The sequence below is a fragment of the Desulfohalovibrio reitneri genome, from assembly GCF_000711295.1.
Classification (GTDB): Bacteria; Desulfobacterota; Desulfovibrionia; order Desulfovibrionales; family Desulfovibrionaceae; genus Desulfohalovibrio; species Desulfohalovibrio reitneri.
The window spans coordinates 521,060-633,430 of the sequence record NZ_JOMJ01000003.1 but is presented as its reverse complement, the minus strand read 5'-3'; the positions used below and the strand labels follow the sequence as shown (position 1 = coordinate 633,430).

Genomic DNA, 112,371 nt, shown 5'->3' with positions numbered 1-112,371 from the left:
CCGTGGCTCAGAAGCTCCACAACAAGCCGATTCTCATCAGCGCCGTGACCGACCCCGTGGCCGCGGGCCTGGTGGACAACATGGAAAAACCGGGCGGCAACATTTCCGGCATGACGGACAAAAGCCCCGTGGACCGGCAGATGGCGCTGATCAAGGAAATAGTGCCCGGCGTGGAGACCATCGGCGTGCTCTACAACGCGGGCGAGGCCAACTCCGTGGTCTCCTACAACATGATCGAGGAAGAATGCGCCAAGCTGGGCATCGAGGTCGAGCCGCGCACCGTTTCCACCTCGGCCGAAGTCTACTCCGCGGCCAAGAGCTTGGTTGGCCGGGTGGACGCCATCACCATCCCCACGGACAACACCGTCATCTCCGCCTTGGAGTCGGCCGTGAAGATTTGCGAAGAGGCGGACATCCCCCTCTTCGCGGCTGACACCGATTCTGTGGAACGCGGCGTGGTGGCCTCCATCGCCATCGACTACTACCGCATGGGCCGCCAGACCGGCGAGATGGCCCGGCGCATCCTGGTGGAGGGGGCAGACCCCGGCCAAATGCCGGTGGAAACCCTCAAGGATCTCAAGCTGTACGTGAACACATCGGCCGCCGCCAAGATGGGCGTCGACCTTCCGGGCGACGTCATCGACCGGGCCGACACCGTCATCGAGTAATTCAAACCGGACCGGACGGACGTTTCGGGGGGCGCGGCGAGGGTCGCGCCCCCTTTTTGCCGCCCGGCCCCTCTGGAAATCATGAGCTGGTACGCGTTTTTCGGCTCCCTGGAACAGGGCTTCGTCTACGGCCTCATGGCGCTGGGGGTCTATCTGACCTTCCGCGTCTTGGACTTCCCCGACCTCACCGTGGACGGCTCCCTGCCGCTGGGCGCGGCCGTCTCCTCGGTGGCCATCACTTCGGGCATCGACCCCTACTTCTCTCTTGTTTTCGCCGCGGGCGCGGGATTCATGGCGGGCATGGTCACGGGCATCCTCAACACCAAGCTGAAAATCCTGCACCTGCTGTCCTCCATCCTGACCATGATCGCCCTCTACTCCATCAACATCCGCATCATGGGCCGCCCCAACATGACCCTGCTGGGCAAGCCCACGGTGCTGGAACCGCTGATCTCCATGGGGCTCCCGCCTTATCTGGCCTCGCTGGTCCTGTTCGCCGTCGTCGCCTTGGCGGTGGTGCTCCTGCTCATCTGGTTTTTACACACCGAGCTTGGGCAGACCATGCTGGCCACGGGCGACAACAAGCAGATGATCACCGCCCAGGGCGTCAACACGGATTTCATCATCATCGGCTCGGTGGGGCTGTCCAACGCCCTGGTGGCGCTCTCTGGAGCGCTCATCGCCCAGAACCAGGGGGCCGCAGACGTGAACATGGGCGTGGGCACCATCATCGCCGGCCTGGCCTCGGTCATCATCGGCGAGACCATCCTGGGCTGCCACACCGTGGTGCGGGCGGTGGCCGCTGCCGTGGTGGGCTCGGTGCTCTACCGCATGGCCATCGCCCTGGCCCTGGACCTACGCATAGGAGACTTCTCCTTCCAGCCCTCCGACCTCAAGCTCATCACCGCGGTGCTGGTGGTGCTGGCCCTGACCGCCCCTCAGATCAAACAGCGGGTGAAGGCGAAATGCTCAAGCTGAGCGGCGTGACCAAATACTTCCACAAGGGCAGCGTCAACGAGGTGCTGGCCCTGGGCGGCATCGACCTGGACGTGGAGTCCGGGGACTTCATGACCCTCATCGGCTCCAACGGCGCGGGCAAATCCACCCTGCTGTCCGCCATCTCCGGCGGATTCCCCTTGGACTTCGGCTCAATCGAGCTGGCCGGGGACGACGTCACCGATTGGCCGGAGCACAGGCGGGCCCAGCACATCGGCCGCGTCTTCCAGGATCCCCTCCTGGGCACCTGCGGCTCCATGACCATCGAGCAGAACATGGCCCTGGCGCTTCGTCGCGGCAAGCGGCGCGGACTGGCCCTGGGGGTCAAGGACGAGGACCGCGAGCTGTTCAAACGGCAACTGTCCATGATCGGCCTGGGCCTGGAGGACCGCCTGGGCGACCGGGTCGGTCTGCTCTCCGGCGGGCAGCGGCAGTCGCTGACCATGCTCATGGCCACCATGGTGGAGCCCGACCTGCTGCTGCTGGACGAGCACACAGCCGCCCTGGACCCCAAGACCGCGCAGATGATTCTGGATTTGACCGGCTCCATCGTGCGCGAACGCAAGCTGACCACCCTGATGGTCACGCACAACATGAACCACGCCCTGCAGATGGGCAACAGGTTGGTCATGCTCCACCGGGGCGAGATCATTCTGGACATCCGCGGGGAAGAGAAGCAAAACCTCGGCGTGGACGACCTGCTGGCCCGCTTCTACACCATCAAGGGCGAGGCCTTTTCTTCCGACAAAATGCTGCTGGCCTAACCCAAAGGAGGACTCACATGGAACGCACCCTCTCCATCATCAAGCCCGACGCCACCGCCCGGAACCTGGAAGGCGAAATCCTGTCCATGATTCAGGCTGAAGGACTGCGCGTCGTGGCCATGAAGCGGCTCTACCTGACCACCGAGCAGGCGGGCGGCTTCTACGAGGTGCACAAGGAGCGCCCCTTCTACGGCGAGCTTTGCGCCTTCATGTCCTCCGGCCCCATCGTGGTTTCCGTACTGGAGGGCGAGGACGCCATCGCCCGCTACCGCAAGCTCATGGGGGCCACCAACCCCGAGCAGGCGGAGGAAGGCACCGTGCGCAAGAAGTACGCCCAGGACATCGAGAGGAACTCGGTGCACGGCTCCGACGCGCCGGAAACCGCCGCCTTCGAGATCGGCTACTTCTTCAGCCAGCTCGAACTCGTGGGGTAGCGCCATGGCCTCCATCGGCTTCATCGGCACGGGCAACATGGGCTCGGCCATCATCAAGGGGCTCTCCGGCTCCGGCTACGCCGTTCACGGCGTGGACGCCGACCGCCAGAAACTTCTGGACCTGGCCCAGGAACACGGCCTGGTGCCGCACGACTCCATCCGGGAACTGGTGGACGCCTGCCGATACGTGGTGCTGGCGGTGAAGCCGCAGCAGATGGAAGACGTTCTCGGGCAGGTCCGCCCCGTCCTGGACGGGGACAAGCGGCTCATTTCCATCGCCGCCGGGCTGCCCATCGGCAGGCTCAGGGAATGGTCGGACGCCGTCTGCCCGGTCATCCGGGTCATGCCCAACACCCCGGCCCTTGCGGGCAAGGGCGTAACCGCCATCTGCCTGGAGGACGAAGGACTGGACGACACCGACCGCCGCGTGGTCGTGGACATCTTCTCCGCCGTTGGCGAAGTCTATGAACTGGCCGAAAAGGACTTCGACGCCTTCACGGCCCTGGTGGGCTCCGGCCCGGCCTATGTCTTTCACTTCATGGAAGCGCTCATGGAGGCGGGGGTAAGCCTGGGGCTGCCCCGCGACCAGGCCACCGGGATGGTGCTTTCCCTGCTGGAGGGCACGGCCGCCATGGCCAAGCAGAGCGACCTGCACGTCTCCCAACTGCGGGAGATGGTCACAAGCCCGGCCGGCACCACCATCGAAGCCTTGCTGCACTTGGACCGCACCGCCGTGCGGGGCCATGTGGCCGACGCTGTTCGCGCCTCCTTCCGCCGCAGCAGGGAACTGGGAGAATAAACCCGGCCGCATCGTACGCAAAGGCCCCCGGAAGCGAACGCTTCCGGGGGCCTTTTTCATGCCCGCCAAGCCACACGGACCAGTCCGCAAACAGACTGGCATCCAAAGAGAAACAACTTTTTCGAGCCTTGTTTCTTAATAGGCCTCAAATTCACAGTTGCAGGCCTCCAGAGAGCAACCCGTCATCCCGTCGGTTGCTGCCAGATGCTGCTCGCGGAGGTATCCACCAACAAGCCCGTATTGCTTGCCATAATTCTCTTGGCGGGTATACTTATTATAAGGAATCTGATTTTCGAAACCATACTGAAGTGAGGAGCAATGTCCAAACTCATGCATCTCAAGAAGCGGCTTCGGGGAACACTCTCCGACGGCCAGGTCAAGAAGATACGGGCATATCAGAGTCATCATTTCAGGGGGCTACAGCACGCCGCATTCAGTCTTTTGTTTGGTTCGAACCTCAAGGCGCTGGCCATTCTCTACGGCACCGACAAATGGAGCAGTCATTGGTATGCGCCGCATTATCACGCCAACTTCCATCCTCTGCGCCGCAAAAAAATCAGCGGTTCTTCCGGAATTGTCGTGGGTAGCAGCCTGAGGTAGTCCTCTGTTCTAGAGGAGACATTGCTCATGAGGGACATCGATTTCTATGCTCAGATTCTTGGCATTGACCACCCCTGGCATGTGGATGACGTGAAGCTCCAGACTGGGGCTGGGCGAGTGGATGTGTGGATCGATCATGAGCCTGGCGCTCTTTGGTCTTGCCCAGAGTGCGGGCGAGAGTTGGCTTGCCGGGATCATGCCGAAGAACGGACATGGAGACATCTAGATACCTGCCAGTTCAAGACATTTCTTCATGCACGTATTCCACGAGTTAACTGTCCTGATCACGGCGTACGCCAAGCACAGGTCCCCTGGGCCGCTCCCCATTCTCGTTTCACCCTGCTCATGGAGCGCATGGCCATTGACGTGATTACGGCCTGTTCGACCATCGAAGGTGCACGCAGGCTGTTGCGTATTTCCTGGGACGAGACCTGGGGGATCATGGAACGAGCCGTCAAAAGAGGCTTGAGCCGCAAGGAACAGCGCAATATCCACTACCTCGGGGTGGACGAGAAGGCTTTCCGCAAGGGACACAAGTACATGACCGTCGTCTGCGATCTGATGAGGGGCACAGTTGAGCATGTTGCTGAAGATCGCCGAACGGCGAGCCTCGAGGCGTATTATCAAAGCCTGAGTAGCGAGCAGCTGGAAGCAGTGCGGGCCGTGAGCATGGACATGTGGCAGCCGTATTTTTCGGCCACTATGAAGTGGATCCCTGAGGCAAGCCGGAAAATCGTCTTTGACCGTTTCCACGTCATGCAACACGTGGGGAAAGCGGTGGACACTGTCCGGCGTCAGGAACACAAGGCCCTGATGGCCGAAGGGGAGTCAATCCTCAAGGGCACCAGATACCTGTGGCTTTACGGCGAAAGCCGTCTGCCGGATAAGCACAGACCTCGGTTCGATGACCTCAAGCAGGCCAACCTGAAGACGGCCAAAGCCTGGGCCATGAAGGAAAGCCTGCAGGATCTGTGGGGCTACATGAGCCCTGGCTGGGCAAAGAGGTTCCTGGAGAAATGGTGCGGTTGGGCCACGCGATCCCGGATCACGCCGATGAAGAAGGTGGCCCAGACCTTGAGAGCTCACATGGACAACGTGGTGACCTTTTGCCGGCATCGAATCACCAACGCCGTGGCCGAGGGACTGAACAGCAAGATCATGGCAATCAAACGCCGAGCTTGCGGCTACAGGAACAAAGAGCACTTCAAGACGGCGATCTACTTCTTCTGTGGTGGATTGGACCTCTATCCGGCCTGCAAAACCGGAGCCACCCACTGAAATCCCGGAAGGACCAAATCAGCATTCTCGAAATCGGGATCGGCGGGTATGATGACCCCATGGACGGCGGCTCATCGCTTCGTATGTGGCGTACATACTTTCCCAAGGCTCGTGTCTACGGCATAGATATCCATGACAAAAAGAGTCATGACGAACGCAGAATCAAGACATTCAAGGGCTCGCAAGTGGATGGGGATTTCCTGGACCGGGTCATTGACGAAATCGGCCGTCCGGACATCATCATTGATGACGGCAGTCACATCAATTCACATATCATAGGATCGTTCGAGCACCTCTTTCCCAAAATGAAGGAAGGAGGAATCTACGCCGTTGAAGACCAGCAGACATCATATTGGCCGGAACACTACGGGGGCTGGTCGACGACATGAATAACCCGAATACGGCCATGGGCTTCTTCAAGCAACTCGTGGACGGGCTAAATCATGAGGAATTCAAAATCGAAGGGTACGAACCCAGCTACTACGACAAAAACATCGCCGCTATAAGCTTTTACCACAACCTGGCGTTTATTCAGAAGAGGTAAATCCCTGGCGCGTGCTTAGCATCTTCACGCGCCCGACGGGATACGGAACTTTTCTAAGAAACATGAGAACCCGTTGCCGCTACTCCTGGGCGGAAACAAAAAGAGGGTAGAACCGTAAAGCTCTACCCCATTTTAATTTTTAGTTATTTACTCTGAAGTTGACTTTTCCGCTTTGGATCGTCTTCTCTCCCACAGTTTCATGTCCTTCATCTTCTTGCGGCGCTCACGCTGCAGGGACTTGCAAACCAGGGCGCTGCGCTTGGGATAGCCCCACTTGGCACGGTAGTCCTCCGGAGTGAGGTCGTGAGTGCCCAGGTGCTTCTTGGTGAGAATCTTGAACGCCTTGCCGCACTCCAGGCAGACAATGGACTTTTCCTTAATGGCCTTCTTGGGATCCACGGCGGGTTCCTGGGCCTCTTCGCTTGGCCCCTCTTCTCCGATGTTCTGGATGCCCTGCGACAGGGTCTTGACCATGGAGATGATCTCCTCCTCGGTCATGTTCCGTACGCTGGCCTGCGCCTTGACGATCTCCAGCGCCTCTTTGAGATAGTCTTCCATATGGGATCTCCTTGGCTTAAAAAAAGTTTTCGGCGCAGCCCAGGACCACCATCGGCCCCCGCTACACAAGGCTTTACGCCGCAAAATCCAAACGTTTTTCCGAATAAAGCAAAAAACACGTAATACATCAAATACGAAAGATCAACTCATGCAGAACGAAAATGAATACGTCTTTACTTCGCACGCCACGAAAAATCATGCATCCATGCCACGGCCATTCCCCGCCATGATGGATTGGTGCTTCCGCTCCACATTCCTCTGATCTTCAGCTAGAGTCTCGCCGCCTACGCGGCAACGGCCACGTGATGGTCCCCCATCTCATTCCGAAAGGACAACGCCCCCGCAACACCGAAGGTGCGCGGGGGCGTTGCGGACGTGTCGCGAGGGGATGGATGCCGAGTGCTTTAGAAGGAAGATACCGACCAAGCCAACGCGGCGAAATACAACCAAATGAGCAGGCCGCCGCCGAGTCCGCACCAGAGGCACAAGCGGTGCAGACGCCGCAGCCTGCTCTCATCCCACACGCCGGTGTCCGGCCCGAGACGCGGCTTTTCCCTGGTCTGGCCGTGATACACCGCCGAGCCCCCCATTGGCGCGCCGCAGACCCATGCCGCGGCGGCCATGGGCCACCCCGCGTTGGGGCTTTCCATGCGCGCGGCGTCGGCCGGAACCTTGGTTTTCCAACCTTCCACACGCCTGCCTGTGACGCGTCCGGCCAGCAGAATCAGAGCCGCGGTCAACCTGGCTGGCACCCAGGCCAGCACGTCGTCGGCTCTGGCGCAGAAGCGTCCCAACCGTTCGTACTTCTCCGTGCGGTACCCCCACATGGAGTCCATGGTGGAGATGGCCTTGTAAGCCCACAGCAGAGCGGGCCCTCCAAGGCAAAGGAACAGAAAAGGCGCGACGAAGCCGTCGCAGAGGTTTTCGCTGATGCTTTCGGCCAGGGTGCGGCGAACCCCTTCCTCGTCCAGGTCGCCTGTCTCGCGGCTGACCAATTGGCCGACGGCGGTTCTGGCCGCGTTCAGATCGCCTCCGGCCAGCAGGCGGCGAACCTTGCGCGACTCCCGCAGGAGTTGCCCCAGGGCAAGCCCGGCGTAGGCGAAATACAACCCTATGAGGGCGCCCAGATAGGGGATTTCCGTGAGAATCTGGACCACGGCCCAGGCCGCCGCCGCGTTGACCACGGTCCAGAACACGCCGGCGGCGAACAGTTTGCCGGGCGCCAGCCGTCTGGACAGGCGTTCCTGCCGGTCGAGCACGCCTCCAAGCAGCCGGACGGGGTGCGGGAGACCTGGGCGGTCGCCGAGTAAAAGGTCGAGAAGAAGCGCCAATGGCGGGGCCAGCAATATGAGAAGTGCATGTGTCGATTCCATCCCGCGAAAGTACACATTCCGGACATCAAGGCCAAGAACCGTTCACGGCATTTCTTCGACCGTTTACCTGAGGCGGCTGGATATTCCATCTCCTAAACCGCATACATACACTCGGGATGAACATTGGCGCAGTCCGCATGGCACCGGTTCCGAACCCCGGTTCACCCGGTTCCGCGGAAAACCGCGCCGGTGGGATGCATACCTCAACGCACCTGCAAAGGAGGATCGGGATGACGAATGGATGGAAACTCTTCCTGCTGCCCCTGTTAGCCCTCGCCGTGGTGGCGGGCTTCAGCCCCGCGCCAGCCAAGGCCAAGACCTACCTCGCCTACGGCGGCGGACCAGTCGGCGGCACCTTCAACTACTTCGCCAACGCCATGGCCATCTACATCTCCAAGAACGTCCCCGACGTCGAGTGCTCCTCCGAGGGATCCGGCGGCTCCGGGGCCAACCTCAAACGGCTGAACAGCCACCAGGTCGACTACGGCATCGTCTACATGGGCGACGCCTTCCTGGGCCGCAAGGGCAAGCTGCCGCAGGACACCAACAACTACACCAACGTCCGCGCCATCTCCTTCCTCTACGGGGCTCCGGGACAGCTGGTGGTCAAGGCCAAGTCCGGCATAACCTCCACCAAGCAACTCGAAGGCAAGCGCGTGGGCGTGGGCAACGCCGGTTCCGGCGCGGCCACGGCCTGCGAGCGGTTCTTCACCCACCTGGGCATCTGGGACAAGGTTGACAAGCAGTTCCTGGGCTATTCCGCCGCCGCCTCCGCCTTCAACGACGGCAAGCTGGACGCCTTCTGGGTGTTCGCGGGCTACCCCACCGCGGCCATCATTGAAGCCGCCACCCGTGATGACGTCCGCCTGATCAACATCGGCGACGACGCGGAACAGTCCGGATTTTACGACGAGTACCCCTTCTACACCCCCGTGACCATTCCGGCCAAGACCTACACCGGCCAGACCGAGGCGGTGAAGTCCTTCCAGGATTCCGCCTACTGGTGCGCCAACAAGGACGTGGACCCGGAGATCGTCTACGAGTCCGTCAAAACCATCTACTCCGAGAAGGGCCTGGCCCACATGGTGGCCGCCAAGAAGACCGCCAAATCCATGTCCATCGAGGATGGGCTCAAAGGCAACGCCATCCCCGTTCACCCCGGCGCGGTGAAGTTCTGGGAGGAACACGGGCACAGCATTCCGGACGACCTCAAATAGCCTCCCCGCGTTTCGCGGAGCAACGTGCCTACCCGCGGGCCGGGGACTTCCCCCGGCCCGCTTTTGATGCTCATGGAGTGGGCCCGGGGGAGGATTACGCCGCCCCGCCCATGCATACCAAGGCCCGGGAGGGCCGTTCACGGAGACGAAATGTCCGAGCGGAACATCCAGGAGCGGTCCAACGCCGACACGCGCAAGGAGCGCGAAGGCGGAGATCTGGACGAAAAGCAGAAATCGCAGTTGAAGAAGGTCATGAGCAAGGAGTCCAAGTCCGGCCGCAAGCTGTCGGGCCTTTGGCTCCACATCGTCAACGCTCTTGGCCTGATCATGGTCGTCTTCTATTTTTACGCGGCCGGCGTCTCACCGTTCGACGCCCAATACAACCGCGGTATCTACGTGGTGCTGACCTATGTAATGGTCTTTCTCTGCTTCCCCATGAGCAGGCGATCCAACATGAAACGGCCAACCCTTCTGGACGTTCTGCTGGCGCTGGTGGCCATCGGGGCCTGCGGCTACTGGATGCTCGAGTTCGAGGCCCTCAACTACCGCTCCGGCGCGGAAACGCAACTGGACGTTACCGTGGCCATCATCGGCATCATCATCTCCATCGAGGTCTGCCGCCGGGTGCTGGGCTGGTCCATGACCCTGGCCGGAGCACTCTTCCTGGTCTACGGCTACTTCGGGCCGTACTTCCCGGACATGTTCGCCCACCGCGGCTTTTCCATCGACCGCATGGCCACCACCCTGTTCCTTGAGCAAAACGGCGTCTTCGGCGTCATGGCCAACGTGTTGGTCACGTACGTCATTCTCTTCATTTTCTTCGGGGCCTTCCTGCAAAAGTCGGGAGTGGGCAAATTCTTCATCGATTGGCCACTGGCCTTGGCTGGCAAAACCACCGGCGGTCCGGCCAAGGTTTCGGTCGTGGCCTCGGCCTTCTTCGGCTCGGTCTCCGGTTCGGCCATCGCCAACACCGTCTCCACGGGCTCCTTCACCATCCCCCTCATGAAGCGGGCCGGTTTCAAGCCCCACGTGGCCGGAGGCATCGAGCCGGCGGCTTCCATCGGCGGCATGTTCATGCCCCCCATCATGGGCGCGGGCGGCTTCCTCATGGCGGAGCTGACCAACACGCCGTACGTGGAAATCATGAAGATGGCCATTTTCCCGGCCCTGCTCTATTTCTTCTCCGTGCTCTCCATGATCCACCTGGAAGCCAAGAAGCTGAACATCAAGGGGCTCGAGGACGAGGAGTTCGAAAAACCCGGCAAGATATTCAAGCAGCACTGGTACAAGTCCGTCCCCCTGGTCATTATCGTGGCCATGATGCTGGTGGGCTACTCCCCGGGCAACGCCGCGTTCTGGGCCACCATCTCCTGCGTGGTCATCTCCTGGTTCGACAGACAGTACCGCATGGGGCCCAAGCAGATCTGGGAGGCCATCGTCCAGGGCTCGCGCGCCACGCTGGTCATCGGAGCCACCGTGGGCGTCATCGGCATCATCGTGGGCATCATCTCCCTCTCCGGCATCGGCCTGAAGTTCTCGGACATTATCATCTCCATGTCCTCGGGCTTTGGGGAAACGCTCTCCGCTCTCTCCGGCGGAGCGGTGTCCGTGGCTTCAGCCCAGCTGCCCATGGCCATACTGCTCATCGGCGTTGCCTCCCTGGTTCTGGGCATGGGCGTGCCCGTGACCGCGGCCTACCTCATCACCGCGGTGCTGGCCGTGCCCGCCGTGGAGACCATGCTCATGGATCCCAGCCTGCACGGGAAAGACCTCATGGCCTCGGGAGTGCTCTCGGCGGCCATCGCCTCGCACATGATCGTCTATTGGTTCAGTCAGGATTCCAACATCACACCGCCTGTCTGCGTGGCGGCCTACGCGGGCGCGGCCGTGGCCGGGTCCGACCCGTGGAAGACCGGCTGGACCTCCTTCAAATTCGCCAAGCTGCTCTACGTGGTGCCCTTCCTCATGGCCTACGAACCGGCCTTCCTGCTCAACGGCACCATCTATGAAATAGCCCACGCCTGGGGAGGGGCGATCATCGGCACCCTGGCCTTCTCGGTGCTGACTATGGGCTACTTCATACGCCGGACCAACGTGGCTCAGTGGCTTATCGTGGCCATGGCCACCTTCCTTTGCTACCACACCTCCTACATCTCCAACTTCGCGGGCATCGGCATCATGGGCCTGATCTACCTGTGGATGAAATGGCAGAACAAACGCGACGAGATGCGGGAGAGCTTGGTCCCGGCCTGACGGACCTTGAACACAGACACAAACAAAAGCCCCCGCGCACGGCCTGCGCGGGGGCTTATTCGTTGTGGCCGACCGAACCGGTTCAGCGGCCGGAAAGGACACCGAGTTGGCGGTAGGCGTCATACAGCAGCACGGCCGCGGCCTGGGCCATGTTGATGGAACGCACCTCACCCCAGATGGGCAGCCGCACGTGGTTGGCGTGGGACTCGAACATCTCGTCCGGCAGCCCCTTTGTCTCCGGTCCGAGCACGATGGCGTCACCCTGGCGGAAACCGAACTCCCCCAGCGCTTCGCCGCGCCTGGCACTGGAGAGGACAACCCTGCCGGGAGCGTCCCCTTCCAGGTAGGAGGCGAAATCCGGCCAGACCGACACGTCGACGTGCGGCCAGTAGTCCAGCCCGGCCCGCTTGAGGTACTTGTCGTCCAGAGAGAAGCCTAGGGGCTCGATGAGATGCAGCGGGGTTCTGGTGGCCGCGCACAGACGGGCCACGGAACCGGTGTTGGGAGGTATCTCGGGTGTGTAGAGGACGATTCGCATGGCCCGCTTTCCTTTCCGGAACGATTGCCGCCACAAAAAAGGGCCCCGGATCGATTCCGGGGCCCGGGATTTCGCGGTGGTGGGCGATGAAGGATTTGAACCTTCGACTTCCACCGTGTGAAGATGGCACTCTAACCACTGAGTTAATCGCCCACGAGGGAAAGAGGATTTACAGCATCCCTTTTCGATTGACAAGGGGGTCGGGCAATTTTTCCGCGATTGCCTCCCGCATCCTTTTGGGCTAGTCCTCGTGACTCCCCCGCCGGCCTGAGCCGAAGCGGGGAACAAGCCAAGCGAGCGAGCACATGCGCATACTCGTCACCGGCGGCTGCGGGTTCATCGGAACCAATTACATCCGCCGCCTTTTGAGCCACGACCCGGACGCGGTGGTGGTCAACCTGGACAAGCTGACCTACGCGGGCAACCCGCTCAACCTCGACGGCGCGGCCGAGGAGTTCGGCGCGCGCTACCGTTTCGTGCGCGGCGACATCGCCGACGCCGAACTGTTGCCGCGCGTTCTGGAAGAGCACGGCGTGGAGGCGGTGGTCAATTTCGCCGCGGAAACCCACGTGGACCGCTCCATCGACGACCCGGCGCCCTTCCTGACCACCAACGTGCTGGGCACCCAGAATCTACTGGAGGCCTCCCGCCGCTACGGCGTGGAACAGTTCGTCCACGTCTCCACGGACGAGGTCTACGGCTCGCTGGGGCCAACCGGTTCCTTCACCGAGGGCACCCCGCTGGCCCCCAACTCTCCCTACTCCGCCTCCAAGGCATCGTCCGACCACCTTTGCCGCGCCTACCACATGACATACGGCTTTCCCGTGGTCATCACCCGCTGCTCCAACAATTACGGACCCTATCAGTTCCCGGAAAAGCTCATTCCGCTGATGCTGACCAAGGCGGAGAACGACGAGCCGCTGCCGGTGTACGGCGACGGCCTCAATGTGCGCGACTGGATCTACGTGCTTGACCACTGCCTGGGTGTGGACCTGGCCTTGCGTAAGGGAGCGCCCGGAGAGATCTACAACTTCGGGGCGGACTGCGAAAAAACCAACCTGGAAGTCATCCGCACCCTCTTGCAGATTGTGGGCAAGCCGGAAAGCCTCATCACCTTCGTGGCCGACCGCCCCGGCCACGACCGCCGCTACGCCATGGGCTACGACAAGGCGCGGCGGGAGTTGGGCTTTGAGCCGGAATACGACTTCGCCGAAGGGATGCGGGAAACCGTGGCTTGGTACCAGAACAACCGCGACTGGCTGGAAAACGTGCGCAGCGGCTCCTACATCGACTTCATGAACCGCTGGTATGGAGAGCGGAAATGAGCGGGGAAAGTCCGTTTCTGGTACTCGGCGGACGTACCGGCCTGCTTGGCCAGGCGCTGACCAGAGCGCTGCGTGAGGCGAAGCGGGAAGTCCTGCCCGTGGGTCGCGAGGATTTCGACCCGTACGACCAGGACGCCCTGCGCCGCTTCACGGAGCGCCAGGGCTGCCGCACGGTGGTGAACACCGTGGCCTACACCGCCGTGGACCTGGCCGAGGAGGAGCCGGACAATGCCTTCGACCTCAACGAACGGCTGCCAAGGCTGCTCGGCCTCTCCGCCGCCCGGGAGGGATTGCGGCTGGTCCACTTCTCCACCGACTTCGTATTCAACGGCGCCAAGGAAGAACCATACACCACCGAGGACGAGCCCAATCCCCGCAGTGTTTACGGGCAGAGCAAACTGGCCGGGGAGCGCGCCCTGTTCGAGGCCGCGCCGGAACAGCTGGCCGTCATCCGAACCTCCTGGCTCTTCGGCCCGGGCAAGCGCAACTTCGTGGAGACCATCCTCAACCTCGGCGCCAACCGGCCCAAGCTGACCGTGGTGGCGGACCAGTTCGGCTCTCCCACCTATACCATGGACCTGGCCCGCAATACCCTGCGGCTGCTGGACGCGGGAGGGAACGGCCTCTTCCACCTCGCTTCCTGCGGCAAGGCCAGCTGGTGCGAGTTGGCCAGCGAGGCGGTCAAGCTGGCGGACCTGACCTGCACCGTGGAGCCCATCCCCTCCTCGGGCTGGCCGCAGAAGGCGGAACGGCCCAAGTACTCCGTGCTGGACATGGGGAAATTCATCGCGCTGACCGGCCACACCCCCCGGCCCTGGGAGCAGGGCCTGCGGGAATATGTCTTTCAGGAACTCGGCCTGCCCAACCACCGCGACGACTGAAACGCGTCAGCCCCTCTTCGCTGAGGACCGGAGCACGAAACAGATGGCCCTGCCGGGGCCGCGCTGCTTCCCCGCCACGCAGACCCCGCCGCCGCGAACGTACAACAGCGGCGTGACCCCTTCCTCCCCGTGGTAGTCGCGTTCCTCGATGACCCCCTCGCCATTCTCCAGGGCGTTTGCCGCCTCCTTCAGAAGAAAGTCGCCGCCGAAAGCCAACTGCGCCTGATGCCCCGGCATGCGGGCCACCTTGCCCGGGTCCGCCACTTCCGCCCGGAACACATGCCCCCGCCCGAGCTGCCTGCCCGCAGTCTGCACCGCCAGCTTGTTCAGGGCGTCATCGAGGGTAACGGCCATGAGTCGGGTGTACCCCTCGTGCACCGCCTCCTCGTAGATTTCCTCGTCAAAGAGGTCGGTGCAGAAACTCTTCTGCCCCTCGCCGCGGATGATCTCGCACATGTCCATGCGCGGGTCGAAAAAGACAACCGGCACGTGGCGGGAAACAGCCGAGGCGAGTTCCTTGGCGAACTGGTTCAGCCCGATGATGATGAGTCCGGAGGTCTCGGGCCTGGACTCCACTTTAAGCCATCCGGCCAGGGGTTTGCCCAGCAGAGTGGCCGCGCTGCCGGAGACCAGAACAACCAGGAAGATGGTGGTCAGCAGCCCCTCTCCCTGGGCGTCGCCCCCGAGCAGCAGCACGCCGTAGGCGGCCGTGGCCAGGGAGATGATGCCCCGGGGGCTGACGAGCCCCAGATACAGCCGCTCGCGCATGGGCACCTGGCTGCCCAGAAGCGCCAACTGCACCGCCAGTGGCCGCACCACCGTGCCGAGAAGTACGGCCGTGAGCAGCATTGGCCACAGTTGCGGCCCCAGGGCGTCCGGCTTGAAGGAGGCGGACAGGAGCACGAACAGTGTGCCGATGAGCACCACCGAGAGCTGGTCCTTGAAGTGCCGCACGTGGTGCAGGGTCTCCGGTTTGAGGGCGGAGAGGAAGAAGCCGGCCACGGCCACGGCCACCGGACCGGAGGCGTCCACCAGGGAATCGGACAGCAGGAAGGCCCCGACGGCGGCGGCGAAGGCGGCCACGCCGGGCAGTCCCTCGTCCCCCACGCGCATGGTGTAGGGCAGCACGTAGCGCGACAGCAGAAAGCCCACCCCCGCTCCTACGGCCACCCCGGTGAAAATACCCAGTGCCAGCCAGACCCCGGTCTCCCCGGCCTCTTGCGGACCACTCACGGCCACCAGCTTGAGCGCCAAGGCCATCAGCACCACGCCGATGACGTCGCCGAGAATGGACTCCCAGTGCAGCAGGGACCGCAGCCTGGGCGGGAAAGAGACCGCCTTGAGCAGTGGATTGATGACGCTGGGGCCGGTGACGACCACCACCGCGCCGAACAGCATGGCCAACTCCAGGGGGAAGTCCAGAAGCCAGCGGGTCAGCAGAAATCCGCCCAGCGCGGTCAGCGCCACAGTCACGGTCAAAAGCCGGCCTATGGCTTTGGGCGCCTGCAAAAACCCCCTGGTGGTGAGGAAAAGCCCGCCCTCGAAGAGAATGACGGCCACAGCGAACTCAACCAGCACCAGAAGGCCGTGGCCAAGGGCGTCCGGCTCCACCAGCCCCGCGCCCAGTGGACCGGCGGCCAGCCCGGCCAGCATGTAGAACAGTATGGGGGGGATGGACAGCCCCCGGGCCAATCCGTGCGCGGTAACGCCCAGCACGAGAGCCAGGCCGATGGTGGTCAACGCGGCGTGTTCCATGGATAATCCATAACACGATTCCGCCTTCGCCGCATACCTTTCCGCTCCGCCGTCTTCTTGACAGCCCACATGGGCGTTGTTACCGGCTTGATGCTGTCGAGAACCGTCTTTTCACCAGGTTGTTCCATGTCCCTCAACGAGCGCGAACTGTCGATCCTGACGACCATCATCGAGCACTTCATCGACTCGGCGCAGCCGGTCGGCTCGCGCACGGTCTCCAAGCGCTCGGGGCTGGGTCTTTCCCCGGCGTCCATGCGCAACGTCATGGCCGACCTCACGGACAAGGGCTACCTGGAACAGCCGCACACATCGGCCGGCCGGGTGCCCACGGCCCGCGCCTTCCGCTACTACCTGGACCAGGTCATCCGCTTCGCCCCGCTGCCCGAGGAGGAGCGGAAAACCATCCGAAGCTCCCTCGCGGAGACAGCCGGGGAAATGGACGACCTGCTCCGCCACGCCGGCAAACTGCTCTCCAGGCTGTCGCACCAGGTGAGCATGGTGCTGCCCCCGGTTCACGCCGATGTCCGCTGGAAGCACATCGACTTCGTGCTCTTCAAGCCGACCATGGTCATGGTCACGCTGGTCCTGCAGGGCGGCATGGTGCACAACAAACTGGTGGAGTTGGAAAATCCGGTCACGCCGGACGACCTGACCCGGTTCGCAAACTACCTCAACGACCAGTTCGAGGAAAAGACCGTCACGGAAGTCCGCTCCCTTGTGCTTCGCGAGCTTCGCGAGGCCAAACACCGCCTGTCGCGCTCCATCCGGCAGGCTCTGCATCTGACCAACGAGGCCCTGGCCAAACCCCAGAAGCGCGACCTCTATCTGGAAGGGACTGTGAACATTCTCTCCCAGCCGGAGTTCGCCCAGGCCGAGGACATCCGCGACCTGCTCGACATTCTCGACGAAAAGACCCAGATCCTCGACCTCCTGGACCGCGTCCTGGAGTCCGGCGGGGTGCTGGTATCCCTGGACGAGGCCCAGCCACCGACCCCGCTCTCCGACCTCAGCCTCATCGCCTCCCCCTTCAGCGTGGAGGGCCAGCGGCTCGGGGCGGTCGGGCTCATCGGGCCCATCCGCATGAATTACGCCGAACTCATGCCCGTGGTGCGCTCCACCGCGGACATCATCACGTCCATCCTGCAACAACGATTCTAGGCGGATGGCCAGGTTTCAGCCGCGCCGTCCGCGCAAGCGACCCATGGAGGTTTCCGCAGCATGTCCGACGACAAGAACGCCACCGAACAGGAACTCGCCCAGGAAGCCCAGGAACGGGCCGAGGCCGCCAAGCAGGCCGAGGAGTCCGGCGAGGAATCCGTCGAGGAACTGAAGTCCCGACTGGACCACGCGGAGTCCGAGATGGTCCGCGCCCTGGCCGACCTGGAGAACGCCAAGAAACGCCTTGAGCGGGAGAAGGAGGAATACCGCAAGTACGCCGTGGAAGGCGTGGTCTCCGACCTGCTCCCCGTGCTGGACAACCTGGAACTGGCCCTGTGCCACGGGCAGAACGTGGACGCCTGCAAGGACCTGGTCATGGGCGTTGACATGACCCGCAAGGTATTCCTCGACGTCCTTTCCCGCTACGGCCTGGAGCCCGTGGGCGAGGTGGGCGACGAGTTCGACCCCAACTGGGCCGAGGCCGTGGGCGTGGAGGAGAACGCCGAGGTGGCGGCCAACTGCGTGGCCAACCTCATGCAGCGGGGATACAAGCTCAAAGACAGGGTCATCCGCCCGGCCAAGGTGATCATCTCCAAGTAAAAGAGGGCAAAAAATTCCTTAGCCGCCCTTTACTCCAAAAAAAAGGTGGTTATAGGGTGGACTTGATCCCGTTTTCGCATCGAAAATCAGCTCTCTTGGAGGATACTCAATGGGTAAGATCATCGGAATCGACCTGGGAACGACCAACTCCTGCGTGTATGTCATGGAGGGCAAGGACCCCAAGTGCGTGACCAACCCCGAAGGCGGCCGCACCACTCCCTCCGTGGTCGCATTCACGGACAAGGAGCGGCTGGTCGGCGAAATCGCCAAGCGCCAGGCCGTGACTAACTCCGACCGCACCGTCTACGCGGTGAAGCGCCTCATGGGGCGTGAGTTCAACAGTGATGTGGTCGAGAAGTGGAAGAAACACAGTTCCTACGAGATCGTGGGCAACAAGAACGGCGACGCCTCGGTCAAGGTGGGCGACAAGACCTATTCCCCCCCAGAAATTTCGGCCATGATCCTGCAGAAGCTCAAGAGCGACGCCGAGGCCTACCTGGGCGAAACCGTGAGCGAAGCGGTCATCACCGTGCCCGCCTATTTCAACGACTCCCAGCGCCAGGCCACCAAGGACGCCGGCAAGATCGCCGGGCTCGAGGTGAAGCGCATCATCAACGAGCCCACCGCGGCCTCCCTGGCCTACGGCTTCGACAAAAAGAACAACCAGAAGATCGCCGTCTTCGACCTCGGCGGCGGCACCTTCGACATCTCCATACTGGAGGTTGGCGACAACGTGGTCGAGGTGCGCGCCACCAACGGCGACACCTTCCTCGGCGGCGAGGACTTCGACCAGCGCATCATCGAGTACTTGGTGGCCGAGTTCAAGAAGGACAACGGCATCGACCTCTCCAGCGACCGCATGGCCCTGCAGCGCCTGCGCGAGGCCGCGGAGAAGGCCAAGAAGGAACTCTCCTCCTCCATGGAAACGGAGATCAACCTGCCCTTCATCACCGCCGACCAGAACGGCCCCAAGCACCTCATGCTGAAGCTGTCCCGCTCCAAGCTGGAAAGCTTGGTCGAGGACCTGGTGGAGCGCACCATCGAGCCCTGCCGCAAGGCGCTGGGTGACTCCGACCTGTCCGCCTCCGAAGTCGACGAGGTCATCCTGGTGGGCGGCATGACACGCATGCCCCTGGTGCAAAAGAAGGTCGGCGAATTCTTCGGGAAGGAGCCCAACCGCTCCGTGAACCCGGACGAGGTGGTGGCCATGGGCGCGGCCATCCAGGGCGGTATCCTGGCCGGCGACGTCAAGGACGTGCTGCTGCTGGACGTCACCCCGCTCTCCCTGGGCATCGAGACCATGGGCGGCGTGATGACCACCCTCATCGAACGCAACACCACCATCCCCACCAAGAAAAGCCAGACCTTCACCACCGCGGCCGACAACCAGCCCTCGGTCTCCATCCACGTGCTCCAGGGCGAGCGGCCCATGGCCCAGGACAACATGACCCTCGGCCGCTTCGAGTTGACCGACATCCCGCCCGCCCCGCGCGGCGTGCCGCAGATCGAAGTCACCTTCGACATCGACGCCAACGGCATCGTCAACGTCTCGGCCAAGGATCTGGGCACCGGCAAGGAACAGTCCATCCAGATCACCGCCTCCTCCGGCCTGTCCGAGGAAGAGATCGACAAACTGGTCAAGGACGCCGAATCCCACGCCGAGGACGACAAGAAGAAGAAGGAGCTCATTGAGGCCCGCAATCAGGCGGACACCCTCATCTACAGCACCGAGAAATCCCTCAACGACCTCGGCGACAACGTTGACTCCACGCTCAAGGGCGAGATCGACACCAAGATGGAGGCCCTGAAGAAGGCCATGGAGGGCGACGACCTGGAAGCCATCAAGTCGGCGACCGACGAGTTGTCTCAGGCCTCCCACAAGCTGGCCGAGCAGCTCTACGCCCAGAAGGCCCAGTCCGAGGGCGGCGGCGAGCAGGCCGGTCCCGAGGCCGGAGCCGAGGGCGGCGAACAGGCCCAGGGCGGCGGCTCGGACGAGGATGTGGTCGACGCCGACTACACCGAAGTGAAGTAGCATTCCCGGACTTGCCCTGAAGGGGCGAGACGGATACCTTTGCCCGGCCCTCTCTGGAGGGGGCCGGGTTTTTTTGTTTCACCTTTCCAAGCGTTCCGAAAACGATTCCCCCATGACCATACTCTGCCGCATACTTCTCATAGCCCTTCTCGCCGTTCCCCTGGCAGCCTGCCAGAAAAAGCCGCCGCCCAGGCAGCCCGCCGTCACCGGCATGGCCGCCGAGGAACTCCGACAGGCCGCTGAACGCGCCTGGGAAGCCGGCGACTACCACCAGAGCGAACTCTACTACGAGGACTTGCTGGACAAGGCGGACCTAAGCCGGGCCCAGCGGCTAGTGGCGCTTCGGCGTTATGCGGTCAGCGCCCTGCGCGCTGACCACGCCCAGGGCGCCCTGCGGGGCCTCGAACGCTGGGCGGAGGCCCGCCCCGAGGCACGCTCCGAGCCGGGCTGGAACACCTTCAAAACCAAGGCGCTGACCCGTGCTGACGAGCCGGAGAAACTCCGACTGCACCTGGAAGGCGTTATGGACGAGATGGCCCTGTCCCAGAGTTACCGGCTGCGCGCCGGGGAACGCCTTCTCGAGGTCTACCACCGTCTGGCGGACGACGCCGGGGCGGCCCGGCTACTAACCCGCATGTGGGGCATGGCCCCGGACCGCGAAACGCGGCTCTGGCTGGAAAAACGAGCGTTCGATTGGCTCTCGGGCCTTTCCCTGGAGCGACTGGAGGAATTGGCCGCCCTTGCCGCCCGCCCCGAAAGGGCCGGGCTTTTCGCCTCCCCCCACATCCGTTTCATGGCGGCCGCGGCCAAGGCGGAGGACGACCGCGCGGCCTGGCCCGCGAGTTGGAACATCATGCGCTCGGTGCTGGACTCCTGGGAGTTCGCCGACCCGTCTCCCTGGCTGGAAATCTACGCCGAACTCGAGGAGGAATACGGCATCCCCAAGACGGGCGTTGCCCTGCTGCTGCCCCTCTCCGGCCGCTTCTCCAAGGTGGGATGGAGCGTGCTGCGCGGCGCGGGACTGGCCGAGTGGATGCGCTCCCGCGAGGGAGCGCTGGTGGAGGTGGCTGCCATCAACACAGCGGCCGAGGGCTGGACCGAGCGGCTGGCCGATCTGCCCTCCCACTACACCGTGGTGGGGGGCCCCATCCGCGTGGACGCTTTCTCGGAACTGGAAAAGTCCGGCCAACTGGAACAGCGGGCCGTGTTCGCCTTTTTGCCCGGCCTAGGCAGGCTGGAGGAGGGCCGGGACGCCTGGCGCTTCTTCAGCTCCATGGACGACCAAGCCCGCAGCCTGGTTTCCCTGGCGGTGGACGATCTGGGCATCGAGCGCTTCGCCGTGGTCTACCCTGACGAAAAGTATGGCCTGCGCGCCTCCCAGGTTTTCTGGGAAGCAGTGGACGCCCGCAACGCCACCATCACAGGCCTGTCCAGCTATCCGCCGGAGGACCCTTCGTCCTGGGGCGAGAGCGTGGCCGACTTGCTGCGGGTGAAGCCCAAGGATCCCGAAACCGGGGAGCGCCCGCCGTCCCCGGAGCCGGATTTCAAGGCTGTTTTCCTGCCGGATGGCTGGTCTCAGGCTCAACTGCTTGTGCCCCACTTCTTCTTTTACGGCGAGGACCGCCTGCTCTTCCTTGGTCCCGAGCTCTGGAGCCAGGCCCTGGTGGACGGCGGCGACGTGGAGGAACGCTACTTCCGGCTCTCCGCAACGCCTTCGGCCTGGTGGCCCGAGGCGGGTGGGGGAGCCGCCCACAGGCTGCGGCGAGAAGCCGAGGCCGCCGGTATCCAGCCCGACTTCTGGACCGCCCTGGGGTTCGACTTCGCCCGACTTGCCTCGGCCCTCGGGTCCCTGGCATCCCCCATCGACCCGGATGAGGTAAACGAGCAACTGGCGGAAGTGGAGGCCCTGGGATTCGCCCTGGCCCCGTTCGACTGGGACGCCCAGGGACGTGTCAGCCAGGAAATGCACCTCTTCCGTCCCGTGGGCGGCGGCCTGGAACGTGTCGTCCCGCAAGAGCTGGCCGACCGCATGGAACGGATCAGGAAGCGGCACGAGGAATTCATCAAACGGCGCGAGGAAAAGCGCGAAGCGGAAAAGAAGGAGGCGGCCCAGTCCGCCCAACGAAAGGATACGCCATGAAGATTGACGTGCATCAGGTAGCCAAGCTGGCCCGGCTGGAGCTGGACGAGGACAAGGCCTCCCTGTTCGCGGCCCAACTGGGCGATGTGCTGGAGTACATGGACAAACTGGGGGAAGTGGACACCTCCGGCGTGGAGCCCCTCTACTCCCCCTCCGAGCACCCCGCGCCCATGCGTCCCGACGAGGTCCGCCGCGAATTCGACCGACAGGACATCCTGGCCAACGCGCCCGACACCGACGACCAATTCTTCATCGTTCCCAAGGTAGTCTAGGTCCCAGCCATGAGCCGACTCATCCACCAGCCCGTATCCCAACTGCACGACTCCCTGGCCGCGGGCGACGTCACCGCCGAGGACGCCACCCGCGCCTGTCTGGAGCGCATTTCCGCCACCGAACCCACCCTGGACGCCTTGCTCACCGTGGACGAGGACGGCGCCCTGAACGCCGCGCGCGAGCTGGACGCCTCGGGCTATGATCCCGACAAGCCACTGTGGGGCGTGCCCGTGGTGGTCAAGGACGTGCTCTGCACCAAGGGGCTGCGCACCACCTGCGGCTCCCGCTTCCTGGAGAACTTCGTCCCGCCCTTCGACGCCACGGCCGTGGCCAAGCTGCGCCAAGCCGGTGCCGTCATCCTGGGCAAGGCCAACATGGACGAGTTCGCCATGGGTTCCTCCACCGAGAACTCCGCCTACAAGACCACGGCCAACCCCTGGGACACCGGACGGGTGCCCGGCGGCTCCTCCGGAGGCTCCGGGGCCACCGTGGCCGCGGGGCAGTGCTTCGCCGCCCTTGGCACGGACACCGGTGGCTCCATCCGCCTGCCCGCCTCCTTCTGCGGAACCGTGGGAGTCAAGCCCACCTACGGCCGCGTTTCCCGCTACGGCATGGTCGCCTTCGGCTCCTCCCTGGACCAGATCGGCCCCCTGACCCGCTGCGTGGAGGACGCCGCCCGGGTGCTCGCGGCCATCTCCGGCCCGGACGAGCGCGACTCCACCTCCGCTCCTAACGTCCAGCCAATCGACCCCGCCCGCTGCCGCCGTGACGACCTCAAGGGGGTTCGCATCGGCCTGCCCAAACAGTACTGGGGCGAGGGCGCGGACGACGAGGTGGCCGAAACCTGCCGCAAGGCGGTGGACGCCGCCCGGGAACTGGGCGCCACCACCGTGGAGCTGGACCTCCCCCTGACCGACTACGCCATCGCCACCTACTACATCGTGGCCATGGCCGAGGCCTCCTCCAACCTGGCCCGCTTCGACGGCGTGCGCTACGGCCTGCGGGATGAGCAGGCCCGGGAACTGACGGAGCTGTATCTGCGCTCCCGCTCCAGCGGTTTCGGCGACGAGGTCCAACGCCGCATCCTCATCGGCACCTACGTGCTCTCCTCGGGCTATTACGACGCCTACTACCGCAAGGCCGCCCAGGTGCGTCGCCTCATCCGGGACAACTTCCGCAAGGCCTTCGAGCGGTGCGACCTCATCGCCGGTCCCACCTGCCCCACCACGGCCTTCCCCATCGGCGGCATCCAGGACCCGCTGAAGATGTACCTCATGGACATCTACACCATCTCCTGCAACCTGGCCGGGCTGCCCGGTATGAGCCTGCCCGCCGGCCTGGGGAGCGAGTCCGGCCTGCCCATCGGGTTGCAGCTGCAGGCCCCGGCCTTTGCCGAGGAATCCATGCTGGCCGCGGCCCACGCCCTGGAGTCCGCCCTTGGCCGCCTGCCCGCTCCGGAACTGGGCTGAACCGGGCGACCCGCCGGAGACGGCCGCCGTGGCCCTCTCCGGCGGGCGGGACTCCCTGCTGGCCCTGGCCATGCTGCGGGAGGCGGGCTGGCGCGTGATCGGCCTGCACGGCCGCTTCCACCAGGAGGAGCCGGGCACGGCCGACGGGCTGCGCCGCCTGTGCGGCGATCTGAGGGTGGAACTGCGCGTGGTCGATCTGCGCCAAGCTTTCCACGAACGCATCGTGGCCCCCTTCATCCGTGAGTATCTGAACGGCCGCACCCCCAATCCATGCTGCCGTTGCAACCGGTCGGTGAAGTTCGGCCTGCTGCTGGACGAGGCGCGGGCACTGGGAGCGGACCGGCTGGCCACGGGCCATTACGCGCGGATGGCCGAAGGGCCCCATGGCCGCCCCCTGCTGGCCCGTGGCGCGGACCCTTCCCGCGAACAGAGCTACTTTCTGAGCCTGGTGGACCCGAGCAGCCTCCCTCGCGTCCTTTTCCCCCTGGGAGAGCTGTGCAAGGCGGAAGTGGACGGCATGCTGGCCGAACGGAGGCTGGCCCCGGTGGTGCAGCGGGAAAGCCGGGAAGTCTGCTTCGTGCCCGGGGACGACTACAAGGCTTTTCTCGCGTCACGGGCGGACGAATTGCCCGGCCCGGGACCTATTCGCCTGGCGGACGGCCGGGAGGTTGGACGCCACAGGGGTTTGTGGCGGCACACAATCGGCCAGCGGCGGGGCCTGGGCGTGGCCTGGAGCGAACCGCTCTACGTGCTGGAAAAGCGGGTGCTGGACAACGTCCTCATCGTGGGCCCGAAGGCTGATCTGGCCTGCTCTGGTTTCACCGCGCGCGAACCGGTCTACCACCTCGACCCCGCTTTCTGGCCCGACGAGCTGTGGGTGCAGGGCCGTTATCGCCAGCGGGCCAACCAGGCCCGCGTGCACGTGGAGGAGAACGGCTTCAGCGTCAGCCTGCTAACGCCCCGGTCCCCACCAGCGCCCGGTCAGATCGCGGCCGTGTATGACGAGGCGGGCCTGGTTTTGGCCGGGGGCGTGGTGGACGAGCTTGCCTTGGCCGGGACCGCGGGCTAGGGTTCGGAAAAGGGAACCGACATGGCCGAGGAACGACGCAAGGCGCAACGAACCCCGGTATCCGCGCCGGACGAAGTGGTGATCAGCGGCTCCGGCGTGGAGGCGGTATGCCGCGTGCGCGACCTCAGCCCCTACGGGCTGCGGCTGGAGTTCACCGCCCCCGCGCAGGCCGAGGCCGTCCGCAGAGGGGCCACCCTTCGGATCGCCTCCTGCGAAGGTCCAATGGGCGGCCTGCTGTGCGAAGCATCCTTTACCGTGGTCTGGAAAAAGGGCGACAGCTGCGGGGCGCAGTTCGCCCGTCCCCTGCGTCCCGGCCCCGAGGCAGACTACGTCAGCCTCTGACCATTCTTCTCGCATCGCTTCATCCATGTTCGCCTTCCACATCCGCACCCTCGGCTGCCGCATCAACCAGTACGAGACCCAGGCCCTGCGCGAATCCTGGCTGGCGCGCGGCTTCACCGAAGCCGGCGACCCAGGCGGCGCGGACCTCATCGTGGTCAACTCCTGCGCCGTGACCGCCAACGCCGTGGCCGACACCCGCGCGGCCCTGCGCTCCCTGGCCCGTCAGGCCCCCGGGGCGCGCCTGGTGGTCACGGGGTGCGCCTGCGAGTTCTGTCCCGACGACCTGGCCGCCATCCAAGGCGTGGAGCGGGTCGTGCCCCAGCGCGGCAAGGCCGGGCTGGCCGCCTGGCCGGAGACGCCCCCCGCCCCCGGGCCGAAGGAGTTTCCGGACTTCGCCCTGGCCGACTCCCCCCGCGCCCGCGCCCTGCTCAAGGTGCAGGACGGCTGCTCCCACGGCTGCTCCTACTGCGTGGTGCCCTCCACGCGCGGCCCCAGCCGCTCCCGCCCGCCGGCCGAAGCCGTGGCCGAGGCCCGGCGGCTGCTGGCCAGCGGCCTGCGGGAGATCGTCATCAGCGGCATCAACCTGCGCCACTACGGCAGGGAATGGGGCACGGAATGGACGCTGTGGCGGCTGGTGCGGGAGATGGAGACCGAGCTGGCCCCGGAGTGGGCCGGACGCGCCCGGCTGCGCCTCTCCTCCCTGGACCCGGCCCAGCTCACGGAGGAAGCGGCGGACACCCTCCTTGGCAGCCGCATGCTCTGCCCCCACCTGCATCTGTCCCTGCAAAGCCTCTCTCCCACGGTACTGGGCCGTATGAACCGAGGGCACACCTCCCCGGAAGCGGTGGCCGACTTCGTTCGGCTGCTCGGTCGGGAGGTGCCCGTTCTGGGGTTGGGCGCGGATTTCATCGCCGGATTCCCCGGCGAAACCGAGGCAGAGTTCGCCGAAACCCTGGCGGCGGCGGACGAGCTTCCCTTGACCTACGCCCACGTCTTCCCCTATTCCCGGCGGCCCGGCACAAGGGCCGCTTCCATGCCGGACCAGGTGCCGGGCCCAGAGGCCAAGGCCAGAGCGGCAGCCCTGCGTAAGCTGGCCGAAGCGAAAAAGGAAGATTTTCTGCATTTTCTGGCGGGCATGAGACATCTGGAGATGGTGCTGGAGGACCCGGATGCCGGCACCGGCAGCGAAGCGACCTTCGCCCCTTGCCGCCTGATCGAAATTCCCGAGTGGGCCGCACCGCGCCAGTTGCTGCCCTGCCGTCCGGAGGGCGTCTCCGGCGGCGCGGTGCTGGTCCGTCCCGATCCCCCCAAGGAGAACGCATGATTCGCAGCATGACCGGATTCGGCAGATACGAGGCCGTCGCGGACGACTGGACAGTGACCTGGGAGGTCAAGAGCGTCAACGGCCGCTTCCTGGACGCCAAGTGGCGCACCCCCACCGCCCTGCGCGGCCGCGAACAGGCCTGGGAAAAGACCCTGCGTGAATACGCCGCCCGGGGCCGTGTGGAACTCTACCTTGGCGTGCGCTTCACCCGGTCCGAGGCAGCTTCGGTCAGCCTCAACCGGCCCGTGGCCGCGGCCATGCTCTCGGAGCTGCGCGACCTGGCCCAGGACACCGGTGCCGAATTCATCCCCGACCTCAACCGCCTGCTGGCCCTCCCCGCCCTGTGGCAGGAGGAGGCTTCGGATGAGGACAGCCCGCTGGCACTGGACGCCGATGCCGCCCTGCGCGAGGCCCTGGCCTCCTGGAACCGCTCCCGCGAGGGTGAGGGGAGGGCCACGGCGGCAGACCTGGGCTCCAGGCTGGCCACCCTGCAACAGTTGATTGAGCAAATACGCCAGCGGGTCGGGGTCGCTTCGGAGGAAAAGTTCGCCTCCTTGCGTCAGCGTGTGGGCGATCTGCTGGCGGAAGCCGGCGCCGATTCCAACGGAGACCGGATGCTCCAGGAAATCGCCATCCTGGCCGACAGGCTCGATGTGAGCGAGGAATTGAACCGCCTGGATACGCACCTGGGCCGTTTCGCCTCCATACTCGAGCGGGGTGGAGAAGTCGGAAAGAAGTTGGATTTCCTTGTGCAGGAGACATTCCGCGAGATGAACACCTGCGGAACCAAGTCGCAGGACGCGGAAATATCCAGGCTTGTGGTGGACGGAAAAGCGGAACTTGAAAAAATCCGCGAGCAAGTGCAGAATCTTGAGTAGCGATTTTCTTCACGAACCGGCCGGGAACATCCGGTTCGGTCTGTACGCCTTACTCCAACCCCACTCTCGCACTATGCAAAAATCCGGTCTGCTCAACATCGGTTTCGGCAATTTCGTGGTCACGTCACGGGTTATTTCCATCGTCAATCCCTCCTCCTCCCCCATGCGGCGCCTGCGCGAGGACGCGCGCAGCGACGGGCGGCTGGTTGACGCCACCCAGGGCCGCAAGACCCGCTCCATCATCATCACGGACTCCAACCACGTCGTCCTCTCGGCCATCCAGGCCGAGACCATCGGGCAGCGGTTCACCGCGGGCGACGAGGAGTAGCCAATGAGCGTATTACCCAAGGGGCAGTGCTACGTCATCTGTGCCCCCTCCGGGACCGGCAAGAGCACACTGCTGCGGCGGCTTCGCCGGGAATACCCCGCCGCCCGTTTTTCCGTATCCCACACAACCCGCCAGCCCCGTTCAGGGGAGACGCACGGCGAGGACTACTTCTTTACAAGCCGGAAAGAGTTCGAGAAAAAAATCCGGCAGGGCTTCTTCGCCGAGTGGGCCGAGGTGCACGGCAACCTGTACGGCACTCCCCTGGAGTTCACCGCCGGGCTCATGGAGCAGGGGCAGGACGTCCTCTTCGACATCGACGTGCAGGGCGCGCGGCAACTCAAGGAAAGCCTGCCCGCCGCCTGCCTGATCATGATTCTTCCCCCTTCCAGGAAAGATCTCGTCAGCCGCCTGGAAGCCAGGGGAACCGACGACCGCGCGACCATCGACAAGCGGCTGGACAACGCCGCCAAGGAACTCGTCCAGGCCCCCCTGTTCGACTACTGGATCGTCAACGACGACCTGGACAGGGCTTACGAGGACCTGCGCGCTGTCTACCTGGCCCGCAAGCTGGCCCCGGACCGCGACCCGGAACTGGTGGAGCGCTTGCTGAACCAGTGGGACAACAATGGCTGAGTTGGTTGTCGCCCTGGACCTGCCCACGGCCGGCGAGGCCCTGGACTTGGCGGACAAATTGCGAGGCCGGGTGGATTGGCTGAAGGTCGGGCTGCAACTTTTCATCGCCGAAGGCCCGAACATCGTTTCCTCCCTCAAGGAGCGCGGCTTCTCCGTCTTTCTCGACCTCAAGCTGCACGATATCCCCAACACCGTGGCTTCGGCCGTGACCTCGGCCGCAGCGCGCGGCGCGGACATGCTCACCCTGCACGCCTCCGGCGGCGATCGTATGCTGGCCGCGGCCGTGGAGGCGCGCGACCGGCTCACCGGCGCCCGCCCCATCCTCATGGGCGTGACCGTGCTGACCTCCCTGGGATCGGAGGACATGCGCGGCGTCTACGCCGCCGATCCTGAGCCCCTCGCTCTTGACCTCTCCCGGAAAGCCAATACCATTGGTCTGGACGGAGTTGTCTGTTCCGCCTGGGAGGTGGCTGCCATCAAGCGGGCCGCCTCGCCCGGCTTCGCCTGTCTGACACCCGGCATCCGTCCGGACGCTTCCGGCGGCGGGGACGACCAGAGGCGGACGGCCACTCCGGAGGAAGCCGTGGCCCAAGGGACGGATTATCTTGTTGTAGGCCGCCCCATCACCCGCGCGGCCGTCCCGGAACAGGCTGCGGAAGAGTTCGCCAAGCGCATGGGCCGCGCCCCAGGGAGCTAAACGTGGATTTCCAGTACACCCCCGGCAAGACCAGCAAGAAACAAAAGGGCGGCCAGCCGGACGGGGAAGGCACGCCCCGCCGCGAGGAGAAGATCAAGGGGGTATTCTCAACCCAGTCCGTAAACAAGGTGGGCACCGGCTCCACCACACGCCGCACCATCAACAAGACCTACTGGTACGTCCAGGAGGCCAAGGGCGGCGACATCGAGGTCCAGCCGCTGAACCGCAATTACGTGCCCTCCGGCCCCAAGCGGAGCGTGCCCAGGAACGAATTTCTACAAAAATTCTCCCCGGAGCCTGAGTTCTACGTCTCCACCGTCTTCCCCAAGATGAAGGAGCTCAGCGAAACCATCGTCCGCGGCGAACGGCACCGCGAACAGGGCGCGACGTACAGCGCCGAATTCGAGTTCGACACCGCGCTCAACGTGGACGAGGACAACGTGCGGGCCAATTTCGGTCTGGGTTTGACCTACATGGACCGCGGGGAAAAGCAGAAGGCCAATGACATCTTCGAGCGGCTGGTCAAGCTGGAAGCCGCCTTTGAGAAACAGCACAAGCACCTTTTCAACGAGTTCGGCATCTCCCTGCGCAAAAGCCAGATGCACGACCAGGCGGTGGAATACTACCAACGCGCCATGGAACTGACCCAGGAGGACGAAAACCTGGTCCTGAATATGGCCCGCGCCTATTTCGAGAAGGGCGACATGGAGAGTTGCGTCACACACGTCCGGCGCGCACTGGAGATCAACCCGGACATGGAGGAGGCCCGCAAGTTCCGGGATTACCTGCAACGCAAGAACCATGTCGCCGAGCCGCCTCCAGGCGGAGGCGAGAAAACCTCCGGGTAGGTCATGCAATTGGAAAGGGGACAGCAATTCCTCTCTTCCCTGGCGGACCACCGCTTCGACCTGCCCTTCTCCCCGGACCTGCTGGGCAGGCTCTTCAACCAAACCAAGGAAAGCTCCCTGGCCTCGCTGGATGAAATCGCCCGCACCATAGAGGTTGACCAGGGACTCACGGCCAAGATCCTCTCCCTGGCCAATTCCGCCTATTACGGACTGCAGTCCCAAGTGAACTCCGTTTCCCGCGCGGCAACCGTTCTGGGACTCAAGGAAATCCGCAACATCGTCCTGGCCCTTTCCGTACGCTGCTTGGCCACAACCCACCCCCTGCCGGATGAGTTCGATCTGCGCGTCTACTGGAGGCACCAGATACGGGTGGCTCTGATCTGCGGCGAGGTCGCCCGCCGCGCTGGCGAAGCCGATCCCGACAGCCTGCACACCGCCGGCCTGCTTCACGACCTAGGCAAGCTCATCACGGCCATGCTGGCTCCGGAGGACTGGCGGGCCATCGCCGCGCTGCGCCGCGAAAAGGGGTTGGCCCCGGAAAAGGCCGAGGACCTCTACTGGGGCATCGACCACGGTGTGGTGGGGTCGCTGGTGCTGCGTGCCTGGAACCTTCCCCCGGAACTCACCGAGCCCGTCAACTGGCACCACACCCCGCGCAGCAGCCCGGATTTCCGGCGCGCCTCCACCCTGCTCTGCCTGGCCGACGCCCTGCTGCGCAGCCACACGGACGACGCGACCTGGGCGGAGCAGGCCGACACCCTCTGCGACGAACTGGACCTCTCCCGCGAGTCGGCCGAAGAGGCGGTGTTGGCCGCCCTGGCCAACGAGACCGTGGAACACTTCATCTCCGAGGTGGCGGCGTGAACCGCAGCCGCTGGATTGTTCGCCCCTTCCCCGAGGACCCCTTCACCACACCCGCCGAGGCGGGCCGCAGCCTGGGCGTCTCCCCCACGGTGGCCCAGCTTCTGCTCTCACGCGGGCTGGAAAGCCTGGAGGAGATGGAGGTGTTTCTGAATCCCGGCCTGCGGCACCTTTGCGCCCCGGAGTCGGTCCCCGGCTTGCGTGAAGCGGCCGAGGCACTGGCCCGGGGGCTTGAGCGCGGCAAGCGCATGGCCGTCTGGGGCGACTACGACGTGGACGGCGTGACCTCCACGGCCATGTGCATGGATTTCCTGAAAAAGCGCGGCTTCGCTGCGGTCAGTCACATTCCGGACCGCCGCGAGGAGGGCTACGGCCTGAACACGGCGGGCATCGAACGGCTGGCCGAGGACGGTGTGGAACTGCTGCTCACCGTGGACTGCGGCGTGTCGGACGTTGAACCCATCGAGCGGGCGCGCGAGCTGGGCATGGAGGTGGTGGTTTCCGACCACCACCTGCCGCCGGACGAGCTGCCCCGCGCCCTGGCCGTGTGCAACCCACGCCTGGGCGGGGACTGCGCCTGCGCCGACCTGGCCGGGGTGGGCGTGGCCTTCTTCCTGCTGGCCGCTCTCAACCGCCTTCTGCCGGGCGATCCGGTGGACATGCGCCAGTATCTGGACCTCGTGGCCCTGGGCACCCTGGCCGACGTGGTGCCGCTTCAAGGGCAGAACCGCATCCTGGCCAAGAACGGGTTGCTGCTCATCAAGGAGGCGGCCCGCCCCGGGCTATTCGCCCTCAAGGAGGCGGCCGGGTTCGCACCACAGGCCCCGCTGGGGGCCGGACAGGTGGTATTCGGCCTAGCTCCGCGCATCAACGCCGCCGGACGCCTGGGCCACGCCCGTGACGCCCTGGACATGCTGCTGGCCCCGGACAAGGAGACCGCCCGCCCCCTGGCGGCCAAACTGGACGAGCTCAACTCCACCCGCAGAGGCGAGGAGGAGGCCATCACCAAGGCCGCGCTGGAGCAGGCCGAACCGTTCGGCGAACGGCCGGGCATCGTGGTGGCTGGAGAGGACTGGCACCCCGGAGTCATCGGCATCGTGGCCTCGCGGCTGGTGGAGCGGTTCTACCGCCCCGCCCTGGTGCTCACGCGCGAAAACGGCCTGCTCAAGGGCTCCGGCCGCTCCACCCGCGAGTTCGACCTGCACGGCGGCCTGGGCCAGTGCGCCCACCTGTTGGAGGGCTACGGCGGGCACAAGCAGGCGGCCGGGCTGAGCCTGTTGCCGGAGAATCTCGACGCCCTGCGCGCGGCCTTCGAAAGCGCCGTCAACGCCCAACTGGGCGAGGAGATGCCGCCGCCGTCGCTGCTGCTGGACGCGGAACTTGGGCTGGAAGGCATCGATCATGTACTGCTGCGCGAGCTGGAGATGATGCAGCCCTTCGGCGCGGGCAATCCGGAGCCCGCCTTTCTCTCACCCCGGCTCACCGTGGAGGGGATGTCCCGCTTCGGCAAAAACCACCTCAAGATGCGGCTGCGCGATGCAGACTCCGGCAGGGCGCTCAAGGCCAAGGCCTGGCGGCAAGCGGACGAGATTTCACCCAAGGTGGCGGGCAAACAGGTGCGGGTGGCCTTCACCCCCAAGATAGACACGTACGGCGGCGTGCCCACCATCGAGATGCACGTGCGCGACCTGCGGGTGGACGAGGATGTCCGCCGGGGTACGCCATGAAGCGCATCCGCGACACGTTGGCCAGAGCCAACCGCTCGGGCGGCTTCTACGCCTGGTTCCCCATCCTGCTGCTGATCTTTTCCCTGTACTTGGCCTATCTGGTGGTGCGGCCCTTCCTGCACGCCGTCATCCTGGCCCTGGTGCTGGCGGCCATCTTCAATCCCATCAACGAGTGGCTGAACAGGTTCGTGGCTAACCGCCGGGGGTTTTCCTCGGGGATTACCGTGGCGCTCATCGTGGTGGTCATCTGCATCCCGGCCTTCCTCTTCATCACCGGGCTGGCCGGACAGGGCACCCAATCCCTGGCCCGATTCAACGCCTGGCTGATGGAGTCAGACTTCAAGAGCTTTTTGCAGGACTACAACCTCGCCCCCGCCCTGGACTGGCTGCACCAGAAGATGCCCTTCCTGGACACCTCCAAGCTGGACATCCAGACCAAGATCATCGACTTCAGCCAATCCCTCGGCCGCGATCTCATCACCATGGGGACCAATCTCATCGGCAACCTGGTGATCCTTTCCATCCAGTTCCTGCTGATGCTGGTCATCCTCTTCTACCTGTTCAAGGACGGCCCGCTGTGGCTGGAGAACGTCAAGTACCTGCTGCCCCTGCGGCGGGACCAGGCCGACGCGGTGCTGGACAGCCTCAGGCGCGTCAGCCGGGCTGTCCTGGTTGGCGGTCTGCTGGTGGCCACCCTGCAGGGCATCGTGGGCGGGTTCGCCCTCTACCTGGTGGGCATCAAGCCGCTTTTCTGGGGTTCCATGATCGCCCTGGCCTCCCTGGTGCCCTTCATCGGCACGGGCATGATCTGGATTCCCATCGCCATCACCATGGTCTTCAACGGCGAATGGCAGCCCGCACTCTTTTTGGCAGCCTGGTTCATCATCATCGTGGTGCAGATCGATACCTTCCTGCGCCCGGTCTTTATGAAGGAATCCGCCGGGCTGCCGGTCTTCTTCATCTTCCTCTCGGTCATCGGCGGGGTGCAGGCCTTCGGAGCCGGGGGCATCATTTACGGCCCGCTGGTGCTCTCCTTCGTCACGGCCATGGTCCGCATCTACGGCCGCGAGTACGGGCACATCCTGGACGGAGACCTGGAGGAGCCGGAAACGCCCCTTGAAGAGGAATTGGAAGAGGCAGGGGAAAACGGGGAAATGGAAGAGAACGAGGCGAAAGCCTAGCGCCCGCTCGCCGCCTTCCACCCCCGCAGCTTGGGCTTGAAGCCGTCCGGCTTGCCCGCGAGCCAGTCCCTCCACTTGGCCACCCGTTCGTCCGACAGAATGGCCTCCAGAGTATTGTACTCCCCGGCCAGTTCCTTTTCGGAAAAGGTCTGGTGCACCGTGGAGTGGCAGGCCCGGCAGAGCGGCACGGTCTCTTGCAGCCGCTCCTCCTCCACCCCTTTCTTCTTCAACCGCTTATGCAGCTTGCGCGGTATCAGATGATGCCGCGTGGTGGGCGCCCCCCGCCCGCACATGGCGCAGGGTTCGGCCTGTGTCATGCTTCCTTTCCGGCCCGGGCGAACATTTCCGCGTTGTAGCTGGACCGCACCAGGGGGGCGGCGAAGGTGTGGGGGATGCCCAGGCTCTCGCCGTAGCGGGCGTACTCTTCAAAGACGTCCGGGTGGACGTAGCGCTTGACCGGGGGATGCTGGAGGCTGGGGCGCATGTACTGGCCCACGGTGACGATGTCGCAGCCCGCCCCGGCCAGGTCGCGCATGGTCTCGCGCACCTGCTCATCCGTCTCGCCCAAGCCCACCATGAGGCCGGATTTGACCGGGGTGTCCGGGGCTATCGCCTTGGAGCGGCGCAAAAGCTCCAGGCTGCGGGCGTAGTCCGCCTGGGGGCGGATTTTCGGGGACAGGGCGCGGGCCGTCTCCAGGTTGTGATTGAGCACGTCGGGCCTGGCGCCCAGCACGGTCCGCAGGTCCCCCTCCTCGCCCTTGAAGTCCGGGATGAGCACCTCGGTGGTGGCCCGGGGCAGCGCCTGGCGGATGGCCCGCAGGGTGGCCGCGAAATGGCCCGCGCCGCCGTCGGCCAAGTCGTCGCGGGTCACGGAGGTGACAACGACGTGGGACAGTTCCAGCCGCCTGGCGGCCTCGGCCACGCGCTCGGGCTCGTCCGGCTCCACTGGCTGGGGCGCGCCCGGCGAGATGTTGCAGAAGCGGCAGTCGCGGGTGCAGTTGCGGCCCAGGATGAGGAAGGTGGCCACACCCTTGCCGAAGCACTCGAACAGGTTGGGGCACTTGGCCCCCTGGCAGACCGTGTTCAGGTTCAGGTCGGCCAGCAGGTCGCGCGTGCCGCCCTTGCACCTACTTTGCGGGAGTTTGACCCGCAGCCAGGGCGGAATCCGTAAAATGTCCTCTGATTCGCTCACCGAGCAGTTCCTTCATCTTGTCCGTGGTCACGGCCTCGTCCCCGCGCTCCAAAGCCACCGAGGTGGCCGTGGCGTCGGGCAGGCCGCAGAGGGTGATGGCTTCGAACAGCGACAAGCCCGGCCCCACGTTGAGGGCCAGGCCGTGGTAGGTGATCCAGCGTTTGACCGCCAGCCCCACCGAGGCGATCTTGCCGCGTTCCGTCCAGACACCCGGATAGCCATCCCTGCGGTGCGCGGCAACCCCCGCGTCCGCCAGGGCGGCCACAGCGGCATCCTCCAGACCATCGAACACCGCCCGCAATCCGCCCGGCCTGCGGGCCACGCGAAAGATGGGATAGGCCACAACCTGCCCCGGAAAATGACAGGTCACCTTGCCGCCCCGCTCCGACTTGGCCACTTCCACCCCGCGCTGCCGCAGCACCGGTTCGGGCAGGTGCAGAAACTCCTCCCCGCCGTGGCGGCCGAATGTGATCACCGGCTGGTGCTCCAGCAGAAACAGGGTCTCCTCGCCTCCGGCCTCCACTTCGGCCAGCCGTTCCTTTTGCCTGGCCAGGGCGTCGGCGTAGGAGATCAGCCCCAGGTCTTCAATGCGCATCCAAATCCTTCCGAGTAACGGGGGAGAGTGTCGCGTCCAAGGCGTCACAATTGACAAATTCCCTGGAAATCCTCAATATCGCCGTGCTTCGCGCCCAGGGGCGGTAGCGAGACGCCGCTTCGTCCCTCCGCGACTTTCCGGGCCCCTACGGCCCTTTTCTTTTCCAACCGAGTGGAGGAAGCATGTCCGTGGACACGACCATGCACGTGGCCAGGCCCACCCGCCGGGACGCCTACCTGGACTGGCTGCAGATGCTCTCCGGAGCGGCCCTGGTGCTGTTCATGTGGTGCCATCTCATACTGGTGGCCTCGGTGGTCATCGGACCTTCGGTGATGAACGCCATCGCCGAGTTCTTCGAGTCCACCTACATGGCCCAAGTCGGCGGCCCGCTGATCTTCCTCCTGCTCCTCTTCCACTTCGTCCTGGCGGCGCGCAAAATCCCCTTCCGCGCCGAGGGGCAGACCACCATCATACGCCATGCCCGCATGCTGCGCCACCGCGACACTTGGCTGTGGCTGGTGCAGGTTGTCTCGGCCATGGTCATCCTTATCATGGGCGCCATCCACATGTGGGTGGTGCTCACCGACCTGCCCATCACCGCGACCAAATCCGCCGAACGCATCCAGGGCGGCTTCTGGCTGGTCTTCTACCTGGTGCTGCTGCCCATGGTGGAACTGCACGTCTCCATCGGCCTCTACCGCCTCGGGGTCAAGTGGGGCTTCATCCGCTCGGACAACCGCGCCGCGGCCAAGAAGGCCGAGGGCATCCTCATCCTGCTGTTCATCGCCATCGGCCTGCTGGCCCTCATCCGCTTCCTGACCTTGACCGCCTAGGGGAGACCGCATGCAGACATTCTACTCCGATCTGCTCGTCATCGGCGCCGGTTTGGCCGGCGAACGCATCGCCGTGGAGGCGGCCGAGACCGGGGCGGCCGTGACCGTACTGTCCATCGTGCCCGCCCGCCGCTCGCACTCCTCCGCCGCCCAGGGCGGCATGCAGGCGGCCCTGGGCAACTGCGCCATGGGCAAGGACGACTGCCCGGACGTCCACTTCCAGGACACGGTCAAGGGCTCGGACTGGGGCTGCGATCAGGAAGTGGCCCGCCTCTTCGCCGACACCGCGCCCATCGAGATGCGCAGGCTGGCTCACTGGGGCGTGCCCTGGAACCGCGTGGTGCCGGGCAAGTCCTTCTTCTACAAGGGCGGCGAGAAATTTGAGAAGTATGAAGAGCCGGAGAAGGAAGGGCTCATCACCGCCCGCTCCTTCGGCGGCACAGCCAAGTGGCGCACCTGCTACACCTCGGACGGCACGGGCCACGCGGTGATGTGCACCATGGACAACCGCTGCGCGGAACTGGGCATCGACGTGCGCGACCGCTCCGAGGCCATCGCCCTCATCCACGACGGAGAGACATGCTACGGCGCCATCGTCCGCTGCCTGCGCACGGGCGAGCTGCAGGCCTACATCGCCCGCGCCACGGCCATCTGCACCGGCGGCTTCGGCCGCATCTACAAGGCCACCACCAATGCGGTCATCTGCGACGGCGGCGGCCACATCATCGCCATGGACACCGGCCAGGTCCCCCTGGGCAACCCCGAGGCCATCCAGTTCCACCCCACCGGCATCGTGCCCACGGACATCCTGGTCACCGAGGGATGCCGGGGCGACGGCGGCACCCTCCTCGACAAGAACGAGGAGCGGTTCATGCACATCTACGAGCCGGATAAGGCGGAATTGGCCTCCCGCGACGTGGTCTCCCGCTGGATGACCCACCACATGCGCCAGGGCAAGGGTGTGGAGAGTCCCTACGGCCAGCACCTCTGGCTGGACATCCGCCACCTGGGCGATCAGCACATCTCCACCAAGCTGCGCGAGGTGGACGAAATCTGCCATCACTTCCTGGGCATCGACCCCCGCACCCAGCTCATCCCGGTGCGTCCCACCCAGCACTACACCATGGCCGGCATCCGCACGGACCGCGACGGCGCTGCCTACGGGCTGAAGGGCCTCTTCTCCGCTGGCGAGGCCGCCTGCTGGGACATGCACGGCTTCAACCGCCTGGGCGGCAACTCCCTGGCCGAAACCGTGGTGGCCGGGGGCATTGTGGGCCGCAAGGTGGCCGAGTTCCTCCAGGGGCACGACGTGAGCTTCAGGACCTCCCTGGTCAGCGACGCCGTGGCCGCCCAGGAGGATCGCATCAAGGCGCTGGCCTCCTGCCGCAACGGCTCCGAGAGCGTCTACAAGGTGCGCTCGGCCATGCAGGACGCCCTCATGGACGGCTGCTTCGTATTCCGCACCGGCGAGGGGCTGCAGCAGGCCGTGGACACCCTCAAGGAAGTCTACGAGCGCGCCGGACGCGTGGGACTGCGCTCCAACGGGCGCGGGGCCAACCCGGAGCTGGCCGCGGCCCTAAAGATCCGCGGACAGGTGCGGCTGGCCCAGTGCATCGCCTCCGCCGCCCTGGCCCGCACCGAATCGCGCGGCTCCCACACCCGCGAGGACCATCCAGAGCGCAACGACCGAGACTGGCTGAACCGCACCCTGGCCTACTGGAAGGAGGGAGCGGACGTACCCGAACTGCGCTACGAGCCCGCCACCTACGTCTTCGAGATTCCTCCCGGCGACCGCGGCTACGGCGGCGGCAAGATCATCAAGGCCGACGAGCCCAAATAGGAGGACATCATGGCGCGACTGCTCAAATTCAATATCTTCCGCTACAATCCCCAGGATCCCGACTCCCGGCCGCACATGCAGGAATTCGTGCTGGAGGAGGCCGAGAACATGACCCTGTTCATCGCGCTGAACATGCTGCGCGAGGAGCAGGACCCCTCCCTGCAGTTCGACTTCTGCTGCCGCGCGGGCATCTGCGGCTCCTGCGCCATGGTCGTCAACGGCCGCCCCGGCCTGGCCTGCCAGACCAAAACCGCGGACATGGACACTGACATCACCCTCCTGCCCCTGCCGGTGTACAAGCTCATCGGCGACCTCTCGGTGGATACCGGGGTCTGGTTCCGCGAAATGTACCAGAAGACCGAGTCCTGGATTCACACTAAAAAGGTCTTCGACCCCGGCCAGCTAGAAGAACGCATGGACAACGCCGTGGCCGAGGACATCTACGAGTTGGAGCGCTGCATCGAGTGCGGCTGCTGCGTCTCGGCCTGCGGCACGGCGCGGCTGCGCGACGACTTCATGGGCGCGGCCGCCCTCAACCGGGTGGCGCGGTTCGTGGTGGACCCGCGCGACGAGCGCACCGACCGCGACTACTTCGAGATCATCGGCAACGACGAGGGCATCTTCGGCTGCATGGGCCTTCTGGCCTGCGAGGACGTCTGTCCCAAGGGCCTGCCCCTGCAGAACCAGCTCGGCTTCCTGCGCCGCAAGATGGGCATCACCGCGCTGAAGAACATCTTCCGGCGCAACTAGGAGGGGCCATGCGCGAGATAGACGCCCAGACAATCATCGACCGGGTGGCGGCCATGTGCGTCAGCGCCAACCGTAACCTGCCCAGGGACGTGCGCCGCAAGTTCGAGGAGGCGGCCGCGGCCGAGGAATCCGAAGCCGCCAAGGAAATCTTCCGGCAACTGCTGGAAAACTGCGACCTGGCCGCGGAGAGCGGCCTGCCCCTGTGCCAGGACACCGGCTTGGCCGTCTTTTTCGTGGAGATGGGCGAGAACGTCCGGGTGAAGGGCATGACCCTGCGCGAGGCGATCAACCAGGGCGTCATCAAGGGCTACGAGGAAGGCTTTCTGCGCAAGTCCGCCTGCCACCCGCTCACCCGGGCCAACACCGGAGACAATACTCCGGCCATCGTGCACATCGACCTGGTGCCGGGCGACAAACTCAAGATCGGCTTCATGGCCAAGGGCGGCGGCAGCGAAAACATGAGCCGCGTGACCATGCTGGCCCCGGCCCAGGGATGGGAGGGCATCAAGAAGTTCGTGGTCAACCGCGTGGCCGAGGCCGGACCCAACCCCTGCCCGCCCATCGTCGTGGGCGTGGGCATCGGCGGTACCTTCGAGTTGGCTCCGACGCTGGCCAAGAAGGCCCTGCTGCGCAAGCTGGACGACGCCAATCCCGACCCCGATCTGCAAGCCAAGGAAGAGGAGCTGCTGGAGGCCATCAACGCCCTGGGCATCGGCCCCATGGGGCTGGGCGGCAAGACCACGGCCCTGGGGGTGAAGATTTCCATGCACCCCTGCCACATAGCCTCCCTGCCGCTGGCCGTGAACATCCAGTGCCACTCCGCCCGCCACGAGGAGGTCGTCATCTAATGGCCGAATACTCCCTGACCACCCCGCTGACCGACGAAAACCTGGCCCAGCTCCGCGCCGGAGACGTGGTCAAGCTGACCGGCACCATCTACACAGCCCGCGACGCCGCCCACAAGCGGCTCATCGACCTGCTGGACAAAGGCGACAAGCTGCCCTTCGAACTCCAGGGCGCGGTGGTCTACTACGTCGGCCCCTCCCCGGCTCCCGAGGGGCGCCCCATCGGCTCGGCCGGGCCCACCACCTCCTACCGCATGGACACCTACGCCTTCCGGCTGCACAGCCTGGGGCTGAAGGCCACCGTGGGCAAGGGCAAACGGTCCGATGAAGTCAAGCAGGCTCTGAGGGACCACACAGCGGTCTATTTCGGGGCCACCGGCGGGGCCGGGGCGCTGCTTTCCCAGCGCATCAAGGAAGCCAAGGTCATCGCCTTCGAGGAACTGGGGCCGGAAGCCATCCGCGAACTGACCGTGGAGGACTTTCCCCTGCTGGTCATCAACGACGCCCACGGCAACGAACTGTACGCCGTTCCCGACCGCCCGGCCGCCGGAATCGCCGACTACGCGCCACCGGCCTGAGCCTTTTGCACGGCCGGAGCCGAGCCGACCGCTCGACCCCGGTCTTTCTTTCGCCTAATCTGGGCCTTGGGAGGGGGAGCCTGGATGACTGCGGAACACGACGCCGAAATAAACTACGAGCCGGTTTTCGTGGCCCGGCAGCCCATATTCGATCTGGACGAGCGAATCTGGGGCTATGAGCTGCTCTACCGCCACTGCGGGGACGCGGTCGCGGCTCAACTGCCGGACCCGGATACGGCCACAGCCCGGGTCATCGCGGACGGGTTCGATGCCGCCCTGCCCTCCATCGCCGCCGGGCGAAAGGTTCTCATCAACTTCACCGAGCGCATGTTGCTGGAAGGCGCGGCCTACGCCCTGCCCAAGGAGCACTACGTGGTGGAGATCCTGGAGGACGTGCCTCCGACCCCCGACATCCTCACGGCTTTGGAAGAGCTGCAAAAGACCGGGTACGCCGTGGCGCTGGACGACTACACGGGCCAGGAATCGGCGCACCCCCTGCTGCCTTACGCCGACTTGATCAAGGTGGATGTGCTGGGCTTGAGCACGGAAGAAATAGGGCGGCTGGCTGGACGCCTGGCCCCGTACGGCCGCCCCCTGCTGGCGGAGAAGGTCGAGGACGCCCGAACACTGGACCACGCCAGGAAACTCGGCTTCACCCTCTTCCAGGGGTTCCATTTCTCAAGGCCGGAGATCATCCCTGGCCGCAAGGTGTCCGCCGGAGCCACGGCCAAGTTCCAACTGCTCCAGGAATTCACCGGCAAGGACTACGACACCCAGCGGCTCGGCGAGATCATCTCCGGTGACATATCCCTGAGCTACCGCCTGCTGCAGCACCTCAACTCCGCCCATTTCGGCCTGCGGAGCGAGGTGCGCTCCATCCAGCACGCCATCACCCTGCTGGGCTACCGGGCCCTGCGCAAATGGCTTATGGTGGTCATCATCTCCGACGTCGCCCCCTCCACCAAGGCGGAGGAATTGGCTTTCACCGCCCTGCTGCGGGCACGTTTCCTGGAACGCTTGGCCGAGACCCTGGGGCGCCCGGAAACACGGCCGGACACCATGTTCCTGCTGGGCATGCTCTCCAGGCTGGATGCCCTGCTCGGCCGCTCCATGGAGGAACTTGTCGAAACCATGCCCCTGGAGGAACAGGTGCGGGAAGCCCTGCTTGGCAGGGAATGCCGGTTACGCTCCCATCTGGACCTGATTGAATCCCTGGAGCATGGGGATTGGCCCAGCGCCCTGCGCAAGCTTGAGGAACACGGTCTTTCCAGGGAGCAGGCGGCCGGAATCCACGCCGAGGCCTCGGCCTGGGCCGGTCAGATCATGGGCGCGGCTATGGAGATGAAAGCGGCTTGACCACGTGGTTGGCGGGCGTTGACTGCGCCACGGACCCGCGCCGGGTGGGGTTGGCCCTGGCCCGGCTGGATGGAGAACGGCTGGTTGTGCTGGAGGCCCTGCCAGGCCAAAGCCGTGAACAAATAGCCGACCAGCTTGCGGACTGGCTGGTCAGCCACCCTCCCTTGCTCCTCTGCCTGGACGCTCCCCTGGGCTGGCCCGCGCCGCTGGCGGAATCCCTGTCCACCCACCTCGCCGGTGACGCCCTGCCCGGCGACCCCGACCATCTCTTTTCCCGCCTCACCGACCGTGAGCTACGAACCAGGTTGGGCAAGCGGCCGCTGGAGGTGGGGGCCAACTTCATCGCCCGCACCGCCCGCTCCGCCCTGGCCCTGCTGGAGGACCTGCGCGAACGGACCGGACAGGCCATCCCCCTGCCCCTGCAATCCGGTCCGCTGGCTGAGTCCATGTCCGTCGAGGTCTATCCGGCGGGGGTGCTGGCAACGCGGCCCGACGCCCCCGCCGGAGACAAGCGCAAGGCGGATGTCCGTGAAAAGCTGCTGGAATGGCTGGCCGAGGAGATGGAGTTGCCAAAGGCCACATACGAGGCCGCCCTGGCCTCGGACCATGTGGCCGACGCCCTGCTCTGCCTGCTGGCGGGAAAGGACTTTCTGCTGGGACGGGCCGTCGCGCCCGGGTCGCACCAGATTGATGCGGCCCGGCGCGAGGGCTGGATATGGAGCGTCTAGCGGGCTTTCGCCCGCCGATCTACTTCTTCTGCTGCTTGGCGATCTTGGCCCAGGTGTCGCGCAGGGTGGCGGTGCGGTTGTAAACCGGCCTCTCCCCTGGCTTGTGCAGCTTGCGGTCGGCGCAGAAGTAGCCGTTGCGCTCGAACTGGCAGCGGTTCTCCGGCTCGGCCTCGGCCAATTCCGGCTCCACGTATCCCTGCACGATTTCCAGGGAATTGGGGTTGAGGAACTGGTGCAGTTCCTCGCCGCTCTTCACCTTGGCCGGGTCGGGCTCGTCGATGAGGTGCTCGTAGAGGCGGATTTCCGCGGGCTTGGCATACTTGGCCGAGAGCCAGTGCAGGGTGCCCTTCACCTTGCGCCCGTCCTCGCTCCAGCCGCCCCGGGTGTGGGGATCGTACTCGCACTTCACCTCCATCACCTCGCCGGACTCGTCCTTCACCACCTCGGTGCAGGTCACGTAGTAGGCGTAGCGAAGGCGCACCTCCTTGCCGGGAGCCAGACGGAAAAACTTGCGCGGCGGCTCCTCCATGAAGTCGTTGCGCTCGATCCACAGCTCCCGGGTGAAGGGCAGCTTGCGCGAGCCCATGTCATGCTCCGGGTGGTAGGGGAACTCGAACCACTCCTCCCCGTCCTCGGGGTAGTTGGTGATGGTCAGCTTCAGCGGCCGCATGACGCCCATCATGCGGGCGGCCCGGTGGTTGAGGTCCTCGCGCAGGCAGTGCTCCAGCAGGGCGAACTCCACCAGGTTGTTGCGCTTGGCCACGCCGATGCGCTCGGCGAAGTCGCGGATGGACTCCGGAGTGTAGCCCCGGCGGCGGATGCCGGAGATGGTGGGCATGCGCGGGTCATCCCAGCTTTCCACCACGCCGTCCTGGACAAGCTGGATGAGCTTGCGCTTGGAGAGCACGGTGTGGGTGATGTTCAGCCGGGCGAACTCGTACTGCCTGGGATGGTAGACCCCGAGGGCGTCCAGCACCCAGTCGTACAGCTCCCGGTTGTTTTCGAACTCCAGGGTACACAGGGAATGGGTAATGCCCTCGATGGAGTCCGAGAGGCAGTGGGTGTAGTCGTACATGGGGTAGATGCACCAGGCGTCGCCGGTGCGGTGGTGCGCGGTGTGACGGATGCGGTAGAGGGTGGGGTCGCGCATGATGACGTTGGGGTGGGCCATGTCGATCTTGGCCCGCAGCACGTGCTCCCCGTTACCGAACTCACCGGCCCGCATGCGCCGGAAGAGGTCCAGGTTCTCCTCCACGCTCCGTTCGCGGTGGGGGCTATTCTCGCCCGGCTCGGTCAGGGTTCCCCGCTTGGCCCGGATTTCCTCGGCGCTTTGGGAATCCACGTACGCCTTGCCCAGCTCGATGAGCTTCTCCGCGTACTGGTACAGTTGCTCGAAGTAGTCCGAGGCGTAGAACTCGCGGCCGTTCCAGTCGTAGCCCAGCCAGCGCACGTCCTCCTTGATGGAATCGACGTACTCCACCTCCTCCTTGAGGGGGTTGGTGTCGTCGAAGCGCAGATTGCACTTGCCGCCGTACTCCTCGGCCATGCCGAAATTAAGGCAAATGGACTTGGCGTGGCCGATGTGCAGGTAGCCGTTGGGCTCGGGCGGAAAGCGGGTGTGCACGTGGTCGTGCTTGCCCGAGGCGAGGTCCGCGTCGATGATTTCCCGGATGAAGTGGCGGGGTTTGTCTTTTTCGCTGGGCTTGTCGCTCATGTCGCGTCCTTTGTCTGATTTGTCGAAGGGCAATGTACGGCAAGTCCCGCGCCTGTCAATGGCTCCGCCGCCGGGGGGTGGACAGCCCGGCTTTTCATTGGGTAAGCAGATTGTTTCCACATCGCAGGGAGAAGTCCATGAACTACGTCATAATCGGCAACGGCGTGGCCTCCATCGGGGCCATCGAAGGTATTCGCAAGCAGGACCCCAAGGGCGACATCCTGGTGGTCAGCGACGAAAACAAGGCCACCTACGGCCGCCCCCTCATCACCTATTACTTGGCGGGCAAGGTGGACGAAAAGGCCATGCCCCTGCGCCCGGACTCCTTCTACGAAGAGAACAGCGTGCGGGTGGAGTTGGGATGCGAGGTGGCATCCATTGATCGCCAGGCCAAGACCGTGACCACCGCCTGCGGCCGCGGCTTCCCCTACGACAAGCTGTTGCTGGCCACGGGCGGAGCGCCCATGCGGCCGGAACTGCCCGGCCTGGACGCGGGCAACGTGCTTTCCTTCACCACCTGGGCCGATGCCGACGTCCTGCGCGAGGTGGTCAAGACCGCCCGCAAGTACGTGGTTGTGGGCGCGGGGCTCATCGCGGTCAAGGCCGCCGAGGCCCTGGTCACGCTGGGCCTGGACACCACCCTAGTGGTCCGATCCCGCGTCATGCGCGCCTACTTCGACGAGGAGGCCGGGGCCGTCGTGCGCGCCCACCTGGAAGCCAAGGGGCTCAAATTTTTCGACGGCGCCACACCGGAGAAAATCCTGCCGGACGAATCCGGCAACGCCCGGGCCGTGCGCATCAACAAGGGCGAAATCCCGGCGGACTGCGTTATTCTGGCCATGGGCGTCTCGCCGAGGACAGACTTGGCCAGCGATGCCGGACTGAAAGTGGCCAAGGGCATCCTTTGCGACGACTTCATGCGCACTTCCGACCCGGACATCTTCGCAGCGGGCGACGTGGCCCAGGCCCGGGACATGCAGAGCGGCCAGGAGGAAGTCTCGCCCATCTGGCCCAGCGCCTACAACCAGGGCATCAACGCCGGTATCAACATGGCCGGGGCCGAGGACTCCTACCCCGGCGGGCTGACCATGAACTCCATCACCCTCTTTGGCCTGCCCACCATTTCCGTGGGCCTGACCGACCCGCGCGGGGAGGACGGCTGCGAGGTCCACGTCCACAAGGACGAGGAGGCCGAGGTCTACCGCAAGCTGATATTCAAGGATGGCAAACTGGTCGGCTGCGCCCTCATCGGCGACATCACCGGCGCGGGCGTCTACACCTCCTTTATCCACAACGAGTTGGAACTGGACGAGGAAACCAAGCTGGAACTGCTCTCCGGGACGCCATCCCCGCTATACTGGCCCAAGGACTTTTTCGCCCGAACCGTTACCCACAAGGAAAGCTCCATCCCGGACATGTAGCGTCCCAGGCCGACGAACAAGGAGACAACGCGCCGGCCTTTGGGCCGGCGTTTTTTTTCGCCATGCAAAAAACCCTCACCGCCACCTTCCCTCTGCTCGCGGCCGTCCTCTTGTGGGGCAGTTCCTTCATCGCGCTGAAGACAGCCATGGATGCCTTTCACCCCATGGTTGTCATCCTTGCCAGGCTTGTCATCGCCTCGGCGGTCTTTCTGCTGCTGTGGCCGCGCATCCGCCCTCCCAAAATCGAGCGCCGCGACGTCCCGGCCATCCTGGGTATGGCCCTGTTCGAACCCTGCCTGTATTTCATCTTCGAGGGATACGCCATCTCCTACACCACCGCATCCCAGGCTGGCATGATCACCGCCATCCTGCCGCTGCTTGTGGCGGTGGCCGCGCGGTTCGTGCTGGGAGAGCGGACGTCCCCCCGCACCTTGTTCGGCTTCGCCCTGTCCATCTCCGGCGTTGTCTGGCTCTCGGCTGCGGCGGTGGATACGGAGCACGCTCCCAACCCCGCCCTGGGAAATCTGCTGGAGTTCGCGGCCATGTGTTGCGCCACCGGCTACGTCATTTCAGCCAAGAAGCTGACGGCCAAGTACAATTCCTGGTTCCTCACCGCTGTACAGGCCTTCGCGGGCGCGGTTTTCTTCACTCCTTTCCTGGCTCTGCCGGGTGTGCCTGTGCCCCAGGTTTTCCCTGCCATTCCCACGGCGTGCCTCTTCTACCTGGGCGTGGTGGTCTCCATCGGGGCCTACGGGCTTTACAACCTCGGCGTCAGCCGCGTTACGGCCAACCAGTCATCGGTCTTTATCAACCTCATCCCCGTAACGGCCGTGGTGCTTGGCTGGCTGCTTCTGGGGGAGACCTTCACCGGACAGCAAATGCTGGCCTCGGTCCTCGTCTTTGCCGGCGTTTTCCTCAGCCAGGATTCGAGCAGACGCAAGCGCGAACGCATCGTGAAGTAAACCAATCCGCGACTTCCTCACGGATGGCGAGAATCCACAAAAAAGGCCCCCCGTCTCCGGGGGGCCTTGCCATGTGCGGCCTGTGTGCGGCTGCCGGAGTTAGCCGAGCAGCTGGGTGGCCATACGCGGCAGGCTGTTGGCCTGGGACAGCATGGCGGTGGCGGACTGGGACAGGATCTGCTGGCGAACGAACTCGGTCATCTCGGTGGCCACGTCCACGTCGGAGATGCGCGATTCGGAAGCCTGCAGGTTCTCGGCCTGCACCTGGAGGTTGGTGATGGTGTTCTCCAGGCGGTTCTGCAGGGAACCGAGGTTGGCGCGGATCTTGTCCTTGGAGATGATGGCGTCGTTGAGGGCGTTCAGCGAGGCCTGGGCCAGCTCCTGGGTGGAGATGGAGGCGCCCGCGGCGTCCGGACCAGCCCCGATGCCCACGCCCAGGGCGGAAGCGGTGGAGTCGCCGATGCGCACGTAGTAGTAGTCCTCGGCCGAGTCGTTGCCCGCGCCGAAGTGGACCTTCATTTCGCCCGAAGAAACCAGCCCGGCGCCGGTGAAGTCGCCGGAGAGGTTGCCGTTGAGCAGGTGGATGCCGTTGAAGTCGGTGGCGCTGGCGATACGGGTGATTTCCGAGGCCATGGCCTGGTACTCGGAGTCGATGATCAGCCGCTGGTCCGAGTTGTAGGTGCCGGTGGAGGCCTGGGTGGCCAGTTCCTTCATGCGGATGAGCTTTTCGTCGATGATCTGCAGCGCGCCGTCCGCGGTCTGGATCATGGAGACAGCGTCCTGGGCGTTGCGCACGCCCTGGTTGAGCGAGGCGATGTCCGCGCGCATGAGCTCGCGAATGGCCAGCCCGGCGGCGTCGTCGGATGCGGAGTTGATGCGCAGGCCGGAGGAGAGGCGCTCCACCGAGGTGCCCAGGTTGCTGTACGAGGTCTGCAGGTTGCGGGCCGCGTTCTGGGCCATGAGGTTGTGGTTGATGACCAGTGACATGTGTTCCTCCTTGAATCGGGTTGCGGCGCGTTTCCCTACGCGCCATTGCGGTCCACCTGTCCTTGTGGACCGGGTTTCCTCGTACCCCTTCCATCGGCCGTTTCGGAAAACCCTTTAGGGAGAAAAACCGGCGAGGCGTATTTTTTTCGGGAACGCCGCATGGACAGCGGCGGCCACATGGTGTAGCGCTCTTGCAGACTGTTTCCACACGCAAGACCAAACCGCTGGAAAAGCATCAATACACCATGCGCCTGCGACGCAATGCATACGTGAACTACGGAAAGGGCAATCGGGGGTCTGTCACTCGTGCCGCCTTCCGTATTTTCCTGATTACCGCCTGCCTCTGCGGCGGTTTCTTCCTTGTAAGCCAGTTCCTTCCATCCACATCCGCCACGACGGACACGAACCAGGCGGACGCCACGGGCTCGTTGCGCAACGCAACAGCGAACCAGCATGCGTGGACCGAATCACAGGACCAGACATCCGAAAAGACCAACTTGTCCACCAAGCGACAGGAACCCCGGCACCCCGCGCCTCCTCCCGTACAAGTCACCGAAGACGTGGTCAGGTCCGGCGACACGGCCACGAAACTGCTCGGTGAATGGTTCGGCCAGGCCGAGCTCATCCAATTGGCCGACAAATGCGACGATGTCTTTTCCCTGCGCCGCATCAGCGCCGGGCACGACTACCGCATCGAATGCGCGGGCGAATCGTTCCGCAAGTTCCAGTACGATATCGACGCGGACGAACGACTGGTCATCGAAAAAGTGGACGGGGAGACCAAGGTCAGCCGCGAGCCCATCCCCTACGATGTCAACACGGTGGTTCTGCGCGGGACCATCAAGCAGAGCCTCTTCCAGACCGTCTCCACCATGGACGAGCAGCCGGGCCTGGCCTTCCTGCTGTCCGACATGTTCGCCTGGGACATCGACTTCGTGCGCGACATTCGCCCGGACGACCAGTTTTCCGTCATCGTGGAGAAACGCTACCTGGAGGGTGAGTTCACCGGCTACGGGAGGGTGGTGGCCGCGGCCTTCACCAGCCAGGGGCACACCCACTACGGATTCCGCTTCGAGGAGGAGGACGGACGGGAGAGCTTCTTCGACACCCAAGGAAAATCCCTGCGCAAGGCCTTCCTCAAGGCCCCGCTGCACTTCTCCCGCATCAGTTCCGGCTTCACCTGGCGCAGGCTGCACCCCATCAAGAAAGTCTACCGCGCCCACCCGGCCATCGACTACGCCGCCCCGCGCGGTACGCCGGTCAAAGCCGTGGGCGACGGCACCGTCTCCTACGCGGGCTACGACAACGCCGCGGGCAATATGGTCAAAATACGCCACGGCAGCGTCTACAAGACCTACTACCTGCACCTCAAGGGATTCGCGCGGGGCATCCGCAAAGGAGCGAAAGTGCGCCAGGGGGAGGTCATCGGCTACGTCGGCTCCACCGGCCTCTCCACCGGCCCCCACCTGGACTTCCGCATGAAGAAGTACGGCAAGTACATCAACCCCGCCAACGTGACCACGCCTTCCGCCACCGAGGTGGACGCGGAGCGCATGGACGAATTCAAGGCCATGGTTGATCAGTTGCGGCCGGTGCTGGACGCGGAAAGCGGTCTGCAGGCGGCCAAGGACTCCGGCTCCATCCCGACCATCTGACCTCCAGTCCCCGCCCGGGCTTCATGCCCGGACCCGTTCCCCGTCCTCCGGCAAGGCGTAAAGACACTCCCCGGCGGTGTCGATGTAGCAGCGCCTGCCCGCGTCGCGTACCAGGGCCACGCCTCTGCGAAAATCCTCGGCGTTTTCCAGCGAGGGCGGTATGACCTCCCGCCCGGTGGAATCGATGAAGCCGTACAGCCCCTGGCGACGAATTCGGGCCAGCCCGTTGGAAAAGGAATGCGCCTCTCTCCAGGCCGGTTCCACGACCCACTCCCCCTGGCGGTCGACGAACCCGAACAGTTCCCCTTCCCTGGCCGGGGCCAGCCCCTCGGAAAACGGGCCCGCCTGGGGAAATCGCGGTTCGATGAGCCATTCCCCCGAGAGGTCGATGAAACCGTACATTCCGTCCACGGAGACCAGGGCCGCGCCGTCGGAGAAAGGCTCGGCAGAGTCGAAGGAGGGCTGGATGATAAGCTTGCCGTTGGGCGATACATAGCCGTAACGGCCGCCCCAGGCCACCGGGGCCAGGGCTTCGGAGAAATCCTTTCCGCACTCGTTGGGGGGCAGCCTGTCGGTGTCGCCGAGCAGGCTGACGTAGGCGCAGCGGCCGTCTGCCAACACCGGGGCCACGCCCTCGCGGAACCGCCCGGCGTAGTCGAAGCGCGGCTCGATGACCATATTTCCCTGGCGGTCGATGTAGCCATACAGCCCGTCCTTGAGCACCGCGGCCAACCCCTGGCTGAACCCCCTGGCGTCCTCGAAAGCGGGTTGGATGACCAGAGCGCCCGAGCGGTCGATATACCCGTAGCCGCCTCCCAGCATCACCGGAGCGAGCCCGGAGGAAAAGGAGCCCGCGTCCTCGAAGCGCGGCGGTACACCCCACTCCCCGCCGTGGTCGATGAAGCCGAACTCGCCGTCAATGGACACCACGGCCAGCCCCTCGTAAAAGGGCTCGGCGTAATCGAAACGCGGCTCGATGCGGAGTTCCCCCGAAGGCGAAATGAATCCGTAGCGCTCGCCTTCCAATTCCACCGGGGTCAGCCCGGGTTCGGCTCCGGGCGGAAGCTCGCCCAATCCCGAGGTCCCGGTGGCGTTCGAGGCGGTGACGATTTCGGCGTCCACAATCTCCTCGTCGTCCCGGGCGGCATCCCGGCGTTGGCGGTCCTGCTGATGGAAGTGCTGCACCAGTTTGCGGGAGCGGTCCACCACGGTGCCTCCCCCGCCGTGCTGGTGCCGGAACCGCTGCAAAAGCGCGGTCAGCGCCCGCCCCATGAAGTCGGAGACGCTCAGCAGATAGAAAATGGCGGCCAGGGCAACCAGCGCCACAACAACCAGGATGACGAGGTTGCCCATAAAGATCGTGTTCACTTGCGCTCCCGCGGGGTGGACGTGCCTTTCCCCACAAGTATGGGGCGGGGGGAATGGTTGTCAATTTCCGCCGGTCCCGGGAGGGATGCGCGGGGAAGGGTCGCGAACGAGCGGAGCGTGGGACGCGGCAATCTGCCCCGCTGCCTGTCCAAAACTTTGAAATATCTAGAAATACTTGCGGTAGGGCACCATCCAGCAGACGCAGGCCACGATCCAGACAACGCTCCCGAACACGGTCAGCATGTCGCCGCTGCGCAACCCCGCAATAACGAAAATGACTCCGGAGGCGCAAAATCCCAACAGGGCGAGCAGTTCAAGCTTCCAATCCTTGGCGTACTTGCCGGGGGCCTCGTTGACGCCTTCCCGCTCCGCTCTCTCGCGGGCCTTCAACCCGCTCTTTCGCGTAATGAACATTCCACACCCTTCACGTCGTTGGCCGCCGAAATGACGGCGCCTCTCGGGCATGCCACGTTTCGCCGGACGGATACAATAAAAAAGGCCCCTTTCGGGGCCTGGAGCGATGCCTGGCCGCTTCCTAGCAGGTAGGGCACCAGGAAAGCAGGTTGAACGCCTTGTAATCGTTCTTTGGATCCTCGGCGTAGCGAGTGCCCAGGTTGGAGTCGTCCCGTTTCCCGGCGATCTCGTCCGGGGAGCCCTTGAAGTAGGAGCACTCGTTGTTGTTGCACACCAGGATGATTCCCCACCAGGTCTCCGGCGGAGCTTCCCACTCGCACAGCTTATCCCCGCAATGGGGGCAGAACCTTTCTTCGAATTCCATGTCGAACTCCCGTTGAAGTACGTTTTTGTTCCCCCTTCCTCTAAGGTTCCGGCAGCGATCGTCAACCCCCCGCGAACACAGAGAACACCCCCGGCTTGCAAAAAAGCCGTCCGGGCCGCATCATGCCGCATCCATGGTCGAGACACTCCGCATCCACCTGCCCGGCGGCCGCCTTCTGGACCTGCAGCCATCCCCGGAAACCAGCCTGACGCAGGCCCTGTTCCTGGCCGGGGTGCGCCCCGGAGGCGGCATCTGCGGCGGGTTGGGCCGATGCGGCCGCTGCCGGGCCCGCTTCCTCGCCGCCCCGCCTGAACCCGTCGGAGACGAACGGGACATCCTCTCCCAAGCGGAATTGGACCGGGGAGTGCGCCTGGCCTGCCGCCACCCCGCCGGAGCGGGCGAGGTGGAGATGCTGAACGATTTCACCACCGCGCCACCGAAATTGCGCCCCCTGCCCGAACCGGCCGACGCCCTGGCCGTGGACCTGGGCACCACCTCCCTCTGCTGGAGCGCCCTGGCCGGGAGCCGCGTGCTGGCCGAGGGAAGCGAGCCCAACCCGCAACTCGGCGCGGGCGGGGAGGTCATGTCCCGCCTGGCCCTGGCGCGGGCGGGACACGGAGAACGTCTGGCCTCGCGGGTGATGGAGCGGCTGGCGGCTCTCCACGAGGCTGTCGGAGGAGAGTCGAAACTGCTGGTGCTGGCTGCCAACCCGGCCATGACCTATCTGGCCCTGGGACTGGACCCCGTTCCCCTGGCCGAGGCCCCCTACCACCTGGTTTATTCCGGCGGCGAGACTGTGGAGGTTGGCCACGGCCTGCCTCCAGTCCTCATCCCGCCTCTGCCCGGCCCGTTCATCGGCTCCGACGCCCTGGCTGGTTTGCTGCACCTGGAAGAGGCCCAACGCCCCGAGCGGCCCTACCTGTTGCTGGACATGGGCACCAACGGCGAGTTCCTGCTCATGCTGGAGGACGGCTCCGTCCTGGCGGCCAGCGTCCCTTTGGGCCCGGCCCTGGAAGGCGTTGGGCTGTCCAGGGGCATGCTGGCCGGGCCGGGAGCGGTGACACGAGTGCGGGTGGACCCGGGGGGCGCGGCCACTGTGCGCGGCGGCCCGGCGGGCATCCGGCCGGAGGTGCTGGATGGCGGCGAGCCGTCGGGACTGTCCGGCACCGGCTACCTCTCTTTGCTGGCCGAACTGCGGCGGCAGGGCGCGGTGGACTCCACCGGCCGCTTCACTCCGAACGCCTCGCCCCTGGCCGCCAGGCTGGTGGCGGAGGACCACGCGCCGGTCGGCGGTCTGCGGATTCCTGCGGCGGACGTGGAGGAACTGCTGAAAGTTCGCGCCGCCTGCCGCCTGGCCTTGGACGACCTGCTGAAGGCGGCGGACCTGCATCCCCGCGGCCTGCGAGGCGTACACTTGGCCGGAGCCCTGGGCGAACACGTCCAGCCCGGCGACCTGGTCGAGTTGGGCTTCATTCCACGGGACGCATCGGGCGACTTCCAAGCCGTGGGCAACGCCGCCCTGCGCGGGGCGGAGTTGCTGGCCTGCGACCCGTCCGCCCTGGACCGCGCCCGAAAACTGGCCTCGACACTGCGCGTGGTGGAAGGCATTTCCCACGCGGATTACGAAAAACGTTTCATGGAGGCCATGCGCTTTGCCCATTGGTAAGCCCCCGTTCCCCCCGCTACCCGAGGAATCCTGGCGGACCCTCTGCGCCTACGACAAAGTCATCCAGCGCGGCGCTCCCCTGCCGCCGCGCCACCGGGGCGGCCTGCCCCGGCATGTGCGGGACCTCTCCCGCGCCCTGACCAGCCAGCGAGGTAAGAGCTTCGCCACGGACTACATGGGCCGCCCGGCGGAACTGGCCGCCTACGTCCACTATTTCCTGCCCTGGAACCTCATCCGGCTGGGACGGCTCTTCGGCGGACTGGACCTGAACCTGGAGGAGGGTTCCACCATTCTGGACCTGGGTGCGGGACCGCTGACCGCTGTCCAGGCCATGTGGCTGGCCCGGCCGGACCTGCGCGGCAAAAGGCTGCGCTGGCTGTGCCTGGACCGGGCTGGCAAGAGCCTTAAGACCGGAGCCGACCTGTTCCGAGCCCTGGCCGGGGACACGCCCTGGAAAATCGAGACGGTGCAGGCCCCCTTCGCCCGGCCGCCACGTGTCAAGGCGAACCTGGTCATGGCCGCCAACACCCTCAACGAACTCACGCGCCAAAAGGGCGGCAAGGCGGCTTCTCCCGTGGAGCAGGCGGTGCAGTCGTTGCGGCGCCCCCTGGCCAAAGGGGGAAGGCTGCTGCTCGTCGAGCCGGGCACGCGGCAGGCGGTGCAGGGGTTGACCTCCCTGCGGACGGCGCTCATCGAATCCGGGCTGTACCCCTCATCGCCCTGCCCCCACACGGTGGAATGCCCCATGCCCGGCGAGCACGGCAAACCCTGGTGCCACTTCACCTTCACCCAGAACCCGCCGCCTTTTCTGGCCTCGCTGGGCAAGGCCGCCGGCCTGGGCAAGGAGGAGGCCGCCCTGAGCTACCTCTTCCTCGGCGAAGAGGTTCCCGAGCGCACGGATCTGGCGCGGGTGGTCTCCCAGTCCATTTCCACCACGTCCGGGCAGGCGAGGTACGCCTGCACCGAACGGGGACTGACGCTTGTACGCCTGGGCCGGACAGACGCCCCCTCGGGCAGCCTCATCCGGGTCCACTGGCCGTCCGGCGGGCACAAGGATCCCAAGTCCGGGGCCCTGCTGGCCGACCCGGTCTCGGACTAGGACGGTGGCCCCCCATATGCCTATGGCCGGCTAGAGGTCCAGCTTCAGGCCGATGGGGCAGTGGTCCGAGCCGTGGACGTCGTTCTCGATCCAGCAGTCGAGAACCTTGTCCCGCAGCTCCCCGGGCACGTAAAAGGCGTCGATGCGCCAGCCCGCGTTGCGTTCGCGCGCCTTGAAACGGTAGTCCCACCACGTGTACCAGCCGCCCTCGTCCGGGTGGAACAGGCGGAAAGCGTCATGCCAGCCCGCCTCCGCCAGCCGGTCCAGCCAGGCCCGTTCGATGTCCATGAAGCCGGACTTGTCGCGGTTGCGGTCCGGGTTCTTGAGGTCGATGTCCTGGTGGGCGGTGTTGATGTCCCCACAAATGACCACCGGCTTGTCACGGCGCAACTCCGTGGCCAGGGCGAGGAAGGCCTCGTAGTAGTCCAGCTTGAATCGCAGTCGCTCGTCGCTCATGCCGCCGTTGGGAAAGTAGCAGGCCAGCAGGTGGAAGGCCGGGAACTCCAGCCGGATGAGCCTCCCCTCGCCCTGGAACTGGGGGGCGGGCGAGCCGATGTGCGCCTCGGCCGCGCCCGGGTGCAGGAAACAGGCGGTGCCTGAGTAGCCCTTCTTCACCCTGGCGGGATTCCAGACCACCTCCCAGCCTTCCGGCGGCTGGTGGTCGCCGTCGAGCTGGTCCGGCGTGGCCTTGATCTCCTGCAAGCAGACCACGTCCCCCGCCCGGTAGGCGAACCAGTCCCAGAACCCCTTGCGCACGCAGGCCCGGAAGCCGTTGACGTTCCACGAATGGATGATCACGACGCGATCCGCCTGAGCTGGATGTCCACCTTGCCACCCTCCACGGTGATGAGGGCATAGCCGCCCGAGCCCAGCATGCCGGGATTGACCAGCCTGGTCTCGTACAGCGTGTCCTCGGCCACGGACTCATGGATGTGGCCGGTGAGGCAGGCCGCGGGCTTGCGGTTGCGGATGAACTCCCGCACGGCCGGGCTTCCCACGTGCGCGCCGCCGCCCACTTGGTCGCAGGCCGTGTCTTTGGGCGGGGTATGGCTGACCAGCAGGAAGGACGGGTACCGGGCCACCTGCTGGTAGGCCTCCTCCAGCCACTTGCCCAGGGTGTCGTCCGGCACCTCGCTGGGGGTGTCGAAGGGAGTTGGCGAGGAGAAGCCCACGCCCATGACGCCCACGCCCGGGGCAAGCTCCATGCCCTTGCGGTGCAGGTCCACCCTCGCCTCCTCCAAGTAGGCCGAGGCGGCGGTGGTGTCCATGTTGCCGATCTGGGCCAGCACACGCGGGGTGTGCCGCTTGATGGTTTCCAGAATGGCTTCGGCCTCCTTGCGCCCGCCGTGGTTGCTCAGGTCGCCGCTGACGATGACCCCTTCCGCGGTGGCCAGTTCCGGTATCCGCTCCAGGTTGCCCGGATGGCCGTGGATGTCGCCTATGCCTATGAAATGCATGTCCCTCTCCTTGTTTGGCCGCGCCCGCGCGGGCGCTTTCCAGTGGATAGCACAAGCCGCCGCGTTGCCAAACCCCGGCCGCCTTTGACCGATTGGAAGAAGCTGATAGAATCGCTTGCCTATGGCACTGGAACAACCGGACAAAGACATTCTTCGCCGGGAGATGCTGGAGCGCCGCGACGGCCTGCCCCCGGGGCGCGCGGACGACCTCTCGGATGAAATCCAGGCCCGGGCCATGCGGCTGGGCGCCTTTCGGGAGGCGGCCGAGGCGCTGTTGTACATGGCCGTGCGCGGCGAGGTGCGCACCCTGGCCCTGGTGGAGGAGTTATGGCGGCAACAGCGGCGGGTTCTCCTGCCCCGTTGCCGCCCGGACGACCCAGGCGAACTGGATCTGGCCTGCGCCTCCTGCTTCGAAGAGATCACGCCCGGCCGCTTCTCCATTCCCGAGCCAGACCCCGAGGCCTGCCGCGCCCTGGAGGACGCCTCTCCGGCGGTGACCTTCATCCCCGGAGTGGCCTTCGGCCGCGACGGCTCCCGGCTGGGCATGGGCGGGGGCTACTACGACCGCCTTCTGGTCCGGCCCGGCATGGCCCGGACCCTGCGCGTGGGACTGGCCTACGGCTTCCAGGTGGTGGACTCGCTGCCCAGGGAGGAGTGGGACCAGCCCGTGCACCTGATCATCACCGAATCGGAAACCATCGAGGTGGGATAGTCATGAAGTTCATCACCCGCCCCCTGGCCCTGCCCTTCGCCTTCCCCTTTGTGGAGGGAGTGCGCTGCGTGTTCGGCACCCGGCTGGGCGGCTTCAGCGCCGACCCGTACGACAAGGCCAACATCTCCCTGGACGTGGGCGACGACCCCGAGCGTGTCCTGGCCAACCGCCGCGACCTGCAACAAACCCTGGACTTCACCGACTGGGTGGAACTGAAGCAGGTGCACGGCGTGGACATGCTCTTCGACCCTCCGGGCGGCGAGATGGAGGAAGCCGGGCACATCGAGGCCGACGGGCTGGCCACGGCCGAACCCGGGCAGGCCCTTGTCATCAAGACCGCCGACTGCCAGCCGGTGATGCTGGCTCACAAGGACGGCCGCCACGTGGCCGCCCTGCACGTTGGCTGGCGGGGCAACGCCCAGAACTTCCCGGCCGTGGGCGTGGAATCCTTCTGCACCCACTACGGGCTGGACCCGGCCGACCTGGTGGCCGTGCGCGGCCCCTCCCTGGGCCCGGACGCGGCCTTTTTCGACGACTTCGAGAGCGCCTTTTCCGATGAGGCGCGCCCCTTCTACAGCCCCGAAACGCAAACCGTTGACCTGTGGCGCATGACCAGGGCCCAGTTGCGGGAGGCGGGTGTGCGGCCGGAAAACATCCACGGCCTGGACCTGTGCACCCATTCCCTGCCGGAGATGTTCTTCTCCTACCGCCGGGAAAAGACCTGCGGCCGCATGGGCAGCTTCATCTGGATCAGCCGGGGTGATTAGTCTCCGCCATCCACATTCCCCGGGCAGGGATTCTGTTGCCTTTGCGTTACGTCTTGGCTAGGCTTCCAACCCCAACGCCGGACCACCGCCCGAAGGCCCCTGGCCGACGGCGAAACCAAATGGACGCCATGACCGCCAAGAAACAGACCAAGGGACAGACCGTCCACCACATCTACCCCGACTGGTGCAAAGGGTGCGGCATCTGCCTGGCTTTCTGCCCGCAGCAGGTGCTGGAACTCTCCGAAGAGGGCAAGGCCCGCGTGGCCAAGCCCGAGGAATGCGTCAACTGCGGCTTCTGCGAACGGCACTGCCCGGACTTCGCCATCGTGGTCAAGCCGGCCGGCCGCCGCAAGCGGCTTGTGGAGCAGCTCGAGGAAGAGCAGCTCGAGGAGGAAAGCTAGATGACCGCACCCCAGGACACCCAGCGATCCCTCTTCGCCCTGGGCAATGAGGCCGTGGTTGAAGGCGCGCTCATCGCGGGCTGCAGCTTCTACGCCGGCTATCCCATCACCCCCTCCTCGGAGATCATGGAGTGCATGGCCTCCCGCATACCCGCCACCCGCGACGGGGTATTCATCCAGATGGAGGACGAAATCGCCTCCATGGGGGCCATCGTCGGCGCCTCCCTGGCCGGGCGCAAGGCCATGACCGCCACCTCCGGGCCGGGTTTTTCCCTGATGCAGGAAAACCTGGGTCTGGCCTGCATGGCCGAGACGCCGCTGGTGGTGGTCAACGTCATGCGCGGCGGCCCCTCCACCGGCCTACCCACCTGCCCGGCCCAGGGCGATGTGCAGCAGGCCCGCTGGGGCACCCACGGCGACCACCCCATCATCGTCCTCTCCGCCTCCGACGTGCCCGAGTGCCTGGAAATGACCGTCACCGCCTTCAACTTCGCAGAGAAGTACCGCACCCCGGTCATCCTCCTGCTGGACGAGATCACCGCCCACACCCGCGAGCGCATCGACATCCCGCCCACGGGCTCCTTCCAGATTTTCAACCGCGGCCTGCCCTCCATGCCGCCGGAGTGGTACAAGCCCTACGAGGACACCATGCGCGGGGTCTCGCCCATGCCGCCCATCGGCTCGGGCTACCGCCAGCATGTCACCGGGCTGACCCACGACCTCATGGGCTTTCCCACCCAGAAGCCCGCCGAGGTCAACGCCCTCATGGAGCGGCTGTTCCGCAAGATCGACCAGTTCTTCCCCGACATCATGCTGGTGGACGAGCACCGCACCGAGGATGCCGAGATCGGCGTCATCGCCTACGGCTCGGTGGCACGCGCCGCCAAGCTGGCCGTGGACCAGGCCCGCGAGCAGGGCTATAAGGCGGGGCTGCTCACCCTCAAGACGCTCTTCCCCTTCCCCAAGCCGCATGTGGACAAGCTGGCGCGCCGCTGCTCCAAGCTCATCGTGCCAGAGATGAACATGGGGCAGATGTCGCGCGAGGTGAAGCGGGTGGCCTCCTGCCAGACCTCGGTGCGGACCATCAACCGCGTGGACGGGCAGATCATCACCCCCTCGCAGATACAGAAGGCCATCACCCAGGGGTAATCCATGTCCGACATCACCGAACTCATCCACCACTATCTCCGCCACTCCAAGAAGTTCCCGCACGTCTTCTGCCCCGGCTGCGGCCACGGCATCGTGCTGGGCTCCCTCATCCGCTCCATCCACGCCCTGGACCTCTCCAAGGACGAGGTCTGCATCGTGGCGGGCATCGGCTGCTCCGGACGCATCGCCGCCTACGTGGACTTCAACACCGTGCACACCACCCACGGCCGCGCCCTGACCGTGGCCACCGGCATCAAGATGGCCAATCCCAAGCTCAAGGTCATCACCATCATGGGCGACGGCGACGCCTTCTCCATCGGCGGCAACCACCTCATTCACTCCGCCCGCCGCAACATCGGCGTCACGGCCCTGGTGCTCAACAACAACATCTACGGCATGACCGGCGGGCAGTGCTCCTCCACCACGCCCATGGGGGCCACCACCCAGACCTCCCCCTTCGGGCAGATGGAGAAGTCCTTCGACCTGGTGGAACTGGCCTCCGCGGCCGGGGCCAACGGCGTCTACCGGGGCACCGTCTTCCAGGTGACCATGCTGGACAAGCTGCTGCGCACGGCCATCTCGCGGCCCGGCTTCAACCTGGTGGAGGCCATGACCCCCTGCCACACTCAGTACGGCCGCAAGAACCGCTTCAAGTCGCCGGTGGACATGTACCGCTGGCTCAAGGAGAACGCCGTCACCCTTGGCAAGTGGAAAAAACTCTCCGCTGCCGACCGGGAAGATAAGTTCCCCATCGGCACTTTTGTGGAGAACGACACTCCGGGTCTTGAGGAGATGTACGGCGAACTGCGCGCCAAGCTGTGCCAAGAGAACGGGGAAACCCAGGGAGAGTCCTCGTGACAAGCGACCAGAAGAAGATCGACCGCTTCGAGATCCGGCTTTCCGGAACCGGCGGGCAAGGCATCCTGACCCTGGGCCGCATCCTGGGCCACGGGCTGGCCCTGGGCCACGGCTACTACGTCACCCAGACCCAGAGCTACGGCCCGGAGGCGCGCGGCGGGGCCTCTCGCTGCGACCTGGTGGTCAGCTCCAACCCCATCAGCTACCCCAAGACCGAAAGCCTGGACCTGCTGGTGGCCCTGTCCCAGGAGGCCTGCTACGCCTACTACCGCTACCTGAAGACGGGCGGCGTGCTTGTGCTGGACACCGGACTGGTTGCCCAGCCCCCCTCCAACGTCTATGTGGGGCTGCCCTTCACGGAACTCACCCGCGAGCACATCAAGGTGCCCCAGGCCATGAACGTGGTGGTTCTGGGCGCGCTGACCCACATGCTGCCCTGGGCCGAGCCAGAGACCATGCGGTGGGCCCTGCGCGAGAATCTTCCGGCCAAGATCATCGACCTCAACCTGGAAGCCTTTGATCTGGGCTTTTACGAGGCCCAAAAAAACTTCAGCGAGTCGCCAACGGAGTGGGCCGGAAAACCGCCTCCGAGCAAGGAATCCTCCCTGGCCTGAGCCGCTTCGCCTCGGGCCGCCCGGTACGCAGCGGGCGGCCCGAGGCGAGAAACTCCGTCAGCCCGCCAGGGTGGTGCCCCTGGCACCCACGTAACCACGCCGCAAATCCTTGAACTCCACATAGATTCTGTCCCGAGAGGTTTCGCAGGCCTCGCCCACGAAGTCGCACAGCTTGGCGCTCAGTTCCGGGCAGTCCTCTTCCGCCAGCCCAACCGACTTGAACTCCACAAAGGCGCAAGGCTCCATGGAGCCACCGAAGCTCATGGAGTCCTCGCAGCGCACTCGGACCATAACCGAGGACTCGGGCTTGCCCAGCCACTCGGCGCAGCGGCTGGAAAGACCCAGGGCGAAATCCTCCCGGGCGGTCCGGTCCATGGGAAAGGTGGTTTCCACGAGCACGATGGGCATGTCAGTCCTCCAGCAGGGTATCTTGGTGGTCGTAGGCCGGCGAGCAGCAGCACAGTACGGCCAGTTCCTCGGAATGGGGATTCTCCAGGCCGTGCCGCACGCCGGGGGAAATGCAGACCGTGTCGCCGGGCGCGATGTCGAACCGCTCCCCGCCCAGCAGCATCACCCCGCGGCCCCGGATGACGTGGTAAAACTCTTCGCTCTTGGGATGGCGGTGCACAGCCGTTTTCACGCCGGGCGGCACCACGGCCTCGGCCAGGCTATGGTTGGCCGGTCCCTCATGGCGCGCGGGATGCATTAACTCGCGCACCTCGGAGCCGTCCTTGGTGATGAAGGGGTCGGCGTCGCCGCGTCTGGTGCGCATTCTAGAACACCTGTTTGAGCAGATCCTCGCCCTTGGACTTGGCGCTCTCCATGGAGGAGCCGCCCGTGGAGACCTCGGTGGGCTCGGTGCCCGACTTGAAGGGCAGGAAGAACTGCTCCTGGGTTTGTGTCCCGGCCAAGAGGCCGTTTTCGGCGTCGATGCGGACCATGGTCACGCCGTCGGGCTGAGGGAAGTCCCTGGGCTCGTAGTCGCCCTCGATTTTCAGACGGTAATCCGCCCAGATGGAGGAAGCCGCCCGGGAGCCGGTCTCCCACTTGCCCATGGGCCGGTGGTCGTCGAAGCCCACGTAAACCCCGGAGAGCAGGTAGGGCGTGTAGCCCATGAACCAGGCGTCCCGCTCCTCGTTGGTAGTGCCGGTCTTGCCCGCCACCGGGCGCTTGAGCTGCTTGGCGCGCCAGCCTGTACCGTACTTCACCACGTCCTGCATGAGGGAGGCCATGATGTAGGCTGTCTGGGGGCTGATGGCCTCCTCGACCTCCTTCTCGCTGGTGTAAAGTTCCTCTCCCCAGGCGCTCTTCACTTCCAGCACGGCCCTGGGCTTCACGTAGGTGCCGCCCCGAGCGAAGGTGGTGTAGGCCTGGGAGAGATTGAGCAGCGTGACCTCTGAGGAGCCGAGGGCCACGGAGAGGTTGTGCTTGAAGTCGGACTCCAGCCCCAGGGTCTTGGCGCGCTTGATGATGGTGTCGATGCCCAACTTCTGGGCCACCCGGATGGTCACCAGGTTGCGCGACTTGACCAGGGCCGTACGCAGGAGCGTGGGGCCGTGGAAGACTTCCTCGAAGTTCTCCGGCTTCCAGGTCTCGTCCGTTTCGTAGTCCGTGTAGACGATGGGCGCGTCAAGCAGGATGGAGGCGGGGGTGAAGCCGTTGTCCAGGGCGGCGGAATAGACGATGGGCTTGAAGGCGGATCCGGGCTGGCGCTCGGCCTGGGTGGCCCGGTTGAACTGCGACTCGGCGAAGCTGTAGCCGCCCACCAGGGCCAGAATCTTGCCGCTCCCTGGCTCCACGGAGACCAGCGCGCCCTGCACCTCGGGTTTCTGCTGGATGTCCAGCTTCCAGAGGCCGCCCTCCTCCTCGGGCGGAGCGACCACCTCGGCCCAGATCACGTCGCCGGGCTCGACCACCTTGCGGGCGTCCTTGATGGCCGGGACCTCGTCGGTGGCCTTGTCCAGGTTGGGTTCGCGGCACCAGTGCATGCTCTCCACGGAGATGGCCGCCGTGGCGTTGCCGAAATCGGCTTTTGCCCCGGACTTGTCCACGCTTGTTACCAGAACTTGCAGCCAGTCCCCCTTCTCGGGCAACTCATCCGGAGCCTTCTCCCCGGTGAGGAAGTCGCCGTACCCCTCGGGCTCGAGATGGTCGATCGGCCCCTTCCAGCCCCGGCGGTGGGTCGAAGCCACCAGGCCGTCGCGCAGTGATTCCTCTGCCGCCTTCTGGTGCTCCAGGTCGCAGGCCACGGTCACGCGCAGGCCGCCCTCGTACACCGTGTCCTCGCCGAAGCGGTCGATGAGCCAGCGGCGTACTTCCTCGAGATAATACGCGCCGTCGCCCCAGGAGGGGTCGGGCATGCTGTCGAGGACGATTTCCTCGGCCTGGGCCTCATTGTACTGCTCCTGGCTGATCCAGCCCTTGTCCAGCATCTGCCCCAGCACGTAGTCCTGCCGCCGCTTGGCCGCGTCCCAGTGGCGGTAAGGGTTGTAGCGGCTGGGCAACTGGGGCAGGCCCGCCAGCATGGCGGACTGGGCCAGGCTCAACTCCTCCACGTGGGTGCCGAAGTAGATGCGGGCCGCGGCTTCCACGCCGTAGGCCCCGGCTCCCAGGTAGATTTGGTTGAGGTAGATGGTCAGGATGTCGTCCTTGCTCAGAAAGCGTTCCAGCCGGTAGGCCAGGATGGCCTCCTTGAGCTTGCGCTTGTAGCTACGCTCCGGCGTGAGCAGCAGCCGCTTGATGACCTGCTGGGTGATGGTGGAGCCGCCCTGCTTGATCTCGCCCGCGGCCATGTTGCGCATGGCCGCCCGGAAGATGGCCTGCAGGTCCACGCCCTCGTGCTCGTAGAAGGCCGCGTCCTCGGCCGCCAGAAAGGCCTTGGGCAGGTATTCGGGAATCTGATCCAGAGTGACCAGCCAGCGCTTTTCGCGGTAGAAGTGGCCCAGGACCTCGTCCTCCTCGGTACGCACGGTGGTCACAAGCGGCGGCTTGTAGTCCTCGATGCGCTTGATGTTGGGCAGGTCCTGCGAGGCCCAGAAGTACAGGCCAACGGCCGAACCGAGGCCCACCAGGAGCAAAATGGAGAGCGCGATGGCCGCGCCGATGAGAAAGCGTTTCATATCAGTCTTGCTTTAAGCGGATGGTAACGTTTTCCATGCCTTTTTCCGGCGGCAGCCCCCAGGCCATGCGCAGCCTGGAGAAGAGGTCGCGTGCGGTGCGGCGGCTCATGTCCATGCTCCGCAGCAGGGCGGCAGTGCCCCGCGATTCGCTGACCGCGAGGCAGTTGCCGGCCAGCGCCATGGGCGATTCGCCGGAGAACCACAGGGGAAAAAGGCGGCAGTAGTAGGGACGGGCCTCGCGGGGAAGGCGGCAGCCGTGCTCACCCAGCATCTTGCAACTGCCGTCCGGCAGCGTGGCCAGCCGGTAGTGGCTTTTGCGGGGGTGGAAGAGGCGGCGCACCAAGTGTTCCTCGCCGGGAAAAAGCTTGGTCATGAATCCGAGGAAGGCCTCGGTGTTGGGTTCCTGGGTGAACCAGCCCCGCCTGCCCGTGAAGTCGCCGATGCGATCCATCTCGATCCCGGACAGGGGGAAGCACAACTCCTCCTGGCCGGGAGTCAGGTTGCAGCAGGTCCGTCCCATGTCGGCGCACCGGGAGCAGACATGCGGGTCCTGGGCGGTGTTCGCTGGAGTGATGCTCGGGTTTTCCTGCACGGTATCCTTGCCAAAAAAGCCCTTTCCGCCGCCGCCAGGGCGGCGGGTGGAAAGTAAAACGTCCACTAGCCAATGTCCAGGGACGCCATCGGGACGGAAAAAAGCGGCCGGGACGGTCGTCGGCGCATGGGGAGCCGGAAGATTCGCCGGTGGAAGCGCCGGAAGGTGCGGTGGCTCCGAAAAACGCGGAATGCTCGATCTCGACACGGGGTGGTCCCGGCCGCTGGGCACAGCGATAGCCAAATCCCGGAGAAATGAAAAGGGGAGAATCAGACGATTGCGGAATGGGACTCGCCGGGCTTGGCGGAACAAACTCAAATCCGGCCGCCCGCCGTCTCCGCCAAACGGCTCCCCCTGGAGACGAGCGGAGCCATTGGGCAATGGGGAATACCCCCATTGTCCAATGGCTGTAACGTCAGTACTGCCCTTCTTGCTGGGGCCAATGGCCGTTGAAATCGTAGCACAGGAAGATGGTGTACTTTCTGGCCGATTCGCCCTGGAAGGTGCTCTGGAAGTGGATGGGTCCTTCCACGCGATCGAACATCTCGCGCACCCCCTGGTCGGTGTCGCCCTTGAAGTACTTGCGGACGTAGACCGCGTCCCAGCCCACCTTGTCCTGGGGGCCGGCCCAGATGTCGTACTGGTTCATGCGGCGGTCGATCCAGGCGCAGTAGGTCCTGGGCTGGCCTGGCACGTAAAAGGCCAGGGCCGAGGTCATGTCGTACTGCTCGGAGAAGATGAATACCTTGTCCGGGTTCGGGAAGCGGGTCAGGCGCATCTCCTCCACCTCCAGTCCCAGGTCGTCCCAGCCCTTGAGCCGGTGGGCCGGGTTGAGATGGGCGGGCAGGGGCAGAACGGACTGGAAGTGGGCGATCAGAAAGATGGCCAGCCCCAGGGCGGGCCAGACCTTGCGCCAGCGGGACGCGCTGGCGTGGAAGAAGCGGTCGAACAGGAAGCCGGTGAGCATGATGCCCGCCACGTAGCTGACCGCTGACCAGTTAGGCTGGATCTTGGTGTGGAAGCTCCAGAAGATGAAGAATATCCACATGGGCCAGAAAAAGATGGCCAGCAGCCCGGCGCGGTCGCGGTCAGGAAGGAGCCCCTCGCCTCTTCCCGTGGCCTGTTTCAGGGCGCGCCAGCCGCCCCACAGCAGGAAGATGAACCACCACGGTGTCATCAGCCCAACCTGGGAGCCGAAGTAATCCGGGAAGCGGTCCAGGCGGAAGAAACTCTCCTTGTCCACGCCCGCCAGGTGGGAGACGTGGCGGAAGCCCACCCAGTCGTTCTGGGCGTTCCAGATGAGGATGGGCAAAAAGCCGAGCGCGGTTCCCGCGGCCAGGGCCAGCAGACAGGGCTTCCAGAAGCCCTCGGGCAGTCGGCCCCGCCACCACAGCCAGCCGCAGTAGGCCAGGGCCAGCGGGGGGAAGGCCAGCATCATGTACTTGGCCAGAATGCCGAAGGCCACCAGCACGCCCATGCCCAGGAAGGCGGCCTTGCGCCACCGGGCGGAGGTTTCGGGCCTGGTGGCCGCGTCCAGGCAGAAGATGGAGCCCGCCCAGCACAGCACCAGCGGGTTGTCCGTGGTCATGAGGATGCCCGAGGCCATGAACATGGGCGCGGTGTTGGCGATGACCAGGGTCCACACCGCCGTCCGGGGCATGGACCACAATCGCGCCACGCCCAGATAGATGACCGCCTGGGTCAGGCCGGAGCCCACGATGGCCCCGATGCGCACGCCGAGCTCGGTATCGCCGAAGATGGAGGTCCCCAGATGGATGATCCAGGCGATGAGGGGGCCCTTGGAGTAGTAGGACCACTGCAACTGCCGGGTCCAGTCCCAGTACTGGGCCTCGTCCTGCACCAGGTTCAGTTGGCCGGTGGCCACCACCCATAGCTTGGCGGCCACGGAAACCAGGATAATGCAGGCGGCCACTATATCCCAGCGTGTGCGATTGCTCGCGGACATGTCAGATCCTCGCGCGCGTGCGCAGATTTTTTCGGGCGGGCCGGTTGGTCAGCCACACCCCGCCGATGACCATGGCCCCGCCCACCACCAGGGAGAGGGTGATCCGCTCGTCCAGCAGCACCACCCCCAGGACGATGGCCGTCACCGGCACAAGATTGATGAAGACCCCGGCGCGGCCCGCGCCGATGGCCTTGATGCCCTCATAGTACCAGGCGAAGGCCAGTCCCGTGGCCATGACGCCAAGGTAGGCTAGGCAGGCCCACACGGACAGGGGCATGTCAACGGCCAGCGACGGCAGCCCCTGGACCATGGCCGGAATCAGCAACAGGGCGTCGCCGACGAGGCAGGACCAAGCCACGGCGAAGAGCGGGCTCATACCCGCCATGTACTTCTTGCCCAGCAGGGAATAGGCGGTCCAGCAGGCCACGCAGCCGAACAGGAAGAACTCGCCCTCACCCACTCCGCCGCGCAGCAGCACCCCGGGGTCGAACTCCGTGAGTATTGCCCATACCCCGAGCAGGGAGAGGGGGATGCCCGCCAGTCTGGAGATGGTCAACCGCTCTCCCATGAAAATGACGGCCACCAGGGTCATGCAGGCTGGGATGGAGGCGATGATGAGGGCGGCCCGCCCCGCGGCCACGGTCTGCAGGCCGGAAAAGAAAAAGGCGTTGTAGCCGAAAATGCCTGTAAGCCCCAAAAGCACCAGGGGCAGCCACTCCTTGCGGGTGGGCGGAGTGATGCGCCCCTGCACTCTGCCCAGCAGGAACAGCAGGAACACCCCGGCGAAGAGGAAACGCAGGAAAGCGGCGGGAAAGGGAGGCAACTGCGGGGCCACGTAGCGCCCGGCCACCCAGGTGCCTCCCCACAGGAGCATGGAGCCGATGAGTTTGAGGTAGGTCGCGGCCATGGGAGACCCGGCCTAGCCTGTTTGGCCGTCGAGGTCCAGGGGCCAGGCGGCCAGCTGGCTTGCCATGGCGGCGGCCAGGGCAACGAACCGCGCGCAATGGGACTCGCGGTAGCCTCCGGCGGCAAAGGCCGCCCTGCCCTCGTCCGTGGACAGGTCCAGTCCCAGCAACTCAGCGCAGTCGATGGACCCAAAGGCGTCCCGGAAGCCGTCGATCAACTCCTGGGACGGAGCGTAGGCGGCCATGAGGTCGCCGGAGGGCGCGTCGCGGCCGTGGGCCAAGCTCACGGCCAGCACCCCGCCCATGAGCGCGCCGCACGGACCCCGGCTGCGGGAAAGTCCGGAGCAGAAGGCGGTGGCCATGCGGGGGATAAAGGGGCTTCGCCAGGCAAACGCGTCCGCCACGGCCAGGAGCACGCTCTCGGCGCACAGCCACCCCTCCCGCCAATGGCCGAGTGCGGTGGCTCCTGCTGAAGAACCTTCCGGATTAACCGGCAAACTTGAACCGTCCCTTGCCCAGCAGGTCGTGCAGATGGACCATGCCCGCCAGCCCGCCGTCGCCGTCCAGCACGGGCAGCACGGTGATCTGGCGCGACTCCATGAGGTCCATGGCCTGGGCCGCGGACTGCCCAACGCGCAGCACCTTGGGATCGGCGGTCATGGCGTCGTCCACCGGCCGGGCCGGGTCCAGCAGGCCGGAAGAGGCCAGCCGCCGCACATCGCCGTCGCTGAGCACACCCCGCAGCCGCCCGTCCTCGGCCACGGCCACGAACCCCAGGCCGCCGGAGGTCATAACCTCCAGGGCCCTGGTCACGGGCGTGCCGGGAGCGACCACCGGCAGGTTCTCCCGCTGCATGATCTCCTCCACCCGGCAGGCCAGCCTGCGGCCCAGCGCCCCGCCCGGGTGGCAACGCTGAAAGTCCGCCTCGCCGAACTGGCCCCGTTCGATGAGGCAGACGGCCAGGGCGTCGCCCACGGCCAGTTGGGCGGAGGTGGAGGCGGTGGGCGCAAGCCCCAGCGGGCAGGCCTCGCGCTCCACGCCGCAGTCCAGCACCAGGTCGGCCATGGAGGCCAAGGTGGAGCCGTTGCCGCCGGTCATGGCCACCAGATTGGCCCCCAGGCTGCGCAGAGCGGGGAGGATGGCGTTGAGTTCGTCGGTTTCGCCGGAGTTGGAGATGGCCAGCACCACGTCGCCCGGGCGGACCATGCCCAGGTCGCCGTGGGCGCCCTCCACGGGGTGAAGAAAGGTCGCGGGGGTTCCGGTGGAGGAAAAGGTGGCCGCGATCTTGCGCCCCACCAGCCCGGACTTGCCGATGCCCGTGACCACCACGCGGCCAGGGCAGTCGCCCAGCATCTCCACGGCCCGGGCGAAGGACTCGCCCAAACGGTCGCGCACCCGGCGCAACCCGTCGATCTCGATGTCGATGACCTCGCGGCCCAGGGCGGTCCAGTCTCGGCTGCCGTCCACCTTCGCGCCTCCTACCAGGACAGGGCCACTTCGTCCTCCAGGCAGCCCTTGCACGCCTCGGAGGGGATGTCGATGGGGTAGTCGCCGGTGAAGCAGGCCAGGCAATAGTTGTCCGGGTGCTCCACGGTGTTCAGCAGCCCGTCCACCGTAAGGTAATGCAGGGAATCCAGCCCGCAGAACTGGGCGATCTCGCGGACAGTGTTGTTGGCCGCGATGAGTTCGCCCTTGGAGGAGAAATCGATGCCGTAGAAACAGGGAAAGCGGATGGGCGGACAGGAAACGCGCATGTGCACCTCGGTCGCGCCCAGTTCGCGCAGTTTCTTCACGCGGGTGCGGATGGTGGTGCCGCGCACGATGGAGTCGTCCACAATGACGATGCGCTTGCCCTTGATCATGGGGCGCACGGGATTGATCTTGATGCGGGTGGAGAAGTCGCGCACCGACTGTGAAGGCTGGATGAACGTCCGGCCCACGTAGTGGTTGCGGATCATGCAAAGCTCCAGCGGCAGCCCGGACTCCTGGGAGTAGCCCAGGGCGGCGAAGTTGCCCGAATCCGGGAAGGGCATGACGAAATCGCCCTGCACGTCCGCCTCGCGGGCCAGCTCGCGGCCCATGCGCTTGCGGCTGTCGTAGACCACCTCCCCGAATACCCTGGAATCCGGCCGGGCGAAGTAGATCTGCTCGAAGATGCACTGCCGCACGTCGCCCTTTTCCGCGATGCGGTGGGATTCTACGCACTTGCCGTTGATGACCAGCATCTCGCCCGGATCGATGGGGCGCAGGTACTCGGCCTCCAGAAGGTCGAAGGCGCAGGTCTCGGAGGCCAGGACGTAGGCGTCGGCCACCCGACCCAGGGCCAGGGGCCTAAAGCCGTGGGGGTCCTTGACCGCGATGAGCTTGTCATTGGCCAGGATGAGCAGGGAGTAGGCCCCGCGCACCTTGGCGCAGGCCTTCTTGACCGCCTCCTCCAGTCCACCGTTGGTCAGGTTGCGGGCGATGAGGTGGACGAAAATTTCCGAGTCCATGGTGGTCTGGAAGATGGAGCCGGAAGCCTCGAGCTCCCGCCGCAGTTCCAGCGTGTTCACCAGGTTGCCGTTGTGGGCGATGGCCAACTGCATGTCGCCGATGCGCACCAGAAACGGCTGGGCGTTGCGGATGAGGGAGGCCCCGGTGGTGGAGTAGCGCACGTGCCCCACGGCGATGCGCCCCTTGAGCTCCTTGCCCAGGTGCCGCTCGGTGAAGATATCCGGCACCAGGCCCATGCCTTTCTGCTCGCGGATCTTCGCGCCGTCCCAGGTGACGATGCCCGCGGACTCCTGCCCGCGGTGCTGCTGGGCGTAGAGGCCGTAATAGGCCAGCCGGGCGGCTTCCTCGTGGTTGTAAATGCCGAAGAGGCCGCAGTATTCCTTTTTGCTCATGGCGTCCTTCCGAGGGGTTGGTGCCCCCCTGTGGTAAGGCGGCCGAGCCGGGTCGGCAAGCCCTACTCTCCGTAGTACTCCTGCAGGCACTGCACGCCCAGTCCGGCGTGGCTGCGCGCCCGCACGGCATGGGCCATGGCCCGCGCCCCGGCGATGGTGGTGGCGTACGGGATGCCGTACAGCAGGGCCGCCTGGCGCAGGCTCTTGGAGTCGTGAATGGTCTTCTTGCCGCTGACGGTGTTGATGACCAGATCGATCTGGCGGTTCTTGATGGCGTCCACGATGTGCGGCCTGCCCTCGTAGACCTTGAGGACTTCCTCGCATTCCAGGCCGTGCTTGCGCAGGTGCGCCGCCGTGCCCCGGCTGGCGGTTATGCCGAAGCCAAGCTCGGCGAATACCCTGGCCGGTTCCAGAACGGCCTCCTTGTCGGTGTCGTTGACCGAAATGAAGACCGTGCCCGAGGTGGGCAGCTTCTGCCCCGCGGCGTGCTGCGCCTTGAGGTAGGCCAGGCCGAAGTTGTCGTCCATGCCCATGACCTCGCCGGTGGAGCGCATCTCGGGGCCGAGGAGCACATCCACGCCGGGGAAGCGGTTGAAGGGGAATACCGCCTCCTTGACCGAGACGTGGCCGGTCTTGCGCATGGACCAGGGGTCCAGCTCGGCCAGTTTCTCGCCCAGCATGACCCGGGTGGCCAGCTTGGCCAGGGGCACGCCGGTGGCCTTGGAGACGAAGGGCACGGTGCGGGAGGCGCGGGGGTTGACCTCCAGGATGTAGATTTCCCCGTCCCTGACGGCAAACTGGATGTTCATCAGGCCGACGACGTTCAATTCCACGGCCAGGGCCTTGGTCTGCCGCCTGATCTCCTCCTCGACCTCCTCGCCGATGGTATGGGCGGGGATGACGCAGGCGGAGTCGCCGGAGTGGATGCCCGCCTCCTCGATGTGCTCCATGATGCCCCCCACGAAGGTGTCCTCGCCGTCGGACAAGGCGTCCACGTCAACCTCAATGGCGCTCTCCAGGAACTTGTCGATGAGGATGGGGTGCTCGGGCGAGACGAAGGCGGCCTCGCGGAAGTAGTTGTCCAGCTCGGCGTCGTCGTAGACGATCATCATGGCCCGGCCGCCCAGCACGTAGGAGGGGCGGACCACCACGGGATAGCCGATGTCCCCGGCGATGCGGATTGCCTCGGCCTCGGACTTGGCGATACCGTTGGCGGGCTGCTTGAGGTTCAGCTTGTTGAGCAGGCTCTGGAACCGCTCGCGGTCCTCGGCGCGGTCGATGGAATCCGGGGATGTTCCCAGAATGGGCACCCCGGCGCGCATGAGCGGCACGGCCAGATTCAGCGGGGTCTGCCCGCCGAACTGCACCACCACGCCTTCGGGCTGCTCGAGGTCGATGATGTTCATCACGTCCTCGAAGGTCAGGGGCTCGAAGAAGAGGCGGTCCGAGGTGTCGTAGTCGGTGGACACGGTCTCGGGGTTGGAGTTGACCATGATGGAGCCCACGCCCATCTCCCGCAGAGAGAAGGAGCAGTGGCAGCAGCAGTAGTCGAACTCGATGCCCTGGCCGATGCGGTTGGGCCCGCCGCCCAGGATCATGACCTTTCGGCCGGCCATGGGATCGATCTCCCGGCCGGACTCATAGGTGGAATAGTAGTACGGGGTATAGGCCTCGAACTCGGCCGCGCAGGTATCGACAAGATAGAAGGTGGGCTCCACCCCGAGCTTCTGGCGCAGGCGGCGCAGGTCATGGCGGTTCCATTTCCACAGGGTGGCCAGCTGGCGGTCGGAGAAGCCGTTGGCCTTGGCCTTATGCAGCATTGGGGCCAGAGCGGGGTTCTCCGGGGAGAGGTTCTCGGACAGGCCAAACTCCCGCAGCTCCTCCTCCATGTCCACGATTTCCTTGATCTGGCGCAGGAACCAGGGGTCCACGGCCGTGTCGCGGAAAATCTCCTCCAGGCTCAGGCCACAGCGCATGGCCGTGCGGATGTCGAAGATCCGGCGGGAGTGGGGACGGCGCATGCGGGCGCGCAGGGTTTCCATGTCGCAGTCGGGCTCGGCGAAATCCTTGCCCAGGCCGATGGCCCCGATCTCCAGGCCGCGCAGCCCCTTCTGCAGGGCCTCCTTGAAGGTGCGGCCGATGGCCATGGTCTCGCCCACGCTGCGCATGGCCGTGGTCAGCTCGTCCTTGGCCCCGGGGAACTTCTCGAAAGTGAACCGGGGCAGCTTGACCACGCAGTAGTCGATGGTCGGCTCGAACGAGGCCATGGTCTCGCGGGTGATGTCGTTGGGGATCTCGTCCAGGGTGTAGCCCACGGCCAGCTTGGCTGCGATCTTGGCGATGGGGAAGCCGGTGGCTTTGGAAGCCAGGGCGGAGGAACGGGAGACGCGGGGGTTCATCTCGATGACCACCATGTCGCCGTTCTCCGGGTTGACCGCGAACTGGCAGTTGGAGCCGCCGGTGTCCACGCCGATCTCGTTCATGATGGCGATGGCCGCGTTGCGCATCTCCTGGTACTCGACGTCGGTGAGGGTCTGCGCCGGGGCCACGGTGATGGAGTCGCCGGTGTGCACGCCCATGGGGTCGAGGTTCTCGATGGAGCAGATGATCACGCAGGAGCCGTTTTTGTCCCGCATGACCTCCAGTTCGTACTCCTTCCAACCCAGGATGGACTCCTCGACCATGACCTCGTGCTTCATGGAGGCATCCAGGCCGCCCCGGCCTATCTCCTCCAGGTCCTCCATGTTGTAGGCCACGCCGCCGCCTGTGCCGCCCAGTGTGTAGGCCGGGCGGATGATAACGGGGAAGTCGATCTCCCGGCCCAGTTGGCGCACCTCGTCCATGTTCCGCGCGAAGCCGGAATGGGGCAGGCGCAGGCCGATGCTGTGCATGGCGTCCCTGAACTCCTCGCGGGACTCGGCCTTGCGGATGGCCTCCTGGGAAGCGCCGATGAGCTCCACGCCCAGTTCCTCGAGCTTGCCGCTCTCGGCCACGGCCAGGGCCGTGTTCAGGCCGGTCTGCCCGCCCAGGGTGGGCAGCAGGGCGTCGGGCCGCTCTGCCTCGATGATCTTGATGACCACCTCGGGGGTGATGGGCTCCACGTAGGTGCGGTCGGCCAGTTCCGGATCGGTCATGATGGTGGCCGGATTGGAGTTGACCAGGACCACCTCGTAGCCCTCTTCCTTGAGGGCTTTGACGGCCTGCACGCCGGAGTAGTCGAACTCGCAGGCTTGGCCGATGATGATGGGGCCGGAGCCGATGATGAGGATCTTCTTGATGTCGTCGCGTTTGGGCATGGCGGCGGAGTCGCAGAAAGTTATGGTTGGACGGATTCGCGGTGGGCAAGGTGTAAGCGAAGTGCCCCCTGGACGCAAGGGAAAGCGCACCCACCGTCGCGGCGAGGCAGGATAGCCCGCCTTGTGCCGGTGGGCAAGTCAGCGCAGGTAGCGGCGAAAGCTCTCGGGCACCTCGTCCAATCCCAGGGATTCGCGGAAGGTTTTTTCGTCCGGGGTGACGAACTTGCCCTCCCCTCCGGCGACTTCCCGGCCGTTCTGCAGCAGCCGCCCGGAACAGGCCACCACCCGCGCGCCCACCTTGTCCGCCCTGGCCCGGCACTCGATGGGCTGGCCGGTGCGCACCGCGCGGCGAAAACGGACGTTGAGCGACCCTGTGACCACGAACCGCTCCGAGGCGTGCAATGCCGCCCAGAACATGACTTCGTCCAGCAACATGGTCTGGAAGCCGCCGTGCAGCACGCCGGGAAATCCGGCCATGGCCTCCTTGGCCGCGTCCAGAGTGGACACCACCTCGCCTGTATCGGTGTCGTGGAAGAAGCGCAGGCGGAAGCCCCACTCGTGGGTGGGCGAGCAGGCGAAGCAGTTGCAGTCCGGAAAATCGGCCAGAATGTTGGGGATAGGCTGGTAACGGCTCATGCGCCCGGCAGTAGCACGGCCGGACGCGCGGGGCCAGTCCGGGCAGTCAGCAGCAGTCCTTGGTGGAACGGCCCAGCCAGCCGTTGAGGATAAGGGTGGCGCAGCCCGCGCCCGGCTTGACCGCGATGGCCTCCACCGGACAGTTTTGGGCGCAGCCGCCGCATTCGATGCAGGCGTCGCGGTCGGCGTATTCCGCCTTGCCGTCCTTCAGGCGAAAGACTCCGCGCGGACAGACGGTCAAACACATGCCGCAGCCGATGCACGCCTCGCGGTCCAAATCCAGGCTGACCACGTTTTCCAGATAGCGCAATTCGCTCATGCTCCCCCTCCGAAAGCCGCGACCATCCACAGAACCAGGGCCGCCAGCAGGCAAGCGGCCTGCACGGGCATGTAGCGCCGCATTTCCTTTTCCACGCCGGATGGCGAGGTGAAGCTGGTGGACCCGGTGAAGTGCATGGCGAACCAGGAAGCCACCGCCGCGCATCCGAACACCAGCGCCCCGGTGGCGGGCCAGCCGGACTGGAGGCCCACGGCCCAGAGCAGCCCGATGACAGTGCCGGTCAACAGCCCCTTGGCCGAAAAAGCGCGGAACGGCAGCCAGGGCAAAAGCGCCGAAACCAGGAAGTTGCCGCCCAAAAAGGCCGTCAGGAAAGCCGCGACGGCCGCGCCGCCTCACTCGGCGGCGCGGGAGAGGGAGAAGACGCCCGGGCCGAGGCCGCCCAGCAAAAACAGTATTGGCAGGGCCCAGAGGAAGGTGGCGCGGTTGTTATGGACTTCCACCAGGGCCACGGCCAGCCGCTCGGACAGGGGGAAGGTTTCGCGCCGCATGTGCGGCTCGGCCCGCATGCCCGCCTGGAGGTAGGCGGGGAGGTCGGCGGCGCGGATGGGCCCGAAGACGGCCTCGAAGCCGGTGAGCCGCTTTATCTCGCGCGCGGCCACTCCGGGCGCGGCCAGCTGCGGCAGGATGACCTTGCGGTGGGAGACGACCTTGTCCAGGCCCGCGGATGCGATGCGCGCGGCCACCTCCTCGGTGGAGAAGGTGCCTTTGCCCGCGGCGCACCAGACGTTCACGCCCAGGGTCTCGATGACCAGCACCCAGGCGTCCACGCCACCCAGGCGGCGACGCATGACGTTGGCCGTCAGCGGGTAGTTGCATGTCACCAGCACCGGGCTGTCCGCGTCAGGCCGGCCCACGGCGTACAGCCCGGGCGGGATGCGGGCGGTGCCGCGCCTGTGCCCCAGCAGCAGGGCCAAATTCTCCACACGGCCGCGCCAATCCGCGCCGGTGGCCAGCCTGGGAACCAGCCCCGCCGGCGTGCGCAACCAGCCCCGCACGCTATGCAACGGCCGCAGCCCCGCGCCTTCTCCTTCCGCCTCCGGCGGAATCTCGAAACGCGGGCCTCAGCAGGGCGCGTCGTCCGCGGGCCTCGGTCCAGTGCAGGCTTCGGCGTTCAGTTTTTCGAGTAAATCGTCCATGCGCGGCTCCAAGTGGGAAACTAGGCCTCGAATTCCTCACTGACAAGTCCGGCACCCCAGTCCAGTGCACTTCTGAAAAGGACTTACCGGGAATATCTCCGGATACCTCCGCGAGCCAGGGGCGAGGCTCCCTTAAAACCGTTGTCGAAAAACGGACCTATACGATGCGAAAAAGAACCCCTGCAAAAGCGCACAAGGCGCTGCAGTAAACCGAAGCAGCCGAAGGCCTCTGCGAAAGGCGAGAAAAACGCCAAGACGCCCCCGAGTGCGAGGCGCGAGGAGCGGGCAAGACCGACGCCCTGGAGCCGCTGGGCGAGGAACGAGCCCTTACGGATACAGAGAGCAGCGCTGTACAATGGCGTACGCGAGGGTTTGCCCGCTCCGGAGCAACGAAGCAACCGGGGGCGTCTTGGCGTATTTAGAACATGTCCTTTTCGGATTCCTCGATGGTCTGGTTGATGGCCGCGTTGAGCTTGTCCGGCAGCCCCATGATGTCCACGTTGAGGAAGCCGCGCACGATGGTGGAGGTAGCCTCCTCCTCGTCCAGGCCCCGGGCCATGAGATACTCGATCTCCTCCTGGGCGATCTTGCCCACGGCAGCCTCGTGGGAGAGCTCGACGCCCTCCACGGTGCCTTCCAGTTCGGGGATGGCGTGGATGACGCCCTCGCCCAGGATAAGGCCCTTGCACTCCAGGTGGCCCCGGGCGGGAACGTGGTTGCCCTGGATGTGGCCGCGGTTGATGATGTGGCCGCCCGTGGTGATGGTACGGGCGACGATCTCGCAGCGGGTGTCCGGGGCGTCCATTACGACCCGGTTGCCCATGTCCAGGTGCGACCCGTGCGGGGCCACGATGACGGAGTTGAAGCGGGCCAGGCTGTCCGCTCCCGCCAGCCGGATGGAAGGGTACATTTGCAGGTACTTGACCGGTTTGAGCAGCACGTAGTTGTTCAGGAACTGGCCGCCCTCCTCCACAACACCCGCGGAGCGGGGCACCACGGAGACGCTTTCGCCCCAGTTGTGGACCATGGTGAAGGTCAGCTTGCCGCCCTTTTTCACGTAGAACTCGGAGATGCCGATGTGCACCGAGTCGTGGGTGTGCTTGGACACGGCGCAACCGGTGATGATGTGCAGTTCGGCGTCCTCTTCCACGATGATAATGTTGTGGACGCTCTGCCCGGCCTTGTTGGACTTGATGAAGAGGCAGGACTGCACCGGTTCGGGCACCTTGACGCCCTTCTTGGCGCGGATGAAGTAGCCGCCGTGCAGCACCTCGTCGGCCTGCTTGGTGTATTCGTCCTTGTCCCTGGGCACCAGCTTCCAGAAGTATTCCGGCAGGCCGTCGTACAGCTTGAGGGCGTCCTTGATGTCCAGCACCTCCACGCCTTCGTGCAGGCTCTTGGAGTAGGCGCCGGAGTGGTCCATGTGCAGGAAGGAACCGGAACGGCCCGCCTCCTCCACATCCACGCCGCTCATGATGAGCTGCTCGCGGTCTTCCTCATCGAGGGTGCGCAGATCCTGCAGCAGGCCGGATTCGTGGCCCGTGAACTCGTATTGTTTGAGGTCGACTTCCTTCATTGCGCTCTCCTTATGCGGGGACGGACTGTTCCAGGCAACGGACGCATTCCTGGTATCCGTAATTGCGGATGTGCTCCAGAATGTCGCGGGGGCGGGCCTCGCAGCACAGCACGCCGTTGTAAAGCACCTGGCCCCGGTCGGCGTTGACGTAGTCCAGGATGTAGCCGGTGTGGGTGATGATCAGGCCGGAAGTCGCCTCGGCCTTCTTCAGCTCCTGCAGGGTCTTGTCCGGGCGGGGCTTGGACTCGCCCTGGAGCATCTCCCGCACAGCGCCGCCGATGAGGGCCATGTTCTCCAGGTCCACGCCGGACTCGGGCTCGTCGAAGAGCACCAGGCCGGGGTCCTGCGCCATGAGCATAAGCAGCTCGCTGCGCTTGATCTCGCCGCCGGAGAGCCCGGCGTTGACGTCGCGGTCCAGCAGGTGGGTCATGTTCACCTTGGCCGCCAAGGCCTCGATGTCCGCGTCCGGGTCGCGTGCGGCCAGTTGCACCAGCTTGCGGGTGGGCAAACCATGAATGGTGGGCGGGCGCTGGAAGGACATGCCGATGCCCCGCCTGGCGCGCTCGTCCGTGGACATGGAGGTGATGTCCTCGCCGTTGTAGACGATCTTGCCCTTGGTGACTTCGTACCCGGCGAAGCCCATGAGGGTCATGAGCAGGCTGGTCTTGCCGGAGCCGTTGGGTCCGAAGAGGATGAAGGTCTCGCCGTCTTTGATGGTCAGATCGAGGCCCTTGAGGACTTCGGTCTCACCGATTTTGACGTGTAGATTCTCGATTTGCAGCATTGGGTGCTCCTCGCTTTGCCTGTCGGCTTGGGAAAGAATCGGGATACCCCTCCCCTCGCTCCGAATCAAGCCCTTGCGCCGGTATTCGCGCATCGGCACCCGGCCCGGGTGGGTCAGGAAGCCTCCCGTTCGTATCTTTTCCTATCTTTATTATAGCAATAATAACACCGCTCACGCCTTCGGAACAGGGGGAGAAGCAACATTCCCGCCACGAATCCCACCGCGTGTGCCCAGAACGCCACTCCGGCCCCACTTCCCCCCGCGCCCTGGGCCATGCCGGAAAGGAACTGCAGCACGAACCACAGCCCCAGGAACAGCACGGCGGGAAGCTCCACGATGTAGGGGAAGAAAAAAATGGGAATGAGGGTCAGCACCCGGCCGTGGGGGTAAAGGAGGAAATAGGCCCCCATGACCCCGGCGATGGCCCCGGAGGCGCCGATGACCGGCACCTGTGACTGGGTGTTGAGCAGCATGTGGCCGAATACCGCCAACAGGCCGCAGGCCACATAGAAGGCCGCGAAGCGGCCGTGGCCCATGACGTCCTCCACGTTGTCCGCGAAGATCCACAAGACCCACATGTTCAGCAGAAAATGCATCCAGCCGCTGTGCAGAAACATGTACGCCAGGAAGGGCACGGCGTCCAAAAGGGGATCGCCGGTCCAGGAGGCCTGTCCGCCGAAGTAGCGTTCCGGGATGACCCCGAAGAGCTGGATGAAGTGCATCCGCGCCTTGGGATGCAGCAGCAGCTCGAAGAGGAAGGTGAGGGAGTTGCATCCCAGAAGGACGTAGACCGTCCAGGGACGGTGCACGTTGGGGATGCTGTCCTTGAGCGGGATCAAGCACCTTTCTCCTCGAGGAAGGGCAGCCCGTGGCCCCGGAAAAGCGGCTCCAGGGAGCCGGCGAACTCCCGCACCCGGGCCGCGCGCAAGCGGCGCAGGTCCTCCAGGGCCTCGCGCGCGCAGGCGTCCAGTTCGTCCAGTCCGGCGCTGTTGGAGACCACCACCGAGGAGGCGGCGATCTTCTCCTCCCGGCTCCATTGCCAGGAGTCCAGCCCCTCCACACGCTCAGGGGGCACGCCCCGGTCCGCGAGCCGGCGGCGGCGTTCTCCATCGGGAGCGTCCACGCAGACCACGGCGTCCATGCTCCCGCCCCAGCCCGCCTCAAACAGCAGTGGAATCTCGGCTACGGCCATGCGGCCGTCCGCGTGCTCCCGGAAGAACCCGTCCATGTCGTGCCGCACCAGGGGATGAATCATGCCCTCCACCTCGCGGCGCAGGGCGGGCTCATCCATCATGGCCCGAAACAGCGCCGCGCGGTCCACCGGCTCGTCCTCCTCCGGCACGAACCGGTCGCCGTAGCGCCCGCGCAGCAGCCGCCAGCCGTCCGAGCCGGGCAGGTACTGCCGGGCCACGGACTCGTCCGCGCTGAATACCGGCACGCCGCGCTCGCGCCAGATGGCGCACAGGGCGGACTTGCCGCTTCCCGGCAGCCCCACCACGCCCACGCGCTGCGCGCTCCGGTTCATGTGCAGGGGCAGGCGGGTGAAATCCTTGGGGGGTGGAGCGAAGAAGGCCATTCGCTCCCCGTCGCCGGGGTGGCGGAATGAGATGTAGGCGGCGTGGAGCATTTGCCTCGCGGCCAGGCGGGCCACTCGGGGGTGGGTGCGGGCCAGCTCGGCCGCCTCGCGCGGTCCATAGAGAGGGTCGCCCACCAGCGGATGTCCCAAGTGGCTGAGGTGGACGCGTATCTGGTGGGTGCGGCCGGTGTGTATCTTGACCGCCAGCAGGCTGAAGGCCCCGCCCTCGGAAACCCATAGCGGCCGGTAGTCGCTGCGCGCCTCGCGCCCGCCGGAAAAGGCCACGGTCATGCGGGTGGGGTTGGAGGGGTCGCGGCCGATGGGCATGTCCACGCTGCCCTCGCCCGGCGCGCCGTGCACCAAACAGAGATAGACCTTGTCCACCAGCCTGGCGGCGAAGTCCCCGGCCAGCCGCAGCCTGGCCTCCTCGTTGAGGGCCACCAGCATGAGGCCGGAGGTGTCCTTGTCCAGCCGGTGCACGATGCCGGGCCTGGACGGGTCCAGGGAGGCGATGCCGGGGAAGTGGTGGACCAGCCTGGCCACCAGGGTCTCCCCTTCCACGCCGGGCGCCGGATGAACGGTCAACCCGGCGGGCTTGATGACCACGGCCACGTCCTCGTCGCTGTGGAGGATGTTCAACTCGCCCGACGAGGGGTTCACCGCCCCCTCCTCGCCCGGTCCGTAGAGTTCCACACGCTGCCCGGCGGCCAGCCGCTCCCTGGGCTTGCCGGGGTCGCGGCCGTCCACCAGGGCCAGCCCCTGGCGGATGAAGCCCTGGATGCGGGAGCGGGATATACCGGAACCGGACAGCCGCTCGCCGAGAAAGGCGTCCAGCCTGCTGCCATCCGCTTCCGGGGGGACCTCCCCCATGAAGAGGAGCTCGGTATCTTCTATTTCGTTGACCATGCGTTTCGTCTCTCCAACCTATCATCATACCCTGCCGCCAACTAGATGGCAAAGCCCGCCAGCTCCGGACTTCCGGGGCGGCCTTGACCACCCCCGGCGGTCCGTTTACAACCAAGCCGCTTCCGCGGGCCAGGGCCGGTGCGCCCCCCGCCACACCATCCAGCAAGGAGGCGACCGTGCCCGTCACAGTGGTCGATCACCCTCTGGTCCGTCACAAGCTGGGAATCCTGCGCCGCGACGACCTCTCCACCAAACAGTTTCGATCCCTGGCCAACGAGGTAGCCCGCCTGCTGACCTATGAGGCCACCAAGGACTTCCAGACAGAAACCTGCACTGTGGAGGGCTGGGCCGGCCCGGTGGAGGTGGAGCGCATTATCGGCAAGAAGGTCACGGTGGTGCCCATCCTGCGCGCCGGCCTGGGCATGATGGACGGGGTGCTGGACATGGTGCCCGGAGCCAAGGTCTCGGTGGTGGGCTTCTACCGCAACGAGGAAACGCTGAAGCCGGTGCAGTACTACGTCAAGCTGGCCAACGAGATCGACAAGCGCACCGCGCTCATTCTCGACCCCATGCTGGCCACCGGCGGCACGCTGCTGGCCACCATCGACATGCTCAAGGAAGCGGGCTGCACCTCCATCAAGGGGCTCTTCCTGGTGGCAGCGCCCGAGGGACTGGACAAGCTGACCAATCGCCACCCCGACGTTGAGGTCTACACCGCCTCGGTGGACGAGCGCCTCAATGAACACGGATACATCCTTCCCGGGCTGGGCGACGCCGGGGACAAGATCTTCGGCACCAAGTAACCGCAGGAGGCTCGCATGGACCCGCATTCCACGGAATACCGGCTCAGGCCCGGCAACGCCCTGCTGGGCGCGCAAATGCTCTTCGTCGCCTTCGGCGCCCTGGTGCTGGTGCCCCTGCTCACCGGGCTGGACCCCAGCGTGGCCCTGTTCACCGCCGGGGCGGGCACCCTCATCTTCCAGATCGTCACGCGCGGCTCGGTCCCAGTCTTTCTGGCCTCTTCCTTCGCCTTCATCGCGCCCATCATCGAGGGAGTGAACACCTGGGGCATCCCAGGCACCCTGTGCGGACTGGCCGCGGCCGGCGTGCTCTACGTGCTCATCAGCTTTTTGGTGCGGGCCTTCGGCCAGGGCGTCATGGAGCGGCTGCTGCCGCCCATCGTGGTCGGCCCGGTGATCATGGTCATCGGCCTCATCCTGGCGCCGGTGGCCGTAAACATGGCCACAGGCATGACCGGGGACGGCTCAGCGCGGCTGATGGACGAAGGACAAGCCCTCATCCTCTCCCTCACCGCACTGGCGGCCACCGTGCTGACCTCCATCCTGGGGCGGGGCATTTTCAAGCTCATCCCCATTTTCGTGGGCATCGTGGTGGGCTACGTGCTTTCCCTGGCCTTCGGCGCGGTGGACTTCACCAAGCTGAACGAGGCGGCTTGGTTCCAAATGCCCAACTTCGTGGCTCCGGAGTGGAACTGGCAGGCCATCCTCTACATCATGCCGGTGGCCATTGCCCCGGCCATTGAGCATTTTGGCGACATGCTGGCCATCAGTTCCGTGACCCGCAAGAACTACCTGGAAAAGCCGGGGATCAAGAACACCCTCCTGGGCGACGGCCTGGCCACGGTGCTGGCCTCCATGCTGGGCGGCCCCCCCAACACCACCTACTCCGAGGTCACGGGCGCGGTGGCCCTGACCAAGGTGTTCAACCCCGCGGTCATGACCTGGGCGGCCATCGCCGCCGTGCTGCTGGCCTTCGTGGGCAAGTTGGGCGCGCTGCTGCAAACCATTCCCGCGCCGGTCATGGGCGGCATCATGGTTCTGCTTTTCGGCACCATCATGGTGGTGGGCATCAACTCCCTGGTGCGGGCCGGGCAAGATCTGATGAAACCCCGCAACATGGTCATCGTGGCCCTTATCGTGATCATGGGCGTGGGCGGCATGTCCCTGCCCTTCCCCGGCACCTCCTTCCGCCTGGGCGGCATCGGCCTGGCAGGTATCCTGGGTGTAGTCCTCAACCTCATTCTGCCGGACGGGGATGATCGCTGACGCCCCTGAATACGGAAAGAAAAAGCGCCCGGCTGGTCTCGACCAGCCGGGCGCTTTTTCTTATCCGGAGGCGGGCGGAAAAGCGACTACCCGGTCACCTCGAAACCGATGCCCTCGATGGTCTTCTTGACCAACTCCGGGCTGACCGGGGACCTCTCCTCGATGCGCACGCGGCCGGATTCCAGATCCACGTCCACCGAAGCCACTCCGTCCAGGTTGCCCAAAGCCTCCTTCACCGAAGCCACGCAGTGCTGGCAGCTCATGCCCTTGACCGTGATGTCCATGGCGCCTCCCGTCATCGTTGCGACTTGAGCCAGGCCACGGCCTCCTGGAAGTCCAGGCTGCCCTCGTAAATGGCCCGGCCGGTGATGGCCCCTTCCAGCCCCTTGGCGGACAGGGGCTCCAGCGCCTTGACGTCTTCCATGGTGGTCACGCCGCCCGCGGCGATGACCGGGATGGAGGTCGCCTGGCAAAGACGCTCCAGGGCCGGAAAGTTCACTCCCTTGCCCATGCCGTCGCGGGAGATGTCCGTATAAATGATGAAGGGCACCCCGAGGCCCTCGAGCCGCGGCAGGACATCCTCCACCCTGTGTTCCGACTCGGCCACCCAGCCTTTGGTCTTGAGGCGGCCGTCCTCGGCGTCCAGGGAGACGCCGACCTTGCCGGGCAACTCCCGGCACAGTTCCGCGAAGCGGTCCGGCTCCTCCAGGGCCATGGTGCCGATGATGATGCGCTCCACACCGGCCTGGATGTAATTCTTGGCGGTGTGCAGGTCGCGGATGCCGCCGCCGAGCTGCACCGGCACATCGAGCTGGTGGCAGATGGTGCGCACAAGGTCGAAGTTGACCGGCTTGCCGTCGAAAGCGCCGTCAAGATCGACCACGTGAAGGAACTCCGCCCCCTGGTCCGCCCAGATTCTGGCCTGGGCCGCGGGGTCGGTTGAGAAAACGGTGACGTCGTCCTTCTTGCCTTGCCGCAGCCGCACGCAACGGCCGCCCTTGATGTCCACGGCGGGAAAAAGAATCACAGGCCAAGCTCCACTACGGCGCGGTGAATGGCGTCCGTGGCCAGCTGTTTCGCGGACACCCACTTGCCGCCTCGCTCGAAGAAAGTGCCCGCGTCAAGCACGTTCTCGGAGAGGGACTTCTGGGTTTCGTCGAAGTGCGACCGGCGGACGATGGTGCCGCGCTGGACGTCGATGAGATAGAAATAGGCCTTCACGCTGGCGGGCTCCTTGGCCCCCCACTCGCCCCCCTCGCGCTCGCGGTAGAACATGAGCTGGGGAACCATGATGTACGAGGCGGGCACACAGCTACCGACTTCCAGCCAGTACTGCAGGGCTCGGGACTGCGGCGACCCGGCTGTCTCCTCGAAACGCACCAGTTCCTGGCACTGCCGCACCACACTGGGGGGAATGAAGTTGCGCTCGCGCTGCTGCAGCTTGGTGGTCAGAGCCCTGGTCAGGTCCTGTAGCACCGCGGGCTCCACGATGTTGCATTCGTCCAGGGGGCAGCTGGCCAGCATCTCCCACTCGTGGCGGGGGTTGCTGAACCCGGCCACGGCCAGTTCCGCGCCCGGGCCGAGCCCCTGCTTGGGGGCCTGGGGCTTGCGCTGGCAGCCCACGGCCAGGGTCAGGGCCAGAACGGCCAGCAGAATGGTCAGTCGTCGCATGGAAAAGCGCATCAATCCAGACTCCCCTTGGTGCTGCGTACCCCCTGCCGAGTCACGGCGGCGGCCCGCCCCAGGGCCAGGCCCAGCCCCTTGAAGGCCGACTCCAGCAGATGGTGTCCATTGTCTCCGTATTCGAAACGCACGTGCAGATTGATGGCCGCCTTGAAGGCGAAGGACTTGAGGAACTCGCGCCATACGTCCTTTTCCTCGCCGGCGATGACCGGCGGCAGGACGTTTTCGCTGTAGACGAAGTAGGGGCGCCCGGAGATGTCCACCACCACTTCGGTCAGGGCCTCGTCCATGGGCACCTTGGCCAAAGCCGTCCGTTCTATGCCCGACTTGTCGCCCAGGGCCTCGGCGAAGCACTGGCCCAGCACCAGCCCCACGTCCTCCAGGCTATGGTGGGCGTCAACGTCCAGGTCGCCGTCGCAGGTCAGGCGTAGGTCGAAGCCGCCCCAGAAGGCCAGCAAGGTGAGCATGTGGTCGGCGAAGGGAAAGCCGGTGTCCACGTGGACCTCGCCCGAGCCGTCCAGGCGCAACTCGGCCCGGATGGACGTCTCGGAGGTGGTCCGCGCGAGTTCAGCGGTGCGTTCGCTCATTGTGCCTCCTGTTCCGGTGTAACCCATGACCGGCTCGCGGTCACGCGTTCTGCCCCTCTTCCTCGGGCTGTTCGCTCTGCTCGCCGCGTTTTCTTCTGCCGAAAGCCTTGGCCACGTAAATGCTGACCTCGTAGAGGATGATCAATGGTCCGGCCATGGCCAACTGGGAGATGGGGTCGGGCGGCGTGAGAACCGCGCCCAGCAGGAAGATGCAGAGGATGGCGTACTTGCGGTACTTGCGCATTCCCGCGGCCGTGACCAGGCCCATGCGGGCCAGGAAGAAAACGAAGATGGGCATCTCGAAGACCAGCCCGAAGGCGATGAGCAACTTGACCGCGAAGCTGAAGTAGGCCGAGTAGGCGGGCAGGAACTTGAGATACGGGGTCATGAACCCGGCGAAAAACTCGAAGCCGAAGGGAAAGACCACCAGGTAGCCGAAAAGAGCGCCGGCGGCGAAGAAGGCGGCCGTTATGAGAGCGATGGGCGCAACCCAGAGCCTCTCGTGCCGGTAGAGGCCGGGAGCGATGAAGCGCCAGAATTGGTAGAAAATATAGGGGCTGGTGAGAAGGATTCCGGCCAGCACGCAGGCCTTGACCTCGGTGAAGAAAGCCTCGGCAGGATAGGTGTAGATGAAGGTCGAACCCTCTTCCGACGCATCCAGCACCTTCTTCATGGGCTCCATGATGACGTCGAGGATGCGCTTGCGGAAGGCCCAACTCGCCAGAAAGCCCACCACCACGGCGATGACGATGCGGACCATGCGGTTGCGCAGGTCCTTGAGATGTTCGACCAGCGGCATGGAGCCGAGGTCTTCCTCCTCGTCCTCCTCTCCATCATCACCGTCGCCGCCGTCGCCGCCATCGCCGGAGGCGGACGAACCGGAGCCGTCCGTGGGGAAGTCGGGGGGGCTGCCGGCACCGGCCTGGATCATGGCCCCGTCGGAGTCATCTCCCCCGTCATCGCCGCCGCCGGATGAGCCTTCCTCGTCACCGGAGCCACCTGCATCCCGGGACGCGCCAGATTGATCGGATTCACCCGCGGATTCCCCGGAGTCCTCGTAATCAGAGGGATCTTCGGGATACTCCCGAGCGGGGGCGGACTCATCCGAACCGGTTCCCCCGGCGGGCTCTCCACCTTCCGGGGAGTCGTCCCGGGGTTCCTCGCGGCCGGTGTCACCTTCCCCGGCGCGTTCCTCCTCCCTGGGGTCGCTGGATACGGAACTCATGCGTTTTTCCCGGAGTCCTTGCCCTCGTCCGGGGTTTCGCCGCCACTCTCTCCGGCTTCCCGTTCAGCGGTCCGCGTTCCCGTCTCGATCTCGGTGAAGCCCTCGGGAGCGGCTTGACCGGAATCGGCCTTGGCTTCGGCGGATTCCTCCGCCCGCCATTCCTCGGCTTCGGCGGAACCGATCTTGCGGAAGGAGTCCTCGGCCTTGGGCCCGGAAGACTCCGCCTGCTCCCCGCCAATGGACTCGGCCTGCTTTTCGCGCTCCTTGCGCCGCTTATCGCGGTCGTCGCGCTCGGCCCGCTCCACTTCGGCGTTGAAAGTGTCCTTGACGTCAGAAGAGACCCGCTTGAATTCAGCGAATCCCTTGCCGATGGTGCGCATCATCTCGGGCAGCTTTTGCGGCCCGATGACGATGAGGGCGACCACAACGACGAGAAGCAGTTCGAACTGGCCGATGCCGAACACGGCTTATTCCCACTCGATGGTGCTTGGCGGTTTGGAGGAGACATCCAGGACCACCCGGTTGACCCCCCGCACCTCGTTGATGATGCGGTTGGAGATGCGGGCCACTAGGTCCGGCGGCAGCCGCGTCCAGTCGGCCGTCATGGCGTCCAGGGAGTCAACCACCCGCAGGGCCACCACGGACTCGTAGGTGCGATCGTCGCCCATGACGCCCACGGTCTTCAGCGGCAGGAGCACGGCGAACCCCTGCCAGACCTTCTGGTACCACCCCGAAGCGCGCAGCTCCTGCTGAACGATGCGGTCGGACTGGCGCAAGACCTCCAGCCGCTCCGGGGAAATCTCCCCGATGATGCGGATGGCCAGCCCGGGGCCGGGAAAGGGGTGCCGCCAGATGATGTAGTCCGGCAGCCCCAACTCCACAGCCACCTTGCGCACCTCGTCCTTGAACAGTTCGCGCAGGGGTTCCACCAGGTCCAGGTTCATCTTCTCCGGCAGGCCGCCCACGTTGTGGTGGCTCTTGATAACGGCCGAAGGCCCGCCCTTGAAGGAGACAGACTCGATGACGTCCGGGTAGAGCGTGCCCTGGGCCAAGTACTTGACTCCATCCAGCTTGTTGGCTTCCTCCTCGAAGACGTCGATGAAGGTGTAGCCGATGATGCGGCGCTTTTCCTCGGGGTCGGAAACACCGGTGAGCTTGGAGAGGAAGCGTTCGCGGGCGTCCACCACCACCAGATTGAGATCGAAGTGCTCATCCAGGTAGCCGATGACCTCTTCGCGCTCCTGGTGGCGCAGCAGTCCGTTGTCCACGAAGATGCAGGTGAGCTGCTTGCCGATGGCCTTGTGCAGCAGAAGCGCCACCACGGTGGAGTCGATGCCGCCGGACAGGCCGCAGACCACCCCGGCGTCGCCCACCGCCTCGCGAAGCTCGGCCGTGGTGTGGTCCACGAAAGAAGCCATGGTCCAGCCCGGCTTCACCTGGGCGATCTTGAAGAGGAAATTGCGCAGGATGATTTCGCCGTCGTCGGTGTGGGCCACCTCTGGATGGAACTGCAGGGCGTAGAGCTTGCGTGCCGGGTCGGACATGGCGGCCACGTCCAGGGAGCCTGTCTTGGCCAGCACCTTGAACCCCTCGGGTGCGGCCTCCACATGGTCGCCATGCGACATCCAGACCTTGTGCCCCTCGTCGGTGCGCAGGCCGTCCAGCAGCAAGCCGGGGTCCACAACGTCCAGGTCGGCGCGGCCGTATTCCCGGTCCGTGGCCTGGGTGATGCGTCCGCACAGGTGGTGCGCCATGATCTGCATGCCGTAACAAATGCCCAGCACCGGCACGCCCAGCGCGAAAACGCCGTCGTCAACGCCCGGGGAGTCGTCCTCCAGCACGCTGGCCGGGCCGCCCGAAAGGATGACCGCCTTGGGATCGTGCGCCTTCAGTTCATCCAGAGGGATGGTGCAGGGAACGATTTCGGAATAGACCCCGGCCTCGCGCACCCGTCTGGCGATGAGCTGTGTGTACTGGGAGCCGAAGTCGAGAATGACGACCTTGTCGTGGTGTTCCATGAGATACCCGGATTCCGCTGTGTTGTACCCGTGGCCTTGTTCGGGCGCAAGGGGCTAGTAGGACTCCACCCGGTAGTTGGGCGATTCCTTGGTGATGCTGACGTCGTGGACGTGGGATTCGCGCAGCCCGGCCAGGGAAATGCGCACGAAGCGGGACTTGTCCTTGAGTTCGCCGATGTTCGCGCAGCCGGTGTAGCCCATGCCGGAGCGCAGTCCGCCAACCAACTGGTAGAGGGTGTCGGCCACTGGCCCCTTGTAAGGGACGCGGCCAACAACGCCTTCCGGCACCAGCTTCTTGGACTTCTCCTGGAAATAGCGGTCGCGGCTGCCTTCCTTCATGGCGTCCACCGAGCCCATGCCTCTGTAGGCCTTGTAGGTGCGGCCCTGGTAAAGAATGGTCTCCCCCGGGCTCTCCTCGGTACCGGCCAGTATCGACCCCATCATGCAGCAGTCGGCCCCGCAGGCCAGCGCCTTGACCACGTCGCCGGAGTACTTGATGCCCCCGTCGGCGATGACGCAGGCGTCATACTTCCTGGCGGCGCGTACGGCGTCCATGATGGCCGTGACCTGGGGCACGCCGCAGCCGGCCACAATGCGGGTGGTGCAGATGGAACCGGGCCCGATACCCACCTTGACGGTGTCCGCACCGGCCTCCAGCAGGTGCTTGGCGCCCTCGTAGGTGGCCACGTTGCCCGCGATGAGCTGGCAGGTGGGGTGGGCGGATTTGACCGCACGCACCGACTCGATCACGTTGCGGGTATGGCCGTGGGCGGAGTCCAGCACCAGGAAGTCCACCCCTTCCTCGATGAGCGCGGCGGCGCGCTTGTCGCGGTCGCCGCCAACCCCTATGGCCGCGCCCACGCGCAAGCGTCCCTTGTCGTCCTTGCAGGAACTGGGATACTTGCCCTTCTTCTCGATGTCCTTGATGGTGATGAGTCCCCTGAGCCGTTTGCGGTCGTCGACCACCAGGAGCTTCTCGATACGGTTGGCGTGCAGGTGCTGCTTGGCCTGATCCAGTGACGTCCCTTCGGGCACCGTAACCAGGTTCTTGGCGGTCATCAGTTCGGAGACCGGGGTGGACATGTCGGTCACGAAGCGCACGTCGCGGTTGGTGAGGATGCCCACCAACTCGTCGTCCTTGACCACGGGCAGACCGGAAATGCGGTACTCGGCCATAAGCTCCAGGGCGCGCCCCACGGAATACTCCGGCTCGATGGTCACGGGATCGTGGATCATGCCCGACTCGCTCTTCTTGACCTTCTCCACCTCGTAGCACTGATATTCAATGGGCATGTTCTTGTGCACCACGCCCACGCCGCCCTGGCGGGCCATGGCGATGGCCATTTCCGACTCCGTGACCGTGTCCATTGCCGCCGAGAGCAGGGGCACGTTGAGGGAGATGGCGGGGGTCAGGCTGGTGGACACGTCCACGGAATCCGGCAGCACTTCGGAGTAGGCCGGAAGCAGCAGCACGTCGTCGAACGTCAACCCTTCGTACGCGATCTTTTCATCAGGGGTCATGGTTTCTCCCTTTCTTTAGTCCACGCCCAGGTAGGCGGACTGGACCCTGGGGTCGTTCAGCAACTTTCTCGAATCGCCGGAGATAGTCACCTCGCCCGTCTCCAGAACATAGGCCCGGTTGGCGACGGTGAGTGCCATCTGGGCGTTCTGCTCGACCAGCATGATGGTGGTGCCGTCTTCTTCGTTGATTCGCTGAATGACCTCGAAAATGTTCTCCACCACGATGGGGGCCAGGCCGAGGGATGGTTCGTCCAAAAGCAGCAGCTTGGGACGGGACATGAGCGCCCGGCCGATGGCCAGCATCTGCTGCTCGCCGCCGGAGAGGGTGCCACCCATCTGCCGCCGCCGCTCCTGCAGGATGGGAAACAGCTCGTAGACGTGCTCCTCGTCCTTGGCTACAGCCCTTTTGTCCTTGCGTAAATAGGACCCCATGAGGAGGTTCTCCTTGACCGACAGGCCGGGGAAGATCATCCGTCCCTCGGGAACCTGGGTCACGCCTGCGGCGACGATCTTGTCCGAGGGGGTGCGGGTGATGTCGCGCCCCTCGAAGGTGATTCTGCCGGTGCGCGGCGGGGTCATGCCGGAGATGGACATGAGGGTGGTGGACTTGCCCGCGCCGTTGGCCCCGATGAGGGTCACGATCTCGCCCCGCTCCACAGTGAGGCTGATGCCCTTGAGCGCCTCGATGTTTCCGTAGAAGGTGCGGATTTCGGACAGCTCAAGCATCGGCCGCCCCCCTGCCCAGATAGGCTTCGATGACCTGCGGGTTCTCCCTGATGTCGCGCGGGCCGCCCTCGGCGATCTTGGCCCCGTGGTCCAGCACCACCAGGTGTTCGCAAATCTGCATGACCAGCTTCATGTCGTGCTCTATGAGAACCACGGTCACGCCCTGGTCCATGATGGCGTGGATGAGGTCCACCAGGGCCTTGGTTTCATAGGGGTTCATGCCTGCGGCCGGTTCGTCCAGCAGCAACAGGCGGGGCTCCGTGGACAGCGCCCGGGCTATCTCCAGGCGGCGCTGGTCACCGTAGGCCAGGGCGGTGGACTGGTGGAAAGCCTTGGATTCCAGCCCCACGAACCGCAGCCAGGCCATGGCCCTGTCCACAATTTCCTGCTCTTCGTCCTTCTGCTTTTGGGTTCGGAACACCGAGGACAGGAAGTTGCACCGCGTGCGGCAGTGACGGCCGATGCGCACGTTGTCCAGCACGCTCAGTTCCGAGAAGAGCCGGATGTTCTGAAAAGTGCGCGAGACCCCCAGTTCGGTCATCTTCTCCGGCTTGTAGCCGTTGGTGCGGCGCACGTCGCGGCCGGTGTCGAAGAGGAGATCGCCGGAGGTGGGTTTGAGCACCCCGGCGATGCAGTTGAAGATGGTGGTCTTGCCCGCGCCGTTGGGTCCGATGAGGCCCAGAATGCGGTCGGGCATGACGTCGAAGGAGACCTCGGCCAGGGCCAGCAGCCCGCCGAAGCGCTTGGACACGGAATCGACCCGCAGAAGCGGCTGGCTCACGACAGCGCCCCCTTGGCCTTCAGCTCACGCTTGAGCTTGATGATGATGGGATTCTTCAGCGAGGCGTCGGCGATCTTGGGGATGAACCCGGCCGGACGGAACCGCATGATGAGGACCATGATCAGGCCGTAGGCCATGAAGCGCGTCTCCGCGGGCAGGCCCAGCGTGGGCAGCACGCCGCGCAGCACCTCGCCCAGGGCGATGAGCACGGTGGCCCCCACCAGCGCGCCGTTGATGTTGCCCAGCCCGCCGAGCACCACCATGCACAGCACCAGGAACGACTCCCAGAACTTGAACATGTCCGGCGAGAGGAACAGGGTCCAGCGGGCGAAGAAACAGCCCGCCAGGGCACCGATTCCAGCCGAGATGGCGAAAGCGATGACCTTGTAGTTGAGGATGTTGATGCCGGAGGAGGCCGCGGCCAGCGGGTCCTCGCGTATGGCGTACCAGGCCCGGCCCAGCCGTGAGTCCTCTAGCCGTCGCATCATGAAGTAGACGCCCAGCACCATGGCGATGGCCAAATAGAAGTATGGCGTCTCACCGTAGAACTCGTAGTACCAGTCCCAGTCGGGGTTGATCATGGTGGACAGCCAGGAGAGGTCGATGGAGGCCGGTTCGATGCCGGGCAGGCCCAGGGGGCCTCGGGTCAGCCATATCTCGTTGGTCAGGAACAGGACCACCAGTTCCGAGAAGCCGAATGTGACGATGGCGAAGTAGTCGCCCGTGAGCCGCAGGGTGGGCGCGCCGAGCAGGATGCCCCAGACCGCGCCGTTGAGCGCGGCCAGCGGAACAAGCATCCACATGGAGAGCCCGTAGTTGATGGTCAGCAGTCCGGCGGTGTACGCGCCGATGCCGTAGAACCCCACGAAACCGAGGTCCAGCAGGCCGCAGAAGCCCGGCACGATGTTCAGTCCCATGGCCAGGACCATGTAGACCATGATCAGAGTCAGCACGTGCAGCAGGTAGTCAGAAGCGAAGCCGGTCATGGGGAAGGTCAGCAGGATCGCGGCCGCCGCCAGCTTGATGAGGTTGCCGCGGCTCATGCCTTATCCCCCACCAAGCGCCCCAGGATGCCCGAGGGACGGAAAAGGATGACCGCGATCATGATGGCGTAGGCCACGCCGTCGCGATACAGCGAGGAAACATAGCCAGCGCCCAGCGCCTCGGCCACGCCGAGGATGACCCCGCCGATCATGGCTCCGGGCACCGAGCCGATTCCGCCCAACACCGCGGCTGCGAAGGCTTTGACGCCCGCTGTGTAGCCCATCATGGGGTACATGGTGTTGTAGAATACGCTGACCAGCACCCCGGCCACGGCGCCCATGGAGGAACCGAGGATGAAGGTGAAGGAAATGATGCGGTTGACGTTGATGCCCATCAGCGCGGCGGCCTGCTTGTTCTGGGCCAGGGCACGCATGGCGGTGCCCGCCTTGGTCTTGGTGATGATCAGGTTCAGGCCGACCATCATGGCGATGGTCACGGCGAAGATGAAGAGTTGCAGCCAGGTCAGCTTGACGTCGCCGAAGGTGAGGGCTGTCTGGGAAAAAAACTCCGGAAGCGCGTCCTTGGGGAACGGACGGGGGCGGCTGCCCCAGATCATCAGGGCTAGGTTCTGCAAGAAAATGGACATGCCTATGGCCGTTATGAGCGCCGCTAGTCGTGGCGAGTTGCGCAATGGCCGGTAGGCGATGATGTCCAACAGCACGCCGCACACCGCGCAGCAGCACATGGCCAGGAAAATGGCCAGATAGAACGGCACGCCGAAAACGGTAATGAAGGTCATGCAGAAAAAGGCGCCGAGCATGAAGATTTCGCCGTGGGCGAAGTTGATCAGCTCGATTACCCCGTAGACCATGGTATAGCCCACCGCGATCATGGCGTATATCACGCCCAGGGTGAGTCCGTTTATGAGTTGCTGTTCAAGCACGGGTCGCTCGCTTTGGATTGGGGGATGGCTTCACGGGAAAAAGAAACAGGCTGGACGAATCCAGCCTGTTTCCCCTCCCGAATCGGATCGGATCAGGCTTAGGCTTAATTCATTTGCTTGGGCGCGGGCACGAACTCCTCGTCCTTGACCATCTTCACGTAGGCGGACTTCTGGGAGTCGCCCTGCTCGTTGAAGTAGGTCTTGCCGGTCACGCCTTCGTAGGCCTCTTCGGGGCTGTCGATGGAGATGAGGTAGTCACGGATTTCCTCGCGGTCCTCGCCCACCTCGGCCACGGCCTGCAGCAGCAGCCCGGCGGCGTCATAGGCGTTGGCACTCATCCAGTCCAGGGAGCGGCCCTGTTCCTTCTCGAACTCCTTGATGAACTCCTGGGCCTGGGGACCGGCGGCGGCGGCCAGGAAGGGCACGGTCATGTACGTGTTGTTGGCGGCTGTGTCGGCAAGGTTGATGTAGTCGGCGTTGTCCAGGCCGTCGGCGCCAAACTTGACCACGTCCAGGCCCAGCATGTTGGCCTGGGAGGCGATGAGAGCGCCCTCGCCGTAATACCCGGCGATGAAAAGGCCGTCGGGATTCTCGTTCTTGAGCTTGGTCAGCTGCGGGGTAAAGTCCTGGGCACCCTTGATGTAGGCTTCGACGCCCACGATATCCAGGTCGATCTTCTCGGCCTCGCCCATGAAGGCGTCCTTGAGGCCGATGCCGTAGTCGTTGTTCTCATGGAACACAGCGATCTTTTCCAGGCCAAGGACGTCCTTGACGTAGTTGGCCAGGAACTGGCCCTGGAAGTCGTCGCGGTAGACGTTGCGGAAGCCCCACACGCGGCCGCGGCGGTCGGTGTTCTTCTCGGAAATGGTGACGTTGGTGGCTGTGGGCGAGATGGCGGGCACCCCGGCGCGCGTGTAGGTGGGCAGAGCGGCCAGATGGGCGGAGGAACACAGATGGCCCACCACGCCGACGATGTCCTTGTTCTGGGCGATCTTGGGGGCGACGGTGGCGGCCTCGCGCGGGTCGCACTTTTCGTCCATCCACTCCACTTCGACCTGCTTGCCGTTGATGCCGCCGGCCTCGTTGATCTCGGCGACCTTCATGGACACGCCGGCCTTGATGTTGTCTCCGTAAGCGGCGGCGGGGCCGGTGAAGGGAGAAGCCACGGCGATGGTGACGGTGTCGTCGGCCATGGCCGGCGAAGCGCCGAAAGCCATGACGAGGGCAAGAATGAGAACTTTCCACAAGCTCCGAGCCATACAGTCCTCCAATTGGTGCTGCGCCCTGCGCGCGTTGCGATAAACCGGCCCGGGAATCCCCGCGCCGCGACCCTTTCAATCCGGCGGATCCCACAATCCTTGGAAGCAAGACCTCATGCCACGATTGCCGGGCAAAAGTCAACGCGCCGTCACAAACCCCGCGTGGCTCGGGGGCCGCGCCAACCGGGGGTCGGCGCTCTTATCCGTCCTCCCCGGAAAGCTCCTTGCGCAGCATCTGCTTGACGCGCTCCTCCGGGTTCATTTCCATTGCCCGCTGGAAATGGCCCACGGCCCGTTCAGGCTGGTCCAGGTAATACTTGTAGAGCACGCCCAGATTGTAGTGTGCCATGACGTTCTCCCCGCCCATGTCCAGCAATTGCTGGAAAGCCTCCGCCGAGGCCTGATGGCTGCCCTGCTGGAAGAGGGCCACGGCGTAAAGGTTCATTGCCCGCGCGTCGCCGGGACGCACGTTGAGCACGTTCTGGGCGAAAGTGGCCGCCTGCTCGTACGCACCCATTTCCAGGAAACGCCCCGCGAGTTGCAAATTGACGTCCGGGTCGTCGGGGTTCTCCTGCATGGCGCGCATCATCTCGCGCATGGCCTCCATGTCCTGCTCCCCGCCCATCATGCTCTGGGTCGGGGCCTGGCGCTGCTTAAGCGCCACCGTGCGCGACGGGTTCTGCATGCGGTAGGCGATGGAGCTGACGAACATGACCGCCAATCCGGCGGCCACCAGCCAGACAACCATGCGCCGTCCGCCTCCACTCAAAGCGGCCATTATTCCTCCTCCCCGCGCAGCAGGGCCAGTTGTTCCATTCTCCGCCGCAGCCTGGTCTGGCGCGACCCCAGAAAGCCCAGGTAGGCGGCGATGCCGATCCAGACGGCCGCGTTGGCGGCCAGAACGTAGTCGAGATACTCCATTATTCCTCCCCTGCCAGCAGGCGGGTTTCCACGGCGCGCAACATGGTCATCTGACGGGTGCGCAGCAGAACCAGACCGATCCACAAAAGTCCGAAGGCCCCCACCGAAGTCCCCACGGCATGCCACATGGAGGCGGGCATGCCGCCCCCCTCGCTGGCGATGACCGCCGGATGGATGGAGCGCCACATGCGCGCGGACAAGAAAACGAAGGGCACGTTGAGAAAGGCGGCCACACCGAGCACGGCGCAAGCTTTGGCCCGTCCCGCTCCCCCCTCGGGCGATGCCCGCAGGGACAAGTAGGCGGCGTAGACGAACCACATCACCAGGGTGGTGGTCAGCCTCGGGTCCCAGGTCCACCACACGCCCCAGGAGGCGCGGGCCCAGAGGATACCGGTGACAAGGGCCAGTCCGGAAAAGAGCACTCCGATCTCGGCCGCGGCCCCGGCCAGCATGTGATAGCGATCGTGGCCCGTGGCCAGGTAGGCGATGGAGGCCGCGAAAACGGCGAAAAAGGAAATGAGCGCCCACCAGGCCAGTGGCAGGTGGATGTAGAATATCTTCTGCGCCAGCCCCATGGTGGCCTCCACCGGGGCGTAGCTCCAGATCATCCACTGCGCCCAACAGAACATAAGGGCGGCGAGAGCGGCCAGAACCTTCATGATTCCTCCCCGTAAACGAAGGGAAACAGCACCAGGGCCGCGGCCGTGAACAGGGCGTCGAAGCCCACGGCCAGGCCGAGCCAGCCGGAGGCGTCGCCCCCGCCAAGCGCGGCAGAGCCCGTCTTGACCCCGGCCAAAAGCGCCGGAACCAAAAGCGGAAAGAGCACCACAGTGAGGATGGATTCCCGCGAGGCCGCGCCCTGGGAGAGCGCCCCCAAAAGCGAGCCGAGCACAACCAGTCCCCAGTCAACGACCAGGGCGGTTCCCGCTGCCTCGAGCCACCCCGGGCCGACCTCCTGCCCCAGAAAGACGATGGTGGCCGGAGCGAAGACGGCTTGGGCCAAAAGCAGGGCGGCCAAGCCGGATACAGCTTTGCCCAGCCAAACGGACTGCACCGGGCACGGAGCCAGCAACAGCCCTCGACGAGCGCCGGTCTCCTCCTCAAGGGCGTAGAGGGCGTTGAACACAAGCACCAGGGCGAAAGCTGTGGCCAGCCAGAAAATGACCGCCGCGGCCTGCGGCGGAGTGGCCTCGCCCGCCCCGCGGGAGAGGCTGAAAAGAAAGATGAGCACCAGTCCCAGCAGCCCGGCCTGCACAAGCCCCTGCCCACCGGAGACGAGCAGCCGCAGGTCTTTGCCCGCGACGGTCCAGGCGGCCCTCAGCACACTTCCTCCGGCTGGTACTCCACCGCCGGGCCGACATAGGCAGGAGGCCTGCCCGGGTCCATGCGCAACACCTTGTCGGCAAGGGGCAGGTCGCGGGCGATGGAGTGGCTGACCCAGATCAGGGCTGCCCCCTGCTCCCTGGCTCGGCCGATCTCGCCCTCCAGCACGGCGCGGGAGCGGACGTCCAGACCGGTGGAGGGCTCGTCCAGCAGCACCAGCCTCGGGGTCTCGGCGAAGACCCGCGCCAAGGCCAAACGCTGGGACATGCCCCGGGAAAACCGCCCGGCTGGCTCGTGGGCGAAGGCGGCCAGCCCTACCCTGTCCAGGGATTGCAGTAGCCGCTTCTCCGAGGCGTCGCGGCCGTGCAGCTTGGCCCAGAAGCGCAGGTTCTCCACGGCGCTCAGGCGCGGATACTGAAAGGTTTCGTGCCCCAGGTAGCCGATCTCGCCCGGCTTGAGGCCGGACTCTATCTTCCCCGCCGAGGGGCTGAGCAGCCCGGCCAGCACGGCCAGCAGCGTGGACTTGCCCGCGCCGTTGTCGCCCGCCACCAGCCAGGTCTCGCCCGGCAGGACCTCGAAGCTGACGTCCTTGAACACCAGGCGCGGGCCGAACAGCTTGGCCAGGCGGTCGGCCCGGAGCATCGGCTCAGCCACGCCTGGAGCCCCCCCGGCCGTTGGACATGCAGGCCAGCCCGGCGATGCACATGAGGGTGGAGCCGATCCAGATCCAGTTGACCATCGGATGCACCGAGGCCTTGATGGTCACGGCCCTGTTCTCGTCCACGGACAGCAGGGTGGCGTACAGTTCCTCGCCCAGCGACGGCAGGGTGGAGACCTCGGCGAAGGGTTGATCGAAGTTGCGGTAGATGCGCCGCTGCGGGGTCAATTCGCCCATCTCCTTCCCATCCGGCCCCAGCACTTTCAGACTGGCCTCGGCCGCCCGCAACTCCGGGGTCTGGAAGGTGCGCACATCCTCGTAAACCAGGGTGTATTCGGCCAGGGCCATGCGGCCGCCCGGATTCAACACGGTCTGCTCCTCCACCTGGAAGGGACCGGAGACCGCCACGCCCAGCACGGCCAACCCGAGTCCGGCGTGCACACCAAGGAAGCCCAGGCCGCGCGCCTTCTTCCGCAGGCCGGGATCAATGAACAGCAGACTCACCGCTCCCACCACGGCGGAGATGCCCGCGCCGCCGGCCACCATGCTCAAGGGCAGGCCGTATCCCGCAGCCAGCAGGGCAATGGCCCCGATCGGGAAGGCGGCCCAGGCCAGCCACAAGGCGGGGCCCTTGCGGCGCACCCCGCCCTTCCAGCCCAGCCAGGGGCAGAAAACCAGGATGACGGCCAGAATGGTGAACAGCGGCAGGCAGACCCGGTTGTAAAAGTCCGGTCCAAGGCCAATGGGGTTCTGGGTGAAGGGCTTGGTGATGACCGGCCACATGGTGCCCAGGCCGATGACCAGCCCCAGGGCCAGCAGCAGCCAGGAAGCGGTGAAGAGCATGCCGGGACGGCTGACGAGGGTGTCCAGGGAGCGGGCCTCCTTGGTGTCGCCAAGATAGATGACCAGCCCGGTCACGGCCAGTCCGACCAGCATGAAAACAAGCAACGGCATGGCCACCCCGCCCGCGCCGAAGGCGTGCAGGGAGTCGACCACCCCGCTGCGCACAAGGTAGGTGGCGAAGAAGCACAGCAGAAGCGTCAGCACGATGAGAAAAACGTTGGTCCTGCGCAGGCCGCCGCGCCGCTCCTGGATGATGCCGGTGTGCAGGAAGGCGGTGCCCGCCAGCCATGGGATGAGGGAGGCGTTCTCCACCGGGTCCCAGGCCCAGTAGCCGCCCCAGCCCAGCTCCATGTACGACCACCACGCGCCAAGCACGATGCCCGCTGTGAGCATGACCCAGGAAAAGACGGTCCAGCCGCGCGAAGCCGCCAGCCAGCCCAGTTTTTCCTGGGAGAGGGTGGAGGCCAGGGCCAGGCAGGCGGGGATGGTGAAGCCCGCGTAGCCCAGGAAGAGAAGCGGCGGGTGGAAGATCATGCCCGGGTTGCGCAGCAGGGGGTTGAGGCCCCGGCCGTCGGCGGGCGGCGGCACCACCTCGATGAAGGGATTGGACCAGTTGGAGAGCAGCAGCAGGAAGAAGGACTGCACCGTCAGGAAAAACAGCCAGTACAGCGCCCGGGTTGTGGGCGGCAGGTCACGGTAGGTTTTGGAGAGGGTGAAGCCCAGGCCGCACAGGGCAATGCCCAGGGCCCAGAACAGGAGCGATCCGGCCTGCCCCGCCCAGAATGCGGTAACGGCATAGAACAGCGGCAAGGTCGAATCGGTGTACTCCGCCACGTATTTGAAGGAGAAGTCCTGATTGACCAGGGCCAGCAGCAGGATGGCCGAGCAAAGGGTCATCAGGAACGTGGCCAGGAAATGGCCGCGCTGGCACCAGCGGGTCAGTCCGTCGTCGCCGCGCAGGGCGGAATAGGCGGCGGTGGCGGCGGCCAGAAGCGAAGCGAGAAGGGCCGCGAGCAGGCCCCAGTAAGCGATGGCGTGCATGAATTCTCGTCCGGTCCGGGTGAAAAAAGTTCCCCCTCCCTAGACTGGACGGAGCGTGATGACAAGAGGAAAACGGCTACGCAGAGGCAGACAGAGGAGGAAAACGCCTCGGGCCTCAGCCCATCTCGGCGCCCTTCTCCTCTTCACGCTTCTCCTCGTACTTGCTGGGGCACTTGGTCATGAGGTTGGAGGCCCGAAATATCCCGTCTCGCATGCCGCCCTCCACGATGACCTCCACACCCGGCTCGAAGGTGTCCGGCACCGCTCCGGTGTAGTCCACGCGGATGGTCTGTTGGCGGTTGTCCTTGTCCGCCAGTGTGAACACGCAACCAAGGCCGTTGCGCTTGCGTTCAAGGTCGCCGGGAAGCACTTGGCCGAAGAGGCGGGCCTTGTCCAGACCTTGACTGGATTCAACAGCCAACGCCTCGGAAACGTTGACGAAGTAGACTCCGTCCTGGGACAGCCCGGAGAAAAGAAGCCAGCCCAGCCCGCCCACAAAGAGAACGGCCGCGGCCAGGTAAACGGACTTGGGGGATTTTTTTTTGCTCATGTATGTCCTCGTTCCGGTCGCGTTCCCGCGTCCGGTTCAACTCCTGCCCTTGCGGGCCACCAGTTTCTCCCGCTTGCGGCGGGCCAACTCCCGCATGTCCGCCACCTGGTCGGTCTCGTCCATGATTTCCTTGCCCAGGATCTCTTCCAGCACGTCCTCCAGGGTGACGACGCCCGAGACCCCACCGTACTCATCCAGGACGACGAACAGGTGCGTCCGTGATTCAAGAAATTTAATGAGCGCCCTGTCCAGGGTCAAGGTCTCCAGGATGAACTCCACCGGTTTCATCATTTCGCCGAGGGTCAGCTGGTCCATGTCGTTGGCCAACGCCTCCAGCACCTCGCGGCGGTAAACCAGACCGATGATGTCCTCGGGATCCTCGTCGTACACCGGGATGCGGCTGTGCGGCCAGATGGAGCGAGTCTCCTTGGCCTCGGCCACGGTCATGCGGGACGGCAGGGAAAAGACCACCGTGCGCGGGGTCATGATCTCCTCCACCGTCTTTACGTCCAGGGAGAGGATGTTCTTGATGGACATCTCCTCGTAGGGCTTGAGCATGCCCGACCTGCGGGTCAGGGAAACGATGGCCCGGATGTCCTCCTCCGTGGTGTGCGGCCCGGCGGCCTTGCCCTTGAGGAGCCGCACGAGCAGCCCCAGCATCCAGATGACGGGAGACAGCACCGCCACCAGCATGGCGATGGAACGGGCCAGATAGGGAGCCAGTTGGCGGGCGTAGACCACGCCCAGGGTCTTGGGGATGATCTCGGAAAATAGCAGTATGATGAGGGTGAATACCAGGGCGAAGAGGGTGAGGTGATCCTGGCCGAAAACCTTTGCCGCGGCCGCTCCCGCCACGGAGGCGCCGGCGGTGTGGGCAACGGTGTTCAGGGTGAGAATGGCCGAGATGGGCCGCTCAACGTCCTGGCGCAGGCTGAAGAGCAGTTCGCCCCCCTTGCCGCCCTTCTTGCGGATGGTCTCGATGTGGCTCCACGAGATGGAGTACAGCGCCGCTTCGCTGATGGAGCAATAGAACGAGATGAGGGTGGCCAGGCCAACGGCCAGGATGAGTTCGAGCATGGATTCGGGTCGCGAGTAAACCGCCCGGCCTGCACCAATGCGGCCGAGGCGGCATGTGCCTACTGAATAGCAGGAAGCCCAGGCCCAGACAAGGCGTGACTTGACCTTCCCGTGTCCGGACTGCATTGTCCCTGCCGACCATGCCCGAGTTCCGCTCCATACTCTTGTGGCAGACCGCCTTTCTGGGCGACGCGGTGCTGACCCTGCCCCTGGCGCAGACCCTGGCGACCGCCTTTCCCGGCGCGGCCGTGCATCTGGTGGTTCGCAAGGGGCTCTCCCCCCTGTTCCGCTCCCACCCCGACTTGGCCTCGGTGCGCGAGTTCGACAAGCGCGGCCGGGGAAAAGGGCTGGCCGGGGCCCGGAACATGGGACGCGAAATAGGGAGGGAGGGGCACGACCTGCTGGCCTCCCCCCACGCCTCCTTCCGTTCCGCCCTGGTGGCCCGGGCCTCTGGCATTCCGGTCCGGGTGGGCTATAGCGCCCCCTGGTACAACCGGTTGGCCTACACCCACACCATCGACCGCCGGTTCGACGAGTTCGAGGAAATCGAGCGGCTGCTCCGGCTGACCCTGCCCCTGGGGCTGAATGAGACGGACTGGGACCACCGGCCCCGCCTCACCCTCCCCCAAGAGGAGCGCGGCAAGGCGGGCGAGCTGCTCTCCTCCCTTCCCGCCCCGGTGCTGGGCCTGCATCCAGGTTCAGTGTGGCCCACCAAGCGCTGGCCCGCCGGCTCATTCGCCGCGGTGGCCGACCGGGCCCTGGAGGCGGGGGCATCGGTGGCGCTCTTCGCCGGTCCCGGCGAGGAGGAGACCGCCGCCGAGGTGAAACGGACCATGCGAGGCAAGGACTCCCCCCGCTTTCTGGACCTTTCCGGCGAGTTGTCCCTTCCCTTGCTGGCCGCGGTGCTGGGCGGGCTGGACTGCTACCTGACCAACGACTCCGGCCCCATGCACCTGGCTTGGACGCAGCACACCCCCACGGTGGCGCTTTTCGGGCCCACGGTGCGCTCCCTGGGTTTCTTCCCCAGGGGAGAACGGTCCGTGGTGCTGGAGGCGGACGTGGCCTGCCGCCCCTGCGGCCTGCACGGCGGGCGGACCTGCAAGCCCGGCCACCACCGTTGCATGACGGAAATCACCCCGGAAATCGCCTGGGCCGAAGTGAAAGGGCAACTGGAGCGGGGCCGTGGCTGATTTCGACATGGTCGCGGTGCGGCTTTCCGCCCTGGGCGACGTGGTCCTGACGACCGGCGTGCTGGAACACTGGCACAGGGAGCGCGGCCTGCGCTTCGGCGTAATCACCAGGGAATCCCTCGCCCCCCTGTTCCAGGGCAGCCCGGCCGTCCCCCGGGTCATCGGCCTGAAGGAGGAGCGGCTGCGGTCCAACTGGTCCACCCTGGCCAACGAGCTGGCGCGGGAATTCGGCGGCCTGCCCCTGGTGGACCTGCACAACGTTGGACGCACATGGCTTCTGGCCTCCATGTGGAAAGGCAAGGTGCGCCGCTACCCCAAGTTTTCCTTCTCACGCCGCTTCTACCGCCGCTTCCGCCTGGGCTGGGCCCGCCGCAGGCTGGAGGCTTTGAACGTGCCCCAGCGGTACACCCTGGCCCTGGACCGGACGGCCCCGCCCCGGGAGGCACTGCGCCCCGTGGTCCGGGTGAACGACGAGGAACGGGACCAGGCGAGCCAAGTCCTGGGAGAACTCGGCCTCGGCTCCCGGCCGCTGGCCGCCCTGCACCCCTACGCCACCCACCACAACAAGGCCTGGCCCAGGGAACGCTGGCTGGAACTGCTCGACCTGCTGGACGAGGCGGGCTGGGACTGGCTGGTGCTGGGCCGATCGAGCGACCCCTTCCTCAAGGAGCGGGCCGGGCCGCGCGACTTGACCGGGGCCACCAGCCTCCGCGCCACCTGCGCCCTCATCCAGGCGGCCGACGTTCTGGTCACGGGCGATTCCGGCCCCATGCACCTGGGCACGGCAGTATCCACGCCGGTGGCGGCCCTCTTCGGCCCCACCACCAGCGCCTGGGGATTCCCTCCATCCGGCGAGCGAGACGTGGTTTTGGAGGTGGAGGACCTGGCCTGCCGCCCCTGCGACATCCACGGGGGCGCGTTCTGCCGGCGCGAGTTGGCCTGCCTGGCGGGCATCCCGGCCAGCCGCGTCATGGACGAACTGTCGCACCTCGCCTAGCCGTCTATTCGGGAAAAAGGAAGATTCCGGCCCCGGCCGGAGGGATTACGGCGACTCTTCACGCCGCCAGGGCGCGAGGTCCTCTTCGGACAGGGTTTCCAGGGCCTTCTCCACTTCCCTGGGAACCAGGTAGGCGATGGACTCCCCGGCCAGCACGGCCCGCCGGATGCGGGTGGCGCTGACATCCAGGGAGGGAGCGGGCACGAAGCGGAGCGTGGTTCCCGAGGGAAAGGACCACAGGTCCTGTTCCATCCTGGCGGCCCCGGGCCAGAATTCGGCCACGAAATGCTCCACCTCCCCCCGTCCGGCGCCGCTGCGCGGCAGGGCCACCAGGGAGGCGTGCTCCACCAGTTCCGCGCCCTTGTGCCAGGTGGGCAGCTTCAGCAGATCCTCCGCGCCAAGGATGAAGTGCAGATCGGTCTCCGGCTGTAGCCTGCGGTACATGCGCAGGGTGCGCAGGGTGTAGGAGGGCCCGGACAGGGCCGCTTCGGCCGTGGAGGGAAAAAAGCCCTCCCGCCCGCAGACAGCCAGCTGCACCAGCCGCCAGCGCAGGGCGAAGGAAAGCATGCCGGTGGTTTCCTTGTGGGGTGGCCTGGGCGCGGGCAAAAACTCCACCCGGTCCAGGGAGGCGGCCTGGGCCGCCTCCACCGCCATGCGCAGATGCCCCATGTGGATGGGGTTGAAGGAGCCTCCGAAGAGCCCCAGCCGTGTGTTCACGTGCGGATCTGCCCCCGTCCCAGGACCACGAACTTGGTGGTGGTCAATTCCTTGGCGCCCATGGGGCCGTACGCGTGCAGCTTGGAGGTGGAAATGCCGATCTCCGCGCCCAGTCCCAGTTCGCCGCCGTCGTTGAAGCGGGAGGAGGCGTTGACCGCCACCATGGAGGCGTCCGCCTTCTGCAGGAAGTCCATGGCCCGGTCGTGGTCGCGGGTGCAGATGATCTCGGTGTGGTTGGAACCGTACTCGGCGATGTGCTCCAGGGCCTCGTCCATGGAGGAGACGGTGCGCACGGCCAGGATGAGGTCGTGGAACTCCTGTCCCCAGTCCTCCTCGCCCGCGGGAACGGCGTCGTCGCCCAGGTGCTTCAGGGACTCGGGGCAGCCGCGCAGCTCCACCCCGTCCCCGCCCAGCAGGCGGGCGGCCTCGGGCAGGAAGGCCGGGGCCACGGACTCGTGCACCAGCAAGCATTCCAGGGCGTTGCACACGCCGGGGCGCTGCACCTTGCCGTTGCGCACAATCTCGAGGGCCTGTTCCAAATCGGCCAGCCGATCCACATAGGCGTGGCAGACGCCCTTGTAGTGCTTGAGCACGGGCATGGCCGCCTGGTCCACAACCGCCCGGATGAGCCCCTCGCCGCCCCGGGGGATGACCAAGTCGATGTACTGATCCAGCTTGAGCAGGTGGGAAACGGCTTCGCGCTCGGTGGTGGGCACCACCTGCACGCACTCCTCGGGCAGTCCGCCCGCCCGCAGGGCCTCGCCCAGCACGGAGGCCAACGCCTGGTTGGAATGGAAGGACTCAGTGCCTCCGCGCAGGACAACGCCGTTGCCCGCCTTGAGGCAAAGGACGGCCGCGTCCACGGTGACGTTGGGGCGGGACTCGTAGATCATGCAGACCACGCCCATGGGAATGCGCATGCGGCCGACACGCAGCCCGTTGGGCCGCTGCCACATGGTCTCGATGGCCCCCACGGGGTCGTCCTGCCCGCGCACCTCCCGCGCACCCTGGATCATGGCCTCCAGTACCTTGTCGGTGATGGTCAGCCGGTCCAGCTTGGCCTCGTCCATGCCCGCCTCGCGGGCGGCGCGGACGTCGGCGGCGTTGGCCTCCATGATTTCATCCCGGCGTGCGGCCAGCAGGCCGGCCAACTCGTCAAGGACCATATCCTTGACATGGCCCGGGGCCTCGGCTATCGCCCGTGACGCCTGCTTGGCCCGGGAGGCCAGTTCTTCCATGCGCGACTGCAGATCCATTCGTTCCTCCTTGCCCTTCGGTGCGGCTGCATTCTGTAGCATGAGCGGCGGGGGCAAGCAATGCGGACGAGGCCTTTCACGGGCCCCCAGCCTTCCCTTTGGAAAAAATCCCGCTCCTTGTGGCAAAAAAGGTGAAGTTTGTTTTGACCTTTTTGTCATTTCAGCGTATTGGGGATACCCTTCATTTTCGTAAGCCGGAGCCACACCACATGATTGAACGCAACCAACCGCAGGGCCAGGCCGACCAACAGGGCGGAAACCCCGGGGCACACAGCCAACTGGCGGAAGTCCTTCCCCCCTGGCTGGCCAACAACATCAAGCCCATCACCGCCGCGGCCGTGGTGGTGGTGCTCATCGCCGCGGCCTTCGCCGGGTACGATGCCTACTCGCGTTCCCAGATACGCGAGGCCACCAACCGACTGGACTCCATCCTCTCCCAACAGGACAGCCCGGAGAAGATGGAGGCGCTGGCCAAATTCGCCGAGAATGCCCCCGGCGAGGTGCGCGTCAACGCCTTGCTGGCGTGGGCCACAGAGGCCATGGAATCCGAAAACTGGGAGTCGGCGGCCCTGGCCTACGGTGAACTGGAACAGGCCGACGCCGAGAACCTGGAGACAGTTGCCTCCCTGGGACGAGCGGGCGCCCTGCTTGAGGCGGGCGAGGCCGCACAGGCCCTGGACGCGCTGACCTCCCTGCTGGAGCGGGTCAGCGAGCCGTATAAGCCGCTGGTGCAGATGCAGCTGGCCCAGGCCGCCGAGAACGCCGGGCAGTGGGACCGCGCCCTGCGGGCATACCAGGCCTTGGTGGGCGCGGGCGACGCCCCCACAGCGGCCTACTACCGTTTCAAGGTCGAGGCCATCCAGGCCAAAATGAAAGACAAATCCTGACACCCCATATCAGTGGAAGGTGAATTCCGATGCCCCATCCCATTACCAACGGTTCAGCCGGAGAAATCCACCTCCTGCTCGGCAACGAGGCCATCGTGCGCGGTGCCATTGAGGCCGGCGTGGAGGTCGTGACCTGCTACCCCGGCACCCCCTCTTCGGAGGCTCCCGACACCTTTTACCGCCTCTCGCCTGACGGGCAGTACTCCTTCGAGTACTCGGTCAACGAGAAGGTGGCCCTGGAAGTGGGTGGCGGCGCCACCCTGGCCGGGGCCATGACTCTGGTCACAATGAAGCACGTGGGCGTGAACGTGGCTGCGGACCCCCTCTTCACCCTGACCTACATCGGTTCCCCCGGCGGCTTGGTGCTGCTCTCGGCCGACGACCCCGGCTGCCACTCCTCGCAAAACGAGCAGGACAACAGGCTCTACGCCCGCATGGCCGGGCTGCCCGTGTTCGAGCCCTCCACCGCCCAGGAGGCCAAGGACATGGCCCGCGACGCCCTGCTCCTCTCCCGCGAGCTGGAGCAACCGGTGCTGCTGCGCACCACCACGCGGCTGAACCACCTGCGCGGCCCCGTTGAACTCGGCGAGGCCCGCCAGCCGCGGAAGGTTCCCACTCCGGCCAAGAATTTCCGCCGCTTCGTGCCCGTCCCGGCCGTGGCCCGCGCCCGGCACCCGGTGTTGCTGGAAAATCTCGAAAAAGCCCGGTCCCTGGCCGAATCCTCGCCCTGGAACCCGGTTTCCGGCGATGGCGGGGTGGGCATCGTGGCCAGCGGCATCTCACGGGCCTACGTCCACGACGTGCTGGAGGCAGAGGGACGCCGTGAAAAAACCCGCTACTTGGAGCTTGGCTTCTCCTACCCGCTGCCCGAGAAAGCATGCCTGGACATGCTTGAGAACTGCTCCACCGTTCTGGTGGTGGAAGAAGGCGAGCCGGTGGTGGAAAACGAACTGCGGACCCTGGCCCAGCGGCATGGACTATCCACCACCATACTTGGCAAAGGCACCGGCGGGTTGACCCGCCTGGGCGAGTACGACTCCGGCCTGGTCCGCCGGGCCGTGGACCTGGCTCTGGGCGAGACCCCGGCCGAGGTAGACAACTGCCAGGCCCCCGAAGGGCTGCCTCTGCGTCCGCCAAACCTGTGCGCCGGCTGCCCCCACCGGGCCGCCTACTACGCCGTGCGCCAAGTATTCGGCGACGAGGCGCGCTACTCCTCGGACATCGGCTGCTACACCCTGGGCCTGCTGCCACCCCTGTCCGCGGCCGACTTCCTCCTCTGCATGGGCTCCTCGGTCTCGGCCGGGTCGGGCTTCTCCCTGGCCTCGGACGAACCCGTGGTGGCCTTCATCGGCGACTCCACCTTCTTCCACTCCGGCATCACCGGGCTGGTCAACGCGGTATTCAACCACCACGACGTGCTGCTGGTGGTGTTGGACAACCACACCACGGCCATGACCGGCCACCAGCCCCACCCCGGCGTGGAAACCACCATACACGGCGCCAACGAGGGCCGGGTGGACATCGAGACCATTGTGCGGGGTTGCGGCGTGACCCAGGTGGCCACGGTCAATCCCCTCAACCTGAAGAAGACCGTGGCCGCGCTTGAGGAAATGAAGTCCATGCGCGGCGTTCGGGTGCTTATCGCCCGCGAGCCCTGCCCGCTGCACGCCCGCAAGCTGCTGGGCAAGAAGGGCAAGCGCACCGCTTTCGTACCCGAGACCACCGACTCCGTTCGCGATTGCGTCTCAAGGCTGGCCTGCCCCGCCTTCCGCGTGGACGGCGAAGAGGTCAGCGTTGACGAAAACGCCTGCTCCGGATGCATGGTTTGTCTGCAGATCACCACCGACATCAAGACCAAGGGGACCGCATGAACCGTCACCTGCGCACCCGCGTGTTTTTGACCGGCGTGGGCGGCCAGGGCACCCTGACCGCCACCCGCATCCTGGCCCAGACGGCGCTTGACGCAGGGCTGGCCGTCACCGCCGGGGAAATCCACGGCATGGCCCAGCGCGGCGGGGTTGTGGAATCCTTCGTCCTGGTGGGCGGCCACCGCAGCCCACGCATCGCCCACGGCGAGGCTGACGTGCTGCTTGGTTTCGAACCCATGGAGACACTGCGCGCCCTGCCCTACCTGCTCCGGGGCGGACTGGTCCTGTCCAACTCCGAGTTCATCCCCACCATCGGGGCCAACCAGGGGCTGGAATCCGCACCCTCCCTGGACGAAATCAAGGCCAATGTGGCCCAGTGCGCCGGAGAGGCGCACTACATCCCGGCCGCCAGCCTGGGCCGCGAAGCCGGGGCGTTGCAGAGCGGAACCATGGTCCTTTTGGGCTCGCTGTGCGCCGCGAACCGTCTGCCCTTTGGCCCGGACCAGCTTAAAAAGACAATCCAGGCCAACCTGCCGCCCAAGCTGGTGGACATAAACCTACGCGCCGTGGACCTAGGCGCCGGGGCCCTGGAGGCCTGACACCCGGACCATGGACAGCAAAGCACGCTCCACGGAGAACATTGCCCTGTGCATGCGCACGCTCAGGGACATCTTGGCCGAGTTGGGGCCCAAGACCCCGCTGCAGCCGGGCATGAAGAACCTCCTCAAGGCCTTGGCCGAGAACATGGGCTACAAGCGGGCCTTCCTGGCCATCTTCGACCAGGAGTCCGACACCCTGCGCATTGGCCTGACCTACACCCAGCCCACCTCGTCCCAGGCGGACTATACGCCTGGGCAGGGCGTCATCGGGCAGGTCTTCGAGTCCGGTTCCTCCATCGTGGTCTCCCGCATGAAGGACCACCCGGAGTTTCTCAACCGGGCCTTCGGCCGCAGCACGGAGGAACTGTCCTCCCTGGCCTTCATCTCCGTGCCGGTCATCGCGGTCAACTCGGAAAGCCGCGAGGTGCTGGGCACCCTGTCCGTGGACCTGCCAACCCAGCCGCGTGAAATCCTGGAAGCCAACCGCCAGTTCCTGGAGGTGGTGGCCGGGCTCATCGCCAATCAAGCCGCCCTCCTGCAGGAGGAAATGGCCCTGCAGCGGCACCTCATGGCTCACGGCATGGGCCTGGGCTCGGAGGAGCCCTACCCCCACATGCCCAACATCGTGGCCACCTCCAAGACCATGCGCATGGTCCTGCAGCAGGTCTCGCAGGTGGGTCCCTCCCGGGCCACGGCCCTCATCCGGGGCGAGTCCGGCACCGGCAAGGAGCTTCTGGCCGAGGCCATCCACGCCGCCTCGCCGCGCGCCGACCAGCCCCTGGTCAAGCTTAACTGCGCCGCCCTGCCGGCGGACCTCATCGAGTCGGAGTTGTTCGGCCACGAGAAAGGGGCCTTCACCGGCGCGGTCAGCCAGAAAAAGGGCATGTTCGAACAGGCGGACAAGGGAACGCTCTTCCTGGACGAAATCGGCGAGCTGTCCCTGGAGGCGCAGGCCAAAGTGCTGCGCGCCATCCAGGAAAAGGAAATCCAGCGGCTGGGCAGCGAGCAGACCATCACCGTGGACACCCGGCTCATCTGCGCCACCCACCGTCCGCTGGAGGACCTGCTGCAGGAGGGAAACTTCCGCGAGGACCTCTACTACCGGGTCAACGTCTTTCCCGTCTTCATCCCGCCCCTGCGGGAGCGCCGCGACGACATCCTGCCCATGGCCGAGCATTTTCTGGACATTTTCTCCAAGGAATACGCCAAAAAGATCAAGCGCATCTCCACTCCGGCCATCGACCTGCTGACCTCCTACCACTGGCCGGGCAACGTGCGGGAGCTGCGCAACTGCATGGAGCGTGCGACCCTCATCTGCGACGAGGACGTCATCCGCTCCTACCACCTGCCGCCCTCCCTGCAGTCGGCCGAGTCCTCGGCCACGGACACGGACCTCTCCTTTGGCGAGGCCGTGGCCAAGTTCGAACAGGAAATCCTGGTGGACGCCCTGAAGAAGGCCAAGGGCAACATGCTCCAGGCCGCCCGCGACCTGCGCGTCAGCTACCGCATCGTCAACTACAAGGTGAAGAAGTACCGCATCGACCCCAAGAAGTACGGGGGCCAGGGCAAAAAGAAACGCTCCCAGTCCTCCACCTGAGGCCGGGAGCGTCGAAGATGACGATTCAGGGCCGCTCGCCGCGAGGCGGGCGGCCTTTTTCTATGTGGAAGTGCGGTACAACCGGCTGCCGCCGGGAGTATCCTCCACCCGCAAGCCCAGTTCGCCCAGTTCGTCGCGCAGGCGGTCGGCCTGCTCGAAATCCCTGGCCTTCCTGGCCTCCTGGCGGCGGCGCACCAGGTCGGCCGCCCCGACGGGCCACTCCGCCTGGGGGATGGGCGCGGCCTGGGGATCGATGAAGCCGAGCACGCCGTCCACCTCCCGCAGCGCCTCCAGCAGCTCGGCCGCCGGCGCCCCGGACAGGCCGCCCTTGCCCAGCAGCCCGTTGGCCGCGCGGATGGCGGAAAAGAGCGAGGGCCAGAAGCGGTGCAGGGCCAGGTCGTCGTCCAGGCAGGACTCCAGAGAGGAACGCAGTTCGGAAGCCTCCCGCGCCGCTTCCTCCGCGCCGCGCGCCTCGCCCTCGCTGGCGGCCGCCAAGGCGGCGTACAGGTCCTGGGCCTTGCGCCGGTTGCGGGTCCACATGGACATGGAGTCCGGGGCCAGGGCCAAAGGCCGGTGATAGGATGTGGACAGCAGCCACATGCGCACGGCCAGGGGGTCGTGCTCCGCCAGCAGATCGCCCACGCTCGGCGGCTCGCCATGCCCGCCCGCTTCGCGCAGTTCAACCGGCTGGGCAATCATCCAGGCTTGGGGGATGGTGCGGGCGGCTTGGCCGAAGATGGCCGCGAAGTTCTCCAGATGGGGGAACCGCTGCGATTCCGAGACCAAAAAGACGTCCACGCCGGGCAGATTGTCCACCGCGGCCGCGGCCAACTGCACGAACCAGCTCGGCCGCACCTTGCCCCAGCGCGTCTCCAGCACTTCGCCCTGCTTGAGGTCGGCCAGGCTGGCGCGTTTGAGCAGGGTGAAGTCCATGGGGTTCTGCTTGAGGTAGGCCTCCAGGTCCACGGTGTGCCCCAGCCGCAGCCCCGAGGTGTCCTTGTGGGCGGTCTGGCCGTAGCGGCGATCCCGCTCCACGTCGAAATAGACGCTGCGCAGCTTCTCGTAGGCCAGCCCCCTGGAGAGCAGCGTGGTGGTCAGCTCCACCGGGGTGGAGGACTCGCCGGACGCGCCGGCGAAAGAGACCAGGGAGGCGTCCACGCCAAGCTTGGCGGCCGTTTCGCCAAGCTCCTTGCGCACTTCGCGGGCCAAGGCCTCGCGGCTGATTCCCTTGGCGCGGGAGGCCTCCAGGGCGCGGTCGTCCATGTCCGCCAGCCCCACCAGGCAGCGGGCGGGGACGCCACGTGCGTTCAGCCGCCTGGCCAGCGTCTCGGCCAGCAGAATGCGCCGCCAGGCTTGCAAGTCGCCGGGGACGTCCAGACTGGGGCCGGGGGTGAAGATGCCCAGGCCGTCCGGCCGCCGGACCAGCGGGGTCTTGCCGCCGGAGGCCAGGTCGAAGACGCGCGGCCCCTCCCGCTGCTCCAGGGCGAAGAGCGGGGTGGAGAGGTAGCGCTCGCCCCCGTCCGGGCAGATGAAGACCACTAGGCCGGTCTCCCCGGCCTCATCCAGCTCCCGCGCCAGCTGCATGGCGGCCGCCCCGGCCGCGCCGGAACTCATGCCCACGAACAGCCCTTCCTCGCGGGCCATGCGCCGGGCCGTCTCGAAGGCTTCCTCGTCCTCCACCCGCACGATGCGGTCCGGCCAGGACTTGTCGAAAATGCCGGGCGGGTAGGACTCCTGCATGTTCTTCAGACCCTGGATCTTGTGCCCGGCGTGGGGCTCCATGGCCACCACCTTCACCGTGCCGGAAAGCTCGTGCAGCCGCCGTGACAGCCCCATGGCCGTGCCCGAGGTGCCCAGGGTGGAGACCACGTGCGTCACTTCCCCGCCGGTCTGCTCCCATATCTCCTCGGCCGTGCCCTCGTAGTGGGCCTGGATGGAGGCGGGGTTGTTGAACTGGTCCATGAGCACATAGCGGTCCGGCTCCTCGCGGGCCAGCCGGTAGGCCTCCTCGATGGCCCCGTCGGTGCTCAGGTGGCCGGGCGTAAGCATCAGCTCCGCGCCGTAGGCCCGCATGATGCGCTTGCGCTCCTCCGAGGCGGACTCCGGCATGAGCAGCATGAGGCGGTAGCCCAGCACGGCGCAGACCATGGCCAGTCCGATGCCGGTGTTGCCGCTGGTTGCCTCGATGACGGTCTTGTCCGGCGTCAACTCCCCGGAGGCTTCGGCCGCTCGGATCATGGCCAGGGACACCCGGTCCTTGATGGAACCGCCCGCGCTCTTGGCCTCCAGCTTGGCCACCAGGCGCACGCCGCCCACAGGGCCCAGACGTTGCAGTTCGACCAAAGGAGTGTGGCCGATGAGTTCAAGAATATTGGAATGGATCATGCATTTTCCCGGCAGGCCGCCAAAATTTCGCCCGTCGCGGCCGTGCGGACAGGGATAGGGAAAAACGGCCCCCGCGGCAAGCTCCGGGGCCATGCAGAGAGGAAACGATGCAACTGTACGCCTACCTCAAGCAGAACGTCGAGGCGCTGCGGAGCGCCAACCCTGCGGTCTTCGCCTGGCTCCAGGCCAGGGAATACGACATGAGCGATCTAAGCGACCGCGTCTTCGTCAACGAGTCCGGCGTGCTGGACTGGCGCCTGCCAGGCGGCCAGGGCCTCTTCGAGCCCATCCCCCCGGCCACCTACTACCGGGGCTGGACATACACCGACCGGGCCGACACCTCGGCCACCCTGCTGGTGGGCTGCAACGTGGGGTACGGCCTCAACCATGTGCTGACCAGCACTCCGGAGTCGCACAAGATCGTGGTGCTGGAGCCGCGCCCTGAGTTGCTGCTGGCCTGCCTGGGCCAGACAGATTACACCGAGTTCATCGCCTCCGGCCGACTGCATTTCATGCCGCCCAACGAGGAATATCTGGCCGAGTTGATCCGCCACCTGGACCTGCAATTCCTCTTCGGCAAGGTGCTGCTGCGGGAGGACGTGCCCAGCCGCCAGATCGGCCCGGAATACGCCCGCTGGGTGAACCGCTGCAAGGCCCGGCTGGAGAACTTCACCGTGGAAATGACCACCCTGCGGTTGCGGCAGGACACCATGGTGGGCAACGAGCTGAACAATTTCCAACGGGCGGTTTCCGACGGTTCCCTGTCCTGCCTGCAAGGCTCCGCCAAAGGCTTGACGGCCGTGCTCTTCGGCGCGGGCCCCTCCCTCTCTGAAAACGCCGCGCGCTTCCGCGAAAACCCGCACGGAGCGCTGTACGCCACCTCGCTGCAGGCATTGCCCGCCCTGCTCAGCCACGGCATCCAGCCGCACTTCTGCCTGGCCATCGACTACTCCGAGGGCATGCTCAACATTTTCGACAAGCTGGACCACGAGCGGGCCGCCAACGTGCCCCTCATCTACTCCACCAAGGTCCAGCCGGAGCTTCTGGAGCGCTACCCCGGCCCCACCCTGCCGCTTTGGACACA

112 protein-coding genes and 1 tRNA gene (2 of these 113 only partly in view) are annotated in these 112,371 nt (G+C 65.5%); 56 read left to right on the top strand and 57 right to left on the bottom strand.

Translation table 11 applies throughout. The features are described 5' to 3' along the window. The 8 genes from N911_RS0103480 to N911_RS17345 all read left to right on the top strand — a co-directional run. Positions 1 to 668: the 3' portion of an ABC transporter substrate-binding protein gene (locus N911_RS0103480; RefSeq protein ID WP_029894379.1), read on the top strand. The gene continues 286 nt to the left of window position 1, outside the view; 668 of the gene's 954 nt are visible here — the last part of the coding sequence; the start codon falls outside the window, past its left edge; the stop codon is at positions 666 to 668. Between the two features lie 81 nt (positions 669 to 749). Next, positions 750 to 1,646, top strand: a complete 897-nt coding sequence (locus N911_RS0103475) for an ABC transporter permease (RefSeq protein WP_029894377.1) — start codon at positions 750 to 752, stop codon at positions 1,644 to 1,646. Further along, positions 1,634 to 2,428 (top strand): ABC transporter ATP-binding protein, encoded by a 795-nt coding sequence (locus tag N911_RS0103470; protein WP_029894375.1) that lies wholly within the window; start codon positions 1,634 to 1,636, stop codon positions 2,426 to 2,428. Before N911_RS0103475 ends, N911_RS0103470 begins: the two co-directional genes overlap by 13 nt. Before the next feature lie 17 nt (positions 2,429 to 2,445). Beyond that, positions 2,446 to 2,862: a nucleoside-diphosphate kinase gene (gene ndk / locus N911_RS0103465; protein WP_029894374.1), complete on the top strand. Its 417-nt coding sequence runs from the start codon at positions 2,446 to 2,448 to the stop codon at positions 2,860 to 2,862. 4 nt (positions 2,863 to 2,866) lie between these two features. Next, a complete protein-coding gene (gene proC, locus N911_RS0103460; protein WP_029894372.1) occupies positions 2,867 to 3,661 on the top strand; it encodes a pyrroline-5-carboxylate reductase in 795 nt (264 codons plus the stop codon). A gap of 330 nt (positions 3,662 to 3,991) precedes the next feature. Then, positions 3,992 to 4,261, top strand: coding sequence for a hypothetical protein (locus N911_RS0103455; protein ID WP_138774322.1), 270 nt, complete (start codon positions 3,992 to 3,994; stop codon positions 4,259 to 4,261). Between the two features lie 27 nt (positions 4,262 to 4,288). Further along, a complete protein-coding gene (locus N911_RS0103450) occupies positions 4,289 to 5,539 on the top strand; it encodes an ISL3 family transposase (RefSeq protein WP_029893407.1) in 1,251 nt (416 codons plus the stop codon). A 59-nt stretch (positions 5,540 to 5,598) separates the two neighbouring features. Further along, a complete protein-coding gene (locus N911_RS17345) occupies positions 5,599 to 5,928 on the top strand; it encodes a class I SAM-dependent methyltransferase (protein WP_138774321.1) in 330 nt (109 codons plus the stop codon). 302 nt (positions 5,929 to 6,230) lie between these two features. Here the strand turns inward: N911_RS17345 and N911_RS0103440 are convergent, their stop codons facing one another. Together N911_RS0103440 and N911_RS0103435 are read right to left on the bottom strand one after the other, a co-directional pair. After that, the gene (locus tag N911_RS0103440; RefSeq protein ID WP_029894367.1) at positions 6,231 to 6,641 is read right to left on the bottom strand and encodes a Ros/MucR family transcriptional regulator; all 411 of its coding nucleotides are present in this window, start codon (positions 6,639 to 6,641) and stop codon (positions 6,231 to 6,233) included. Positions 6,642 to 7,045: 404 nt separating this feature from the next. After that, entirely contained in the window at positions 7,046 to 8,014 is a 969-nt protein-coding gene (locus N911_RS0103435) for a CobD/CbiB family cobalamin biosynthesis protein (protein WP_035104291.1), read from the bottom strand. Positions 8,015 to 8,244: 230 nt separating this feature from the next. Between N911_RS0103435 and N911_RS0103430 the strand changes: the two genes are divergently transcribed. Both N911_RS0103430 and N911_RS0103425 read left to right on the top strand, forming a co-directional pair. Beyond that, positions 8,245 to 9,231 (top strand): TAXI family TRAP transporter solute-binding subunit, encoded by a 987-nt coding sequence (locus tag N911_RS0103430; RefSeq protein WP_029894363.1) that lies wholly within the window; start codon positions 8,245 to 8,247, stop codon positions 9,229 to 9,231. 150 nt (positions 9,232 to 9,381) lie between these two features. Continuing rightward, positions 9,382 to 11,484 (top strand): TRAP transporter permease, encoded by a 2,103-nt coding sequence (locus tag N911_RS0103425; RefSeq protein WP_051693883.1) that lies wholly within the window; start codon positions 9,382 to 9,384, stop codon positions 11,482 to 11,484. An 82-nt stretch (positions 11,485 to 11,566) separates the two neighbouring features. Here N911_RS0103425 and N911_RS0103420 read toward each other — a convergent pair whose 3' ends face one another. Both N911_RS0103420 and N911_RS0103415 read right to left on the bottom strand, forming a co-directional pair. Next, the gene (locus N911_RS0103420; protein ID WP_029894360.1) at positions 11,567 to 12,022 is read right to left on the bottom strand and encodes a tRNA (cytidine(34)-2'-O)-methyltransferase; all 456 of its coding nucleotides are present in this window, start codon (positions 12,020 to 12,022) and stop codon (positions 11,567 to 11,569) included. Between the two features lie 77 nt (positions 12,023 to 12,099). Further along, a tRNA-Val gene (locus N911_RS0103415) sits at positions 12,100 to 12,175 on the bottom strand. Positions 12,176 to 12,327: 152 nt separating this feature from the next. Between N911_RS0103415 and rfbB the strand changes: the two genes are divergently transcribed. Further along, entirely contained in the window at positions 12,328 to 13,347 is a 1,020-nt protein-coding gene (gene rfbB / locus N911_RS0103410; RefSeq protein WP_029894358.1) for a dTDP-glucose 4,6-dehydratase, read from the top strand. Further along, a complete protein-coding gene (gene rfbD / locus N911_RS0103405) occupies positions 13,344 to 14,228 on the top strand; it encodes a dTDP-4-dehydrorhamnose reductase (RefSeq protein WP_029894356.1) in 885 nt (294 codons plus the stop codon). Before rfbB ends, rfbD begins: the two co-directional genes overlap by 4 nt. A 6-nt stretch (positions 14,229 to 14,234) precedes the next feature. Here the strand turns inward: rfbD and N911_RS0103400 are convergent, their stop codons facing one another. Beyond that, the gene (locus N911_RS0103400; protein WP_029894354.1) at positions 14,235 to 15,983 is read right to left on the bottom strand and encodes a cation:proton antiporter; all 1,749 of its coding nucleotides are present in this window, start codon (positions 15,981 to 15,983) and stop codon (positions 14,235 to 14,237) included. 126 nt (positions 15,984 to 16,109) lie between these two features. Here N911_RS0103400 and hrcA point away from each other — a divergent pair, with 126 nt between their 5' ends. The 17 genes from hrcA to N911_RS0103315 all read left to right on the top strand — a co-directional run bounded on the left by hrcA (position 16,110) and on the right by N911_RS0103315 (position 33,543). After that, positions 16,110 to 17,141: a heat-inducible transcriptional repressor HrcA gene (gene hrcA, locus N911_RS0103395; RefSeq protein ID WP_029894352.1), complete on the top strand. Its 1,032-nt coding sequence runs from the start codon at positions 16,110 to 16,112 to the stop codon at positions 17,139 to 17,141. Between the two features lie 60 nt (positions 17,142 to 17,201). Further along, a complete protein-coding gene (grpE, locus tag N911_RS0103390) occupies positions 17,202 to 17,741 on the top strand; it encodes a nucleotide exchange factor GrpE (RefSeq protein ID WP_029894350.1) in 540 nt (179 codons plus the stop codon). 109 nt (positions 17,742 to 17,850) lie between these two features. Then, the gene (gene dnaK, locus N911_RS0103385) at positions 17,851 to 19,773 is read left to right on the top strand and encodes a molecular chaperone DnaK (protein WP_029894348.1); all 1,923 of its coding nucleotides are present in this window, start codon (positions 17,851 to 17,853) and stop codon (positions 19,771 to 19,773) included. A 112-nt stretch (positions 19,774 to 19,885) separates the two neighbouring features. Beyond that, entirely contained in the window at positions 19,886 to 21,913 is a 2,028-nt protein-coding gene (locus N911_RS0103380; RefSeq protein ID WP_035104957.1) for a penicillin-binding protein activator, read from the top strand. After that, positions 21,910 to 22,185, top strand: coding sequence for an Asp-tRNA(Asn)/Glu-tRNA(Gln) amidotransferase subunit GatC (gene gatC / locus N911_RS0103375; protein WP_029894344.1), 276 nt, complete (start codon positions 21,910 to 21,912; stop codon positions 22,183 to 22,185). The genes N911_RS0103380 and gatC overlap by 4 nt, the downstream gene beginning before the upstream one ends. A gap of 9 nt (positions 22,186 to 22,194) precedes the next feature. Continuing rightward, positions 22,195 to 23,655 (top strand): Asp-tRNA(Asn)/Glu-tRNA(Gln) amidotransferase subunit GatA, encoded by a 1,461-nt coding sequence (gene gatA, locus N911_RS0103370; RefSeq protein ID WP_029894342.1) that lies wholly within the window; start codon positions 22,195 to 22,197, stop codon positions 23,653 to 23,655. Then, a complete protein-coding gene (gene mnmA / locus N911_RS0103365) occupies positions 23,624 to 24,724 on the top strand; it encodes a tRNA 2-thiouridine(34) synthase MnmA (RefSeq protein WP_081859035.1) in 1,101 nt (366 codons plus the stop codon). The genes gatA and mnmA overlap by 32 nt, the downstream gene beginning before the upstream one ends. A 21-nt stretch (positions 24,725 to 24,745) precedes the next feature. After that, entirely contained in the window at positions 24,746 to 25,066 is a 321-nt protein-coding gene (locus tag N911_RS0103360) for a PilZ domain-containing protein (RefSeq protein ID WP_029894338.1), read from the top strand. 25 nt (positions 25,067 to 25,091) lie between these two features. Next, positions 25,092 to 26,390, top strand: a complete 1,299-nt coding sequence (locus N911_RS0103355; protein WP_029894336.1) for a MiaB/RimO family radical SAM methylthiotransferase — start codon at positions 25,092 to 25,094, stop codon at positions 26,388 to 26,390. Beyond that, on the top strand, positions 26,387 to 27,268 hold the full coding sequence (locus N911_RS0103350; protein WP_029894334.1) for a YicC/YloC family endoribonuclease: 882 nt from the start codon (positions 26,387 to 26,389) through the stop codon (positions 27,266 to 27,268). The genes N911_RS0103355 and N911_RS0103350 overlap by 4 nt, the downstream gene beginning before the upstream one ends. A gap of 73 nt (positions 27,269 to 27,341) precedes the next feature. Continuing rightward, positions 27,342 to 27,596, top strand: coding sequence for a DUF370 domain-containing protein (locus N911_RS0103345; RefSeq protein ID WP_029894332.1), 255 nt, complete (start codon positions 27,342 to 27,344; stop codon positions 27,594 to 27,596). A gap of 3 nt (positions 27,597 to 27,599) precedes the next feature. Beyond that, a complete protein-coding gene (gene gmk / locus N911_RS0103340; protein ID WP_029894330.1) occupies positions 27,600 to 28,229 on the top strand; it encodes a guanylate kinase in 630 nt (209 codons plus the stop codon). Then, positions 28,222 to 28,926, top strand: coding sequence for an orotidine-5'-phosphate decarboxylase (pyrF, locus tag N911_RS0103335; RefSeq protein ID WP_029894328.1), 705 nt, complete (start codon positions 28,222 to 28,224; stop codon positions 28,924 to 28,926). Before gmk ends, pyrF begins: the two co-directional genes overlap by 8 nt. A gap of 2 nt (positions 28,927 to 28,928) precedes the next feature. Continuing rightward, entirely contained in the window at positions 28,929 to 29,774 is an 846-nt protein-coding gene (locus tag N911_RS0103330) for a tetratricopeptide repeat protein (protein ID WP_035104287.1), read from the top strand. 3 nt (positions 29,775 to 29,777) lie between these two features. Further along, on the top strand, positions 29,778 to 30,638 hold the full coding sequence (locus N911_RS0103325; RefSeq protein WP_029894324.1) for an HDOD domain-containing protein: 861 nt from the start codon (positions 29,778 to 29,780) through the stop codon (positions 30,636 to 30,638). Further along, positions 30,635 to 32,362 (top strand): single-stranded-DNA-specific exonuclease RecJ, encoded by a 1,728-nt coding sequence (recJ, locus tag N911_RS0103320; protein ID WP_029894322.1) that lies wholly within the window; start codon positions 30,635 to 30,637, stop codon positions 32,360 to 32,362. Before N911_RS0103325 ends, recJ begins: the two co-directional genes overlap by 4 nt. Continuing rightward, entirely contained in the window at positions 32,359 to 33,543 is a 1,185-nt protein-coding gene (locus N911_RS0103315; protein WP_051693879.1) for an AI-2E family transporter, read from the top strand. Before recJ ends, N911_RS0103315 begins: the two co-directional genes overlap by 4 nt. On the opposite strand, the gene N911_RS0103310 is transcribed toward N911_RS0103315, so the two are convergent. The 3 genes from N911_RS0103310 to lipB are packed head-to-tail and all read right to left on the bottom strand — an operon-like array spanning position 33,540 to position 35,330. Next, positions 33,540 to 33,860 carry an HNH endonuclease gene (locus N911_RS0103310; RefSeq protein WP_029894318.1) on the bottom strand — a complete coding sequence of 107 codons (321 nt, stop codon included), beginning with the start codon at positions 33,858 to 33,860 and terminating at the stop codon, positions 33,540 to 33,542. The two genes, N911_RS0103315 and N911_RS0103310, sit on opposite strands and share 4 nt — an antisense overlap. Further along, positions 33,857 to 34,735: a lipoyl synthase gene (gene lipA / locus N911_RS0103305; RefSeq protein ID WP_029894315.1), complete on the bottom strand. Its 879-nt coding sequence runs from the start codon at positions 34,733 to 34,735 to the stop codon at positions 33,857 to 33,859. Before lipA ends, N911_RS0103310 begins: the two co-directional genes overlap by 4 nt. After that, a complete protein-coding gene (gene lipB / locus N911_RS0103300) occupies positions 34,671 to 35,330 on the bottom strand; it encodes a lipoyl(octanoyl) transferase LipB (protein ID WP_029894313.1) in 660 nt (219 codons plus the stop codon). The genes lipA and lipB overlap by 65 nt, the downstream gene beginning before the upstream one ends. Positions 35,331 to 35,512: 182 nt before the next feature. Between lipB and N911_RS0103295 the strand changes: the two genes are divergently transcribed. The 7 genes from N911_RS0103295 (at position 35,513) to N911_RS0103265 (ending at position 42,260) form a co-directional block, all read left to right on the top strand. Further along, positions 35,513 to 36,163, top strand: coding sequence for a succinate dehydrogenase/fumarate reductase transmembrane subunit (locus tag N911_RS0103295; protein WP_029894311.1), 651 nt, complete (start codon positions 35,513 to 35,515; stop codon positions 36,161 to 36,163). Positions 36,164 to 36,173: 10 nt separating this feature from the next. Further along, on the top strand, positions 36,174 to 38,003 hold the full coding sequence (locus N911_RS0103290; protein WP_029894310.1) for a fumarate reductase flavoprotein subunit: 1,830 nt from the start codon (positions 36,174 to 36,176) through the stop codon (positions 38,001 to 38,003). 9 nt (positions 38,004 to 38,012) lie between these two features. Continuing rightward, the gene (locus N911_RS0103285) at positions 38,013 to 38,753 is read left to right on the top strand and encodes a fumarate reductase iron-sulfur subunit (protein ID WP_029894308.1); all 741 of its coding nucleotides are present in this window, start codon (positions 38,013 to 38,015) and stop codon (positions 38,751 to 38,753) included. Between the two features lie 8 nt (positions 38,754 to 38,761). After that, on the top strand, positions 38,762 to 39,601 hold the full coding sequence (locus N911_RS0103280) for a fumarate hydratase (protein WP_029894306.1): 840 nt from the start codon (positions 38,762 to 38,764) through the stop codon (positions 39,599 to 39,601). Beyond that, positions 39,601 to 40,176 (top strand): Fe-S-containing hydro-lyase, encoded by a 576-nt coding sequence (locus N911_RS0103275; RefSeq protein WP_029894304.1) that lies wholly within the window; start codon positions 39,601 to 39,603, stop codon positions 40,174 to 40,176. The genes N911_RS0103280 and N911_RS0103275 overlap by 1 nt, the downstream gene beginning before the upstream one ends. 84 nt (positions 40,177 to 40,260) lie before the next feature. After that, a complete protein-coding gene (locus N911_RS0103270) occupies positions 40,261 to 41,532 on the top strand; it encodes an EAL and HDOD domain-containing protein (protein WP_029894302.1) in 1,272 nt (423 codons plus the stop codon). Continuing rightward, the gene (locus N911_RS0103265; RefSeq protein ID WP_051693878.1) at positions 41,529 to 42,260 is read left to right on the top strand and encodes a DUF429 domain-containing protein; all 732 of its coding nucleotides are present in this window, start codon (positions 41,529 to 41,531) and stop codon (positions 42,258 to 42,260) included. Before N911_RS0103270 ends, N911_RS0103265 begins: the two co-directional genes overlap by 4 nt. Before the next feature lie 19 nt (positions 42,261 to 42,279). Here the strand turns inward: N911_RS0103265 and N911_RS0103260 are convergent, their stop codons facing one another. Continuing rightward, entirely contained in the window at positions 42,280 to 43,974 is a 1,695-nt protein-coding gene (locus N911_RS0103260) for a glutamine--tRNA ligase/YqeY domain fusion protein (protein ID WP_029894298.1), read from the bottom strand. A 137-nt stretch (positions 43,975 to 44,111) separates the two neighbouring features. Here N911_RS0103260 and N911_RS0103255 point away from each other — a divergent pair, with 137 nt between their 5' ends. Further along, positions 44,112 to 45,395, top strand: coding sequence for an NAD(P)/FAD-dependent oxidoreductase (locus tag N911_RS0103255; RefSeq protein ID WP_029894296.1), 1,284 nt, complete (start codon positions 44,112 to 44,114; stop codon positions 45,393 to 45,395). A 62-nt stretch (positions 45,396 to 45,457) separates the two neighbouring features. Continuing rightward, positions 45,458 to 46,357, top strand: a complete 900-nt coding sequence (locus N911_RS0103250) for a DMT family transporter (protein WP_035104283.1) — start codon at positions 45,458 to 45,460, stop codon at positions 46,355 to 46,357. A gap of 99 nt (positions 46,358 to 46,456) precedes the next feature. Here N911_RS0103250 and N911_RS0103245 read toward each other — a convergent pair whose 3' ends face one another. Beyond that, entirely contained in the window at positions 46,457 to 47,344 is an 888-nt protein-coding gene (locus N911_RS0103245) for a flagellin N-terminal helical domain-containing protein (RefSeq protein ID WP_029894292.1), read from the bottom strand. A 560-nt stretch (positions 47,345 to 47,904) separates the two neighbouring features. Between N911_RS0103245 and N911_RS0103240 the strand changes: the two genes are divergently transcribed. After that, positions 47,905 to 48,999: a peptidoglycan DD-metalloendopeptidase family protein gene (locus N911_RS0103240; protein ID WP_051693876.1), complete on the top strand. Its 1,095-nt coding sequence runs from the start codon at positions 47,905 to 47,907 to the stop codon at positions 48,997 to 48,999. Between the two features lie 21 nt (positions 49,000 to 49,020). Here the strand turns inward: N911_RS0103240 and N911_RS0103235 are convergent, their stop codons facing one another. The 3 genes from N911_RS0103235 to N911_RS0103225 all read right to left on the bottom strand — a co-directional run bounded on the left by N911_RS0103235 (position 49,021) and on the right by N911_RS0103225 (position 51,145). Further along, positions 49,021 to 50,367: a WG repeat-containing protein gene (locus N911_RS0103235; protein WP_029894288.1), complete on the bottom strand. Its 1,347-nt coding sequence runs from the start codon at positions 50,365 to 50,367 to the stop codon at positions 49,021 to 49,023. Positions 50,368 to 50,532: 165 nt separating this feature from the next. Next, entirely contained in the window at positions 50,533 to 50,781 is a 249-nt protein-coding gene (locus N911_RS18585) for a hypothetical protein (RefSeq protein WP_138774320.1), read from the bottom strand. 121 nt (positions 50,782 to 50,902) lie between these two features. Then, positions 50,903 to 51,145: a hypothetical protein gene (locus N911_RS0103225; RefSeq protein WP_029894286.1), complete on the bottom strand. Its 243-nt coding sequence runs from the start codon at positions 51,143 to 51,145 to the stop codon at positions 50,903 to 50,905. 133 nt (positions 51,146 to 51,278) lie between these two features. On the opposite strand from N911_RS0103225, the gene N911_RS0103220 reads away from it, so the two are divergent. Together N911_RS0103220 and N911_RS0103215 are read left to right on the top strand one after the other, a co-directional pair. Then, positions 51,279 to 52,811, top strand: coding sequence for an ASKHA domain-containing protein (locus N911_RS0103220; RefSeq protein WP_029894285.1), 1,533 nt, complete (start codon positions 51,279 to 51,281; stop codon positions 52,809 to 52,811). Then, entirely contained in the window at positions 52,798 to 53,910 is a 1,113-nt protein-coding gene (locus tag N911_RS0103215; protein WP_051693874.1) for a small ribosomal subunit Rsm22 family protein, read from the top strand. The genes N911_RS0103220 and N911_RS0103215 overlap by 14 nt, the downstream gene beginning before the upstream one ends. A gap of 30 nt (positions 53,911 to 53,940) precedes the next feature. Here N911_RS0103215 and N911_RS0103210 read toward each other — a convergent pair whose 3' ends face one another. Both N911_RS0103210 and N911_RS0103205 read right to left on the bottom strand, forming a co-directional pair. Beyond that, complete coding sequence (locus N911_RS0103210) at positions 53,941 to 54,708, bottom strand: exodeoxyribonuclease III (RefSeq protein ID WP_029894283.1); 768 nt, start codon at positions 54,706 to 54,708, stop codon at positions 53,941 to 53,943. After that, on the bottom strand, positions 54,705 to 55,367 hold the full coding sequence (locus N911_RS0103205; RefSeq protein WP_029894281.1) for a metallophosphoesterase family protein: 663 nt from the start codon (positions 55,365 to 55,367) through the stop codon (positions 54,705 to 54,707). Before N911_RS0103205 ends, N911_RS0103210 begins: the two co-directional genes overlap by 4 nt. A 121-nt stretch (positions 55,368 to 55,488) precedes the next feature. On the opposite strand from N911_RS0103205, the gene N911_RS0103200 reads away from it, so the two are divergent. From N911_RS0103200 to N911_RS0103175, 6 genes are all read left to right on the top strand, one after another. After that, positions 55,489 to 56,079 carry a 5-formyltetrahydrofolate cyclo-ligase gene (locus N911_RS0103200; RefSeq protein WP_029894279.1) on the top strand — a complete coding sequence of 197 codons (591 nt, stop codon included), beginning with the start codon at positions 55,489 to 55,491 and terminating at the stop codon, positions 56,077 to 56,079. A 2-nt stretch (positions 56,080 to 56,081) separates the two neighbouring features. Next, the gene (pgeF, locus tag N911_RS0103195; protein ID WP_029894277.1) at positions 56,082 to 56,846 is read left to right on the top strand and encodes a peptidoglycan editing factor PgeF; all 765 of its coding nucleotides are present in this window, start codon (positions 56,082 to 56,084) and stop codon (positions 56,844 to 56,846) included. 119 nt (positions 56,847 to 56,965) lie between these two features. After that, on the top strand, positions 56,966 to 57,247 hold the full coding sequence (locus N911_RS16580; RefSeq protein WP_341860289.1) for a 4Fe-4S dicluster domain-containing protein: 282 nt from the start codon (positions 56,966 to 56,968) through the stop codon (positions 57,245 to 57,247). Continuing rightward, positions 57,248 to 58,396, top strand: coding sequence for a 2-oxoacid:acceptor oxidoreductase subunit alpha (locus N911_RS0103185; protein WP_029894273.1), 1,149 nt, complete (start codon positions 57,248 to 57,250; stop codon positions 58,394 to 58,396). It abuts the gene before it with no gap. 3 nt (positions 58,397 to 58,399) lie between these two features. Then, the gene (locus N911_RS0103180) at positions 58,400 to 59,254 is read left to right on the top strand and encodes a 2-oxoacid:ferredoxin oxidoreductase subunit beta (RefSeq protein WP_029894271.1); all 855 of its coding nucleotides are present in this window, start codon (positions 58,400 to 58,402) and stop codon (positions 59,252 to 59,254) included. After that, complete coding sequence (locus N911_RS0103175) at positions 59,251 to 59,868, top strand: 2-oxoacid:acceptor oxidoreductase family protein (protein ID WP_029894269.1); 618 nt, start codon at positions 59,251 to 59,253, stop codon at positions 59,866 to 59,868. The genes N911_RS0103180 and N911_RS0103175 overlap by 4 nt, the downstream gene beginning before the upstream one ends. 57 nt (positions 59,869 to 59,925) lie before the next feature. Here the strand turns inward: N911_RS0103175 and N911_RS16575 are convergent, their stop codons facing one another. The 18 genes from N911_RS16575 to coaE form a co-directional block, all read right to left on the bottom strand. Beyond that, positions 59,926 to 60,276, bottom strand: a complete 351-nt coding sequence (locus N911_RS16575; protein WP_051693873.1) for a phenylpyruvate tautomerase MIF-related protein — start codon at positions 60,274 to 60,276, stop codon at positions 59,926 to 59,928. Position 60,277: 1 nt separating this feature from the next. Further along, a complete protein-coding gene (locus N911_RS0103165; RefSeq protein ID WP_029894265.1) occupies positions 60,278 to 60,640 on the bottom strand; it encodes a cupin domain-containing protein in 363 nt (120 codons plus the stop codon). 1 nt (position 60,641) lies between these two features. Next, positions 60,642 to 62,987 carry a penicillin-binding protein 1A gene (locus tag N911_RS0103160; protein WP_029894263.1) on the bottom strand — a complete coding sequence of 782 codons (2,346 nt, stop codon included), beginning with the start codon at positions 62,985 to 62,987 and terminating at the stop codon, positions 60,642 to 60,644. Between the two features lies 1 nt (position 62,988). Continuing rightward, entirely contained in the window at positions 62,989 to 63,645 is a 657-nt protein-coding gene (locus tag N911_RS0103155; RefSeq protein WP_237559881.1) for a zinc/iron-chelating domain-containing protein, read from the bottom strand. Between the two features lie 349 nt (positions 63,646 to 63,994). Then, positions 63,995 to 65,545 (bottom strand): ArnT family glycosyltransferase, encoded by a 1,551-nt coding sequence (locus N911_RS0103150; protein ID WP_029894257.1) that lies wholly within the window; start codon positions 65,543 to 65,545, stop codon positions 63,995 to 63,997. Between the two features lies 1 nt (position 65,546). Then, on the bottom strand, positions 65,547 to 66,452 hold the full coding sequence (locus tag N911_RS0103145; RefSeq protein WP_029894255.1) for a DMT family transporter: 906 nt from the start codon (positions 66,450 to 66,452) through the stop codon (positions 65,547 to 65,549). A gap of 12 nt (positions 66,453 to 66,464) precedes the next feature. Next, the gene (locus N911_RS0103140) at positions 66,465 to 66,866 is read right to left on the bottom strand and encodes a C-GCAxxG-C-C family protein (RefSeq protein WP_272913345.1); all 402 of its coding nucleotides are present in this window, start codon (positions 66,864 to 66,866) and stop codon (positions 66,465 to 66,467) included. Between the two features lie 70 nt (positions 66,867 to 66,936). Further along, the gene (locus N911_RS0103135) at positions 66,937 to 67,917 is read right to left on the bottom strand and encodes a KpsF/GutQ family sugar-phosphate isomerase (protein ID WP_035104276.1); all 981 of its coding nucleotides are present in this window, start codon (positions 67,915 to 67,917) and stop codon (positions 66,937 to 66,939) included. An 11-nt stretch (positions 67,918 to 67,928) separates the two neighbouring features. Continuing rightward, complete coding sequence (purF, locus tag N911_RS0103130; RefSeq protein WP_029894249.1) at positions 67,929 to 69,335, bottom strand: amidophosphoribosyltransferase; 1,407 nt, start codon at positions 69,333 to 69,335, stop codon at positions 67,929 to 67,931. 62 nt (positions 69,336 to 69,397) lie between these two features. Next, entirely contained in the window at positions 69,398 to 72,631 is a 3,234-nt protein-coding gene (carB, locus tag N911_RS0103125; protein WP_029894247.1) for a carbamoyl-phosphate synthase large subunit, read from the bottom strand. Positions 72,632 to 72,769: 138 nt separating this feature from the next. After that, complete coding sequence (locus N911_RS17340) at positions 72,770 to 73,267, bottom strand: PaaI family thioesterase (protein ID WP_051693870.1); 498 nt, start codon at positions 73,265 to 73,267, stop codon at positions 72,770 to 72,772. A gap of 46 nt (positions 73,268 to 73,313) precedes the next feature. Continuing rightward, a complete protein-coding gene (hgcB, locus tag N911_RS0103115; protein ID WP_029894243.1) occupies positions 73,314 to 73,586 on the bottom strand; it encodes a mercury methylation ferredoxin HgcB in 273 nt (90 codons plus the stop codon). Then, positions 73,583 to 73,903 carry a hypothetical protein gene (locus N911_RS18720; protein WP_237559879.1) on the bottom strand — a complete coding sequence of 107 codons (321 nt, stop codon included), beginning with the start codon at positions 73,901 to 73,903 and terminating at the stop codon, positions 73,583 to 73,585. Before N911_RS18720 ends, hgcB begins: the two co-directional genes overlap by 4 nt. A 36-nt stretch (positions 73,904 to 73,939) precedes the next feature. Next, positions 73,940 to 74,590 (bottom strand): hypothetical protein, encoded by a 651-nt coding sequence (locus tag N911_RS18715; protein ID WP_237559878.1) that lies wholly within the window; start codon positions 74,588 to 74,590, stop codon positions 73,940 to 73,942. Positions 74,591 to 75,161: 571 nt separating this feature from the next. Continuing rightward, the gene (locus N911_RS0103105; RefSeq protein WP_029894241.1) at positions 75,162 to 76,319 is read right to left on the bottom strand and encodes a SufB/SufD family protein; all 1,158 of its coding nucleotides are present in this window, start codon (positions 76,317 to 76,319) and stop codon (positions 75,162 to 75,164) included. Between the two features lie 10 nt (positions 76,320 to 76,329). Continuing rightward, entirely contained in the window at positions 76,330 to 77,103 is a 774-nt protein-coding gene (locus N911_RS0103100; protein WP_029894239.1) for an ABC transporter ATP-binding protein, read from the bottom strand. Between the two features lie 113 nt (positions 77,104 to 77,216). Beyond that, entirely contained in the window at positions 77,217 to 77,942 is a 726-nt protein-coding gene (locus N911_RS0103095) for a rhomboid family intramembrane serine protease (protein ID WP_029894236.1), read from the bottom strand. Continuing rightward, positions 77,939 to 79,585, bottom strand: coding sequence for a dephospho-CoA kinase (gene coaE, locus N911_RS0103090; RefSeq protein WP_035104274.1), 1,647 nt, complete (start codon positions 79,583 to 79,585; stop codon positions 77,939 to 77,941). Before coaE ends, N911_RS0103095 begins: the two co-directional genes overlap by 4 nt. A gap of 176 nt (positions 79,586 to 79,761) precedes the next feature. Here coaE and upp point away from each other — a divergent pair, with 176 nt between their 5' ends. Next, the gene (gene upp, locus N911_RS0103085; protein ID WP_029894233.1) at positions 79,762 to 80,388 is read left to right on the top strand and encodes a uracil phosphoribosyltransferase; all 627 of its coding nucleotides are present in this window, start codon (positions 79,762 to 79,764) and stop codon (positions 80,386 to 80,388) included. A 15-nt stretch (positions 80,389 to 80,403) separates the two neighbouring features. Then, positions 80,404 to 81,651, top strand: coding sequence for a uracil-xanthine permease family protein (locus N911_RS0103080; protein WP_029894230.1), 1,248 nt, complete (start codon positions 80,404 to 80,406; stop codon positions 81,649 to 81,651). An 86-nt stretch (positions 81,652 to 81,737) separates the two neighbouring features. Here N911_RS0103080 and N911_RS0103075 read toward each other — a convergent pair whose 3' ends face one another. From N911_RS0103075 to N911_RS0102975, 21 genes are all read right to left on the bottom strand, one after another. After that, a complete protein-coding gene (locus N911_RS0103075; protein ID WP_237559877.1) occupies positions 81,738 to 81,935 on the bottom strand; it encodes a heavy-metal-associated domain-containing protein in 198 nt (65 codons plus the stop codon). A gap of 11 nt (positions 81,936 to 81,946) precedes the next feature. Then, complete coding sequence (hisA, locus tag N911_RS0103070) at positions 81,947 to 82,678, bottom strand: 1-(5-phosphoribosyl)-5-[(5-phosphoribosylamino)methylideneamino]imidazole-4-carboxamide isomerase (RefSeq protein ID WP_029894228.1); 732 nt, start codon at positions 82,676 to 82,678, stop codon at positions 81,947 to 81,949. Beyond that, complete coding sequence (locus tag N911_RS0103065; protein WP_051694291.1) at positions 82,675 to 83,322, bottom strand: hypothetical protein; 648 nt, start codon at positions 83,320 to 83,322, stop codon at positions 82,675 to 82,677. The genes hisA and N911_RS0103065 overlap by 4 nt, the downstream gene beginning before the upstream one ends. 11 nt (positions 83,323 to 83,333) lie before the next feature. After that, positions 83,334 to 83,921 (bottom strand): imidazoleglycerol-phosphate dehydratase HisB, encoded by a 588-nt coding sequence (hisB, locus tag N911_RS0103060; protein ID WP_029894226.1) that lies wholly within the window; start codon positions 83,919 to 83,921, stop codon positions 83,334 to 83,336. Between the two features lie 40 nt (positions 83,922 to 83,961). Beyond that, positions 83,962 to 85,146, bottom strand: a complete 1,185-nt coding sequence (tatC, locus tag N911_RS16560; protein WP_035104271.1) for a twin-arginine translocase subunit TatC — start codon at positions 85,144 to 85,146, stop codon at positions 83,962 to 83,964. After that, the gene (gene tatB, locus N911_RS17335; RefSeq protein WP_081859034.1) at positions 85,143 to 85,610 is read right to left on the bottom strand and encodes a Sec-independent protein translocase protein TatB; all 468 of its coding nucleotides are present in this window, start codon (positions 85,608 to 85,610) and stop codon (positions 85,143 to 85,145) included. The genes tatC and tatB overlap by 4 nt, the downstream gene beginning before the upstream one ends. Positions 85,611 to 85,613: 3 nt before the next feature. Next, positions 85,614 to 87,164, bottom strand: a complete 1,551-nt coding sequence (gene guaA, locus N911_RS0103045; RefSeq protein ID WP_029894221.1) for a glutamine-hydrolyzing GMP synthase — start codon at positions 87,162 to 87,164, stop codon at positions 85,614 to 85,616. Positions 87,165 to 87,218: 54 nt separating this feature from the next. Then, positions 87,219 to 88,685, bottom strand: coding sequence for an IMP dehydrogenase (gene guaB, locus N911_RS0103040; protein WP_029894219.1), 1,467 nt, complete (start codon positions 88,683 to 88,685; stop codon positions 87,219 to 87,221). 15 nt (positions 88,686 to 88,700) lie between these two features. After that, positions 88,701 to 89,411, bottom strand: coding sequence for an ABC transporter ATP-binding protein (locus tag N911_RS0103035; RefSeq protein ID WP_029894217.1), 711 nt, complete (start codon positions 89,409 to 89,411; stop codon positions 88,701 to 88,703). Then, the gene (locus tag N911_RS0103030; protein WP_029894215.1) at positions 89,404 to 90,192 is read right to left on the bottom strand and encodes an ABC transporter ATP-binding protein; all 789 of its coding nucleotides are present in this window, start codon (positions 90,190 to 90,192) and stop codon (positions 89,404 to 89,406) included. Before N911_RS0103030 ends, N911_RS0103035 begins: the two co-directional genes overlap by 8 nt. After that, the gene (locus N911_RS0103025) at positions 90,189 to 91,235 is read right to left on the bottom strand and encodes a branched-chain amino acid ABC transporter permease (protein ID WP_029894213.1); all 1,047 of its coding nucleotides are present in this window, start codon (positions 91,233 to 91,235) and stop codon (positions 90,189 to 90,191) included. The genes N911_RS0103030 and N911_RS0103025 overlap by 4 nt, the downstream gene beginning before the upstream one ends. Continuing rightward, positions 91,232 to 92,119 carry a branched-chain amino acid ABC transporter permease gene (locus N911_RS0103020; RefSeq protein ID WP_029894211.1) on the bottom strand — a complete coding sequence of 296 codons (888 nt, stop codon included), beginning with the start codon at positions 92,117 to 92,119 and terminating at the stop codon, positions 91,232 to 91,234. The genes N911_RS0103025 and N911_RS0103020 overlap by 4 nt, the downstream gene beginning before the upstream one ends. Positions 92,120 to 92,223: 104 nt before the next feature. Next, a complete protein-coding gene (locus N911_RS0103015; protein ID WP_237559876.1) occupies positions 92,224 to 93,312 on the bottom strand; it encodes an ABC transporter substrate-binding protein in 1,089 nt (362 codons plus the stop codon). Positions 93,313 to 93,577: 265 nt separating this feature from the next. Then, entirely contained in the window at positions 93,578 to 94,156 is a 579-nt protein-coding gene (locus tag N911_RS0103010; protein ID WP_029894207.1) for a tetratricopeptide repeat protein, read from the bottom strand. Continuing rightward, positions 94,156 to 94,299 (bottom strand): CcmD family protein, encoded by a 144-nt coding sequence (locus tag N911_RS17885; RefSeq protein ID WP_081859033.1) that lies wholly within the window; start codon positions 94,297 to 94,299, stop codon positions 94,156 to 94,158. Before N911_RS17885 ends, N911_RS0103010 begins: the two co-directional genes overlap by 1 nt. Beyond that, positions 94,299 to 94,958, bottom strand: a complete 660-nt coding sequence (gene ccsA, locus N911_RS0103000) for a cytochrome c biogenesis protein CcsA (RefSeq protein WP_029894205.1) — start codon at positions 94,956 to 94,958, stop codon at positions 94,299 to 94,301. The genes N911_RS17885 and ccsA overlap by 1 nt, the downstream gene beginning before the upstream one ends. After that, positions 94,955 to 95,623 (bottom strand): heme exporter protein CcmB, encoded by a 669-nt coding sequence (locus N911_RS0102995; protein WP_029894203.1) that lies wholly within the window; start codon positions 95,621 to 95,623, stop codon positions 94,955 to 94,957. The genes ccsA and N911_RS0102995 overlap by 4 nt, the downstream gene beginning before the upstream one ends. Then, positions 95,617 to 96,264: an ABC transporter ATP-binding protein gene (locus tag N911_RS0102990; RefSeq protein WP_029894201.1), complete on the bottom strand. Its 648-nt coding sequence runs from the start codon at positions 96,262 to 96,264 to the stop codon at positions 95,617 to 95,619. Before N911_RS0102990 ends, N911_RS0102995 begins: the two co-directional genes overlap by 7 nt. Positions 96,265 to 96,268: 4 nt before the next feature. Continuing rightward, entirely contained in the window at positions 96,269 to 98,164 is a 1,896-nt protein-coding gene (locus tag N911_RS0102985; RefSeq protein ID WP_029894199.1) for a heme lyase CcmF/NrfE family subunit, read from the bottom strand. 115 nt (positions 98,165 to 98,279) lie between these two features. Continuing rightward, positions 98,280 to 98,714: a cytochrome c maturation protein CcmE gene (locus N911_RS0102980; protein WP_029894197.1), complete on the bottom strand. Its 435-nt coding sequence runs from the start codon at positions 98,712 to 98,714 to the stop codon at positions 98,280 to 98,282. A 36-nt stretch (positions 98,715 to 98,750) separates the two neighbouring features. Beyond that, entirely contained in the window at positions 98,751 to 99,791 is a 1,041-nt protein-coding gene (locus N911_RS0102975; RefSeq protein WP_029894195.1) for a hemolysin family protein, read from the bottom strand. 140 nt (positions 99,792 to 99,931) lie between these two features. On the opposite strand from N911_RS0102975, the gene N911_RS0102970 reads away from it, so the two are divergent. Together N911_RS0102970 and N911_RS0102965 are read left to right on the top strand one after the other, a co-directional pair. Then, positions 99,932 to 100,981 (top strand): glycosyltransferase family 9 protein, encoded by a 1,050-nt coding sequence (locus N911_RS0102970; RefSeq protein WP_029894194.1) that lies wholly within the window; start codon positions 99,932 to 99,934, stop codon positions 100,979 to 100,981. Further along, positions 100,974 to 101,978 (top strand): glycosyltransferase family 9 protein, encoded by a 1,005-nt coding sequence (locus N911_RS0102965; protein ID WP_237559875.1) that lies wholly within the window; start codon positions 100,974 to 100,976, stop codon positions 101,976 to 101,978. The genes N911_RS0102970 and N911_RS0102965 overlap by 8 nt, the downstream gene beginning before the upstream one ends. 45 nt (positions 101,979 to 102,023) lie before the next feature. Here N911_RS0102965 and nadD read toward each other — a convergent pair whose 3' ends face one another. Together nadD and N911_RS0102955 are read right to left on the bottom strand one after the other, a co-directional pair. After that, positions 102,024 to 102,695 (bottom strand): nicotinate (nicotinamide) nucleotide adenylyltransferase, encoded by a 672-nt coding sequence (gene nadD, locus N911_RS0102960; protein WP_035104269.1) that lies wholly within the window; start codon positions 102,693 to 102,695, stop codon positions 102,024 to 102,026. Further along, positions 102,692 to 103,951, bottom strand: a complete 1,260-nt coding sequence (locus N911_RS0102955) for a glutamate-5-semialdehyde dehydrogenase (protein WP_029894187.1) — start codon at positions 103,949 to 103,951, stop codon at positions 102,692 to 102,694. The genes nadD and N911_RS0102955 overlap by 4 nt, the downstream gene beginning before the upstream one ends. A gap of 209 nt (positions 103,952 to 104,160) precedes the next feature. Here N911_RS0102955 and N911_RS17330 point away from each other — a divergent pair, with 209 nt between their 5' ends. The 4 genes from N911_RS17330 to N911_RS0102935 are packed head-to-tail and all read left to right on the top strand — an operon-like array spanning position 104,161 to position 108,902. Then, positions 104,161 to 104,838, top strand: a complete 678-nt coding sequence (locus tag N911_RS17330; RefSeq protein ID WP_051693868.1) for a tetratricopeptide repeat protein — start codon at positions 104,161 to 104,163, stop codon at positions 104,836 to 104,838. A gap of 29 nt (positions 104,839 to 104,867) precedes the next feature. After that, positions 104,868 to 106,709, top strand: coding sequence for an indolepyruvate ferredoxin oxidoreductase subunit alpha (gene iorA / locus N911_RS0102945; RefSeq protein WP_029894185.1), 1,842 nt, complete (start codon positions 104,868 to 104,870; stop codon positions 106,707 to 106,709). After that, on the top strand, positions 106,706 to 107,305 hold the full coding sequence (locus N911_RS0102940; RefSeq protein ID WP_029894184.1) for an indolepyruvate oxidoreductase subunit beta: 600 nt from the start codon (positions 106,706 to 106,708) through the stop codon (positions 107,303 to 107,305). Before iorA ends, N911_RS0102940 begins: the two co-directional genes overlap by 4 nt. Before the next feature lie 10 nt (positions 107,306 to 107,315). Next, positions 107,316 to 108,902, top strand: a complete 1,587-nt coding sequence (locus tag N911_RS0102935; RefSeq protein WP_029894183.1) for a sigma 54-interacting transcriptional regulator — start codon at positions 107,316 to 107,318, stop codon at positions 108,900 to 108,902. Between the two features lie 60 nt (positions 108,903 to 108,962). On the opposite strand, the gene N911_RS0102930 is transcribed toward N911_RS0102935, so the two are convergent. Then, on the bottom strand, positions 108,963 to 111,287 hold the full coding sequence (locus N911_RS0102930) for a cysteine synthase (protein ID WP_029894181.1): 2,325 nt from the start codon (positions 111,285 to 111,287) through the stop codon (positions 108,963 to 108,965). A gap of 107 nt (positions 111,288 to 111,394) precedes the next feature. Between N911_RS0102930 and N911_RS0102925 the strand changes: the two genes are divergently transcribed. Then, a protein-coding gene (locus tag N911_RS0102925; RefSeq protein ID WP_029894179.1) for a motility associated factor glycosyltransferase family protein crosses the window boundary here: on the top strand, positions 111,395 to 112,371 show its 5' portion. Its footprint extends 808 nt past the window's final position; the window shows 977 of its 1,785 coding nt (coding positions 1–977); it begins with the start codon at positions 111,395 to 111,397; its stop codon lies off the right edge, out of view.

Excerpts from the sequence above, each read along its gene's own strand:
- ndk (WP_029894374.1), top strand. The coding sequence starts at position 2,446 with ATGGAACGCACCCTCTCCATCATCAAGCCCGACGCCACCGCCCGGAAC.
- tatC (WP_035104271.1), bottom strand. The coding sequence starts at position 85,146 with ATGAGTTCCGTATCCAGCGACCCCAGGGAGGAGGAACGCGCCGGGGAA.
- N911_RS16580 (WP_341860289.1), top strand. The coding sequence starts at position 56,966 with ATGGACGCCATGACCGCCAAGAAACAGACCAAGGGACAGACCGTCCAC.
- N911_RS18585 (WP_138774320.1), bottom strand. The coding sequence starts at position 50,781 with ATGTTCATTACGCGAAAGAGCGGGTTGAAGGCCCGCGAGAGAGCGGAG.
- N911_RS0103425 (WP_051693883.1), top strand. The coding sequence starts at position 9,382 with ATGTCCGAGCGGAACATCCAGGAGCGGTCCAACGCCGACACGCGCAAG.
- N911_RS0103255 (WP_029894296.1), top strand. The coding sequence starts at position 44,112 with ATGAACTACGTCATAATCGGCAACGGCGTGGCCTCCATCGGGGCCATC.
- N911_RS0103435 (WP_035104291.1), bottom strand. The coding sequence starts at position 8,014 with ATGGAATCGACACATGCACTTCTCATATTGCTGGCCCCGCCATTGGCG.
- N911_RS16575 (WP_051693873.1), bottom strand. The coding sequence starts at position 60,276 with ATGCCCATCGTGCTCGTGGAAACCACCTTTCCCATGGACCGGACCGCC.
- N911_RS0103295 (WP_029894311.1), top strand. The coding sequence starts at position 35,513 with ATGTCCGTGGACACGACCATGCACGTGGCCAGGCCCACCCGCCGGGAC.
- N911_RS0103285 (WP_029894308.1), top strand. The coding sequence starts at position 38,013 with ATGGCGCGACTGCTCAAATTCAATATCTTCCGCTACAATCCCCAGGAT.
- N911_RS17340 (WP_051693870.1), bottom strand. The coding sequence starts at position 73,267 with ATGAGCCGTTACCAGCCTATCCCCAACATTCTGGCCGATTTTCCGGAC.
- hrcA (WP_029894352.1), top strand. The coding sequence starts at position 16,110 with ATGTCCCTCAACGAGCGCGAACTGTCGATCCTGACGACCATCATCGAG.
- N911_RS0102955 (WP_029894187.1), bottom strand. The coding sequence starts at position 103,951 with ATGGATCTGCAGTCGCGCATGGAAGAACTGGCCTCCCGGGCCAAGCAG.
- N911_RS0103440 (WP_029894367.1), bottom strand. The coding sequence starts at position 6,641 with ATGGAAGACTATCTCAAAGAGGCGCTGGAGATCGTCAAGGCGCAGGCC.
- gmk (WP_029894330.1), top strand. The coding sequence starts at position 27,600 with ATGAGCGTATTACCCAAGGGGCAGTGCTACGTCATCTGTGCCCCCTCC.
- N911_RS0102940 (WP_029894184.1), top strand. The coding sequence starts at position 106,706 with ATGAACCGTCACCTGCGCACCCGCGTGTTTTTGACCGGCGTGGGCGGC.
- N911_RS0103275 (WP_029894304.1), top strand. The coding sequence starts at position 39,601 with ATGGCCGAATACTCCCTGACCACCCCGCTGACCGACGAAAACCTGGCC.
- N911_RS0102935 (WP_029894183.1), top strand. The coding sequence starts at position 107,316 with ATGGACAGCAAAGCACGCTCCACGGAGAACATTGCCCTGTGCATGCGC.
- N911_RS0103270 (WP_029894302.1), top strand. The coding sequence starts at position 40,261 with ATGACTGCGGAACACGACGCCGAAATAAACTACGAGCCGGTTTTCGTG.
- N911_RS0103205 (WP_029894281.1), bottom strand. The coding sequence starts at position 55,367 with ATGCATTTCATAGGCATAGGCGACATCCACGGCCATCCGGGCAACCTG.
- N911_RS0103475 (WP_029894377.1), top strand. The coding sequence starts at position 750 with ATGAGCTGGTACGCGTTTTTCGGCTCCCTGGAACAGGGCTTCGTCTAC.
- gatA (WP_029894342.1), top strand. The coding sequence starts at position 22,195 with ATGAGCCGACTCATCCACCAGCCCGTATCCCAACTGCACGACTCCCTG.
- N911_RS0103260 (WP_029894298.1), bottom strand. The coding sequence starts at position 43,974 with ATGAGCGACAAGCCCAGCGAAAAAGACAAACCCCGCCACTTCATCCGG.
- gatC (WP_029894344.1), top strand. The coding sequence starts at position 21,910 with ATGAAGATTGACGTGCATCAGGTAGCCAAGCTGGCCCGGCTGGAGCTG.
- N911_RS17345 (WP_138774321.1), top strand. The coding sequence starts at position 5,599 with ATGGACGGCGGCTCATCGCTTCGTATGTGGCGTACATACTTTCCCAAG.
- N911_RS0103455 (WP_138774322.1), top strand. The coding sequence starts at position 3,992 with ATGCATCTCAAGAAGCGGCTTCGGGGAACACTCTCCGACGGCCAGGTC.
- N911_RS0103180 (WP_029894271.1), top strand. The coding sequence starts at position 58,400 with ATGTCCGACATCACCGAACTCATCCACCACTATCTCCGCCACTCCAAG.
- N911_RS0103280 (WP_029894306.1), top strand. The coding sequence starts at position 38,762 with ATGCGCGAGATAGACGCCCAGACAATCATCGACCGGGTGGCGGCCATG.
- N911_RS0103145 (WP_029894255.1), bottom strand. The coding sequence starts at position 66,452 with ATGGCCGCGACCTACCTCAAACTCATCGGCTCCATGCTCCTGTGGGGA.
- N911_RS0103360 (WP_029894338.1), top strand. The coding sequence starts at position 24,746 with ATGGCCGAGGAACGACGCAAGGCGCAACGAACCCCGGTATCCGCGCCG.
- N911_RS17330 (WP_051693868.1), top strand. The coding sequence starts at position 104,161 with ATGATTGAACGCAACCAACCGCAGGGCCAGGCCGACCAACAGGGCGGA.
- N911_RS0102990 (WP_029894201.1), bottom strand. The coding sequence starts at position 96,264 with ATGCTCCGGGCCGACCGCCTGGCCAAGCTGTTCGGCCCGCGCCTGGTG.
- N911_RS0103450 (WP_029893407.1), top strand. The coding sequence starts at position 4,289 with ATGAGGGACATCGATTTCTATGCTCAGATTCTTGGCATTGACCACCCC.
- N911_RS0102975 (WP_029894195.1), bottom strand. The coding sequence starts at position 99,791 with ATGCTCGAACTCATCCTGGCCGTTGGCCTGGCCACCCTCATCTCGTTC.
- rfbB (WP_029894358.1), top strand. The coding sequence starts at position 12,328 with ATGCGCATACTCGTCACCGGCGGCTGCGGGTTCATCGGAACCAATTAC.
- N911_RS0103220 (WP_029894285.1), top strand. The coding sequence starts at position 51,279 with ATGGTCGAGACACTCCGCATCCACCTGCCCGGCGGCCGCCTTCTGGAC.
- N911_RS0102970 (WP_029894194.1), top strand. The coding sequence starts at position 99,932 with ATGCCCGAGTTCCGCTCCATACTCTTGTGGCAGACCGCCTTTCTGGGC.
- carB (WP_029894247.1), bottom strand. The coding sequence starts at position 72,631 with ATGCCCAAACGCGACGACATCAAGAAGATCCTCATCATCGGCTCCGGC.
- N911_RS0103150 (WP_029894257.1), bottom strand. The coding sequence starts at position 65,545 with ATGTCCGCGAGCAATCGCACACGCTGGGATATAGTGGCCGCCTGCATT.
- proC (WP_029894372.1), top strand. The coding sequence starts at position 2,867 with ATGGCCTCCATCGGCTTCATCGGCACGGGCAACATGGGCTCGGCCATC.
- N911_RS0103245 (WP_029894292.1), bottom strand. The coding sequence starts at position 47,344 with ATGTCACTGGTCATCAACCACAACCTCATGGCCCAGAACGCGGCCCGC.
- N911_RS0103200 (WP_029894279.1), top strand. The coding sequence starts at position 55,489 with ATGGCACTGGAACAACCGGACAAAGACATTCTTCGCCGGGAGATGCTG.
- N911_RS0102980 (WP_029894197.1), bottom strand. The coding sequence starts at position 98,714 with ATGAGCAAAAAAAAATCCCCCAAGTCCGTTTACCTGGCCGCGGCCGTT.
- N911_RS0102985 (WP_029894199.1), bottom strand. The coding sequence starts at position 98,164 with ATGCACGCCATCGCTTACTGGGGCCTGCTCGCGGCCCTTCTCGCTTCG.
- hgcB (WP_029894243.1), bottom strand. The coding sequence starts at position 73,586 with ATGAGCGAATTGCGCTATCTGGAAAACGTGGTCAGCCTGGATTTGGAC.
- N911_RS0103165 (WP_029894265.1), bottom strand. The coding sequence starts at position 60,640 with ATGCGCACCAGACGCGGCGACGCCGACCCCTTCATCACCAAGGACGGC.
- lipB (WP_029894313.1), bottom strand. The coding sequence starts at position 35,330 with ATGCGCATTGAAGACCTGGGGCTGATCTCCTACGCCGACGCCCTGGCC.
- N911_RS0103290 (WP_029894310.1), top strand. The coding sequence starts at position 36,174 with ATGCAGACATTCTACTCCGATCTGCTCGTCATCGGCGCCGGTTTGGCC.
- rfbD (WP_029894356.1), top strand. The coding sequence starts at position 13,344 with ATGAGCGGGGAAAGTCCGTTTCTGGTACTCGGCGGACGTACCGGCCTG.
- N911_RS0103100 (WP_029894239.1), bottom strand. The coding sequence starts at position 77,103 with ATGCTGCAAATCGAGAATCTACACGTCAAAATCGGTGAGACCGAAGTC.
- N911_RS0103325 (WP_029894324.1), top strand. The coding sequence starts at position 29,778 with ATGCAATTGGAAAGGGGACAGCAATTCCTCTCTTCCCTGGCGGACCAC.
- N911_RS0103420 (WP_029894360.1), bottom strand. The coding sequence starts at position 12,022 with ATGCGAATCGTCCTCTACACACCCGAGATACCTCCCAACACCGGTTCC.
- guaA (WP_029894221.1), bottom strand. The coding sequence starts at position 87,164 with ATGGAACACCACGACAAGGTCGTCATTCTCGACTTCGGCTCCCAGTAC.
- N911_RS0103025 (WP_029894213.1), bottom strand. The coding sequence starts at position 91,235 with ATGAGCCGCGGCAACCTCATCAAGCTGGCGGCGGCCGCGATCCTGCTG.
- coaE (WP_035104274.1), bottom strand. The coding sequence starts at position 79,585 with ATGGTCAACGAAATAGAAGATACCGAGCTCCTCTTCATGGGGGAGGTC.
- pgeF (WP_029894277.1), top strand. The coding sequence starts at position 56,082 with ATGAAGTTCATCACCCGCCCCCTGGCCCTGCCCTTCGCCTTCCCCTTT.
- N911_RS0103350 (WP_029894334.1), top strand. The coding sequence starts at position 26,387 with ATGATTCGCAGCATGACCGGATTCGGCAGATACGAGGCCGTCGCGGAC.
- purF (WP_029894249.1), bottom strand. The coding sequence starts at position 69,335 with ATGAGCAAAAAGGAATACTGCGGCCTCTTCGGCATTTACAACCACGAG.
- N911_RS0103065 (WP_051694291.1), bottom strand. The coding sequence starts at position 83,322 with ATGCGACGACTGACCATTCTGCTGGCCGTTCTGGCCCTGACCCTGGCC.
- N911_RS0103470 (WP_029894375.1), top strand. The coding sequence starts at position 1,634 with ATGCTCAAGCTGAGCGGCGTGACCAAATACTTCCACAAGGGCAGCGTC.
- N911_RS0103345 (WP_029894332.1), top strand. The coding sequence starts at position 27,342 with ATGCAAAAATCCGGTCTGCTCAACATCGGTTTCGGCAATTTCGTGGTC.
- N911_RS0103105 (WP_029894241.1), bottom strand. The coding sequence starts at position 76,319 with ATGAAGGAAGTCGACCTCAAACAATACGAGTTCACGGGCCACGAATCC.
- N911_RS0103225 (WP_029894286.1), bottom strand. The coding sequence starts at position 51,145 with ATGGAATTCGAAGAAAGGTTCTGCCCCCATTGCGGGGATAAGCTGTGC.
- N911_RS0102930 (WP_029894181.1), bottom strand. The coding sequence starts at position 111,287 with ATGATCCATTCCAATATTCTTGAACTCATCGGCCACACTCCTTTGGTC.
- grpE (WP_029894350.1), top strand. The coding sequence starts at position 17,202 with ATGTCCGACGACAAGAACGCCACCGAACAGGAACTCGCCCAGGAAGCC.
- N911_RS0103080 (WP_029894230.1), top strand. The coding sequence starts at position 80,404 with ATGGACCCGCATTCCACGGAATACCGGCTCAGGCCCGGCAACGCCCTG.
- N911_RS0103015 (WP_237559876.1), bottom strand. The coding sequence starts at position 93,312 with ATGGCCGACGACACCGTCACCATCGCCGTGGCTTCTCCCTTCACCGGC.
- N911_RS0103035 (WP_029894217.1), bottom strand. The coding sequence starts at position 89,411 with ATGCTTGAGCTGTCCGAAATCCGCACCTTCTACGGAAACATCGAGGCG.
- N911_RS0103160 (WP_029894263.1), bottom strand. The coding sequence starts at position 62,987 with ATGAAACGCTTTCTCATCGGCGCGGCCATCGCGCTCTCCATTTTGCTC.
- guaB (WP_029894219.1), bottom strand. The coding sequence starts at position 88,685 with ATGACCCCTGATGAAAAGATCGCGTACGAAGGGTTGACGTTCGACGAC.
- N911_RS0103010 (WP_029894207.1), bottom strand. The coding sequence starts at position 94,156 with ATGGCCGCTTTGAGTGGAGGCGGACGGCGCATGGTTGTCTGGCTGGTG.
- N911_RS0103185 (WP_029894273.1), top strand. The coding sequence starts at position 57,248 with ATGACCGCACCCCAGGACACCCAGCGATCCCTCTTCGCCCTGGGCAAT.
- iorA (WP_029894185.1), top strand. The coding sequence starts at position 104,868 with ATGCCCCATCCCATTACCAACGGTTCAGCCGGAGAAATCCACCTCCTG.
- N911_RS0103430 (WP_029894363.1), top strand. The coding sequence starts at position 8,245 with ATGACGAATGGATGGAAACTCTTCCTGCTGCCCCTGTTAGCCCTCGCC.
- N911_RS0103310 (WP_029894318.1), bottom strand. The coding sequence starts at position 33,860 with ATGACACAGGCCGAACCCTGCGCCATGTGCGGGCGGGGGGCGCCCACC.
- N911_RS0103355 (WP_029894336.1), top strand. The coding sequence starts at position 25,092 with ATGTTCGCCTTCCACATCCGCACCCTCGGCTGCCGCATCAACCAGTAC.
- dnaK (WP_029894348.1), top strand. The coding sequence starts at position 17,851 with ATGGGTAAGATCATCGGAATCGACCTGGGAACGACCAACTCCTGCGTG.
- ccsA (WP_029894205.1), bottom strand. The coding sequence starts at position 94,958 with ATGAAGGTTCTGGCCGCTCTCGCCGCCCTTATGTTCTGTTGGGCGCAG.
- N911_RS0103315 (WP_051693879.1), top strand. The coding sequence starts at position 32,359 with ATGAAGCGCATCCGCGACACGTTGGCCAGAGCCAACCGCTCGGGCGGC.
- N911_RS0103250 (WP_035104283.1), top strand. The coding sequence starts at position 45,458 with ATGCAAAAAACCCTCACCGCCACCTTCCCTCTGCTCGCGGCCGTCCTC.
- N911_RS0103075 (WP_237559877.1), bottom strand. The coding sequence starts at position 81,935 with ATGGACATCACGGTCAAGGGCATGAGCTGCCAGCACTGCGTGGCTTCG.
- pyrF (WP_029894328.1), top strand. The coding sequence starts at position 28,222 with ATGGCTGAGTTGGTTGTCGCCCTGGACCTGCCCACGGCCGGCGAGGCC.
- hisB (WP_029894226.1), bottom strand. The coding sequence starts at position 83,921 with ATGAGCGAACGCACCGCTGAACTCGCGCGGACCACCTCCGAGACGTCC.
- N911_RS0103400 (WP_029894354.1), bottom strand. The coding sequence starts at position 15,983 with ATGGAACACGCCGCGTTGACCACCATCGGCCTGGCTCTCGTGCTGGGC.
- N911_RS0103380 (WP_035104957.1), top strand. The coding sequence starts at position 19,886 with ATGACCATACTCTGCCGCATACTTCTCATAGCCCTTCTCGCCGTTCCC.
- N911_RS17885 (WP_081859033.1), bottom strand. The coding sequence starts at position 94,299 with ATGGAGTATCTCGACTACGTTCTGGCCGCCAACGCGGCCGTCTGGATC.